The following is a 110,918-nucleotide window of genomic DNA, read 5'->3' on the forward strand; positions in this document are numbered from 1 at the left end:
ATTCGTACCAGCCTCGCATTACGCTACAAAGCGCAGGCGCAAAAAAGCCGGCTATAAGCCGGCTCCCTTTTTGATCACGACGCTCATTCAACAATGAGTCTGTCGCGGTTAGCCTCCAGAGTCTTTGCACCGATCCCCTTTACCTGCAGAAGATCGTCCACGGAAGAAAAAGCACCATTGGCATCTCGGTAAGCCACTATGGCCTTGGCCTTCATCTCACCGACTCCAACCATTGCGTCCTGCAAGGTAGTGGCATCGGCTTTGTTGATGTCTACTTTCTTGGCCACCTGCTGAGCCGCGGTTTTCAATGGCTCATTCTTCGCTGGCGCCTCAACAGCGATAGCAGAACCAGCGAAGCCGAGAAGTACGAACAGCAGGGAAAGAACCCGTACGAGCATCATCACTTAAATCTCCATGTGGCTAACGTGAGGGCGGTACTCCTTAATCCGCCGAGCCAAGCTAGTCATTCGGGAGAGTAGACTCAACTTCTCGTTGCTGATGAATCCAGTCAACAATTTCCTCCTGTGGAGAGTAACCATTGACGGTCTCGCGTAGGATTTGACGAACCATCCTGTAATCATCTCTTTCGACAGCATCTAACAGGCGCTCAATAACAGTCTTTAGCTCCCCCCAAGGCAGATGCTCCTCATTAGCACGCATGATCATTGGATGATCGGTCGTGCTGACATTCTCACCAATAAGCAGCTCCTCATAGAGCTTCTCACCTGGGCGTAACCCAGTGAACTCAATGGCGATATCTCCGCTGGGATCATCTTCGTTACGGACACTGAGCCCCGATAAACGAATCATCTTTTCTGCCAGTTCGGCAATCTTGACGGGCTGCCCCATGTCAAGAACGAACACATCACCACCCCGTCCCATCGATCCCGCCTGAATAACCAACTGGGCAGCCTCAGGGATCGTCATGAAGTAGCGGGTGATATTGGGGTGAGTTACTGTGACCGGCCCACCTCGCTTGATCTGTTCGCGGAACAAGGGAATTACCGAGCCGGACGATCCCAACACATTACCGAATCGAACCATAGTGAACCGAGTCTTGTTTTGATTGCTGCGCGCCCCCTGGTTAAGCAACACCGGTGCGGCTTCGCAGCTCAACGCCTGCAGCACCATTTCCGAGAGACGTTTAGTACTACCCATGACATTGGTGGGTCGCACCGCCTTATCGGTGGAGATCAACACGAAATGCTCCACACCCGACTGGATAGCAGCCTGAGCAGTATTCAAGCTGCCCAGTACATTGTTGAGCACACCCTCGGCGACGTTGTGTTCAACAATCGGAACATGCTTGTAGGCGGCGGCATGGTAGACAGTCTTTACCTTCCAGGTGCACATCACATCCAGCAAGCGCGAGCTATTGCGAATGCTGCCGAGAATTCCAACCAAGCGGACTGATAGGGAGTGCCGACGAATACTCCCCTCAAGCTCACTCTGAATACTATAAAGATTGAATTCACTGTGCTCGAATAAGATCAGCGTGGTCGCACCCGACATCAGAATCTGGCGGCATAGCTCCGAGCCAATCGATCCGCCGGCACCAGTGACCATTACAACCTGCCCGCGGATACAACGCTCAAAGAGTTCCTGACAAGGCGGCACAGCATCTCTCCCCAAGAGGTCAACGATATCGACATCCTGCAAGTCATTTACCTTGACCCGCCCACTCGCCAGGTCCATGAAGCCGGGAATGCTACGCACATGCAGCGGATAGGACTCCAACGAATGAAGAATCTCGCGGCGCCGTGAGCGTGATACCGACGGAAGAGCCAGCAGCACCTCCTCTACCTCCGCCTCATTGATCATCTGCTCAATATCTCTGGGCTTGTACACCTTGAGGCCCGCGATCACCCTGCCCGAGATACTCTCATCGTCATCTATGAATGCGACGGGACGTATCGAGCGACCCATTCTTAATGCAGCAAGCAACTGGTTTCCGGCCGCCCCGGCCCCATAGATCGCCACCTTCGGTAATTGCCCCCCCTGGCGCATCTGGGCCTTCACGGCATACCAGTCCCCCATGAAGAACTGACGCAGCAGCAGCCGCAGGCTCCCGACCAGCATCAGCGACATCCACCAATAGATGAAAACAAGCGAACGCGGCACAAGCACATCAGGCTCGCGCACCCAGTAAGCGAACAGCGCCCATCCAGCAGAAGAAAGCGTCACTGCTTTGAGAATGGTGATAAGCGCATCGTTGCCGAAGTAACGCATCACCGCGCGATACAACCCCATGCGCGTGAAGATAGGAATGGCGATCAGGGGCGCGGCGATAAACAGCCACAAGTGGCTTCCGAATGGATTGACGGTGTCATCCACCCCCAACCTAATGGCGAATGACAGCCACAACGCTACCCAAAGCAGCGCCACATCGACAGCAACTTGCAAAAGGCGCTTGCGACGACGTGAGAGGCCAAGCAGATAGGTACGCAGCCAATTCATGAGGCTTCCAGCTTTTCGAACTGTAAAAAGACAGGGCCCTTCACTCCGAAGAACCAGCGCGAAACTTGACTGCCAATCCCAGCAGCGGAGCATATGCCAAGGTTAAGCCGACAACGCCACTCAGGCCGCCCACACCAACCCAGAGAGCCAAGGGCAACAGCCAGACAAAATTGATCGCTGCCACCCCTAGGGTAACTGGCAAATGCCGGCCGAAGCGCCGCGAAGCAAACTGATAGGCGTGGCTACGATGAGCCTCATAGATCTTGTCACCCCGTAGCAACCGCCTCAACAGCGTATAGGTCGCATCCACTATGAAGACACCGAGTAAGATCAGCCACGCCCACAGCAACACCGCATCAGATGCCGCAGCCTGCAGCGACAAAACACCCAGAGTGACGCCTAGAAATCCACTTCCCGCATCACCCATGAAGATCTTCGCAGACGGAAAATTCCAATACAGGAATCCGGCACTCGCAGCCGCTAAGAGCAGCGGAAAGACGGCAAGATCAGCATGTCCCTTAAGCCAGTAGAGCAACGCCCCGCCCAGGCACACGGTAATCACCTCGACTCCAGCGATACCGTCGATGCCGTCCATAAAGTTATAGAGATTGAGCAACCAGACTAGATAGAACGCCGCAAACACATGGCCAGCCCACCCAAGATCCACAGAGGCACCGAAGAACTGCACAGGCGGCAGCCCTCCTAGCCATACCAGTGCCCAAACTGCAGCACCAAAATGAAAGAGCAGGCGCCAGCGTGCTGCGATATGCCCATGGTCATCGAGAAAGCCAACTATCGCTACCAAAGCCCCCGCTCCCAGCAACGCCAGGGGTGCTCCCCAAGATAGCCCCAGCGCCAGCGTGAGCAAAGGCAGAGCAACCAGGAAGCTAAATACGATGGCTATCCCGCCGCCCCGTGGTGTGGGTACGGAATGTGAACTACGAGAGTTTGGTATATCCATGATGCTGCGTGCCAAAGCATAGCGACGCATCAATCCGGTGATACCAAGGGAAACAACCATAACAATGGGCAAAAGCCACCAGACCACCATCATCAATCCTTCTTTGACGAACGCATACGCCGATACGCCCTACCCGCCTGGATCAACCCGGACTCGGTACTGATAAGCGGTTTCCAACCCAATAGCCGGCGTACCTTAGAACCATCGACAGTCAACGATTCGAACAACTGAGTGTAAATACCCCCTACCCCCAACACCCGACAGACCGACGCAATCAGTGCTGCTGGAAACGAAAATAGGCGCCCGCGCTTACCCATTCCGACGGCTAAGCATCGGATCATATCGGCAGTCGAGACCGGGGGGCCATCCGTGACCACGAACAGCTCATTTGCCGCCGCAGGATGGGTAAGGCAACAGCAGATGATATCGACAAGGTTCTCCAGAGCGATGATGCTCCGTGAGTTAGCCACCTGCGCAAATGGCAGGGGCAGACCCCAATACACGACTCTCAGCAGCCATTTGAAATTCCCAGGGGCGTGCGCTGCGTAGACCAACGGCGGACGAATGATGACTAGCTCTGTAGTGGTACCAGCAAACAGGTCATGCAATGCCCGCTCAGCGTCGAACTTGGAAATCGCATAAGCCGCATGTGGCTCCGGTAGACTCAGTTCGTTGAACGGTTGATGCGCAATCCCTGTACCGTTTACACCAATCGAACTTATAAACACAAAACGCCGAACACCTGCAGCCAAGGCCTGCTTCGCGAGGCAAAGCGCACCATCGACGTTTGTCATGCGCAAATGCGCGAGCCGCTCACCCGCTCCGATATTGCGCACATGGGCAACAGCCGCCGTATGGACCACGACACCTACACCACTCAAAGCCTCCGACCAATCGGTATCGGGCCCTATATTACCGACCGGAAACACATCTACGCCTTTAGCAGGCGACAGGTTCTGGCTACGAACCGATGCGACCACCCACCACCGGGAATCAGCAGCCAAGTGCATCACCAAGCCAGAACCAATAAAGCCGGTCGCTCCGGTGACCAGAACCTTGGTGCGCTCAGCCATTGTCAGGTCCTTTAAACATCAGCGCCCAGCAAACAAGGGCAAAGAACAACTTGTCGCGCAGGCGACGCCGGCACTGCCAGGCACGCAATGACAAACCGAACAACGCCATGCGGTATGACGTGTTCAGACGCGATATCAGGATCAGGTCCCTGGCCTCTAAAATGCTTGAGATCAAACGCACCTGAGCAAGCCACCATCCGTTGAACACTTGATTCACCCGAGACTGAAAGGCCTTAAACCCAGAGTTGACTCCGAATTGATTGTTCTCATGCTGGCGGTACAGCAGCGACGGCGTCGCGTCGATGTACCACCGATACCCCTTGGCACGAGCAAAGGCGTAACAGAACCAGTCGTGCAGAGCGACTTCATCGATAAGTTGCCGGTGATTGATCACGCAGTGCTTTATTGCCCCAGCCAATGCAGAAGTCATCACATAAGTGCAACCTGGGCCGGCGGCCTCGAAGTGGTAATCCCATTTCACCTGCGTCTGGGACTTATTAACCAGAACACGGCGGCCATCAGGCCAGAAGGCCGTAACATTCGACGAGTAGCCATCACAACCCTGAGCCAGGATCTGCTGGCAAGCCCGATCAAGTTTGTTCGGCAGCCAGATATCGTCCTGATCAGCGAACGCAACACAGTCGAAGGGCTGGAGATCGACATCACGCAGGAGGCGAAAAAAATTCTTCGCCGCACCACCAAATGCCTCCCCATAAGCAAGCGGCACGACCCTTGAGTCGGAGTCCGCAAAGTCGCAGATCCAGGCGCCGGTATCGTCACTGGACCTATCGACACTTACGTAGACAGTGACATCTACACCCGCCTGCTCAAGGATCGAATCAAGTTGCTCCCGCAGCCACTGCATACCGTTGTATGCCGCAAGCAACACCGCTACACGTGGCAACGGCAAATCGCTGGAGCTCACAAAAAACTCTTCCTGATAAAGACTAGAAACGACCTGACCGGAAACTTGATCATCTCGAATACATATGCGAACAAATAGTCGGACAGCGGCATTTTTCGCTCTTTACGTAAACCGCGCAAGACGTCTAAACAGCTCTCATGCATCAAACGAACAGATGCAGTCAACCCCGACGATCCAATAGCAGCTTTGAAACCCCCGGCCAGTTCGAGACTCAGCAGGATGTGATTTCCGTTCTTCAAGTTCTCGTACCAACATAAATAATCCTCCATTCGTCGATAGCGATCATCGAACAAGCAGAAACCTTCCCTACGAGCCATAACGGTAGGTGTGAATATCGGATTCCTGTATATGAAACTGCGCCTACCGATACTCTCACCCGATAGGTGCTTATCAATGAAGAAGGGACGCTGCTGCAGATCCGCGATATATCCATGCGCTGTGAGGCGAACTGGATTCTGCTGCATATACATATACTGAATATGGATTTTTTCTGGATGCCAGATATCATCCGCATCCAAAAATGCAATATAAGACGAAGACGCGTTCGCCACCCCTACGTTTCGTGCGTTAGATGGTCCGCGATTGATTTCCAAAGAGATCAACAGGATATTCAACGACCCTCTATAACCGTCAACCAAGCGCGCCAACGCTTCGGGATCGCCACTAGCGTCATCCACGATCACCAACTCACGAACCGCCACTGTCTGCGCAATAACCGACTCGATGCTTCGACCTATTGTCGCCAGTGCATTGAAATAGGGGATGATGACAGAAACATCCGCACTCACTTGCCACCCCTTACTATGAACCCCAACAACTCAGGCTATCGTCAATAGCGCAGTGCAGGACACGCCCGCCATGCACTTCGTGTCAACTAACGACACAACGAATGAAGGAGCGTGAGCTCCTCGGTCAGGTCGAAATGGTGGTTGCCAACAAAGAAGCCATGCGCATCGATATAAGTAGCGTTATCCAACCGCCCGTAGATCGAGTAATCGAACCACTTCATGACCTCATTCTTCGCAAAGTTGCCGCCTACGATGGGGCGAACTTCTATCTCGGCAGCCGTCAGCCTTTCAATAAGCACGGAGCGCGTCACAGGAGCATCTTCCTTCAACACCAGCGAGAAGCCAAACCAACTGCTCTCCCCCACTTCCCTCTGGATAATCAGCCACGGGTGCTCCGCAAATAGCTTCCGAAAAGTTTCCGCATTCTTACGCCGCTCACTGACTAGCATCGGTAGCTTCTTGATTTGCTCCTGCCCAATGGCTCCGCTCATTTCCAACGGACGCAGATTATAGCCGGGAAGCACGAAACGGAACGACTCCTCAAAAGGATTATCGCTCTTCTCGCCACACACATGGTTGAACTTCGGCAGGTTACGGGTCCAACCGTGCGCACGGAGGCACAACAGGATCTCATACAACTCATCATCATCCGTGACAACCAAGCCGCCTTCCATCGTGGCGATATGGTGGCTGAAGAAGCTGCTGTAAGAGCCCATTACACCGAACGTCCCGGCCTGACGACCATTGAGCAGTGCGCCCATCGACTCACAGTTATCCTCCAGAAGAAGGATGTCGCGGTCACCGATAATACGTTCGATTTCGGAAAAATCGTTGATATTGCCCAGCAGGTTCACGGCGAAAATCGCCCTGGTATTTTCCGTAATAGCACCTTCGAGTTGGCGAAGGTCCATGTTCAAGGTTTCTAGATCGATATCGACAAACCGGACCTTGAGGCCGTACTGCTGCAACGGGTAGTAGGTGGTACTCCAAGAAACGGCAGGGACCAAGACTTCATCGCCGGCTTTCAGAGGGTTCTCTTTGCGAAAGAAGAGTGCAGCGATCATCGCCAAATTGGCGGATGACCCAGAGTTCACCATTACGGCGTGCTTGATACCCATAGTCTCGGCGAACTGTTTCTCGAACAGCGACACCTCCTTACCCATGGAAAACATTCCAGAGGCGACAACTCGCTGGATGGCAGCATATTCGGCTTCGTCCCAAGTTGTACTGGCAAGAGAGTATCCCATCAATGCGACTCCTCAATCGTACTCAAATAAAATTTATAAGTTTCTGCCAGACCTGTCTCAAGCGACGTTTCGAAGCTCCAACCCCAAGCTTGCGCGCGCCGGACGTCCGACAACTTTCGTTTCATGCCGACGGGCTTGCTGGTGTCATGAATGAAACCACCTTGGTAGCCAATGACCTTGGCAGCAGCCTGATAATACTCATTGACGGTGTAATCGAAGCCAAGTCCGATGTTGGAAAAGGCTGGAAGCTCTGCAGTGGATCCGACAGCTTTAAGAATCGCCGAGGCGGCATCCTTCACATATAGAAATTCGCGACGTGCCGAACCATCGCCCCATATATCGACTGTGTCATCTCCCCGCTGCTTTGCTACATGCAGCTTGTGAATGATCGATGGAATTAAGTGCGACCAACGAGGATCAAATTTATCATGAGGCCCATACAGGTTGCAGGGAATTATAGTCTTGTAGTTAAAGCCCGGGTTAACTCGAGATAAATATTCTGCTAGCTTTGCCACAGTGATCTTGGCCAGCGCATAAGCCTCATTGGTAGGCTCCAGTGGCCCTCCCAGAAGATCATCCTCACTGAGCGCACTCTCACGATCCCGAGGGTACATACAGGAACTACCAATATTCAGTAAGTTTCTAACTCCCGCTGCCGCTGATGCCATCATGACATTCCGCCCCATATCGAGATTGGCGATGAGAAATTCGACCGGCTCGCGAATATTGGCCTGAATGCCTCCAACTTTTCCTGCTGCGTGAATGACACAGTCCGGGGTGTTCGATAGTAGGTACGACGCTACCGACGCATAGTTAGAAAGATCCAACTGTGCATGCGTTGGGGTGAACCACTCATGAACACTGGCATCTGCGTGCTCAAGAATGTTGCGCCCCAACATACCCGAGGCGCCAGTCAGTAGAATCTTCATTATCTATCGCTCGACGCTAGAGACAATGTTATGCCCGTGGCGAATCAACAAAGACTGCTGCTGAGCAGATTTGAGATCTTCACGAACCATCTCAGCACACATCTCCTGAACCGTAATTTCCGGAGTCCAGCCAAGCAGGTTCTTTGCCTTGGTCGGGTCCCCCAGTAGGGTCTCCACTTCAGCCGGGCGGAAATAACGAGGATCGACACGAAGTACCACATCACCCACTTTGAGCGCCGGAGCTTTGTCACCCTCGATAGCCTCGACTATCGCAATTTCATCCACACCCTGTCCTTTAAAACGCAGAGAAACGCCCAACTCCGCAGCACTCCAGCTAACGAAATCACGCACTGAATACTGCACACCAGTAGCTATAACGAAGTCTTCAGGCTGTTCTTGCTGCAGCATGAGCCATTGCATGCGTACATAGTCCTTGGCATGACCCCAATCCCGAAGCGAATCAAGGTTCCCCATGTAGAGACAGCGCTCAATACCAAGGGCAATATTAGCCAGCCCCCGAGTGATCTTGCGAGTAACAAAAGTCTCACCGCGACGTGGAGACTCATGATTAAAAAGAATACCATTACAGGCGTACATACCGTAAGACTCACGATAGTTAACGGCAATCCAATAAGCGTATAGCTTAGCTACCGCATAAGGTGAGCGTGGATAGAATGGAGTTGTTTCTTTCTGAGGGATCTCCTGAACCAAACCATAGAGTTCCGAAGTAGATGCTTGGTAAAAACGAGTTTTTTTCTCCAATCCCAAGAGACGAACAGCCTCAAGAATACGCAATGTCCCCATAGCGTCAACATCAGCGGTATACTCTGGAGTCTCAAAGCTCACAGCCACATGCGACTGCGCCCCAAGATTATAAATCTCATCAGGCTGAACCTCCTGAATTATACGAGTAAGGCTTGACGCATCAGTCAGATCGCCATAATGCAAGATAAAGCGCTGATTATCCACATGCGGATCCTGGAATATATGATCTACCCGCTGAGTATTAAAGGATGAGGCACGGCGCTTTATGCCATGTACTTCATACCCCTTATCCAGAAGAAACTCAGCAAGATAAGAGCCATCCTGCCCTGTGATACCGGTAATAAGCGCAACCTTTCTCATACACACCTCAAAAACACATAAATTTGCATTTCATCAGCGCCCGTAGCGCCAACGTTTTATTGTAGCGCCAAGGGAGCGCGTCACTGGGATAGATATAAATAACTTCACAGCCAATGACAGAAGAAACGCTTTAAAGTGGAAAGAGCTACTCAAAGCCAAATGAGCACTGCGCCACACAGGCATAGACTGGTACGGAGAGACTTCTAGAATCAGCCTATTTATATTTGTAGAAGCACGATCTCTCAGCAACAGAAAATCTCTATAGTGCGCCAACTCCGCCCTGAGACTTGAAGAAATACCAGGATCATTCAAATGGTAGTTAAGCACTAAGAACATATCTGCATCAGCCACTCTTCTGCTGATACGGTTATAGGAGAAGCTAGCAGCTGAGACCCTATAACTCATCAACTCTCTCCTTATAAACCCCATTCCGCCGCGACTTGCTAAACGCAGCCATACATCGAGGTCAGAAGAGCTTGCAAAATGCTCGTTCCTGAAAGTCACCACCTCTTCCTTAAGCGAGGCTGTTCTAAACAAGACACTGGGGCAAGTAATGAAATTTCCGTACTTATAGACAAGCCTCCGGAACTCCTCCCGAGATAGTACTTTATGTGCACTTAAGCGGAGCTCTTCTGGCAGAAACTTCTTATCTAACTCGACACCATTACCATCGATCAATCTAGCGTGAGTACTCACGGCTGAGCAGGACAAATTCTTTTGCAGAAAAGAAACCTCTATAGCGACAATATCTGAGTCATAGACATCATCCGCATGAAAAATAGCGGTGTAATCACCTTCTGCGGCTTTAATGCACTCATTGAAATTACCTTCCCCGCCAATATTTACAGCCCTTTCCGTCAGTTGGATATTGACACCACGCCGAATGAACTCCTTTACAATTGAGACAGTTGCATCCGTAGAGGCATTATCAAAGACCTTTATGATAAACTCTTTATATGTCTGCCCTAAAATGCTTTCCAATGTAAAACCGATAGTTCTCTCATTATTAAAGCATGGAATACAAATACACACTAAAGGCTGCCGGGGAGTAGAGCAAACATTTGAACACATAATCATAACTCCAAAGCTCGCGCGCCGCCCAACGCTCGAAAATAAAAATAGACCACCATCAAAAAATAAAATCCAAAAGCACTCAAAATTAAAGCTGAGACCAGTGTACTGCCAGATATAGAGTATAGAAAATAAGCAAAAGAAAAGACAGTACCGAACACAAACATGCGTAAAAAACCCGCTATCCGCAATCGAATTTTTAAAATCTTATTCATCTGATAGTACATGACCGCGAACCCCACCCCCCCCATAACCACGATGACACTTGGAATTAGAATATAATAATCAGCAGACCGAGAGGCAAAATAGACACCCAACAAAGTACCGATGCCGCCAACCGCATATGGGACAACCAACTTACGCGTACACATCTTTGAATGTGCTACTGTAGCCAGCAAATTAGTTGCGACCCTAAAAAACTCGGCCCATATTCCAAAAACCAAAAAAATACACGACCGAGAATAAGCCTCACCAACTAAAACAACCATTAAATTCACAGACAAGAACGAAACAAATATCGCCAAAAGAAAATATAATGGCAACAGGCCATTAATTAGTACAGAGAAAAATTCAGAAAACCTATCAGAATCCGCCATACTCCTGTACAGAGCCGGGGAAATCCACTGCATCATTAAGTTCTCGACAGAGCTTGAAACGGCGATTGCAATTGCAAAGCCCACACCAAAATAACCAAGAAACTCTAGCCCCACAAAACGCTCAATGACAAAACGATAAGACTGTCCTTGCATCCACAAGAATAAAATACTTACCGCAAGCGGTAACGTAAACCTGACTATCCCCAACAGACTCTCTATAGACATAGCCGCACGCATGGCCCCAATATCACAAGGCTGTGGCACATAACGCTTCAGAAAGAAAAAAGAAACAATACTTAGCAAAAAGAAAGAACTAACTTGACCCGATACCCACATTATACCCGTAGGCTCATACAGTGTTACTGCAAAGAAAGATAGTAAAACTGCCAGCGCAGCCGAAGCAACAGTCAGGGTAGTAAAAACCACTCGATGCCCAAGCATATTAAGTGCTGGGGCCAGTGTTTGATTCCAAGTATTGACGTATACAAACATAGGCACGACTAGCAAAAGTAGGCCGTGACTAATGCCCCCCGCAATATCGATCAGCGGCAATATAGAGACCACACAGAACGACAAAAAAGCCACACCAACAACATAAAAATTGTAAATAAAAAATCTATTCACTAATTCGCCGGCTGCATACCAAACATGAGTACAGCGATTCACATACTGCCCCAGCGGATTGATCAAGAAAAGCCCAAAAAAATTAGTGATCGTCACAATCACATAGAGATTACCGATCTCAACAGCCGTCAAATAGTGCGTAGACAATTTGATAGAAGCAAGCATGATACCTACTTGCAATACGCGCCCGAAGACGAGTACAAATAGCCCTCGGTGGTTAAGGCTGAGCATCTAAAATAGTCTCCACGACATAGTCGGCAACTATTTCGCTACGGAATGGATCGCTTGCGGAACTCGAGAGAAAACCTTCAATACTATTTAGGTACTCAGCATGACGAGCATCTGTCATATTCTTTAGATAGCTATAGAGTTCGGGATAGCCCGAGAAGTCGCGCTTATCAATAAAACACTCACGAGGAATATGCTCTTCAACATTATTCGCCCCCCAATAAACTGGTACACACCCTGCAAAGAAACTGTCGAATATTTTCTCAGTAATATACCCGGGTATATCCCTTGCATTTTCGTAGCAAATTGAGAATCGATAGCGTTCAAGAACCTCACGCTTCGTACTGGTAATTCCTTTATAAGACTTTAACTGAGGAGCAAGTAATCTACCCAAAAACGGGAAGCGATTGAGCACTCTGAGAAGCTTAGAGCCAGAGAAACAAAACTTGTCCCAACCGAGTCCATAAAAATCAAAATCGCAAAGGTGATATCTCTCAAACCAATCAATTGCCTCACGCCGTTTTGAGTACAACTCTAACTCATGAGAAGATTTTTTATTGCCCGCAATTAACGTGCAAAGCTTTTTATCAGAGCTTATTGGTCTTTTAATAATTACAGGGAAATCATGACAGAAATTAAATTTGAAGTATCTATCATGATCAACCAGACGATCATTCCAAGTAAAAATTCTATTGAATTTCTTATGCTTACCAACATCCCAGTTATCGGGGCGAACCAAGAAGCTTTCATACAGCAATAAAAAAGACTTCGCGTATGCCTCCTCTTTAGGAAGTGCAGCAGGCATTTCATTATAAAGTACTACATCAGAATCCATGGGAAAGTGGATATCGGATGTCGCTAGATCATAACCTCTTTTCCTGAAAGAGGCCTTTAACTCATAAAAAAAACTTAAACAGCTATCACGATTAACTTCAATATCGTCAACATCAAATATTTTGTTGCCATTATAAAAATCACTTACTACCAATGAAGCCTTCTTCATGCGAGGATCTCAAATATTTTTTCTATTCGATTTGAGTAAGCATGATAACACCTTGCTTTCTGTGTGCCGCGCAAACGTATGGCCTCTCGCTCCACATCGTTCCTCAAGTAGTAATTAATCCAAGCAATCGCCTCATCTGGACTGGAGTAGCAAACCACTTCTGTTCCGATCGAAAAATACTCTTCTAGATGAGGAACATAATCAGATAGCTGGAATCCGCCATAGTAAGGAATTTCGAAATTTCTTGCTTTAACCTGTGGACTACTCTTAGAGGCGCGTAGTGCTGACATCAGTGATTTAGTTGATGAAAGCAGATAGCGCACATCGAAACTCGCACTATTGGATATATTTAGATTTATCTTCGTCTTCTTGAAGAGGGCAGTCATCTCTTCGTTGCTTAATGGTCCAGTCGGCCATCCGTTTCCAAAGACCCTAACGTTCAGGCCGCTTTTACTGAGTCGGGATAGAAACCAGGCACGATAAGGATGATACCCTCCAACGAATGAAACATCATATTCATAGTTAGGTGGAGTAATGTCAAAGCGGGTACTATCATCAATCGCAGCCCATTGACTATGAATTATATTATTTTGCCCAAGTTGCTTATAACGAGGAATACTAAATTTATCGGTTGTGATACACCAAGTAAAACTTGACGCATAATATTTTGTGAACGCATCGAAACGCCACTGATCATCTCCAAACCAATTCATTGTAACGTATCTACTAGATAGGTCTTGCAGGGTTTTAACTGAAAACTGATCTTGAAATAAACAGAAAAAAATCAAATCTGGTCGCACAACATCTGCAACCCTTATGAGTTCTATCTGTAATTCATCCGTACGCCGCAGGTAATCATCATAATAAAAAGCCTCAACCACATGCCCTAACCTCTCAAAAGAGGCCTTGAAACCTAACTGCCCAATATAATTGAATCCACGGGACTTGACCCCATAATCATAGAGTAAGTCTACATATAAAATCTTCATTTTCTACTCTTCAAGAAAACTGGAGTAATCAGCAAACTAAGAATACAACCCGGAGAGCGCTGACCTTTATTAAAATATCAGGATAGACTCAAACAACTGAAATAACGAATAGCTTATTAAACCTTGTTGCCAACTTCTCATGGAACTAAAAGCTTAGCAACAAAAATAAAAAAACATCGCGAGCGCCCAGAATCATGAGTGCAATAGCAACTGTTAAAAATCATCTCCTTCTAGAATTGCGGAAACCTCAGCATTCAGTGTATCCAGAGATGAATACTTGGGCTGATAACCAAGCTCTCGAGCTTTCATATTGGTTGAATAATAATTTTGCTTTGACCCCACTACGCCAGTCAAATCACAAACTATCTCATACTGCAATCCATAATTCCTTGCCATCGTCTCAAGCAGTTCAAGCTTACCGATAGGCGCCTTAGTATATGCATCTACTGGGAAATTCCTGCAAGGCGAGGCCAAACAACAACCTATCAACTGAAAGAAATCAGTAGGATGAAGAAAATCACGCGATATAGGCTCTGAAGAAGTCCTAAGAACACTCCCAGATTTTATTGCATTCAGAATATCCACAATAAAAAAGCGTGAACCTAGACCTTGATATCGACTAAAATAATTAAATACCCTAACATCGATAATAGATAAATTCCTCAAGGAACGATGACGCACCTCGGCATGCAACTTAGCGATAGAATAGTAGTTCTGCAGGGTTATATGATTTACATCATAGCTAGCAACTGATGTAGCATCAGCGGGCTCGGAAAAACTGCCTCCATATACAGCACCACTGGAGATAAATATGTAGCGCCGCATTGGGTTTTTTAGCAACTGGCTAATTATTAAATCATCAAATCTCAGTGTTATATCTAGTATATCTCCGCCCATCTGGGCTGCCCGCGATGGATCACCTACACCTACGAAATTTATGACGACATCATGTTGATGCTTTCCGTATTCGCCATACAGGTACACGGGAAAACGATCTGCCAACCCAATCTCATCAAGCCAATTCGTCATCGCCTGAACATCACGCACAAACAGTATCAATTCATAGATAGCGTTTAATGCATTCAGGCGAATAAAATCTTTGGCAATCTGGCTACTCGCACCTACTAGGGCAATACAAACCACTGCAAATACCTCATCGAATTCGGGACGACTATATTCACGCCTTAGTAATACTAAAGACTTTTATCATTGGATCTTCTCACGTCAATCACGCGCGACAGACCTCAACGCATAGCTTAACTAGAGCCTAGGTGACTGCTCATCTATCGGTCGCCCAAATTCGAGACGAGGCCGACACTCTCTCGCATCACTCATATGCAGCTCTACCAGCATCGGCCGCGGTGACTCGACAAAGGCGTTAACGACTTCAATAAAAGCATCCAAAGAAATCACTGTCAGCGACTCAACCCCGTAGGCCTCGCCAATGGCGCGAAACTGTGATGTGTAGCCATCCCAATACGTAGATGAGCTTCTGCCCTCGAAGTACATGTCTTGGAAGCCACGCACCATTCCTAGGGAATGGTTGTTGAGCACGAGCGTGAGAATCGGCAGCCTTTCACGAGCGACAATATCCAGCTCTTGAATATTGAGCTGTGCACCACCATCACCTGTAATTGCAATTACGGGCCGTTTCGACGCGTAGCAAACACCAATTGCACTTGGGATAGCGAACCCCATGGCACCTAGGCCACCAGAGTGATGGGCAGCCTGGTTTTCACCTAGACGGAGAGTATGGGCTGCCCACATTTGGTTATTACCAACATCCGCCACAAACTCAACCGCCCACCCATCACAAAGAGTATTGAGCGTTGAAAAGAGCTTAAACGGACTTATACTCCAATCTTCGTACTCATCAATGAAGGTTTCTTGAAAAACCTGGCACAGAGTTTCTTTCCAGCCAGCCCATGACCCCGGCAAAACGGCTTGTTGAACAAAATCGGCAAAAAACACATCCAGATCACATTGATGGGAATAATCGGCAACAATCCGATTATTCAATTGCCCTGGATCTATATCGATCTGAATAATCTTTGCCTTGCGAGCAAAATCGGATACTTGGGCACCCGTTTGCCTTACATCCAGGCGACTGCCAAGCACAATCAGGAGATCGCAGTTCTGTACTGCGAAATTTGCTGCCCTCGTACCATAGGCACCGACCATCCCAAAATAGTTCTCAGATGCCGTAACTTTCTCAGCCCCTTTCAAACTGGAAACGAAAGGAATACTCAACGTGTTGATCGCCACTAACCAATCCGCAAAATGCTCGGCGTTTACAGCCCCACCGCCTATAAGGAACAAAGGGCTTGAAGCGGCTTGCAGTTTCTGAAGTACATCGCCGACGGGAGACTTTAAATATACTCCATGCTCCTTTTTCCTCGGACCATATGAATCAAGAGCAGTATCGTCCACTTCGGCGCGCTGGATATCCATTGGGATATCCAGCAATACGGGACCTGGGCGCCCCTCTCTCGCGATATCAATCGCCTTTTGCAAGCAGGGAATGAGTTCGTCGACATGACTTATCTTGCGCGCATACTTGGTGATGCTCCGCACAAGCTCGACGCTGTCTAGTTCCTGAAAACCCTGTTGTCGGATTTCCCGGTCTCCCTTGGCCTCATGGGTATTAACTTGCCCCGTTATGAACAAACAAGGGTGGCTGTCCAACCAGCAATCAGCGATGCCAGTAATGAGATTGGTAGCACCCGGCCCGCTGGTACCAAGTGCCACGCCCATTATCTGGTTATTGGTCGCCCGAGAGACAGCTCCCGCCGCAAAAGCGGCAGCTTGTTCATGGTGCACGGACACGAGCTTGGTAGCACCCAGGAGATTGATACTATCAACTAGATGGGCAATCATCCCACCGATGAGTTCGAAGCCAAACAGCACATCATTTTTGGCAAGGACTTTCGCAACCGCATCCGACGCCTTCATTCAGAACCCAATCCCGAAAAACTCTTCGAATTTCTCTCCGATAAAATCGAAGTGCTCTTGGCTCAGGCCAGGGTATATGCCCAGCCAGAACGTCTGGTTCATAGTCCTATCGGTATTGACCAAGCTACCGACCACACGGTATTCAAGATTCTGGAAGTAGGGCTGGCGAGTGAGATTACCAGCGAACAACAACCTAGTACCGACCTTGTGCTGATCGAGGAACTTCAGCAGGTCAACTCGCTGAACACCACTACTTTCTTTCAGCGTAACCGGAAAACCGAACCAAGAAGGATCGCTGTTAGGTGTTGCCTTAGCGATTTCTAGGAAATCGCTAAGGCCAGCAAGACGCGTCTTGAGCAACTCAAAGTTTCGCTTGCGAGTCTCGATGAACTCCTGCGCACGCTCCAGCTGAGCCAGACCACAGGCAGCCTGCATATCCGTAATTTTCAGGTTGTAACCTAGATGGGCGTACACATACTTGTGATCATAGCCCTTAGGCAAGCTACCCAGCTGCTGGCCAAAACGGTCCCCACATGTGTTGTCGCAACCTGGCGCGCAATAACAATCGCGCCCCCAATCACGGAAGGACTCCGCGATCGTTTTCAATTGGGCATTGTTGGTGAATACCGCTCCTCCCTCACCCATTGTAATATGGTGCGCCGGGTAGAAGCTCAACGTGGAGATGTCGCCAAAGCTGCCAACCAACTTGCCGTCGTAAGTCGCACCGAGGGCATCGCAGCAGTCCTCGACCAGCCATAGGTTGTACTTCTCGCAGAGTGCCTTGACCTTTCCCAGATCAAATGGATTCCCAAGGGTATGGGCCAACATGATGGCCTTAGTTTTTGGCGTGATGGCGGCTTCGATCAGCTCAGGATCGATGTTATGGGTTGCCATATCCACATCTACGAACACCGGAACTGCGCCGAACTGGACGATCGGGTTCACGGTAGTGGGGAAACCAGCAGCCACTCCGATGATCTCGTCGCCTTTCTTGATGGCCCGATCCCCCAGTTTGGGCGATGTCAGAGCGCTGAAAGCGATCAAGTTGGCCGAAGAGCCGGAGTTGACCGACAGCAGATACTTCACACCAAGGAATTCAGCCAACTTTTTTTCGAATTCCGCATTGAAACGTCCAGTGGTCAGCCAGCCGTCAAGCGAAGCCTCCACCATCAGTTGCAGTTCACGCGCACCGATCACTTTGCCAGATGGAGGAATAGCGCTTTCACCGGCAACGAAGGGCTTGGGTGCTAACGCCGACAGAGCATACTGCTCGACTAGCTTGCTGATTTCATTGCGGAGGATATCGGGAGTCATGAATCTACCTGCGTTTAACAATTCGAGAGGTGCGTAGTTCAGTTCAACCACGCGGTGCAGCCATGTCCGCCATATAGGCATCGATCTCGGCAATACAAGCGGCACGCATGTCACCACCCTGCAACCAGGTACGCTGCCAATCGACAATGCGGTCCAGAGTCGTCTCCAGCGTCCAGGAGGGAGACCAGCCCAGGCGGCTACGTGCCTTAGAAATGTCCAGCTTCAGGTAGCGCGCTTCGTGCGGCTGCGGACTTTCGTCCAACTGCCAGCGGGCGTTGCCCCCCCAGTTCCGCACCATATGATCGAGAATCCACTCTACAGTACGAGCATCTTCGTCACGTGGGCCGAAGTTCCACCCTTGAGCAACGGCCTGCCCATCACTCCACAAGCGTTGGGCCAGTACCAAATAACCACTGAGCGGCTCCAGCACGTGCTGCCAAGGCCTTGTCGATAGTGGGTTGCGAACAGTAACTGCAACCCCCTCTGCAAAGGCCCTAAGAATATCAGGAATCAGACGATCCTCAGCCCAATCCCCTCCACCAATCACATTACCGGCACGAACGGAAGCGATGGCCGGTGCAGACGGATCACTGAAAAACGAGCTGCGGTATGCGGCTGTCACCAACTCTACGCAACCCTTGCTGCTGCTGTAGGGATCATGCCCACCCATCGGCTCACTCTCACGATACCCCCACTCCCATTCCTGATTTTCGTAGCATTTGTCGGTCGTGACATTAACTACCGCACGTAAATTGCTGCACTGACGTGCTGCCTCCAACACGTGCACAGTCCCCATGACGTTAGTAGCATAAGTCTGCACGGGCTCCCGATAGGAAAGACGTACCAGAGGTTGCGCCGCCATGTGAATAAGCACCTCTGGATTGAACGCTCGCATGCTATGGACAATGTCCCTGAGATCGCGAATATCACCAATTCGTGATAGCATGCCCTTTCCGACCCTTGCTACCTCATACAGGGCAGGGCTCGTTGGCGGGCTAAGAGCAAACCCCTGTACCTGTGCCCCCATGCTCTGCAGCCATAGCGACAGCCAACTGCCCTTGAAGCCAGTGTGGCCGGTTAGAAATACTTTCTTGCCCTGCCAGAAAGCAGGTGAAACCTTCGCGCTCATGCTTATTCCCAAGACTTCCAAGGCGCTTTACCGTTCTGCCAAAGCTCCTCCAATAGATGCTTGTCGCGCAAGGTGTCCATTGGCTGCCAAAAGCCTTGGTGCTCATAGGCCATAAGCTCGCCCTCCTCAGCCAACCTCATCAAAGGCTCCTGCTCCCAGATGGTTGCATCGCCAGCCAAATAAGCAAGAACCTTGGGGCTGAGCACGAAGAAGCCACCATTGATCATAGCGCCATCCCCTTTGGGTTTTTCCTTGAAGTTCATGACTTGCTTATTTTCAATATCCAAAGCGCCGAAGCGGCCTGGCGGGTAGGTTGCAGTCAGCGTAGCGCTTTTGCCATGCGAGCGATGGAATTTAATCGTCTCGGCTATATCGATATTGCCAATGCCATCGCCATATGTGAAACAGAAAGCATCTTCGTCTTTCAAGTAATCTGCAACGCGCAGCAATCGCCCCCCCGTCATTGAGTGCTCTCCGGTGTCCACAAGAGTAACCGTCCAAGGCTCGGCGCGCCGATTGTGCACTTGCATACTATTATCTTGCATATGAAACGTCACATCGGACATATGCAGAAAATAATTTGCAAAATACTCCTTAATAACATACCCCTTATAACCACAACAAATAATGAACTCATTCACCCCATAGGCAGAGTACATCTTCATAATATGCCAAAGTATCGGCTTACCGCCGATCTCAACCATTGGCTTTGGGCGCGTACCAGTTTCTTCGCTAAGGCGTGTACCCAGACCACCCGCCAGTATAACTGCCTTCATAGCCTCTCCAAACCCTATAAACTTGAACTTACAAATGCATCGGAATAGAATTTATTTTTATCCAATCCTGCCGCGAGCATTGATTCAAGCGCACTACGAATCATCACATCCGAACCGCACGCATATACTTCAGCACTAGTAAGATCTATAGAATCAGCGAGCACAGCTTGCTGAACATAGCCTGTTCGGCCTTTAAATGTACTGCAACGAGAAAGGACAGGCGTGAAAAAGAGTGGCAACTTGGGGAAATCTGGCCGCCAATAAATATCCTTTTCAATACGCCCCCCCCAATAGAGATATATTTGATCATATTGCTTACATGCAGTATCGGCAGCTAACTGCTCAAGAATCGCCTTTAACGGAGCGATTCCAGTTCCTGTGGCCAATAGAACCAGACTTTTAGCAACTCCGCTACGCAAGCAAAAGGTTCCCAGAGCCCCCTCAAGACGGAGAAGATCGTTAACTTTTGCCTCACCGAACCAGTATTGACTCATGCGCCCCCCATCTACTTTTCGGATATGCAGAGCAATTTTGCCATCTTCTCTTCTCGCGTTGGCTATAGAGTAACTGCGACGTATTCCACTGACACCGATAACATCTATGTACTGGCCCGGTAGATACTCAAGCTTGCTTGCAGGCGGAGTACGCAGAACGACCTCTAATACATCATCTGAAAGATATCTAAGAGCATCAATACGACAGGGCAGCGTCTTGGCGCTGACGATACCAAGTTCGCCCAGATCTTCCGCTGCAAGTAGGACATCGCCGATAGCGGTGCGGCAGCACGTCAGAATATAGCCATCACTAGAATCTGTATCAGCAAGAGAGTCCTCTGGTACAAGCGCTTCGGTAGCACCTTGCTCAACCTTTACGCGACACACACCACAACGACCAGTACGACAACTATGCTCCAGCAGAACACCCTGCCTTACTGCTGCGGAAAGAATAGTCTGCCCTTCATCTACATCAAAAGACCTTCCATTAGAAAGGAAAACTTTATTGGTCATTTCTTACAATACCCATTACATGCGGCGAGGCAGGAAGGAGAGTCAATTTGTGATATAACCTGCCTCTCACACTTAATATATATCAACCATCTTTTCCATCGCCCACAGGAGACGGCACTACATCATTCCGACCATAGATATCGTCGAAACGTACAATGTCATCCTCCCCAAGATAGTGCCCAGACTGCACCTCAATAATCTCCAAAGGTGTGGTGCCCGGGTTCGCCAGTCGGTGAACCTCACCAAGAGGAATGTAGGTCGACTGATTCTCTTGAAGTAAAATCGTCAGATCACCGCAAGTAACCTCAGCCACGCCTTGCACGACCACCCAATGCTCTGCACGATAATTATGCTTCTGCAAACTGAGACTAGCCTTGGGTTTCACCCGAATACGCTTGACCTTGAAGCGACCACCTTCATCGATACTGTCATACCACCCCCAAGGTCGATGCACCTTACGATGCGAGCAATGCTCCTCGCGGCTTTGTTGATTGAGCGCACTAACGATATGCCTAACTTCTTGGCTACGCGCCTTATCCACAACCAGAACAGCGTCAGCAGTTTCAACTACTACCAGATTCTCCACACCCACCAGCGCAACAAGCCGACTACTGGCATGAACTAGGGAGTTTTGACTATCCGTGATAAGCACATCACCCTGAAACGCATTGCCGAATTCATTTTTTGGCAGCACATCCCAGACTGCATCCCAAGCTCCCAGATCACTCCAACCTGCATCAAGAGGCACCATTCTAATCGGATGCACGCTACCAGGACACTTCTCGATTACCGAGTAATCGATGGACTCACTGGGTATAGCCCTAAACGCAGCAGGATCAGGGCGAATAAAGCGACTGTCACAGCGCCTCCCCTCCCACGCGGCAGTGGTTGCCTGAGCTATATCCGGCCGAAACGCTTGCAACGCAGCTAGCCATACAGAAGCCCTCAATACGAATAGGCCAGCATTCCAGAAATAGCCACCGTTCTTTAGATATCGCTCAGCAGTATGCCTATCTGGCTTTTCCACAAAACGCTCGACCATGGCGGCAAGCTCGTCAGTTGACTGAACCTTAATGTACCCATAGCCGGTTTCTGGCTTGTTAGGAGTGATACCAAGAATGACGATGTCGCCAGCAGCGGCACACTCCAATGCCCGATGAATAGAACGATGGAAAGCCTCTATGTCCAATATTGTCTGATCGGCGGGCGACACCATCAGAATAGGGTCATCCCACTCTGCAAGAGCCTCAAGCGCGGCAAGCGTAAGAGCGGGCGCTGTATTACGCCCCACAGGCTCAAGTATCAATGAAGCGCGCTCAACACCCATTTCGCGCAACTGCTCTTGCGCGAGGAAGCGGTGCTCCTCATGACAGACCACATAAGGCATGGGATCTGAGTAAAGCATCCCAGTCACCCCACAAAGGCGAGAGACAGACTGCTGGAATAGGCTTTCACTACCCGATAAGCACAGGAATTGTTTAGGGAACCCCGAGCGAGATAGAGGCCATAAGCGTGTTCCCGAACCACCACAAAGGATGACGGGCTGAATTCGAAGAGATGACTGCATTTAGGACAACCTTGCCATGGCGATACCTGAGAAAGGAGACACCAACCGCAGTTGTGCACACTTTCATCGCAAAAAACTGAAGAAAAAGCTTTCCTCAAGAAAATTGACTCAGCACTGTAAAAGTAACCATTTCAAACCAAAGCTTCAGGCACACAAAAATATATAGCGCAGATATTTCAACCACTTACAGTGCACCACTGAAATCTTACAAAAATAAATTACAAGCAAATAAACCAAGGAAATTCACACCAATTTAATCAGCTACTCTTCCTCGTTCACACGATCTCGCAACTCCTTACCCGGCTTGAAATGTGGTACGAACTTCCCATCCAGCCGGACTGATTCGCCAGTCTTGGGATTACGCCCCACTCTCGGAGCACGGAAATGCAGGGAAAAACTACCGAACCCTCGTATTTCAATACGATCGCCAGTCGCCAATGCTTGGGACATCTGCTCCAGCATGGTCTTTATAGCGAGCTCGACATCCTTAGAGGAAAGCTGGCCCTGATGGGTGACGATACGTTCGATCAACTCCGACTTGGTCATGGTTTTTCCCTTCTATATCAAGCGGCTAGATCAGCACCGGATGGTTTTAGCACGCAACCAGCTCTTTGACCAGCCCTGCAGGGACAGACAAAAGCAACGCAACAAAAAAGGCGGCCTAGGCCGCCTTTTTTGCTGGGGAAATCAGGACTTAGCCCTGGCTCTCCATTTGAGCGCGGATCAGATCACCAATGGTGGTCGGACCAGTGCTTTCGGATTCCTGCTTACGCAGTTCCTTCATTGCGTCTTTCTCGTCGTCCACGTCCTTAGACTTAATGGACAGGCTGATGACGCGGCTCTTACGGTCGATGCTGATGATCTTGGCTTCGACTTCTTCACCTTCCTTCAGCACGTTGCGAGCATCTTCAACGCGGTCACGGCTGATTTCAGAGGCTTTCAGGACGCCTTCGATATCGTTGCCGAGGGAAATTACAGCGCCTTTGGCGTCAACTTCCTTGACAGTGCCACGGACGATGCTGCCCTTCTCGTTCAGAGATGCGTAGTTGGAGAACGGATCGTCTTCCAGTTGCTTGATGCCCAGGGAAATGCGCTCGCGCTCCGGGTCAACGGAGAGGATGACGGTTTCCAGCTCGTCGCCCTTCTTGAAGCGGCGTACGGCTTCTTCGCCAACCTCGTTCCAGGAGATGTCGGAGAGGTGAACCAGACCGTCGATGCCACCTTCAAGACCGATGAAGATACCGAAATCGGTGATCGACTTGATGGTGCCGGAGATCTTGTCGCCCTTGTTGAAGCGGCTGGAGAAATCTTCCCACGGGTTGGATTTGCACTGCTTGATACCCAGGGAGATACGACGACGCTCTTCGTCGATATCCAGAACCTGAACTTCCACTTCGTCGCCGACCTGAACGACCTTGGACGGGTGGATGTTCTTGTTGGTCCAATCCATCTCGGACACGTGCACCAGGCCTTCTACACCTTCTTCCAGCTCGGCGAAGCAGCCGTAGTCGGTCAGGTTGGTGACGCGAGCCATGACGCGGGTGCCTTCCGGGTAACGGGCCTTGATGGCAACCCACGGATCTTCGCCCAGTTGCTTCAGACCCAGGGAGACGCGGTTGCGCTCACGGTCGAACTTCAGGACCTTGACGTCGATCTCGTCACCAACGTTGACGATTTCGGACGGATGCTTGATGCGCTTCCACGCCATGTCGGTGATGTGCAGCAGACCATCTACGCCGCCCAGGTCAACGAATGCACCGTAGTCAGTGAGGTTCTTGACGATACCCTTGACTTGCTGGCCTTCCTGCAGGGATTCCAGCAGAGCTTCGCGCTCGGCGCTGTTCTCGGCTTCGAGGACGCTGCGACGGGAAACGACAACGTTGTTGCGCTTCTGATCCAGCTTGATGACCTTGAATTCGAGCTCTTTGCCTTCCAGGTGAGTGGTGTCACGCACCGGACGCACGTCGACCAGGGAACCCGGCAGGAACGCACGGATGCCATTGACGTCGACAGTGAAGCCACCTTTGACCTTGCCGTTGATAACGCCCTTGACCACTTCTTCGGCAGCGAAAGCCGCTTCCAGAACAATCCAAGACTCGGCGCGCTTGGCTTTCTCGCGGGACAGCTTGGTTTCGCCGAAGCCGTCTTCCACAGCATCGAGCGCAACGTGCACTTCGTCACCGACCTTGATGGTCAGTTCGCCCTGCTCGTTGTAGAACTGCTCGACCGGGATGACACCCTCGGACTTCAGGCCGGCATGAACGGTGACCCAGTCACCATCGATGTCGACCACGATGCCGGTGATGATCGCACCGGGCTGCATGTCGAGGGATTTCAGGCTTTCTTCAAAAAGTTCTGCAAAGCTTTCGCTCATGTTGATTCCTGTTGATCAAGGGCGAGAATTCGCCCAAAGCCACACTCCAGACAATGTGGGTTTGTTCATATAAAAAGAGTCTTGCGGGACTTTAGACTGGTCTTCCCGCATGCCTCTCTGGGTTACCCGGCGAGATCGCGAGCTGCGACTTCGCTGAGAATACGCTCCAGCACCTGCTCGATCGAGAGATCGGTGGAATCCAGCAGGATCGCATCGGGCGCCGGTTTAAGCGGAGCCACCGCACGCTGCGTATCGCGCTCGTCACGTGCGATTATCTCGTCAAGTAGACTCGGCAGATTAACATCCTCGCCTTTGCCCTTCAACTGGAGATAGCGGCGTCGCGCGCGCTCCTCCGCGCTTGCGGTGAGGAATATCTTGAGTGGCGCCTCGGGAAATACGACGGTCCCCATGTCACGACCGTCCGCAACAAGGCCGGGGGACTCACGGAACGCACGCTGGCGCTCCAGCAGCGCATCGCGAACCGCCGGCAAGGCTGCCACCTGGGAAGCGCCCGCCCCTACCACCTCGGTTCGGATCACATTGGACACATCTTCGCCTTCGAGCACGATGCGCTGGCTGCCATCAGCCGCGGAAAGGAACTGCACGTCCAGATGAGCCGCCAGAACCGTCAGCGCTTCCTCATTGGTGAGGTCAACACCGTGGTTGCGCGCAGCAAATGCCAAGAGGCGGTAAAGCGCGCCCGAATCGAGCAGATTCCAGCCCAGGCGCCTGGCCAGCAAGCCACACAGGGTGCCTTTGCCGGAGCCTCCCGGGCCATCGACGGTTATGACAGGTACGCCACTCATCATTTGCCCTCTTCCGCTACGCGGATTCCGACCTGCGAAGCCAGCCCAAGGAAGTTCGGGAAGGAGGTCGCCACGTTCGCGCAGTCATGGATTCGGATCGGAGCCCCGGCGCGGAGCGACGCCACCGTGAAGGACATGGCGATACGATGGTCGCCATGCGCCCAGACTTCACCACCGCCCATCGGGCCACCTTCGATGACGATACCGTCCGGGGTCGGCTCCGCCTTGACGCCCAGGATCTGCAGGCCATCGGCCATGACCTGGATACGGTCGGACTCCTTGACCCGCAACTCTTCCGCACCACGTAGCACGGTACGTCCCTCGGCGCAGGCAGCCGCGACGAAGAGCACCGGGAACTCATCAATGGCCAGGGGCACCAGGTCTTCGGGAATATCAATGCCCTTGAGCTTGGCTGCCCGAACGCGGATATCGGCAACCGGTTCGCCACCTACCACGCGCTGATTTTCCAGAGTGATGTCGCCACCCATCAGCTTGAGGATATCGATCACCCCGGTACGGGTCGGGTTGATGCCAACATGCTCGAGCAGCAGCTCGGAACCTTCGGCGATGCTCGCCGCCACCAGGAAGAAGGCAGCGGAGGAAATATCGGCAGGCACCTCGATCTTGCAGGCCGTGAGCTTGTGACCGCTCTCCACGCTTGCGGTATTGCCTTCCACCTTCACCGGATAACCAAAGCCCTGGAGCATGCGCTCGGTATGATCACGGGTAGGAGCCGGCTCGGTAACGGCGGTCTCCCCGGCGGCATACAGGCCGGCAAGCAGCAGGCAGGACTTCACCTGGGCGCTGGCCATGGGCATGTCGTAGCTCATCCCGGTCAGGCGCTGGCCACCGCGGATGGTCAGCGGCGGGCGCCCCTCAGGGCCGGTTTCGATCACCGCCCCCATTTCGCGGAGCGGCTTGGCCACGCGATTCATCGGGCGCTTGGAGAGAGAGGCATCACCGGTCAGGGTGGTGTCGAACGGCTGGGCCGCCAGCAGACCGCTGAGCAGACGCATGGAAGTGCCGGAGTTACCCAGGTAGAGAGGACCCGGCGGCGATTTGAGACCATGGAGGCCAACACCATGGATGGTCACACGACCATGGTGAGGGCCTTCGATGACGACGCCCATGTCACGGAAGGTCTGCAGCGTCGCCAGGGCGTCCTCACCTTCGAGGAAGCCTTCCACCTCGGTGGTTCCTTCGGCCAGGGAGCCGAGCATGATCGACCGATGGGAAATGGATTTGTCGCCAGGAACGCGAATACGGCCGGAAATTTGGCCACCGGGCTGGGCAAGGTAGATCAGATCGTTATTGTGCATGGCGTCCACATAGGCCCTGCGGGCCAGGATTTTGCTGAAATGCTCGCGGGCGAAGCGGGCGCGGGTGAACACGCCCAGCAACTCATGCCCATCCCCAGCGTCGACCGCAGCGCGCAGCGCGTCGAGGTCGGCGCGAAATACGTCCAGGATCCGCAGCACGGCCTCGCGATTGGCGAGAAAGATGTCGTGCCACATCACCGGATCACTGCCGGCGATCCGCGTGAAATCACGGAAGCCGCCAGCGGCGTAACGGAAAATCTCCAGGTTCTCGCTGCGCTTGCCGAGCGAATCGACCAGGCCAAACGCCAGCAGGTGCGGCAGATGGCTGGTCGCAGCGAGCACTTCGTCGTGGTGCTCGACATCCATGTGCTCAACATCGGCGCCCAAGGCACGCCAAAGCTGGTCGACCTGCTCCAGGGCTGCCGGGTCGGTATTCTCTGCCGGCGTTAGGATCACCTTGTGACGACGGAACAGACCCGCGTTGGCCGCTTCCACCCCGCTCTTCTCCGAACCCGCGATGGGGTGACCGGGGACGAAACGCGCCGGCATCTGGCCGAACGCCAGGCGTGCAGCGCGTACCACATTGCCCTTGGCACTTCCCACATCGGTCAGCACGGCCTTTCCAAGGTCAAGCGCGGCCAACTGCCCCAGCAGTTTCTCCATGGCCAGTATCGGCACCGCCAACTGGATCACCTCAGCCCCGCGACAGGCGGCATCCAGATCGCTCTCGCAGCGATCCACCACCCCTGTCTCGACGGCGATGCGGCAGGACTCCGGATCCTTGTCCACGCCCACCACCTCGGCAAACACCCCCTTCTCGCGCAAACCCTTGGCGAAAGATCCGCCAATGAGGCCGAGCCCAATCACCACCAGGCGCCCGAAGATAGGAGCCCCCCGTTGCAGGGTCATGACATCAGGCACGGGCGAGCACCTTCGCCAGCGCCTCCAGGCAACGGGCGTTTTCCGCCGGCAGACCAATGGAGACACGCAAGAAGGTGGGCATGCCATAGCCCCCCACCGGGCGAAGGATCACACCCTCGCGCAGCAAGGCGGCATTGATGGGGGCAGCGTCACGACCGAAGTCGACTGCGATGAAGTTGCCCTTGGAAGAAATCCACGTCAGACCCAGGGCGCGGAACCCCTCTTCCAACTGAAGCATGCCGGCATCGTTGATCCGGCGGCTTTCAGCAAGGTAATCAGCATCGTCCAGCGCTGCGCAGGCCGCTGCCAGGGCCAGACTGTTGACGTTGAAGGGCTGGCGCACGCGGTTCAGCACATCGGCCACCTGGGCACTGGAAAGACCGTAGCCGACCCGCAGGGACGCCAGGCCATAGGCCTTGGAGAACGTCCGCGAGACCAGCAGGTTCGGGTAGCGCGCCAAGTAATCGAGACCATCGGGCAACTCGTCGCCCTCGGCGTACTCGATGTAAGCCTCGTCCAACACCACCAGAACGTTTTCCGGCACCTGGGCGAGGAAGCTCTCCAGGGCAGCAGGGCCGAACCAGGTGCCGGTGGGATTGTTGGGGTTAGCGATGAAGACGACGCGGGTGTTGGCGTCGATGGCCGCCAGCATGGCCGGCAGGTCATGGCCAAAACCCCGGGCCGGAACCACCTTACCGACAGCACCCACTGCCTGAGTGGCGATGGGATAGACGGCAAAGGCGTACTCACTGAACACGGCATTCAAGCCAGGCGCCAGGTAGGCCCGGGCCACCAGATCGAGAATGTCGTTGGAGCCATTGCCGAGGGTCACCTGGGCCGGCATAACGCCGCAGCGTTCGGCCAGGCGGCGCTTCAGCTCGAAGCCATTGCCATCGGGGTAACGGGTCAGCTCGGCCAGTTCGGCACGAATGGCATCGAGAGCCTTGGGGCTCGGGCCGAGAGGATTCTCGTTACTGGCCAGCTTGACGATGCCGGACGGATCAAGGTCGAGCTCGCGGGCCAACTCATCCACCGGCTTGCCGGGCACATAGGGTGAAAGTTTCTGCACGCCCGGCTGAGCAAGGGCAAGGAAGTCACAGGACATAGCTGCACGCCTCAAGCTTTGGACCACAAGCCGGAAGCCACGCGCCGGATCTGTTCAGCAAGAGGCTTGCGGCCTGTGACCGTCGATTCAGAGAACCGCTTTGGGATAGGAACCGAGCACCTTCAGTGCCACGGCCTCCTGATTGATCTTCTCCAGCACGTCCTTGATCAGCGGATCGCGGTGGTGGCCAACGAAGTCGATGAAGAAAACGTAGGTCCACTTGCCACTGCGTGACGGGCGGGTCTCGATGCGGGTCAGGTCGATGCCGTTGTTGTGGAACGGCACCAGCAGCTCGTGGAGCGCCCCCGGCTTGTTGCGCATGGAGACGATGACCGAGGTCTTGTCGTCGCCGGTGGGCGGCACTTCCTGGTTACCGATGATGAGGAAACGCGTGGAATTGTCCGGGCGGTCCTCGATCTTCTCGCACAGTTTGGTCAGCCCGTAGAGGCTGGCCGCCATGTCGCCGGCGATGGCGGCAGAGTTCCACTCGCTCTTCACCCGCTTGGCCGCATCGGCATTGCTCGAAACCGCCACGCGCTCGACGTTGGGGTAGTGAGCATCCAGCCACTTGCGGCACTGCGCCAGGGACTGGGCATGGGAGTAGATGCGGGTGATGTTGTCGGTCTTGGTGTTCTCACCCACCAGCAGGTGATGGTGGATGCGCAGCTCAACTTCACCGCAGATCACCATGTCGTGCTCGAGGAAGCTGTCCAGGGTGTGGTTGACCGCACCCTCGGTGGAGTTCTCCACCGGTACGACACCGAAGTTGACTGCACCGGCAGCCACCTCGCGGAACACCTCGTCGATGGCGGCCATCGGCGAGCTGATCACCGCATGGCCGAAATGCTTGAGGGCAGCCGCCTGGGTGAAGGTGCCTTCCGGCCCCAGGTACGCCACCTTGAGGGGCTGCTCCAGGGCCAGGCAGGAGGACATGATCTCGCGGAACAGCCGCGCCATTTCCTCGTTATCCAGCGGCCCCTGGTTACGCTCCATGATGTGCTTGAGCACCCAGGCCTCGCGCTCGGGGCGGTAGAAGACCGGCTTCTCGCCCTCCGGCAAGGACGCCATCTTCACTCGCGCCACATCCTGGGCGCAGCGGGCACGCTCGCTGATCAGCTCGAGGATCTTCTCGTCAAGGCTGTCGATGCGCAGACGCAGGGCCTTCAGTTCCTGGTCGGACATCACGCGCGCTCCTTCTCGAACTCCGCCATGTAGGCCACCAGGGCCTCGACCGCATCCAGGCCCACGGCGTTGTAGATGGAGGCACGCATGCCGCCTACGGAGCGATGGCCCTTGAGGTTGAGCAGGCCACGGGCATCGGCGCCGGCGAGGAAGTCCTTGTCCAGGCGCTCGTCAGCCAGGCGGAACGGCACGTTCATCCAGGAGCGGGCATTGTGCGCAATAGGGTTGGTGTAGAAGTCGCTCTTGTCGATGTAACCGTAGAGCAGGTCCTTCTTGGCCTTGTTGCGCACCTCCATGGCCTCGACGCCACCCTGCTCCTTCAGCCACTCGAACACGAGGCCCGAGAGGTACCAGGAGAAGGTCGCCGGCGTGTTGTACATGGAGCCGTTATCGGCCGCGATCTTGTAGTTGAGCATGGTCGGGCAGGACGAACGGGCACGGCCCAGCAGGTCCTCGCGCACGATCACCACCACCAGGCCGCTGGGACCGATGTTTTTCTGCGCGCCGGCGTAGATCAGGCCGAAACGAGAAACGTCCAGCGGGCGGGAAAGAATGTCGGACGACATGTCCACCACCAGCGGTACGTCGCCAACCTCCGGAACCCAGTCGAACTGCAGACCGCCGATGGTTTCGTTGGAGGCGTAGTGCAGGTAGGCAGCGTCCTTGGACAGCTGCCACTCGTTCTGGCCAGGAATGGCGAAATAGTCGTAGCACTTGGCACTGGCCGCGACGTTGACGCGGCCGAAGCGGCTGGCCTCTTCAATGCTCTTCTTCGACCAGATGCCGGTCTCGACGTAGTCGGCCACACCGTTCTCGGGCAGCAGGTTCAGCGGAATCTCGGCGAACTGCTGGCTGGCGCCGCCCTGGAGGAACAGCACCTTGTAATTGGAGGGAATGGACAGGAGGTCGCGAAGATCCTGCTCGGCCTTCTCGGCAATGGCCACGTAGTCATCACTGCGATGGCTCATCTCCATCACGGACAGGCCCTTGCCCTGCCAATCGAGGAGTTCGGCCTGGGCACGTTGCAGTACAGCGTCCGGAAGCGCGGCGGGGCCGGCGCAGAAGTTATAGGCTCGCTTGCTCACATCCATTCTCACTGGGTAGCGCGAGGGCATCGGCGCCCTCGCAGGTTTTTCTTCTACCGAACGGACGGGCCGGCGAAGGCCCGCCCTTGCCACACTTACTCGTCAGCGGCCTGCTCGGCGTCACCCTCGACGCCCTCAACCGCGGCCACGGCCTCATCATCAAGGCCTTCGATCACGTCGTCCTCGCCATCGTCAGAAGGCTCCTGGACGCGCTCGAGCCCAACCAGCGTCTCATCCTTGGCGAGCTTGATCAGGGTCACACCCTGGGTGTTGCGCCCGGAGCTGGAGACTTCGTCGACGCGGGTACGTACCAAGGTGCCCTGGTCGGAGATCAGCATGATTTCCTCGCCGTCCTGCACCTGGATGGCGCCGACCAGCTTGCCGTTGCGCTCGTTGGAAACCATGGCGATGACGCCCTGACCACCGCGCCCACGGCGGGGGAACTCACCCAGGCGAGTGCGCTTGCCGTACCCGCGCTCGGAGGCGGTCAGGATCTGCGCATTGGCTTCCGGGATCAGCATGGAGATCAGGCGCTGGCCTTCCGGCAGGCGCATGCCGCGCACGCCACGGGCATTACGGCCCATGATGCGCACGAGTTTTTCCTTGAAGCGGATGACCTTGCCACCATCGGAGAACAGCATGACTTCCTTGGCACCGTCGGTAATGGCCGCAGCGATCAGGGTGTCACCCTCTTCCAGCTTCAGCGCGATCAGACCCGCACTGCGCGGACGGCTGAACTGCACCAACGGGGTCTTCTTCACGGTGCCGAAGGCGGTGGCCATGAAAATGTAGGCCCCGGTGGGCTCGTCGTTGGCCAGCTCGGTCTCGCCGTCGTCAGCGCCTTCGCTGGCGGCTTCCGGCTCGACTACTTCACCCTCGATCACCACGCCATCGGCTTCGTCCAGGTCCTCGTCGCTGCCGCTCTGCTGCAGCGCTTCCAGGTCGATCTGGAGCATCGCGGTGATGCGCTCGCCTTCGTCCAGCGGCAGCAGGTTCACCAGCGGGCGACCACGCGCAGTACGGGACGCCTCGGGAATCTCGAACGTGCGCAGCCAATAGACCTTGCCCTTGCTGGAGAACAGCAGCAGGGTCGCATGGCTGTTGGCGACCAGCAGGTGTTCGATGTAGTCCTCGTCCTTCACGCCCGTGGCGGACTTGCCCTTGCCGCCACGGCGCTGGGCCTGGTAGACGGCCAGCGGCTGGGACTTGGCGTAGCCACCATGGGAAATGGTGACGACACGCTCTTCCTCGGTGATCAGGTCAGCGATGGTCAGGTCGACCTGGGACGCGACGATCTGGGTGCGACGGGCATCGCCGAACTCGGCCTTCACCTTCTCCAGCTCTTCGCGGATGACCTCCATCAGACGCTCGGGGTTGGTCAGGATGCGGATCAGCTCGCCGATCAGGTTGAGGATTTCCTGGTACTCGGACAGGAGCTTCTCGTGCTCCAGGCCGGTCAGACGGTGCAGGCGCAGCTCGAGAATGGCCTGGGCCTGCTCGGGGGACAGGTAGTACTTGCCATCGCGCAGGCCGTATTGCGGCTCCAGGTCCTCGGGGCGGCAGGCATCGGCACCGGCGCGCTCGACCATGGCTTCCACGGCGCTGGATTCCCAGGCGGTGGCGATCAGGCGCTCCTTGGCTTCGGCCGGGGTCGGCGAGGCCTTGATCAGCTCGATCACCGGGTCGATGTTGGACAGCGCAACGGCCTGGCCTTCGAGGATGTGCCCACGCTCACGCGCCTTGCGCAGCTCGTAGACGGTACGGCGGGTCACCACTTCACGGCGGTGACGGATGAAGACCTCGAGCATGTCCTTGAGGTTCATCGTGCGCGGCTGGCCATCCACCAGCGCCACGGCGTTGATGCCGAAGACGCTCTGCATCTGGGTCTGGGCATAGAGGTTGTTCAGCACCACCTCGCCCACTTCGCCACGACGCAGTTCGATCACCACGCGCATGCCGTCCTTGTCGGACTCGTCACGCAGTTCGGTGATGCCCTCGATCTTCTTCTCCTTGACCAGCTCGGCGATCTTCTCGATCAGACGCGCCTTGTTCAACTGGTAAGGCAGCTCGGTGACGACGATCTGCTGGCGACCGCCGCCCTTCTCCATGTCCTCGATCTCGGCGCGGGCACGGATGTAGATACGACCACGACCGGTGCGATAGGCCTCGATGATCCCCGCGCGGCCGTTGATGATGCCGGCGGTGGGGAAGTCGGGGCCCGGGATGTACTTCATCAGGTCGTCGACGGAAAGCTCCGGGTTCTCCATCAGCGCCAGGCAGCCGTCGATGACTTCGCCCAGGTTGTGGGGCGGGATGTTGGTCGCCATGCCCACGGCGATACCGCTGGAACCGTTGACCAGCAGGTTCGGGATCTTGGTGGGCATGACCGCCGGGATCTGCTCGGTGCCGTCGTAGTTGGGCACCCAGTCCACGGTTTCCTTGTCCAGATCGGCCAGCAGCTCGTGGGCCAGCTTGGCCATGCGCACTTCGGTGTAACGCATGGCGGCCGCGTTGTCGCCGTCCACCGAACCGAAGTTGCCCTGACCGTCCACCAGCATGTAGCGCAGGGAGAAAGGCTGGGCCATGCGCACGATGGTGTCGTACACGGCAGTATCACCGTGGGGGTGGTACTTACCGATCACGTCACCGACCACACGGGCCGACTTCTTGTAGGGCTTGTTCCAGTCGTTGCCCAGTTCGCTCATGGCAAAGAGGACACGACGGTGGACCGGCTTCAACCCGTCACGCGCGTCCGGCAGGGCGCGACCGACGATCACGCTCATCGCGTAATCGAGGTAGGACTGTTTCAGCTCGTCTTCGATATTGACCGGGAGGATTTCTTTGGCCAGTTCACCCATGAGAAGCCTGATTCCTTTTTCTGATGAAACCCCGCGCCATCCGTCCTGAACGAGGCGGGGTCCGCCGCCCGGCCAGCACCAGGACGACACGAAAAATCAAAGAGTTACGCCGGGATCGCGCGGATGCGACCGCCCCGGCGAGGGGAAGCGCTAGAACTGGCGGAGGTTACCACAATCCCCACCCGGCAGGCAGCCCCGCCGGGCATGGGCAAAACGCCTCAGTGCAGGCGCTTGCGGCACATCAGTTGGGCCATTTTCTCGGCATCAGGGCGCTCGACGATGCCGCGCTCGGTCACGATGACATCGATCAGGTCGGCCGGCGTCACGTCGAACACTGGATTCACGGCCTCGACATCCGCCGCAATGCGCACCCCGCCCACTTCCAGCAGTTCACTGCCAGCACGCTCCTCGATCGGGATGTCTTCGCCGCTTTCCAGCCCCATGTCGATGGTGGAGCTGGGCGCTACCACCATGAAACGCACACCGTGATGCATCGCACACACAGCCAACTGGTAGGTGCCGATCTTGTTGGCCACATCACCATTGGCCGTGATGCGATCCGCCCCGACAATCACCCAGGTGATACCCCCCACCTTCATCAGGTGAGCAGCCGCCGAGTCGGCGTTCAGGCGCACCGGCACGCCCTCATTCACCAGCTCCCAGGCCGTCAGACGGGCCCCCTGCAACCAGGGGCGAGTCTCATCGGCGTAGACCCGCTCCACCAACCCCTCCAGGTGAGCCGCACGGATAACCCCCAGGGCCGTACCGAAACCACCGGTCGCCAGGGCACCGGCATTGCAATGGGTCAGAAGTGCCTGGGGCGCCCCCTGGTGACGCCGGATCACCTCCATCCCCAGTTGAGCCATGGTCAGGTTGGCCTCGCGATCACTCTCATGGATCGCCACGGCCTCGATCTCCAGCACCACCAGCGGATCCTCCGTATCCTTCAGGCGCTCAAGGCGATCACGCATGCGGTTCAGCGCCCAGAACAGATTGACCGCCGTAGGGCGCGAGCCTGCAAGAAGCGCAAAATCCTCCTCCAGCGCCTGGCGCCAGTCACCACCGGCCGCCAACCGCTCACGCACTCCCAGCACCACGCCATAGGCTGCACTGATGCCAATGGCCGGCGCACCACGCACCACCATGTCGCGAATGGCCTGAGCCACACCCGCAGCGGAGTCGTAGGACAGCCAGATTTCCTCACGCGGCAGGAGCCGTTGATCGATCAGCCGCAGGACGCCGTCCCGCCACTCGATGGCCGTGACCTTCTCGGCCGCCAACAGTCGCTCACGCATGCCACACCTCACCCCAGTCAACTTCGCGAAAAACTGCGGATTATAGCGATGCAGGGGCGGTCTGGCTTGGCTATTCGGGTATACTCCCGCGATATTTTCCGCGCCCAGGACGCGCCACCATGCCTCACGCCCGCCTCCCCCTCGACCTGCTCCTGCTGCCCACCTGGATCGTCCCGGTAGAGCCCGCCGGCGTCGTGCTTTCCCACCACGCCCTCGGGGTGCGCGACGGCCGCATCGCCCTGATCGCCAAGCGCGAGGAAGCTCTGGCCCATCCAGCCCGCGAGGTCATCGAACTGCCCGGCATGCTGCTCGCCCCCGGCCTGGTGAATGCCCACGGCCACGCCGCCATGTCGCTGTTCCGTGGCATCGCCGACGACCTGCCGCTGATGACCTGGCTGGAGAAGCACATCTGGCCGGCCGAGGCCCGCTGGGTCGACGAGGACTTCGTCCGCGATGGCACCGAGCTGGCCATCGCCGAGCAGATCAAGGGCGGCATCAGTTGCTTCTCCGACATGTACTTCTTCCCCTCGGTGGCCAGCGAAGCCATGCACGGCGCCGGCATCAAGGCGCAGATCACCATCCCGGTGCTGGACTTCCCCATCCCCGGCGCCCACGACGCCAGCGAAGCCGTGCGCCGTGGCCTGGAGCTGTTCAGCGACCTCAAGCACCACCCCCGCCTGAAGGTCGCCTTCGGCCCCCACGCCCCCTACACCGTCAGCGACGACAAGCTGGAGAACGTCCGGGTACTGGCCGAGGAACTGGATGCCGGCATCCACATGCACGTGCAGGAAACCGCCTTCGAAGTGCAGCAGAGTCTTGAGCAGCGCGGTGAGCGCCCCATGGCCCGCCTGGCCCGCCTCGGCCTGCTCGGCCCGCGCTTCCAGGCCGTGCACATGACCCAGATCAGCGATGACGACCTGGCCCTGCTGGTAGAAAGCAACGCCAGCGTCATCCACTGCCCCGAATCCAACCTCAAGCTGGCCAGTGGCTTCTGCCCGGTGGAGCGCCTCTGGCTCGCGGGTGTCAACGTCGCCATCGGCACCGACGGCGCCGCCAGCAACAATGACCTCGACCTGCTGGGGGAAACCCGCACCGCCGCCCTGCTCGCCAAGGCCGTCGCCGGCTCCGCCACCGCCCTGGACGCCCACCGCGCCCTGCGCATGGCCACCCTCAACGGCGCCCGCGCGCTGGGCATGGAGGCGGACACAGGCTCCCTGGAACTGGGCAAGGCTGCCGACATGATCGCCGTCGACCTCAGCGGGCTGGCCCAGCAGCCGGTCTACGACCCGGTATCGCAACTTATCTATGCCACCGGGCGCGATCGCGTCCGGTACCTGTGGGTGGACGGCAAGCCGCTGCTGGAAGACGGCCGCCTCACCCGCCAGGACGAAGACCGCCTGATCGCCACCGCCCGCCAATGGGGCCAGCGCATCGCCGGTCACTGAATTACGTTTGATAAAGGTGTTCACCATGAGCAACGTCGATCACGCCGAAATCGCCAAATTCGAGGCCCTCGCCCACCGCTGGTGGGACCGCGAAAGCGAGTTCAAGCCACTGCACGACATCAACCCCCTGCGGGTCAACTGGATCGACGAACGCGTCCAGCTCGCCGGCAAGCGCGTGCTGGACGTCGGCTGCGGCGGTGGCATCCTCAGCGAGGCCATGGCCCAGCGTGGCGCCACCGTCACCGGCATCGACATGGGCGAAGCACCCCTGGCGGTGGCCCAGTTGCATCAACTGGAATCCGGCGTCCCGGTGGAGTACCGCCGCATCACCGCCGAGGAGCTGGCAGCCGAGATGCCCGGCCAGTTCGACGTCGTCACCTGCCTGGAGATGCTCGAGCACGTTCCCGACCCCGCCTCGGTGATCCGCGCCTGCCACACCCTGGTCAAACCCGGTGGCCAGGTGTTCTTCTCCACCATCAACCGCAACCCCAAGGCGTACCTGTTCGCCATCGTCGGCGCCGAATACATCATGAAGCTGCTGCCGCGCGGCACCCATGACTTCAAGAAGTTCATCCGCCCGTCCGAGCTGGGCGCCTGGAGCCGCGCTGCCGGTCTGGCCGTGAAGGACATCATCGGCCTGACCTACAACCCGCTCACCAAGCACTACAAGCTGGCCAACGACGTCGACGTCAACTACATGGTCCAGACCCTGCGCGAGGAGTGACGACCATGCGACTGCGAGCGGTTCTCTTCGACATGGACGGCACCCTCCTCGACTCGGCGCCGGACTTCATCGCCATCTGCCAGGCCATGCGCGCAGAGCGCGGCCTGCCGCCACGGGACGAGAAATCGATCCGTGACGTGGTCTCCGGCGGCGCCCGCGCCATGGTTGCAACCACCTTCGAGATGGACCCCGAAGCCCCCGGCTTCGAAGCCCTGCGTCTGGAGTTCCTCGAACGCTACCAGCAGCACTGCGCCGTGCTCACCCGTCCTTTCGACGGCATCGAGCCGCTGCTTGCCGATATCGAGGCCGCCAAGCTCATCTGGGGCGTGGTGACCAACAAGCCGGTGCGCTTCGCCGAACCGATCATGCAGCAGCTTGGTCTGGCCCAGCGCTCGGCCGTGCTCATCTGCCCGGACCACGTGACCAACAGCAAGCCCGACCCGGAGATGCTCCACCTCGCATGCAGCCAACTGGGGCTGGAGCCGGCCAGCGTGCTGTTCATCGGCGATGACCTGCGCGACATCGAATCCGGTCGCGCCGCTGGAACGCGCACCGCCGCAGTCACCTACGGCTACATCCACCCCGACGACAACCCCCACCACTGGGGAGCCGACGTGGTGGTTGACCACCCGCTCGAGCTGCGCGCCATTCTCGACCGCGCACTCTGCAACTGCTGACCGGCGGGGGCCTGCCACGCAGCGACCCCATGCCCTGCCTTCTCATTGCCTGAAGCGAGCACCCGCAGCGCTTCGAAGGAGTCCAAGATGTTCCAGTATTCCGCCCGCCCCGACCTGCTGAAGGACCGCGTCATCCTCGTGACCGGCGCCGGTCGCGGCATCGGAGCCGCCGCCGCCAAGACCTTCGCCGCCCATGGCGCCACCGTCCTGCTGCTGGGCAAGACCGAATCCCACCTCAACGAGGTGTATGACGCCATCGAAGCCGCCGGCCACCCGCAGCCGGGCGTCATCCCCTTCAACCTGGAGACCGCCCAGCCGCACCAGTTCGACGAACTGGCCGCCCTGGTGGAGCGTGAATTCGGCCGCCTCGACGGGCTGCTGCACAACGCCTCCATCCTCGGCCCACGTACACCCATCGAGCAGTTGTCCGGCGAGAACTTCATGCGCGTCATGCAGGTGAACGTCAACGCCATGTTCATGCTCACCAGCACCCTCCTGCCCGTGCTCAAGCTCTCCAGCGACGCCTCGGTGGTGTTCACCTCCAGCAGCGTAGGCCGCAAGGGTCGCGCCTACTGGGGCGCCTACGCCGTCTCCAAGTTCGCCACCGAGGGCCTGATGCAGGTCCTCGCCGACGAGCTGGACGGCATCGCCAACGTCCGTGCCAACAGCGTCAACCCGGGCGCCACCCGCACCAGCATGCGCGCCCTCGCCTACCCCGGCGAGAGCCCCACCAACAATCCGGAACCCGAGGCCATCATGCCGGTCTACCTCTACCTCATGGGGGCGGACAGCACCGGCATCAACGGCCAGGCATTCGACGCACAGTAAGACCTTCCGGCGGCGGCCATCCAACCGCCGCCATCGCCCTGCCATTAAACCGGCGCACCCCTCCGCAACAGGCATCAAATTGCCATCTCGCCCGTCAGACAACCGGCAACGCCTTGCCACCCCACCACTCTAGAAGCGCATAAGCGGCTGATAGAAAAGGGGTTTCCCAAGGAATGTGAAACCTGGCACGGAAATAGCCTTAGGTCGGATGTCGTCGCTCGAAGCGTCAGAGGTTTCGCCAAATGGCTCACCACACGCCCACCAACACCATTGATTTCGATGCCGCCAAGCTCCAGCGCCTGGGCTATAACACGCCCACTCCGCTGCAGCCGCCGCGCCAGGTCACCCTGCTGGAGCTGCGCCGCCAGCTGACCCTGCAGCTGCAGACCAGCCTGGAAGTGGACCGCATCCTCGGCAGCTTCTTCCGCGAGGTGCAACGCCTGGTACCGCTGGACGCGCTGGCCTACGCGCACCAGGGCAGCGATCTGCGCCTGGAATTCGGCGAGCGTGCAGCCCACTCCGCCGGCTATCGCCTGACCCATGAGGGCGAGTACCTGGGCGAGCTGGTGTTCCGCCGTCGCCAGCGCTTCGAAGAGGCCGAACTGGCGCAGCTCGAATCCCTACTGGCCTGCCTGCTGTTCCCGTTGCGCAACGCGCTGCTGTACCGGACCGCCGTGCAGTCCGCCCTGCGCGACCCGCTGACCGAGACCGGCAACCGCATCGCCATGGACCAGGCCCTGCAGCGCGAGGTCGACCTGTCGCGCCGTAACCAGCAGCCGCTGTCGGTGCTGATGCTGGACATCGACCACTTCAAGCGCATCAACGACCAGTACGGCCACGGCACCGGCGACGAAGTGCTCAAGGCCGTGGCCACCACCTTGAAAGGCCGCCTGCGCAACGTCGACATGGTGTTCCGCTACGGCGGCGAAGAATTCCTCATCCTCCTCTCCAATACCTGCCGCGAGGCCGCTGCCATGGTGGGCGAGCGCCTGCGTCTGAGCGTGATGGAGATCCAGCACCTGGTGGCCGGCCGGCCGATCGAGCTGTCCGTCAGCCTGGGCTGCGCCACGCTGCTGCCGGCCGAGTCGGTGCAGAGCCTGCTGCGCCGCGCCGACAACGCCCTCTATGTCGCCAAGCGCGACGGACGCAACCGCCTTTCCATGGCTGGCTGATCCAGACGGCGGACATGAAAAAGGGGCTCATCGAGCCCCTTTTTCATTGCCTGTAACCCAGCGTCAGCGCTTGCGACCAAAGCCCGGGCGCTGGCCTTCGCCGGCCGGCGGATTGCTGCGGCGGCTCACCGGACGCTGCGGCTTGGGCTTGCGCTGCGGGCGCTCGGCGACTTCCACGGCATCACCCTGGGGGCGGGCCGGGCGCTGCGGCTTGCGACCGGAATCCTTCGGACGCTCGGCGATCGGCGTGCCACGCGACTCGCCACGCCCAGCCGGACGGGGCGCACGGGCCGGACGCTCAGCCCCCTCACCGCGCGGACGGCTCGGGCGCTCGGCCTTCTCACCACGCGGGGCGCGTACCGGACGCTCATCACCCTCACAACGGGTCGGACGCGGCGAACGCACCGGGCGCTCCGCACCTTCGCCACGGGGACGGCTCGGACGCTCGGCTTTCTCGCCACGGGGCGCACGAGCCGGACGCTCGTCCCCCTCGCTGCGGGCGGGACGCGAGCGCGGTGCCACCGGCTTGGCGGACTTGCGCTGCATGCGCTCCAGCTTCTCGCGGGACTTGGCCTTCATGGCCGGCAGGGCCACCGGGCGCAGGCCGACTTCCTCGCTGAGGATGTCCACTTCCTGCTGGCCCATCTCGCGCCAGCGCCCCATGGTCAGGTCGGAGGTGATGAACACCGGGCCGAAGCGCACACGCTTCAGACGGCTCACCACCAGGCCCTGGGACTCCCACAGGCGACGCACTTCACGGTTGCGGCCTTCCATCACCACGCAGTGGTACCAGTGGTTGAAACCTTCACCGCCCGGGGCTTCCTGGATGTCGGTGAACTTGGCCGGGCCGTCTTCCAGCATCACGCCGTTCTTCAGGTTCTCCAGCATCTCCTCGGTGACCTCGCCGCGCACGCGCACGGCGTATTCGCGGTCCATCTCGTAGGAGGGATGCATCAGCCGGTTCGCTAGCTCACCGTCGGTGGTGAACAGCAGCAGGCCGGTGGTGTTGATGTCCAGGCGGCCGACGTTGATCCAGCGGCCGGAACGCAGGCGGGGCAGGCGCTCGAAGACGGTGGGGCGGCCTTCCGGGTCGTCGCGGGTGCAGACTTCGCCTTCGGGCTTGTTGTAGATCAGCACGCGGCGGACGCTCTCGGCCTCTTCCTCGCGCTTGAGCAGGCGGCCATCGACGCTGATGGCGTCATGGCTGTCGACCCGCTGGCCGAGGGTGGCAGCAGCGCCGTTGACCTTGACGCGGCCTTCGGTGATCCAGGCCTCGATGTCGCGGCGCGAGGCCAGCCCCATGCGGGCCAGGACCTTCTGCAGCTTTTCCCCTGCGGGGCTGTAATCGTCTTCGTTCATCTGGGCACCTCCCGGTGTATCGCTCGAAAAAGGTCGCGCATCATACGCGGCGGTAGTCACTGAGGCTAGCCAGACCTGGCCGGGCCGTCAGCCTTTGCGCCGGCCGGTCGCCTGCAGCGCCAGCAGACGCAGGTCGGCTTCGGCCAGCACCACCAGGCGCTCGCCCTTGTCCAGCTTCTTCCAGGCCTTGATCTCGCGGCGGGTGCGGCCGCAGCCCCGGCAGACATCGTCGGAAAACTGGCACACGCCGATGCAGGGGTCCTTCATCAGGTCACCTCAGTGCAGGGTCTCGCCTTCGTCGGCGAGGGGCGTGTCCTCATCCTCCACCTCATCGGCCGGGGCAGGCTCGTCATCAGGCGGCAGCAGGTCGTCGAAGTCGGTCTTGAGCCCCTCCTCCATGGTGTCCAGCTCGGCCAGCAGGCTGCGGAAGCTGACTTCCTCGCGGGGCTCGCCGGCAGGCTCATCGCCCAGTGCTGCGTCCGCACGGGCCTGCAGGTCGGCCGGCACCGGCGCCTCGTCATCCAGGGCCAGCTCGGGCTCCGGCTCCAGTTCGCGCAAGGCAGCCAGGGGTGGCAGTTCGTCGAGGTTGCGCAGGTTGAAGTGGTCGAGGAAGGCCTTGGTGGTGGCAAACATCGCCGGTTTGCCCGGCACGTCGCGGTAACCCACAACGCGAATCCACTCCCGCTCCATCAGTGTCTTGACGATCTGGCTGTTCACCGTGACGCCGCGGATGTCCTCGATCTCACCCCGGGTGATGGGTTGCCGGTAGGCGATCAGCGCCAGGGTCTCAAGCAATGCGCGGGAATAGCGCTGCGGCCGCTCCTCCCAAAGACGCCCGACCCAGGGTGCAAAGCGCTCGCGCACCTGGAGGCGGTAGCCCGAGGCCACCTCCTTCAGCTCGAAGGCACGGCCATTGCAGGACTTGGCCAGCACGGCGAGGGCGTCGCGGATCTTCGACAGCTCCGGGCGCTCGGCTTCCTCGAACAGCTCAGCGATCCGCTCCAGCGACAGGGGCTTGCCGGCGGCCAGCAGAAAGGCTTCGAGCAGGGAAGCCAGCTCCTTGGTGTCGTTGAGGTTCATCGGTCACTCGGCTCGGGCACGGACATGGATGGGCGCGAAGGGCTCATTCTGCACCAGTTCAACTAGTTGTTCCTTGATCAGTTCGAGCACCGCCATGAAGGTGACCACCACCCCCAGCCGCCCCTCCTCCGGGGCGAACAGGTGGACGAACGGCACGAAACCGCCCCCCTTGAGACGCTCCAGCACCTCGCTCATGCGCTCGCGGGTGGACAGCGCCTCGCGGGTGACCTGGTGGCTCTCGAACATGTCGGCCCGGCGCAGCACCTCGGCCATGGAGAGCAGCACTTCCTCCAGGCTCACATCGGGCAACAGCTTGCGCGCCCGCGCCTCGGGCGCATCCACCCGCGGCACGATGAGGTCGCGCCCCACTCGGGGCAGGGTGTCCAGGCCCTCGGCGGCCTGCTTGAAGCGCTCGTACTCCTGCAGGCGGCGGATCAGCTCGGCGCGGGGGTCTTCCTCTTCCTCCTCGCTCTCGCCGGAGCGCGGCAACAGCATGCGCGACTTGATCTCGGCCAGCATCGCCGCCATCACCAGGTACTCGGCGGCCAGCTCCAGGCGCACCGACTTCATCAGCTCGACGTAGCCCATGTACTGGCGGGTGATCTCCGCCACGGGGATGTCGAGGATGTCGATGTTCTGCTTGCGAATCAGGTAGAGCAGCAGGTCCAGCGGGCCCTCGAAGGCTTCGAGGAACACTTCCAGGGCATCCGGCGGGATATAGAGGTCGACGGGAAGTTCAGTGACCGCCTGGCCATAGACCAGCGCGAACGGCAGCTCCTGCTGGGCCCCGGCCTGAGGATCGACGCCCGTCGGCTCGCCGCTCACGCCTCGGCGTCCGCCAGGAACGGGGTGGGGTCGCCACAACCGACGCGAACGATGCTCGGTTCACCTTCGGACAGGTCCACCACGGTGGAGGCTTCGACGCCGCCGTAGCCACCGTCGATGATCAGGTCCACGTGGTGCTCAAGCGCCTGGCGCATCTCGTAGGGGTCGCTCATGGGCTGGGCCTCGCCGGGGAGAATGAGCGACGCGCTCATCAACGGCGCCCCCAGTTCGGCCAGCAATGCCAGAGCGATCGGGTGGTCCGGCACCCGCAGGCCAATGGTGCGGCGCTTCGGGTGCATCAGCATCCTCGGCACCTCGCGAGTGGCGTTGAGGATGAAGGTGTAGGGGCCGGGGGTATGGGCCTTGAGCAGACGGAACGCTGCCGTATCGACCTTGGCGAACAGCCCGAGCTCGGACAAGTCGCGACAGACAAGGGTGAAATTGTGCTTGTCATCCAGGCGGCGAAGGCGGCGGATGCGTTCGACCGCCGACTTCTCGCCGATGAGACAACCGATGGCGTAGGAGGAGTCGGTCGGGTAGACGATCACACCGCCGCCCCGGACGATCTCCACCGCCTGCTTGATCAGGCGGACCTGAGGATTTTCCGGGTGGACCTGGAAGAACTGGCTCACATGGGCTCCCTGTTCAATGTGCCGTGCTGAGGCTGCCGAGGCTGGGTGCATGGTCAAAACGCGCCGCGAGAGGCGGCAGGTCCTCCGGAATCGGTCGGTACATGCCCAGTTCCGACCAGTCGCCTGGTGCGTGGAAGTCGCTGCCGGCAGAAACCAGCAGCCCGAACTCGCGGGCCAGGATGGCCAGTGTCCCCACCTGATCCGCCGGTTGCATGCCGTTGACCACCTCGATGGCGTGGCCGCCGGCACCGATGAAATCCGCGACCAGCTTGCGTCGCTTGGTCCTAGTGAAGTCGTAATGGTAGGGATGCGCCAGGCTGATCCACGCCCCGGCGGCCCGCAGGGTCCAGACCGCATCCGCCAGGCTCGGCCAGTGCTGCTTCACATCGCCGAGCTTGCCGGCCCCCAGCCACTTGCGAAATGCCTCGGCACGGTCACGGACGTGCCCGGCACGCACCAGGAACTCGGCAAAGTGCGGTCGAGCCGGAGCATTGCCGCTGTCGCCCAGCTCGCGCTGGATGGCCCGAGCCCCCTCCAGGGCGCCCGGCATGCCCTTGGCTGCCAGCCGCCGGTCGATCTCCTCGGCGCGGGCCCAGCGCCCGTGGTGCAGGTCCGCGATGGCCGCGACGAGCGGCGGCGCATCGGCGCGGAAGCCGTAGCCAAGCACATGAATGGTCGCCCCACCCCAGGTACAGGACAGCTCCACGCCGTTGATCAGCCGCAGGTCCAGACGAGCAGCGGCCGCGCGAGCCTCCGGCAACCCTTCGAGGGTGTCGTGATCGGTCAATGCCAGCACCCGGACGCCCCGTTCATGGGCGCGCGCCACCAGCGCGGCGGGCGCCAGGGCGCCGTCGGAGGCTGTGCTGTGACAGTGCAGATCGATGTGCATGAGGCGCGCTTTCGCTGGAGAAATGGTTTGTTATTATGCCGCCACATCCCGCTTCTGGCTGCTGCCGTGAAACAATTCATCGACTTCGTCCCCCTCGTACTCTTCTTCATCGTCTACAAGCTCGAACCCCGTGCCATCGAACTCGCCGGCCACAGCGTCATGCTGGGCGGCATCTTCAGTGCCACCGCTGTGCTCATCGCCAGCTCCATCGTTGTCTACGGCGCGCTGTTCATCAGCCAGCGCCATCTGGAGAAAGGCCAGTGGCTGACCCTGGTGGCCTGTCTGGTGTTCGGCGGCCTGACCCTGGCCTTCCACAGCGAGACCTTCCTCAAATGGAAGGCACCGGTGGTCAACTGGCTGTTCGCCCTGGGCTTCGCTGCCAGCCACTTCATCGGCGACCGCCCGCTGATCCAGCGGATCATGGGCCATGCCGTGAGCCTGCCGCAGCCGATCTGGGTGCGCCTGAACCTGGCCTGGATCGTGTTCTTCCTGGTCTGCGGTTTCGCCAACCTGTTCGTGGCCTTCACCTTCCAGTCCATCTGGGTGGACTTCAAGGTGTTCGGCAGCCTGGGCATGACGCTATTGTTCCTCGTGGGCCAGGGCATCTTCCTGGCTCGCCACATGCATGATTCCGAACCGGACAAACCGCAAGAATAAGGACTCCCATGCTCTACGCGATCATTTCCACCGACGTTGCCGATTCCCTGGAGAAGCGCATGGCTTCCCGCCCCGCCCACATCGCCCGCCTGGAACAGCTCAAGGCGGAAGGCCGCCTGGTGCTGGCCGGCCCCCACCCGGCGGTGGACAGCAACGACCCGGGCAGCGCCGGCTTCACCGGCAGCCTGGTGGTCGCCGAGTTCGAATCCCTGAGCGCCGCGCAGACCTGGGCCGAGGCCGATCCCTTCCGCCTCGCCGGAGTCTATGGCCAGGTGGTGGTCAAGCCGTTCAAACAGGTATTCCCCTGATCGCGGCGCCGCCGCCAGCCCCAAGGAATCCGCACATGCGCCAGGTTCCGCTGCCCCTTCTGTTCGCCTTCGCCCTGTCAGCCAACCTGGCCCATGCCGAAGACCCTGTCACCACCGCCCCACCGCCGTCCCAGGCGGTGGAGCCGGCGCCCGCGGTGAATCCGCTGGCGGCGGAGCTTGCCCAACTGACCCAGCGACTGGCCGAAAGCGAGCGGCAGCGGGAGGCCCTGGCCGCCCAGTTGGCCGACCGCGGCAACGCCAGCGAGCAGGACGGCGTGCAATTGACCCGCCTGCGCCAGGAAAACCAGCGCCTCAAGCTGCAACTGCGCGAAGCCCAGGCCAACCGCAACCCGCCCCTCGTCAGCGAGGAGCAGATGTGGTTCGCGGTGGGCGGCGGTGCCTGCCTGCTCTCGTTGCTGGCCGGCGCCCTGCTGCGTGGCGGCCGCCGCCAGCCGCGCCAATGGATCAACTGAAGACGACCTCCGCGACATGAGCGAACTGCTGCTTATCGACGACGACCAGGAGCTCTGCGAGCTGCTGATCAGTTGGCTCTCCCAGGAAGGCTTCAGCGCCCGGGCGTGCCACGACGGCATCTCCGCGCGCGCCGCGCTGGCGGGCCACACCCCCGCCGCCGTGGTGCTGGACGTGATGCTGCCCGACGGCAGCGGGCTGGAGCTGCTCAAGCAACTGCGCAGCGACCACCCCGAACTGCCGGTGGTAATGCTGTCGGCCCGGGGCGAGCCCCTGGACCGCATCCTCGGCCTGGAGCTGGGCGCCGACGACTACCTGGCCAAGCCCTGCGACCCCCGCGAGCTGACCGCCCGCCTGCGCGCCGTGCTACGGCGCAGCCAGGGGCCTTCTCAGTCCAGCCAGCTGGAGCTGGGCGACCTGTGCTACAGCCCGATTCGCGGCGTTGTCAGCGTAGGGGCTCACGAAGTCAGCCTCACCCTCTCCGAAGGCCGCCTGCTGGAAGCCCTGCTGCGCCAACCAGGCGAACCGCTGGACAAGCAGGAGCTGGCGCAACTGGCTCTGGGCCGCAAGCTGACCCTGTACGACCGCAGCCTGGACATGCACGTCAGCAACCTGCGCAAGAAGCTCGGCCCCCACGCTGACGGCCGCCCGCGCATCGTCGCCTTGCGCAGCCGGGGCTACTACTACGCCGTCTGACCTGCACCCCACCTGCACGATCCTTTACCCAAGCTTTACCCAGGGCTGACCGCCCTTGACCTTGCGCTCCCTAGACTGGGCTCATCCGGCAACCGGCCGGCTCAAGAGACAAGGAGACAGACCATGCGCAAGACTATCGCCGCCCTGCTGTTCGCAGCCGCCCTGCCCACCGTCGCCATGGCCATGCCCGAAGGCGGCCCGCGTGGCGAGCCGGGCTTCGGCGGCCCAGGTGGCCACGGTGGCCCGCACCTGTTCAAGGAGCTGGACCTGACCCGCGAGCAGCGCCAGAAGGTCGGCAAGCTGATGGGCGAAAGCATGAAGGCCCGCCATGACATCACCCGCAAGTACCTGGACAAGCTGCCCGAGGCCGAACGCAAGGCCATGGAGGCCGAGATCAAGGCCAGCGAAGACAAGAACCGTGCCGACATCCGCGCCCTGCTGACCCCGGAGCAGCAGAAGGACTTCGACGCCCAAGTGAAGAAGATGGACGAACGCCGCGCCGAGCGCGCCGAATTCGAGGCCTGGAAGGCCCAGCGCGCCCAGAAGGCCCAGTAACCGACCGTAACCGGTCATCGAACCCACCCGGCGTCCACCGGGTGGGTTTCGTCGTTGAAAGGAGCACCCCGTGCGTTCACTGTTCTGGCGCATCCTCGGCGCCTTCTGGCTGGCTCTGGCCCTGGTCGCCGGCCTCTCCCTGCTGCTTGGCCGCGCGCTGAACCAGGATGCCTGGATCCTCAGCCGCCACCCTGCGTTGCAGGGCCTGGCAGAGAGCCTCGTGCAGCGCTACGAGGTCAACGGCCGTGGCGAGGCCCAACGCTTCCTCGAACAGTTCAAGCGCCGCGCCCGCATCGACGTGCAGATCCTCAACGACAACGGCCAGCCCGTGGTGCGCGGCACCTTCCCACCCCGCGCCGCCGCCTTCGAAGCGCGCCAGCACGACGGTCACCTGCCGTGGCGCCGCATCACCGAGGAGTACACCAGCCCGCGCAGTGGCGAGAACTTCCTGCTGATCTACCGCATCCCCTTCCCGGAACTGGAGGCCTGGCACCGTGGCAGCCTGTTCTGGCCCCTCAGCGCCCTGGGCATCGCCCTGGTGGTGCTGACGCTGTTCAGCCTGATGCTCACCCTCTCCATCACCCGCCCCCTGGGCCGCCTGCGCAGCGCCGTGCATGACCTGGGGCAGACCGCCTACCAGCAGGACAGCCTGTCTCGCCTGTCACGACGACGGGACGAGTTGGGTGTCCTGGCCGGTGACTTCAACCGCATGGGCCAGCGCCTGCAGGGGCTCATCGGCAGCCAGCGGCAACTGCTGCGCGACGTTTCACACGAACTGCGCTCGCCCCTGGCCCGCCTGCGGGTGGCGCTGGCCCTGGCCGAACGGGCACCCGCGGCGGAGCGTGAAAGGCTCTGGCCACGACTGGCCCAGGAGTGTGACCGGCTGGAGGCGCTGATCAGCGAGATTCTCGCCCTCGCCCGCCTCGATGCCGAACCCGGCGCACGCCACGCCATCGCGCTCCGGCCTCTGCTGGAGAAACTCAGGGAAGACGCCCGGCTGCTGGTGCCCGAGCAGGAGGTGCGTATCCACTGCGAAGGCACACCGCAGCTAAATGGCTGGCCGGACATGCTGGAGCGCGCGCTGGACAACCTGCTGCGCAACGCCCTGCGCTTCAGCCCGGCCGGGCAAGCGGTGGAGATCGAGGTAAAGGCGCTGCCCCAGCAGTTGACGATCAGCGTGCGCGACCACGGCCCTGGTGTCGCCGCCGATCACCTGGCCCAACTGGGCGAGCCCTTCTTCCGCGCACCGAACCAAAGTGGCGCCGGGCATGGCCTTGGCCTGGCCATCGCCCGCCGCGCCGTGGAGCGCCACGGCGGCAGCCTGACCCTGGCCAATCACCCACAGGGCGGCTTCATCGCCACCCTGTCATTGCCGACGGCCTGATCGGCGGCCTCGTTATCAACGGGCCGCTGATCAGCCCCAGGTGCTGACAAAGTCCGTCGGCGCCAGCTCCGGCGCAGCCCGGCGCTCGCCCTCGACGCTGCCGAGGTAGAGGAAGCCCACCACCTGCTCGTTGTCCGCCAGGCCCAGCCCCTGAGCGACAGTGCGGTCATAGGCCATGTCGCCGGTGCGCCAGATGGCCCCCAGGCCCTGCGCGTGGGCCGCCAGCAGGATGCCGTGGGCCGCGCACCCTGCAGACAACAACTGTTCCGACTCCGACACCTTGTGGCCGGCCTGCAGACGCGCCACCACCACCACCAGCAACGGCGCACGCAGCGGCATGCCCCGGGCCTTGGTCAGAGCCGCCTCGGGGGCGGCCGGGTCCTTGGCCAGCACGGCAGAGGCGAACAGCTCGCCGAGCTTCTCGCGGGCACTACCCTCGATGGTGAGGAAGCGCCAGGGGCGCAGGTAGCCATGGTCCGGCGAACGCAGGGCCGCACGGAACAGGTAATCACGCTGGACTGCGTTCGGTGCGGGCTCCTGCAGCCGGGCCAGGGATACACGGTTGAGCAGAGCGTCGAGAGCCTCCATCGGCCACCTCCTGAGTTCGGGAAGCCGGCATTCTAGCCGATATCCCGCCCCGCTCAGGCCACCCGGTCAGGGCTCACGCGCGGTTGCAGCGGTGGCGTCAGCGGAGGCAAGCCATAGGCTGCGCGCGCCTTGTCGCAGTGGGGGTTGTGCTGGCCATCCTCCCAGGAGGCCGTGAACTCCCGGCAGGTGCTGGAACGCTGCTCGTAGGTGGTGCAGCGCACGCCGCAACCCACCTCGCCCATCAGGCTGATGCAGCGCACCGGCCGGCTCTCGGTACCGAGCATGGCAACCAGATGGTGACTGACCTGGACGACCCGATCATCCGGCACGACACCACCGGCGGACTGGCATTCACCCCAGAAGAAGGACACACGAAAGTGCGCGCAGCAGGCGCCGCACGTAAGGCAGGGATTGTCAGCGGACATTTGGAGAGGAGGCTCAGAAAACCGGCACGGGCCGGCACCTGGCCGGCCATTCTATTCAGCGCCCTTGCCCTGTAAAGACCCCGGATGCGGAGTGTTTCACAGCAGCGAAAGAGGCCAGTAGAATGCCGCCCTCCCGTCCTCGACCGACTCTCCCATGGCCCTGTCCACGCTGCGCACCATCGGTTTCATCATCGGCCTGTTCCTCATCACGCTGGCGGTCAGCATGGTGGTGCCGATGCTGGCCGTGCTCGCGTTCGAGCGGACCGACGACATCGGTGCGTTCAGTTGGTCCAGCCTGATCACCTTCATCGTCGGCCTGGCCCTGGTGGCCCCGGGGCGCCCGGAGCACCTGCACATGCGCCCGCGGGACATGTACATGCTCACCACCGCCAGCTGGGTGGTGGTGTGCATCTTCGCCGCGCTGCCGATGGTGCTGATCCAGCACATCAGCTACACCGACGCCTTCTTCGAGACCATGTCGGGCATCACCACCACCGGCTCCACCGTCATCACCGGACTCGACCATGCCTCACCGGGCCTGCTGCTGTGGCGCTCGATGCTGCAATGGCTCGGTGGCATCGGCTTCATCGGCATGGCGGTGGCGATCCTGCCGCTGCTGCGCATCGGCGGCATGCGCCTGTTCCAGACCGAGTCCTCGGACTGGGGCGAGAAAGTCATGCCGCGCTCGCACATGGTGGCCAAGTACATCCTGGTGGTGTACATCGCCCTGACACTGCTGGGCATCCTGGCCTTCTGGCTCGCCGGCATGACCCCGTTCGACGCGGCCAACCACGCCATGTCGCTGATCTCCACCGGCGGCTTCTCCACCTCGGACAACTCCATCGCCAACTGGAAGCAGCCGGCCGTGCATTGGGTCGCGGTGGTGGTGATGATGGCCGGCAGCCTGCCCTTCACCCTCTACGTCGCCACCTTGCGCGGGCACCGCAAGGCCCTGCTGAGGGACCACCAGGTGCGCGGCTTCGTCGGCTTCCTTGTGGCGACCTGGCTGTTCTTCGGCACCTGGCTGTGGCTCAACTCCGACTACAGTTGGCCGGACGCCTTCCGCATCGTCGCGGTCAACGTCACTTCGGTGGTCACCACCACCGGCGTCGCCCTGGGCGACTACACACTGTGGGGCAGCTTCTCGGTGATGCTGTTCTTCTACCTGACCTTCGTCGGCGGCTGCTCCGGCTCCACCTCCGGCGGACTGAAGATTTTCCGCTTCCAGGTGGCACTGGTGATGCTGCGCACCAACCTCAAGCAACTGGTACACCCCCGCGCAGTAATCCGCCAGAAGTACAACGGGCACAACATCGACGAAGAGATCGTCCGCTCACTGATCACCTTCTCCTTCTTCTTCACCATCACCATCGGGGCGATCGCCCTGGGCCTGTGCCTGGTGGGCCTGGACTGGACCACCGCCCTCACCGGCGCCGCCACCGCCGTGTGCAACGTGGGACCGGGTCTGGGCCCGACCATTGGCCCGGCCGGCAACTTCTCCACCCTGCCGGACTCGGCCAAGTGGCTACTGACCATCGGCATGCTGCTGGGCCGGCTGGAAATCCTCACTGTGCTGGTGCTGTTCACCCGGGGTTTCTGGAAACACTGAGCCGGGATCGACTACACCTGAATCAGGCGCCCGTGGACAGGCGGCGGCACGTCGCTAGAATGGCGCCCTCATTCATCCAGACCGAGCACGCCCCATGGCTTTGCCGACCCTGCGTCTGATCGGCTTCATCATCGGTATCTTCCTGATCACCCTGGCGATCAGCATGGTCATCCCGGTCATCACCGTGATCGCCTACGACCGCCCGCAGGACATCCACGCCTTTGTCTGGTCGAGCCTGGCCACCTTCATCACCGGGCTTGGCCTGGTGATCCCCGGGCGTCCGGAACAGGCCCACCTGCGCCCCCGGGACATGTACCTGCTGACCGTCTCTAGCTGGGTGGTGGTGGGCATCTTCGCCGCCCTGCCCTTCCTGCTCACCCAGCACATCAGCTACACCGACGCCTTCTTCGAAAGCATGTCCGGCATCACCGCCACCGGTGCCACGGTGCTCAGCGGGCTGGACAGCATGTCGCAGGGCATCCTCATCTGGCGCTCGCTGCTGCACTGGCTGGGTGGCATCGGCTTCATCGGCATGGCGGTGGCGATCCTGCCGCTGCTGCGCATCGGCGGCATGCGCCTGTTCCAGACCGAATCCTCCGACCGCTCGGAGAAAGTCATGCCGCGCTCGCACATGGTGGCCAAGTACATCGTCGCGGTGTACGTCGGCTTCACCCTGGTGGGTACCCTGGCTTTCTGGCTGGCCGGGATGAACGCCTTCGACGCGGTCAACCACGCCATGTCGGCCATCTCCACCGGTGGTTTCTCCACCTCAGACCAGTCCCTGGCCAAGTGGCAGCAGCCGGCGGTGCACTGGGTGGCGGTGGTGGTGATGATTCTCGGCAGCCTGCCCTTTGCCCTTTACGTCGCCACCCTGCGGGGCAACCGCAAGGCACTGTTCCGCGATGACCAGGTGCGCGGCTTCCTCGGCCTGCTGCTGATGATCTGGCTGGTGCTGGGCACCTGGTACTGGGCCACCACCGACCTGCACTGGCTGGACGCACTGCGCCACGTGGCGGTGAACACCACTTCGATCCTCACCACCACCGGCTTCGCCCTGGGCGACTACAGCCTGTGGGGCAACTTCTCGCTGATGCTGTTCTTCTACCTGGGCTTCATCGGCGGCTGCTCCGGCTCCACCGCCGGCGGGGTCAAGATCTTCCGTTTCCAGGTGGCCTACATTCTGCTCAAGGCCAACCTGTACCAGCTCATCCACCCCCGCGCGGTGATCAAACAGAAGTACAACGGCCACCGCCTGGACGAGGAGATCGTCCGCTCGATCCTCACCTTCTCGTTCTTCTTCACCATCACCATCTGCGTGATCGCCCTGGGCCTGTCGCTGCAGGGGCTGGACTGGATCACCGCCCTCAGCGGCGCAGCCAGCACCGTCTCCGGCGTCGGCCCGGGCCTGGGCGAGGTGATCGGCCCGTCGGGCAATTTCTCCACCCTGCCTGACGGGTCCAAGTGGTTGCTGTCTCTGGGCATGCTGCTGGGGCGGCTGGAGATCATCACCGTGCTGGTGATCTGCACGCCGTATTTCTGGAGGCATTGAACCAACGCGCTCGGCCGATGGGCGACTGAGGCCGCCCCTGGCGCCCCGGCAGTCATCGAGCGTCATTGCAGACGCGCGCGGTACTCGCCCGGCGTGGCGTCGAACCAGCGGCGGAAGGCACGAAAGAAATTGCTCGGATCGGCAAAACCCAGCAGGTAGGCGATTTCCAGCAGGGTCAGGTTCGGCTGCGCCAGGTACTGCTCGGCCAGCTCGCGGCGGGTGTCATCGAGCAGTTGCTGGAAACGGGTGCCCTCCTCCTGCAAACGCCGCTGCAGGGTGCGCTGGGACAGGTGCAAGGCGCTGGCCACCACTTCACGCTTGGGTTCGCCCTGGGGCAACAGGCGGCAGAGCACCTGGCGAGCCAGGTGGGTCACCCGGCTGCCGGCGAAGCGCGCCAGGTACTCCCCGGCAAAACGGTCATGCAGTTGCGCGAGGGACTCGTTGGCAGTGGGCAGCGGCGTATCCATGTCGGCCCGGCTGAAGCGCAGCGCATAGTGCTCGGCGCCGAAACGCAGGGGCGCCTGGAACACCTGCCGATAGGGCTCGACGTCCGCCGGGGCCGGCCCCTGGAAGCGGATCTCCAGTGGATTGATGGCGCGCCCGGTCATCCAGCGGCAGAAGGCGAGGCAATAGGCCATCGAAGCTTCCGCACTCTGCCGCGCCGGAGGCAGCCGATCACCGTGGATCGCCAGCCGCAGTTCGTAGCCCTCCGGAGTCGGCCGGAAGCTCAGGTCCGCCCCCTCGGCGATGATCCGCTGGTAACGCACCAGGCGGGCGAAACCCTCGTTCAGTGTGCGGCTGGACATCAGCGCATAACCCACCACATGGAATGAGGCCGGCCGCACCACCTTGGCCATGTTCAGCCCGATGGCCGGGTTGCCCGACAGCTCCACCGCCCGCAGCCACAGGCGGGTCATGCCGTCTTGAGGGAAGCGCGCGTCCGCGTCGAAGAGAGCGGCGTAGTCGAGTCCCAGTTCGGGGAACAGGCGGCGACAATCGACCCCGCCCATTTCCAGGGCCTGCACGATCCCCAGGGCCCAACTGGAGGAAGTGGTACGTTCGCTCATGGCGCCTTCTTGTTCGGGTGGGAGAAAGGCCCGACAGGGCCCGGCGAGGAAGGATACTCACCCCGGCCCGGCTTTGTCAGGTTCGGCACGCCCGGCTTTCCGGGCCATGAACCGACAAAAAACAGGATGCCCTGAAAGCCTTGCCAGACGTGGCTTCCGGCCATTCCAGTGACACCTTTTCGAGTGATTCCACAAAATAAACCTGGGTTATTTCCACAATGGGTGTATGGTGTCGCCACTGGATGCAACGTGTCATTGCGATTTCTGACCTGATGTAACGATTCCCATCTTTCCATCTCCTCGGCTTACTTCGCTTTCGTTCTCAGTCTCGGCCCGGACAGTCCGGCGTCGATGCCCCTTTTTATTTCCCTGGAGATACATCATGTCCAATCGTCAACTCGGCACCGTCAAATGGTTCAACGATGAAAAAGGCTTCGGCTTCATCACCCCCCAGGAAGGTCCGGACGTATTCGTTCACTACCGCTCGATCGAAAGCACCGGCTTCAAGTCCCTCGCTGAAGGTCAGAAAGTGAGCTTCATGGTCGCCAAAGGCCCGAAAGGCCTGCAGGCCGAGCAGGTTCAGGTGGTCTGAAGACCCCCTCTCGAAGAAAGCCCCGGTTTTCCGGGGCTTTTTTTTGCACTCCATTTTTCCAGCGAGCACATCGACATGCCGGGTTACCTGATCAAGACCACCACCTTTAGAGTGGGCGGCCGCGACTTCCACGTGCAGTCGCTGCTGGATGCCGAACAGTTCCATGACCCTGCAGGCGAAGCTGCCAGCCTCGGCATCACCGAGAGCACCTGGGCACTGTTCGGCCAGGTGTGGCCGGCTGGCGAGGTACTCGCCCAGGCCATCGCCCGGCGCGACCTCACAGGGCTGCGGGTGCTGGAAGTGGGCGCCGGCCTGGGCCTGGCCAGCCTGGTAGGCCACCAGCGCGGCGGCGACATGACCGCCAGCGACATCCACCCGCTGATCCCCACCTTCCTCGCCGAGAACCTGCGCCTCAACGACCTGCCCCCCATGCGCTACGAAACCTGCGACTGGGCCGGTGCCGACAGCTTCGGCCAGTTCGACCTGATCATCGGCAGCGACCTGCTCTACGACGACGACAACCAGGAAGACCTGGCCGACTTCATCGACCGCCATTCCGCGCGCTCGGTCGAAGTGCTGCTGGTGGACCCCAACCGGCAGGACACGCAGCCCTTCCACGACGAAATGACCGAGCTCGGCTACGACATCGTCATCTCCCAGGCGGACTGCCTGCTGGCCAATGGCGAACGATTCAAGGGCTCCTACCTGCACTACAACCGCGAAGCGACGCCGGCCTGAAGCCGTCTGCGCGCCCGGCAGGGCGGCGCAACGGGATACTAAACTGGCACTCATTGTCACTGGCCGTGGGAGGCGCGCCACCTACACTCCCCGGCACACAACAAGAAGGAGACCGCCATGAGCAGCCTGCCCGCCGAGCGTTTCAACAGCTTCGCCGAGTTCTATCCCTACTACCTGCAGGAGCACAGCAACGGCGTCTGCCGCCGCCTGCACTACGTCGGCAGCCTGCTGGTGCTGGCCATCCTCGGCTATGCCCTGGTCACCCAGCAGTGGCTGTGGCTGCTGGCCATGCCGCTGGCCGGCTATGGCTTCGCCTGGGTCGGCCACTTCGTCTTCGAGAAGAACCGTCCGGCCACCTTCAAGTACCCGCTGTACAGCCTGATGGGCGACTGGGTGATGCTCAAGGACGCCTTCACCGGCCGCATCCGCTTCTAGGGCTGCCGACTACCCCGATCCCTTCGCCGTTCGGCGGCCCCGCTTGGCCGCCATACTGGCACTTGGTTATGATCCACACCCGTCATGCTGGCTCAGGTCTTGCAAGCTGGCGGGCGCTCCAGCGAGTGCCAGAAAACCACCAGGGATCGTCGCAACAATGAAGTCAGCCTCCACCGATCGGCCCAGCAGTCTTCCGACGTTACCCCTGCGCGAATACTACTCCCGCGTTCTCGCCTACATCGCCACCGCCGCCACCATCGCCGCCGGCAGCTACACCCAGCATTTCGGCTTCGACGTGCTGTGGATGGTCCCCTACGCCCTGCTCTACCCGCACCTGGCCCACCACCTGAGCTTGCGCTTCAAGCGCGAACACCCCGAAAAGACCCACCTGGTGCTGCTGTTCCTCGACGCCCTGCACGCCGGCTGCGGCGCCGCATTGCTGGGGTTCTCCACCGTGCCCAGCCTGATGTTCATGTTGACGCTGGCCTTCAGCGCGCTGATCGTCGGCGGCCTGCGCCACCTCGGCCTGGCCCTGCTGGTGGCCGCCAGTGGCACGGTGCTGACCACCGTGATCGCCCACCCCGACCTGAAGACCGGCACCCCCACGCTGGTGGCCTTCGTCAGCATCTGCTTCACCACGCTCTACGTCTGTATCACCGCCTTCTTCGTGCACCAGCAGGGCCTGCGCCTGGCGCTGGCGCGCAGCGAGATCAAGCAGGAGCAGGAAAAGGCTGCGCGCCTGGCCCGCAACCTCGCCAAGTACCTGTCGCCCCAGGTCTGGGAGATGATCTTCAGCGGCAAACGCCACGTGCGCCTGGAGACCCAGCGCAAGAAACTCACAGTGTTCTTCTCCGACATCAAGGGCTTCACCGAGCTGTCTGAGGAACTGGAAGCCGAGGCGCTGACCGACCTGCTCAACAACTACCTCAACGAAATGTCGAAGATCGCCCTCAAGTACGGCGGCACCATCGACAAGTTCGTCGGCGACTGCGTCATGGTGTTCTTCGGCGACCCCACCACCCAGGGCGCCAAGAAGGACGCCGTGGCAGCCGTGTCCATGGCCATCGCCATGCGCAAACACATGAAGGTGCTGCGCCAGCAGTGGCGGGCCCAGGGCATCACCAAGCCCCTGGAAATCCGCATGGGCCTGAACACCGGCTACTGCACCGTGGGCAACTTCGGCGCCGACACGCGCATGGACTACACCATCATCGGCCGCGACGTGAACCTCGCCAGCCGCCTGGAAAGCGCCTCCGAAGCCGGCGAGATCCTCATCTCCCACGAGACCTACTCGCTGGTGAAGGACGTGATCATGTGCCGCGACAAAGGCCAGATCAGCGTCAAGGGCTTCGCCCGCCCGGTGCAGATCTACCAGGTGGTCGACTTCCGCCGCGACCTGGGCGCCACCTCCAGCTACGTCGAGCACGAACTGCCGGGCTTCTCCATGTACCTGGACACCAACGGCATCCAGAACTACGACAAGGAAAAGGTCATCCAGGCCCTGCAGGCCGCCGCCGAGAAATTGCGCGACAAGGTCATCCTCTGACCGAAAGGGTCACCCGAAGGCCGCCCCAGGGCGGCCTTGCTCATGGCAGCGTCCAGCGTCCAATCAATTTTGTTAGCGATCAGCCATGGCGCGGGGATTCGCGGTTGAAACAGCCCCCACACCTCCAATGGCCAAGGCACACAGGGCCGGTCCGTAGGATGCGGTGAGCTCAGCGAACCGCATCGATGCCCCGTACGTAGCGGCCGGGAATGTCCCAACCCACCTGGCAGCAGCACCCAGTGGGAGCGGATTCGTTCGCGATCAACCTTCGCCAGCACGGCGCACGTCCCACTACGACGCGCCTTGAACCCCTGGCTCTGCCATGCCCTCGCCGCACAGCTCCCCGTCCAGCAGGGGCTGCCGGGCCAGGAACTCCAGCGCCGACGCCCGCCAGGACAGCCGTGCCGCCCGCTCGGCGCAGACACCACGGTCCAGCTCCAGCGCCCGCAGGCAGGCGCCTTCCAGGTCCTCGTCCATCACCCCGGTGACGCCCGCCTCCAGCACGTCCAGCGGCCCCGGCACGGGGAAAGCCGCCACCGGCGTGCCGCAGGCCAGGGCCTCCAGCATCACCAGCCCATAGGTGTCGGTACGCGAGGGGAACACCAGCACGCTGGCCGACGCATAGGCCTCGGCCAGCGCCTCGCCATGGCGGTAGCCGAGGAAGCGCGCCCGGGGATAAGCCGCCTCCAGTTCCTCGCGCTGCGGACCATCGCCCACCAGCCACTTCTCACCCGGCAGATCCAGATCGAGGAAGGCCCGCAGGTTCTTCTCCGGGGCGATACGCCCGACATAGAGGAACACCGGGCGCAGCGGCCTGGGTATCTCCGACCGGGGATGAAAACAAGTGCTGTCCACACCCTTGCGCCACAGCGAAAGCCGCGTCAGCCCGTGGCCGCCCAGCTCCTCGCGCAAGCGCTCGGTGGTCACCAGCACCGTCTGGCTGGGGCGGTGAAAGGCACGCAGCAGCGTGTACCCCCAGGCCAGCGGGACCTGCCGCCAGCGGGTATGCACGTATTCGGGGAAACGTGTATGCACCGCGCTGGAGAAGGCCAGGCCACGCTTCATCAACCAGCGCCGTGCTGCCCAGCCCAGCGGGCCCTCGGTGGCAAGGTGCACGCAGTCCGGGCGGAAGTCGCGGATCGCCGCCCCCACCCGCCACAGGTCCCACACCAGCGGAATCTCCGGGTAGGTGGGACAGGGCACGGCGCGGAAGTCCCGCGGTGACAGCAGCTTGACCAGGTGGCCGAGCCCGCGCAGTTCGGCCACCAATGCCTGCAGGCTGGTGACCACGCCGTTGACCTGGGGTGCCCAGGCATCACTGACGACAAGGATTCTCATGCGGCGGACTCGAGCGCCGGTGTACGGGCCTCAGCCTGGCGCGCCTGGTCCTCGGCCAGACGATAGAGTTCGATGGTGCCGTCCCAGTGCTCGATCAGCGCCGTGCAGGACTCCACCCAGTCACCGCAGTTCATGTACTCCACCTCCCCCACCCGGCGAATCTCGGCATGGTGGATGTGGCCGCACACGGCACCGTCCAGCCCGCGCTTGACGCATTCGTGGGCGATGGACTCCTCGAAGTCGCTGATGAAGTTCACCGCACTCTTCACCTTGTGCTTGAGGAAGGCCGACAGCGACCAGTAGCCGTAGCCCCAGCGCTCGCGCCAGTGGTTGAGCCAGCGGTTCAGGGTCAGGGTGAACTCGTAGGCCGAATCGCCGAGGAAGGCCAGCCACTTGTGGTAGCGGGTGATGACGTCGAACTGATCACCGTGGATCACCAGCAGGCGACGGCCATCGGCGGTCTCATGGATCGCCTCGTCCACCAATTGGATGTTGCCGAGCATCAGGCTGGAATAGCGACGCAGGAATTCGTCGTGGTTGCCGGTGACGTAGATCACCTCGGTGCCGCGCTTGCTCATGGTCAGCAGACGGCGGATCACGTTGGTGTGCGCCTGGGGCCAGTAGATGCCGCCGCGCAGCTTCCAGCCATCAATGATGTCGCCCACCAGGTAGATGCGGTCGGCGTGGTGGCGCTTGAGGAAACGCGCCAGGTGCTCGGCCTGGCAGTCACGTGTGCCCAGGTGCACGTCGGAGATCCACAGGGTTCTCACCCGCTGCTTGCGGGGACGCGCCGGGTCAACCGGCTCCAGGCGTTCGACACTGCTCATCGTGTAGCCTCCAGCGGCGTTTTACGGATATTGCGCGGAAGTGGTGAAGTGCAGATGACCGGCAGGCTGCAGAACGATGACACTGCGGCCGCTACCGCCAGCAGGTAGACTGGCCGCCTCGCCGAGGACCGCCCCAATGAAGCCGATGCTGAGCCTGCGCCGCTACACCCACGACCTGCTTGCCCACAGCCACGACCACGCCCAACTGGTGTTCGGCCTCAGCGGCAGCCTGGACTTTGAAGTGGGCAGCCTGGGCACCCGCGTCGAGCGCCAGCACCTGGCGGTGGTTCCGCCCGGCGAACACCACGCCTGCGGCAGCCCGCGCGGCAGCCTGTGCCTGGTGCTGGACGTGCCCGACGATGCCTGGCTGAAACACACCCTCGGCCATCACTACGACGCAGGCCGGCGCCTGCTAGAGCGCCCCGGTGCCCTGCGCCTGGACCCGAACCAGAGCCAACTGGTGGGCTGGCTGGCCACCAGCCCGATCAACGATACGGTGATCGCCAACCAGGGCGTCGGCCTGCTGCTGGCCAGCCTGGTAGCGCCTGCCGGCCCATGCGAAGCACCCGACGAGCTGCCCCTAGCCGTCCTGGACGCCCACCTCGACCAGCACCTCGACCGCCCGCTGCAGGTCGCCGACCTGGCGCGCCTCTGCGGGCTCTCGGTGGCGCACTTCCACCGCCGCTTCCTCGACGCCACCGGGCAGACACCCATGGACTACCTGCGCACCCGCCGCCTGCTGCAGGGGCGCCGCCTGCTGCTGGAGAGCAACCTGCCGGTGGGCGAGATCGCCGCCCGGGTCGGCTACAGCTCCCAGAGTGCCTTCACCGCCGCCCTCTCCCGTGGCCTCGGCACCACGCCCCGCGCCCTGCGCCGCCAGCGCGAGTAGCGCGACAAAGCCCGCGAGCCCCGCGACAGACATCGGCGGCACGAGCCTCTAGACTGCCGCCATCGTTTCACTGGGGATCAGCATGACCACCACCATCGAATGGGAAGACTTCCTGAACGTCGACCTGCGCGTCGGCACCATCCGCTCCGCCCAGCCCAACCCCAAAGCCATCAAGCCCGCCTACGTGCTGGAGGTGGACCTGGGCGAGCTGGGCCTGAAGACCTCCAGCGCCCAGCTCACCGCCCACTACGCCGCCGAAGACCTGGTGGGCCGGCAGGTGCTGTGCGTCTGCAACTTCGCCCCCAAGCGCGTCGCCGGCATCCGCTCCGAAGTGCTGGTCACCGGCGTCTATGACGCCGAGGGGAAGGTGGTGCTGGCCAGCTTCGACAAGCCCCTGCCCAACGGCGCACGCCTGGCATGACGCCGCGCAACGCCCTGCTCGCCATCCACCTGGGCGCCCTGCTGTTCGGCCTCTCCGGCATCTTCGGCAAGCTGGCGGAAACCTCGCCGATGATGATCACCTTCGGCCGTGCGGCGTTTGCCGTCCTCGCCCTGGCGCTGTTCGCCCGCTTCGTCGGCGGCGACCGCGGCGCACGGCCTGGGCCACGCCAACTGCCCGCGCTGCTGCTGGGCGGCCTGCTGCTGGGCGGGCACTGGGTGCTGTTCTTCCAGGCGGTGAAGGTGGGCGGCGTGGCCATCGCCACCCTCGGCTTTGCCAGCTTCCCGGCCTTCACCCTGTTGCTGGAGGCGTTGCTGTTCCGCGAACGCATCCACCTGCGCGAGGTGCTGGTGGTGGCCCTGGTGAGCATCGGCCTGGTGCTGGTGACGCCGGATTTCGACCTGGCCAGCGATGCCACCCAAGGGCTGATCGCCGCCGTGCTCTCCGGCTTGCTGTTCGCCCTGCTGTCGCTGCTCAACCGTGCCACCACCCGGGGTCTGGACCCGGTACACGCCGCGCTCTGGCAGAACCTCACCATCGTCGGGCTGCTGGTGTTGCCGGTATGGCCGGTCCTGCCCGAACCCCGCGCACTGGACTGGCTGTGGATCGGCCTGCTCGGCGTGCTCTGCACCGGCCTCGCCCACAGCCTGTTCGTGGCCAGCCTGAAGGTGCTCAAGGCACGGACCACTGCGGTGATCTTCGCCCTGGAGCCGGTCTACGGTATTGCCTTCGCCTGGTGGCTGTTCAGTGAGGAGCCGTCCCTGCGGATGCTGGTGGGCGGCGTGCTGATCATCGGTGCGGTCTTCGTCCCGGCCCGGATGAAGCACTGAACCGATCAGGCTCGACGGCACGGGGCAGCTCCGCAGGAGTGCCCCGTGCACCCGGTCAAGGGATCGGGTCGTGACTCGGCCGGCCATCCACCAGGCGCTGGATACCGAGCGGGTTGGCATTCTGCAACGCAGCAGGCAGCCACCTGTCCGGGTAGTTCTGGTAGCACACCGGGCGCAGGAAGCGGTCGATCGCCAGTGTCCCCACCGACGTACCCCGGGCATCCGATGTCGCCGGATAAGGCCCGCCATGCACCATCGCATCGCACACCTCAACACCGGTCGGGTAGCCATTGAGCAGCAGGCGGCCGGCCTGGCGTTCAAGCAACGGCACCAGATCGGAAAACCCGTCCAGATCCTGCTCGTCGGCGATCAGCGTGGCGGTGAGCTGTCCGTGCAGGGCCTGCAGCGCCTGTTGCAGTTCGGCACGATCGGCCACTTCGACCAATACGGTGGCGGGCCCGAAGACTTCCTCCTGCAGCAGAGCATCACCGTGCAACAGCAGGCTGACATCAGCCTGGAACACCTGCGGCTGTGCCTGCTGGCCAGCCTGGGGCCGGCCCGCCAGGTGGCGCACGCCAGGGTGTGCCAGCAAGGCAGCCACACCATGGGCATAGCTGCGCAAGGTACTGGCATTGAGCATCGTCTGAGCCGACTGGCTGCCAATCGCATCGCCCAGGCAGGCGGCGAAATCACTGAACGCCGCGCTGCGGATGCCGATGACCAGACCCGGCTTGGTACAGAACTGGCCACCTCCCAGCACCACTGAAGCCGCCAGCTCGGCGGCAATGCGCTCGCCGCGTGCCTGCAGCGCCTGCGGCAGGAGCACCACCGGGTTGATGCTGCTCATTTCGGCAAACACCGGGATCGGCTGCGGGCGCGCCGCTGCCAGGTCGCACAGGGCACGTCCCCCCTTGAGCGAGCCGGTGAAGCCGACCGCCCGGATCGCCGGGTGCTGCACCAGCGCGGCGCCGACACCACCGCCATAGATCATGTTGAACACACCGGCAGGCATACCGGTCCTGTCAGCCGCACGCAGGATGGCATCGGCCACCCATTCGGCGGTGGCCATGTGGCCGCTGTGGGCCTTGACCACCACCGGACAGCCGGCTGCCAGTGCAGCAGCGGTGTCACCACCAGCCGTAGAGAACGCCAGCGGGAAGTTGCTGGCGCCGAAGACCGCGACCGGACCGACCCCCAGCCGGCACTGGCGCAGGTCCGGGCGCGGCAGTGGTGTACGCGCAGGCAAGGCACGGTCGATGCGTGCGCCATGGAAATCGCCGCGTCTGAGCACCGAGGCGAACAGCCGCAACTGGCCACTGGTACGGCCCCGCTCACCCTGAATACGGGCAGCCGGCAACGCCGTTTCACGGCAGACAATGGCAACGAAGTCATCACCCAGCGCATCGAGTTCATCGGCGATGGCGTCGAGGAATTCGGCACGGTGCCTGGGATCGAGCTTGCTGTACGAGGGAAAGGCCAGGGCGGCGGCTTCAGCGGCAGCCGCCACCTCGGCTTCGGTGGCCTGGATGAAGGCGCCCGGCAGTGCCTCGCCTGTGGTGGCGTCCAGGCTCTGCAGGCGGATGTGTCCGGCGGCACTGCGCCGCCCGGCGATGTAGTTGTGACCGAGTCTGCCAGTCATCAGGGGCTCCTAGAGCGAATGGGATCACGAACGACCGCCGTGGGTAACGGCGGGGTGGAGTCGAGCGCTCCGCAGGCTGAGAGAAGACACGCGCCACCGTTGTGCAGCGGCGCGTGGCGACAGCTCAGAGCGCGCTGACCTGCCCGGGCTGCAAGCCGACGGGCTTGTGTGTGATGCCGTTGCGCAGCGGCGCACCGAAGAGATCCAGAGCGATCTCGAAGGTATCGCCCGGCACCGCCTTGATACCGTCAGCGAACGACAGCGTCGCGGTGCCGAAGTAATGCACATGCACGTCCCCCGGCCGAAGGAACTGCGCGTACTTGAAGTGGTGGTACTCAAGGTTCTCCAGGCTGTGGCACATGTTGTCCTCACCGGAAAGGAACTCGCGCTCCCAGAGCACCTCGCCCCCCCGCAGGATGCGGCTGTGGCCACGCAGGTTGCGCGGCAGCTCGCCGACGCGCAGCTCCGGGCCATAGGCGCAGTAGCGCAGCTTGGAATGTGCCAGGTACAGGTAGTTGCGGCGCTCCATGACGTGGTCGGAGAACTCGTTGCCCAGGGCGTAGCCCAGCCGATAGGGCCGGCCATCGTCACCGACCAGGTAGAGGCCGACCAGCTCGGGCTCCTCGCCCGCGTCCTCGGCGAACTCCGGCACCGGGAAATCGGCGCCGGGTCGCACGACGATGCTGCCATCGCCCTTGTAGAACCACTCCGGTTGCGCACCGACCGTACCGCTCGCAGGCTTGCCGCCCTCCAGGCCCCATTTGAAGATGCGCATGGTGTCGGTCAGGCTGGCCTCGTCCTGCTGGTGCATCTTGTCGCGCGTGGCAGCGCTGCCCAGGTGGGTCAGGCCGGTGCCACTGATCAGGCAATGTGCCGGGTCGTCATGGTCCAGCGGCGGCAGTACCTGACCGGCTGCCAGCAGGCCGGCATAATCCGGGCCGGCGTCGCCGCCGCGTGCGTCCACTTCCGCCGCCAGGCCATGGCCGGCACGAATCGCCGCCAAACCCAACTCGCGCATGCTGCTCACGCCGCGTACCACCTGTACCTGGGCGCCTTCGATGACGCCCACCTGGCGTTGTCCCGCCTGGTTTTCGAATTGAATCAGCCGCATCTGGGTTTCTCCTTCGATGCTGAGGGCGCCGCCAGCCGGCTGCGCCACTGCGGTCATTCGATGATGTTGAAGTCCTTGAGGTATTCCTCGGAAATCTCCAGGCCCAGACCCGGCTTGTCGTCATCGAGCTGGATGTAGCCGTTGATCGGTTGTGGCTCGCCCTTGAAGACGTAGTAGAACAACTCGTTGCCGACCTCGACGTCGAACACCGGGAAGAACTCGGCCATCGGCGAGGCGGTACTGGCCATGGTCAGGTGGTAGTTGTGCATCTGCCCGGCATGGGGGATGACCGGCACCGACCAGGCTTCGGCCATGGCGTTGATCTTGCGTGCGGCGGTGATGCCGCCAACCCGGTTGGTGTCGTACTGGATGACGTCCACCGCACGGCGTTCGAGCAAGTCCTTGAAACCATGACCGGTGAACTCATGCTCGCCACCGGAGATCGGCATGACCCCCATCTTCTTCAGCTCGATGTAGCCTTCGATGTCGTCGGCAAGCACTGGCTCTTCCAGCCAGCGCGGCTCGAACTCAGCCAGCTTCGGCAACATGCGCCGTGCATATTCCAGGGTCCAGCCCATGTAGCACTCGAGCATGATGTCGACGTCCGGCCCCGCCAGCTCACGCAGCGCACGCACCTGCTCGATGTTGCGGCGCATGCCTGCCGGGCCGTCCTTGGGGCCGTAGCCGAAACGCATTTTCAGCGCGGTGAAGCCCTGGCTCAGGTAGCCCTGAGCCTCTTCCAGGAACAGGTCGAGGTTGTCGTTGGCGTACAGCTTGGAGGCATAGGTCCAGATCTTCTCCTTGGTGCGGCCGCCCAGCAGCTTGAACACCGGCTTGCCCACGGCCTTGCCCATGATGTCCCAGATCGCCAGGTCGACAGCCGAGATGGCCGCCATGCCGATGCCCTTGCGGCCCCAGGCGTGAGTGCGGCGGTACATCTTCTGCCAGATGTACTCGCTGTCGAACGGGTCTTCACCGATGCAGATGGGGGCCAGGTAGAGGTCGATGATTTCCTTCGCTACACGCGGAGCCAGGGCGCAGTTGCCGATGCCGACGATGCCGTTATCGGTCTCGATCTCGACCACCAGCCAGCCGTGGAAACGGAACGAGCCCATGGCATCGCCACGCTCGAAAAGAAGGTCGCCGGCGTTGGTGCAGAAGTGGGGCTGGGGTGGAACGACCTTGCCCTTCCATTCGAAGACGCGGGTACGGACGGACTTTATTTTCATGCTTACAGCTCCTTGCATGGTGGGTCAGGGAGTACGAACCGCTTGCGGAACCGGCGAGTCCCTGTGTTTGAGGGTATTGAGGCGGAGGATCAGCCCGGCGCCGAGCAAGCCCACCAAAGCCAGAGCGAACATGCCGGCACGAGGGTCGGCAAAAAACGTCTCCATGGCGGTCTTCAGGTTCGGGGCGACGAAGCCCCCCAGGTTGCCCAGGGAGTTGATGAGGGCGATGCCACTGGCTGCTGCGGCACCACTCAGGTAGCCGGTGGGCAGGGTCCAGAACAGCGGCTGTACGGCAACGAACCCAGCCGCGGCAAAGCAGAAGGCAATCACCACCAGAGGCAGGGTCGGGCTGAGGGCCGAGGCCGCAATGCCCCCCGCAGCCATGGCCAGCATGATGGCGGCGACGCGGCGATGCTGGCCGGTACGGTCGGCCTGCCAGGTCACCAGGCGAGTGACTGCCAGGGCGCAAAGCCAGGGAATCGCGGTCAGCAACCCCACGCCCAGGCCAACGTGACCATCAAGGAAACTGGCGATCCGGGTCGGCAGGTAGAACACCACACCGTACACACTCATCTGCACCGTGAAGTACACCAGGCAGAACCGGAGTACATGGCCGTCACGCAGGGCACTGAGGAACCCCCGGGGGCTGTGCTCGCGCTTTCCCGCATCCTCCTCGGCCAGACAGGCTTCGAGTGCGGCCTTCTCTTCAGCATTGAGCCAGCGGGCATCACGAGGACGGTCGACCAGGTAGAAGTAGGTGGCGACTCCCACCGCCGAGGCCATCAAACCCTCGACGACGAACAGCCACTGCCAGTTGGTCAGGCCGAATACGCCGTGGAACTCCAGCAGCCAGCCCGACAGCGGACCGCCCACCAGCAGCGCCAGGGGCAAGCCGAAATAGAACAGACCAAGCGCTTGCCCACGGCTACGCGCCGGGAACCAGTAGGTGAGATAGAGGATGATGCCGGGGAAGAAACCGGCCTCCGCGACCCCCAGCAGAAAACGCAGCACATAGAAGGTCAGGGCGTCGTTGGCAAACATCATGGCTGCCGAGACCAGGCCCCAGGTGACCATGATCCGGCACAGCCAGACCCGCGCACCGAGACGATGCAACATCAGGTTGCTGGGGACTTCGAAGAAGGCGTAGCCGACGAAGAAAATGCCGGCCCCGAAGGCGAAGGCCGCGTCACTGAGGCCGGTGTCGGCCTGCAGCACACTGCGGGCGTAGCCAACGTTGGCACGGTCGATGAACGCCAGCACGTACATCAGGATGAGGAAGGGCAACAGCCGCAGGCGGCTCTTGGCGATTGCAGAAATGAGCGTTTCGGAGAACACGGCAGATCGAGTCATGGTCATGTCCTTGCAATACCGATGAGCACCTTGCCGGGCGTCATCGCAGGCTTCTTGTAGGTATTCGGCTAGACCTCTGGGCTCTGTCACAACGCCGACTCTAGTCAGTCACCGGGGTAGCGAATAATCACTTCTGCACATCCAGTGATAACCCCAGGAAATGAGTTGGCGGCGCATAGCCTTTCATTCGTTATCGATGAGGCGCCCCTGGGTCTGCGGCAACGCATGGCCATCTTCGGCAAGCAGGATCACAGGCTCATGGGCAAAGCCCTCCCCTTCACCCGGCAGCACTGGCTGCGGGTGCTTGCGATGGGTAGCCGTGAACGGCTCCTTTTACTGTGTTTGCGGCAGCAGCAGGGGGTGGCTCAGTGACGCGGTTTCCGGCCCATGCGGCAGGCGATCTCGAATGCCTGGCGGGTGGCACCGACATTGGCCGTGCCCTGCCCGGCGATGTCGAACGCCGTGCCGTGCGCTGGCGTGGTGATCGGGATCGGCAGGCCACCCTGCACGGTCACGCCGCGGGAGAACCCCATCAGCTTGATCGCGATCTGGCCCTGGTCGTGGTACATGGTCACCACCGCGTCGAAGGCTCGGCTGTCACCCTGCACCTTGAGGAAGATGGTGTCGCCCGGGTACGGACCGAGCGCCTCGATCCCCTCGGCACGTGCCTGCTCGACAGCCGGGCCGATGATGTCCAGCTCTTCGCGACCAAAACCGCCGTTGTCACCGTTGTGCGGGTTGAGGCCGCAGACGCCGATGCGTGGCTTGTCCAGGCCATTGCGCCTGAGAGCGGTATCGATCAGGCGGATCGCCTCCACCACCCGTTCCCGGCTGATCAGTCCAGGCACCTCGGCCAACGCGACATGGGAGGTCACCCGCGACGTCCACAGGTCGTCGAGCACGTTGAACTCGCAGAACGGGCCGTCGAAGCCGAGGTAGTCGGCGAACCAGTGCAACTCATCGCTGTGATCCATGCCCGCCATGTGCAACGAGGTCTTGTTCAGGGGGCCGAAGAGGATCGCGTCGGTGACGCCATCAGCGGTGAGGCGCAAGGCCTGCTCCAGGGTGTCGAGGCTGTACTGGCCTCCGATCACGCTGGCCTGGCCACGTGGAAAGTCGCCCTGGGCACGCCCCCGGAAGGGCAGCAGCAGCGGCGTGTCGTCGGCGAAGGCCAGGGCTTCTGTCGAGTCGATCAGGCGGTAGGTGAAGGACTGCCCGGCGATGTCCATGCCTCGGCGCAGTTCCGCTTCATCGGCGATCAGCAGCACATGGGCCGTGCGCCTTACCTCGGGCTCGGCAAGCAGGCGGGCGATCAGTTCGGGGCCGATGCCGGCGGGGTCGCCCAGCACCATGGCCAGGCGTGGGAGGGGGGCTTTGTTCATGCATGAGTCCTCAGGTCGGCCGATGCGTCATCCAGGCGGATCGCATCGGGCACGGTGCGGTAGATACGCCGTGCGTTGCGGCAGAAAAGCTGTTCCTGCTGGGCCAGCGGCAGGTCGGCGACGATGCGCTTGAAGCCGCCGTAGATGTCGTCGAACGAGCCGCACAGGCTGTCGACGGGGAAGTTGCTGGCAAACATCACCCGCTCGGAGCCGAACATGGCGATGGTCTCGCGCACGATCCAGGCGTTGTCCGCCACGCTCCAGCGCCTGCCGGGCAGGCCGATGCCGGACACCTTGACGGCGACGTTGGCGCATTCGGCCAGGCTGGCCATGGCCGCATGCCAGGCGGCCAAACCCTGCTCGCTGCGATCGGACGGCAGACCGGCATGGTTGAGGATGATCCGGGTTGCGGGGAAGTCGCGGGCCAGTGCGATGGCCTCGTGCAGGTTCCACCAGGGTGTCTGCAGATCGAAGTGCAGCCCGTGCCGCGCCAGTCCGGCATAGCCCTGACGCCAACGCTCGTCGCTCATCAGCGTGCGGCAGGCCCCGACATCCTCGGGTGAGGCCGGGCCACCGGGCTTGTGCCGCACGCTGCGCACCCGTTCGAAGGCCGCCTGCGCTTCGAGCACGTCGGCGGCATCCGGGGCATCCAGCCAGGCTTGCGCAACGACGGCGTTGGGCGCGCCATACAGGGCGGCAATCTCATGGATGAAGGCAGTCTCGCCGATGGGGTCGCGCGGGTTCCATTCGGTCTCCACGTACACGGTTTCCACCACCGGATGCTCGCCGGCATCGGCCAGGTAGTCCGCCGGGAAATAGCGGCGCTTGATCGCGCTGTAGTCACCGTAGCGGAATGGGATGCAGTGTTCGCCGGAGAGCCAGGGGTGGTGGTTGCGCTGTGGGTCCCAGAAATGGTGATGGGCGTCGACGATCGGCCCGTCGTACAGCTCAGCCATGGGAAACCTCGGTGTCATCCAGGGAAATCAGCAGGGTGCCGGCGATGAACAGGGCCGAGCACAAGGCGAAGAAGGCCAGTACCGCGGGATAGCCGCCGGCATGCTGCACCAGCAGGCCAACCAGAATGGGCACGGCGATGCCGCCCAGGCTGCCGGCCAGGTTCATCACGCCGCCGATCAGCCCCACCCGTGCAGGCGATGCCAGCAATGCCGGGAAGCTCCAGTACAGGCTGCCCCACATCAGGAAGAAGGCGGTCAGCGACAGCAGGCCGACGGCCAGATAGGCATCGCTCAGGCTCGGCAACAGCAGGAAGGCGCCCAGCGCGGCCAGGCCGGAGATGCTCAGCATGCCCTTGGCGGCCAGACCGCGACGCATGCCCTTGCGGATCAGCAGGTCGCAGCAGAAGCCACCGGCCAGCGAACCGACGGCGCCACACAGGAAGATCACGAAGGTGGCTGCACCAATGCCCTTGATGTCGAAGCCACGGGCTTGGGCCAGGTAGCTGGGTCCCCAGGTCAGCAGGCCGAAAAAGACCATGGCCCAACTGGCACGACCGAGCAGGATGCCGACCAGCGAACGATGGGCGATGCCCAGGCCACGGACGTGATGGTGTGCCGCATCGGCCATCGGAACGCTGCGTCCCTCGTTGATCACGTTCAGTTCGGCCCGGTTCACCTGTGGATGCTCGGCCGGGTTGTCACGCAGGTAGCGCCAGGCCAGCCAACCGGTGGCCAGGGTGGCGATGCCGGCGATGAAGAAGGCCGTGCGCCAGGAGCCCAGTACGGCGATCAGGTAGGCGATGATCAGGCCGCCGAGGGCCACGCCCAGCGGACCGCCACAATCCATCAGCACGGCACCCCGGCTTCGCTCGCCGCTGCCCAGCCAGAGGGAGTTGAGCTTGCCGCCGGCGGGAAATAGAGGCGCCTCCGCTGCCCCCAGGGCGACCCGGGCGACGATCAGCGACAAGCCACCGGTAGCGAAAGCGGCGAGTGTCTGGAAGGTGCCCCACAAGCCGGTGGACCAGGCAATGACCCGGCGTGGGCCATAGCGGTCGATCATCCAGCCTCCGGGAATCTGCAACAGCGCATAGGCCCAGAAGAAGCTGCTGAGGATCAACCCCTGCATGCTCGGCGAGAGCTGGAACTCACCGGCGATGACCGGCATGGCGATGGACAGCGAAACCCGATCGACCAGGTTGATCACCGTCAGGGCGAAGATGAGGGCGAAGATGCGCCAGCGCACGTTAGTGGGATGTGCGTGGGTCACCGGGGCGGTAGAGGCAGACGACGGGTGCAGGTGGGGTGTTGCGCTCGAATCAGCCATGGCGGAGACCTCATCGTTATCGTTCTTGTAAGGGTCCGGCGCTTCGAGTCGGCCACCGGTGTAGAGGCACTATTCAACCCTGGGCTATTACCGTCCAATCAAAACCCCTCATAGGCCTATCACCCCTGGATATCGCTCAAGCCACCGCTACCGATTCCACGAACACGCACTGCAGAACGATTCGATAACCCCAGGCTATCGGTGTATGCGATTTACTCAGTGGACGCGGGCAGACTCGCTTCCCACACTCGAGCCACTCGATAACAAGCACAACAAGAGGCTCACCATGCGGACTCCACGTGTTCGTCATCTCGCTCGCCTGCTCGCCGGCTGCACCCTGATCTGCACAGGCGCCCTGCCCGCTCTGGCCCATGCCTGGCAACCGGAGAAGAACATCGAGATCGTCGTCGCCGGCGGCCCTGGCGGGGGCACCGACCAGCTCGGTCGCCTGATCCAGTCGATCATCACCCGGCACAAGCTGCTGGACGTCAACACGGTGGTGCTGAACAAGGGAGGCGGCAACGGCGCCGAGGCCTTCCTCGACATGAAGCTGGCCAAGGGCAAACCCGAACGCCTAGTGATCGGCACCAACAACGTCTATTTGCTGCCGCTGGTTGCCAGACTCGGCTACCAGTGGAGCGACCTCACCCCGGTGGCTGCCGTGGCCGAGGACGACTTCATCCTCTGGACCTACCAGGATGCCCCCTGGCAGGACGGCAGGGCCTACGTCGACGCGGCACGCGACAACCCAACGAAGATGCGCATGGGCGGCAGCCAGTCCAAGGATGTCGACCAGACCCTGACCCTGCTGCTCAACCAGACCACGGGCAGCACGCTGACCTACATCCCCTTCAAGAGCGGCAGCGAAGCGGCCACGCAGTTGGCCGGCAAGCACATCACCTCCAACGTCAACAACCCGGCCGAGAGTGTCAGCCAGTGGCGCGGCAACCAGGTTCGCCCGCTGTGCGTGTTCAGCCAGGCGCGGATGACCTACCGCGAGAAAGTCACCGGGGAGCACGCCTGGTCAGACGTGCCGACCTGCAAGGAGCAGGGCCTGGGCATCGACCAGTACCGCTTCCCGCGCACGGTGTTCATGGCCGGCGGTGTTTCTGCCGAACAGCAGGCGTTCTATGTCGATCTGCTGCGCAAGGTCACTCAGACCGCCGAATTCAAGGCGTATGTCGCGCGTAATGCACTGGTACCGACCTTCCTCACCGGTGACGAGCTGATCGCCTACATCGAGCAGGACACCGCCCGGGCCACCCCGGTCTTCGAGCAGGCCGGCTGGCTGCGCAAGTGATCCACCGAGGGCCCCCCTGGCGTGGTGCCCGCATCGAGGGTGAACGACATGAATCCGAAACACGATAGCGCGGCCCTGCTCGGTACACGCTGGGTGGAGTGCGGCCTGGCCCTGTTCACCGGGGCGCTCGGCGCAGTGGTGATGCTGGGTAGCATCGAGAGCGACATCGGCTGGGGCGATGCCGGCCCGGAAGCGGGCTACTTCCCCTTCTACATCGGCCTGCTGCTGAGCGGCGCCAGCCTGGCCAATCTGTTGTCCACGGCGCTCAACTGGCGCGCATTGGGCCACGCCTTCGTCAGCCGCCGCGCCTTCCGCCAGGTGTTGGCGGTGTACCTGCCCGTTGCCCTGTACGTGGCCATCATGCCCTTCACCGGCATCTACATCGCGTCGGCGCTGCTCATCGCCGGGTTCATGTGGCGCGACCGCCAGCGCCAGAGCCCCTACGGTTGGCCGATGATCCTCGCCGTGGCAGTGGGCGCCAGCCTGGCCAGCTACCTGATCTTCGCCCTGTGGTTCAAGGTGCCCTTGCCGGCGGGTCCGCTGGCAGGGCTGGGAGGATGGTGGGCATGAGCGAGATCGATTCCCTCCTGCATGGCATGAACCTCATCCTCACGCCCGGCCACATCGGCGTGATGGTGGTGGGGGTGCTGCTGGGCATCCTGGTCGGCGTACTGCCGGGCCTCGGTGCGCCCAATGGCGTGGCGTTGCTGTTGCCGCTGACTTTCACCATGGAACCGGTGTCGGCCATCATCCTGCTCTCCTGCATGTACTGGGGCGCACTGTTCGGCGGCTCGATCACCTCGATCCTGTTCAACATTCCCGGCGAGCCCTCGTCGGTGGCGACCACCTTCGATGGCTATCCCATGGCTCGCCAGGGCAAGGCTGCCGAGGCTCTGACCGCCGCCTTCACCTCGGCCCTGCTGGGGGCGCTGATGGGCGTGCTGCTGCTGACCTTCCTGTCCACACGCATCGCCGACTTCGCCATGCAGTTCAGTTCGCCGGAATTCTTCGCCGTCTACCTGCTGGCCTTCTGCACCTTCATCGGCATGAGCAGGAACCCGCCGCTGAAGACCGTGGTGGCGATGATGATCGGGTTCGCCATGGCCGCGGTGGGCATGGACACGGTGTCCGGTGACCTGCGCCTGACCTTCGACCAGAGCTGGTTGCTGTCGGGCATCAGCTTCGAAGTGGCAGTGATCGGCCTGTTCGGCATCGGCGAGATTCTCTGCACGGTGGAGGAAGGCCTGGTGTTTCGCGGGGAGCATGCGCGTATCACGCCGATGACCATCCTGCGCACCTGGGCCAAGCTGCCGCGCTATTGGCTGAGCTGGCTACGCAGCGTGCTGGTCGGCTGCTGGATGGGCATAACCCCCGGCGGCCCGACCGCCGCCTCGTTCATGAGCTACAGCCTGGCGCGGCGCTTCTCGAAGAACCGCGACAACTTCGGCAAGGGTGAGCTCGAAGGGGTCATCGCCCCGGAAACCGCTGACCACAGCGCCGGCACCAGCGCCCTGCTGCCGATGCTGACCCTGGGCATCCCCGGCTCGGCCACGGCAGCGGTGATGCTCGGCGGCCTGATGATCTGGGGCCTGCATCCGGGACCGACGCTGTTCGTCGAGCAGCACGACTTCGTCTGGGGCCTGATCGCCAGCATGTACCTGGGCAATGTGGTCAGCCTGATCGTGGTGCTGGCCACGGTGCCGCTGTTCGCTTCGATCCTGCGCATCCCGTTCTCGATCATTGCGCCGATCATCATCATGGTCTGCGCCATCGGGGCCTATTCGGTGCACAACTCGATGTTCGACGTGGCGCTGATGCTGGGCTTCGGAGCGCTGGGCTATCTGTTCAAGAAACTTGGCTACCCCATCGCCCCCCTGGTGCTGGCGGCAGTGCTGGGCGACAAGGCCGAGGATGCCTTCCGCCAGTCGATGCTGTTCTCCGATGGGGAGCTGGCGATCTTCTGGTCCAACCCCCTGGTGGGCAGCCTCACCGGCGCAGCCTTGCTGATGCTGTTCTGGCCGCTGCTGGCGCGCCTGCTGCAACGCCTGCGCAGGCGCCACATGGCGCCTGGGGAGTCCCTCGGATGACCCTCACCGCACGGCGCCCCCTTGGCAGCGGCAGCGGTTTGTTGCCAGGCTTGCGACCTTCCGATCAGCGAGCCGCCGCAATGTCCCGAATACCCGACGCCAGTCTCATCCACAGCCGTCTGCGCCTGCGTCAGTTGCGCCTGATGATCGCCCTGGAGGATCTCGGCTCCCTGCGCCGTGCCGCTGACGAAATCGGCATGACCCAACCCGCCGCCACCAAGATGCTCCACGAGGCCGAAAGCCTGCTCGGCGTCGAACTCTTCGAGCGACTGCCAAGGGGCATGCGTGCCACGCCGTTCGGAGAGACGGTGATCTACTACGCGCGGATGGTGTTCTCGGAACTCTCCGGCATGCGCGAGGAACTGGTGGCCCTGGAGTCCGGCAACCTGGGCAGGGTCACGGTCGGGGCGATTCCTGCACTCGCTTCGGGCCTGCTGACACGCACCATCGCCACGCTGAAGCAAAGCCACCCTCGCCTGTCCATGAGCATCCAGGTGGACACCAGCGACGTACTGGTCCAGGCCCTGCAACAGGACCAGTTGGACGTGGTGATGGGGCGCATCCCCACCGGTACGCGTGCCGATGACCTGATGTTCGACAGCCTCGGCGAAGAGGAACTGTGCGTGGTCGCTGGCGCGCACAATCCGACGACCCAGGCCAGCCACCTGACCTGGGAAGAGCTGCAGGGCATGACCTGGGTGTTGCAGCAACACCCGAGCCCGATGCGGGCCATCGTCAACCAGGCCTTTCACAACGCACGGGTGGACCTCCCCAGCAGCATCGTCGAAACGACATCGATCATGACCCTGCTGTCCCTGTTGCAGCAGACCGACATGATCGGTGTGACCCCTCGCTCGGTGGTGGAGGATTACCCCGGCCGTCACCTGCTGGCCATTCTTCCCATCCATTTCGGCCCACGACTGCCGCCCTACGGCCTGATCAGTCGGCGCAGCCGGGTCGCCTCTTCGGCGATGCAGACATTCGTTGCTGCGGTGCGCGCCGAGCAGGCCAGGTCGCAGCACTTGGGCTGAACCGACCCGGCCATCTGCCCACATCGTCAGTTGAGGCTGTAGCCACGCCCGGCGAGGCAAGCGCCCAGGGCCCGGCGGTAGCGCTCGGTGACTTCGGCGCCCACTGGGCGCGTCGCGGTGGCGGGGTCGAAGCCACTCTGGCCGACACGCTGCCCGTTGGCCGGGTAGGCGATCACTTCGTAGCTGGCCACGCGGTTGCCTTGCACCATGGGCGGCAGGGCGACCACCTCGTAGCGTGTTGCGCTGCTGTTCCACAGGTAGCAGGAGCCGGCGGCGACGAAGTACAGCCTGCTGCCGATCCACAGCTCGCGGGCACCGTCCGGCCAGCACCTGGGTGGACAGCCCCAGCGCCAGGACCAGGGTTCGTTTCACCGACTTCGCTCACCTCATCGCAGAACAGCCGCACACGGCAGCCACGGGCGAATCATTCGCCGTGCCCGGTCGAGAGGGGGTCAGTGCTGTTTAAAGGGGCGGCAAACGTTCTGATACACGCCGCTCAGGGGCGGTCGTTGTGGCCCAGGTCGCGGGCCGGGTCGATGCGGTCGCGAACCCGCTGCTTGAGCACCTTGGCCTCGGGGAAGCCGCCGTCGGCCTTGCGCTCCCAGATCTCCACGCCGTCGCAGGTGATGCGGAACACACCGCCGCTGCCGGGCTCCAGCGCCACCCGGCCGAGGTCTTCGGAGAAGGTGCTGAGCAGCTCCTGGGCCAGCCAGGCAGCACGCAGCAGCCATTGGCATTGGGTGCAATAGGTGATGACGATCTCGGGCTTGGCAGCACTCATTTCAGGCTCGGAGCAGTCGGGAGGGCGCCTATAATAGCGGCCTTTTTCCCCCGCCTGACCAGGGAAGCGTTATGCGCCGCGTGCTCCTCGCCCTCACCCTCCTGCTCACCACCTGCTGCGCCGTGGCCGATGCCGCACGGCCCCGCGTCGGCCTGGTGCTTTCCGGCGGGGCCGCCCGCGGGCTGGCCCACATCGGCGTGCTCAAGGCACTGGAGGAGCAAGGTATCCACATCGACGCCATCGCCGGCACCAGCATGGGCGCGGTGATCGGCGGGCTCTATGCCTCCGGCTACAGCGTCGAGGAGCTGGAAAAGCTCGCGCTGACCCTGGACTGGCGCCAGGCCCTCTCCGACGCCCCCGCGCGGGAGGACGTGCCCTTCCGCCGCAAGCAGGACGACCGCGACTTCCTGGTGAAGCAGAAGCTCAGCTTTCGTGACGACGGCAGCCTGGGCCTGCCGCTCGGCGTGATCCAGGGCCAGAACCTCGCACTGCTGCTGGAGAGCCTGCTGGTGCACACCAGCGACACCCGCGACTTCGACCGCCTGGGAATCCCCTTCCGCGCCGTGGCCACCGACATCTCCACCGGCGAGAAGGTGGTATTCCGCAAGGGCCACCTGCCCCAGGCCATCCGCGCCAGCATGTCGATCCCCGCGGTGTTCGCCCCGGTTGAAGTGGACGGGCGCCTGCTGGTGGACGGCGGCATGGTGGACAACATCCCGGTGGACGTGGCACGGGAGATGGGCGTCGACCGGGTGATCACCGTCGACATCGGCACGCCCCTGCGCAGCCGCAAGGAGCTGACCACCGTGGTGGACGTGCTCAACCAGTCGGTGACGCTGATGACCCGGCGCAACTCCGAGGCGCAGCTCGCCACCCTCGGCCCCGACGACATCCTCGTGCAGCCGCCCCTGGCCGGCTACAGCGCCACCGATTTCAGCCACGCCCGCGAAGTGATCGACGCCGGCTACCGGGCCGCCACCATCCTCCAGGCCCGCCTGGCGACACTGCGCCGGGACGCCCGCCCCGGCCAGGACGCGGAACTGGTGCAGGCACGCCAACCGGGTGAGCGACGCCCGGTGATCACCCGCATCCAGGTGGAGAACGACTCCAAGGTGGGCGATGAGGTGATCCGCCGGCAGATCCGCCAGGAGCTCGGCGAGCCCCTGGACCTCGCCCGCCTGCAGGCCGACATGGGCACCCTCTACGGCCTCGACTACTTCGAGCAGGTGCATTACCGCGTGGTCAAGCACAAGGACGGCAACATCCTGGTGATCAGTGCCCGCGGCAAGCGCAACGGCACCGACTACCTGCGCCTGGGCCTGAACCTCTCCGACGACATGCGCGGTGGCGGCACCTACAACCTTGGTGCCAGCTACCGGGTGAATGGCCTCAACGACCTCGGTGCCGAGTGGCTGACCCGGGCCCAGATCGGCAGCCAGCAGGTGCTCTACAGCGAGTTCTACCAGCCGCTGGACTACGGCTCGCGCTACTTCGTCGCCCCCTACCTGGCGGCCTCGGCGCAGAACATCGACGCCGTGCTGGACAACGACCCCATCGCTGAATACCGCCTGCAGCGCTACGGCTACGGCTTCAACCTGGGCCGGCAGATCGCCAACAACGGCGAACTGCGCCTCGGCATCGGCCAGGAATGGGGCGAGGCCGACGTGCGCATCGGCGACCGGCGCCTGCCCAGCTTCAGCTTCAGCAACGGCTACTACGAAGCGAAGTACTCCTTCGACACCCTGGACAACGTCGACTACCCCCACGAGGGTGAGGACATCAAGCTCACCGTGCGCCAGTTCGACCCCAGCCTGGGTGCCGACGACCGCTACCGGCAATGGGAACTCAGCCTGGACAAGGCCTTCAGCCGCGGCCCCGACACCCTGGTGCTGGGCGGCCGCTACGGGCGCACCCTGGACAGCACCGAAGTGGTGCCCTCCAGCTTCCAGTTGGGCGGTGCGCGCCAGTTGTCGGGCTTCCGCGAGAACTCGGTGGCCGGGCAGAACATCAGCCTGGCGCGGGCGATCTACTACCGGCGCATGACCCAGCGCTCGTTCCTGCCGCTGGACTTCCCCTTCTACGTGGGCGCCAGCCTGGAGCGCGGGCGCGCGTGGAACCGGGACAACAGCTTCGACAGCGGCTACATCAATGCCGGCAGCCTGTTCGTCAGCTTCGACACGCCCCTGGGGCCGCTGGACTTCAGCTACGGCCTCAACGACGCCGCCGAGCGGGCGCTCTACCTCAACCTGGGGCGCACATTCTGAGCAAGGGGTGACGGCAGCACAAAGAAAACCGGCGCCCAGGGCGCCGGTTGGAGGGGGGTCAGGCGATTCGCGCCAGCAGCTCGCGGGCTTCCTGCTTCTGCTCTTCGTCGCCCTGGTCGATGACCTCGTTGAGGATGTTGCAAGCGCTCCCGACGTCGCCCTGGTCGATGTAGGCCAGCGCCAGGTTGAGCCGCATGATGTTCTCCTGGTGCGCGGCCAGGTGCTCCAGATCGTCGTCACCCAGGTCGAACACCAGCTCCTCGTCGGCCTGGGCCAGTGGCAGCGGCTCGGCTGCTTCCGGTTCGTCCAGGTGGTCCAGCTCGAACACTTCCGGCAGTTCGTGGAGGTTGCTCTTGAATGACGGGTCCACTGCTGGCTCCGGTGCCTTGGGTGTGCTCTCCGGCCCTCGACCGGCGCGGCTCTTGGGTGCATCGGGCTTGAACGGGCTGAGGCTGTCCCAGTCGGCATCCAGGGGCAGGTCGGCGAGGTTGAGCTGGAACTCGTCGGTGAACTCGTCGTCCAGGCCGCTGAGCGGCACGCTGGGCACCTCGTCGACCAGGGGCGTCTCGTTGAGGATGATGGTGGCCTCCTCCAGCATCGGCGCCGCCTCGGACGGCACCTCGATCACGGGGTAGCGCGCCTTGATGGCATCGATGCGCGCCGGCTCCATGCCCATCTCGGTCAGGGCGTGCGCCTCGCTGGCGAACGCGCCGGACTCGCCCAGCTCCCCCAGAACCTCCAGCAGGCGCAAGCGCAGGTCAATACGACGCGGCTCCTGGACGATGGCTGCGCGCAGCGCCGTCTCGGCATCGCGGAAGCGACCATAAGCGATGTAGATGTTCGCGCCGTCCAGGGAGTCGCTGGACGGACGGGGCGCCGGCGACGGGGTGTCGACCCGAGCAGGCGGAGCGACGGGGGCCTCCACCGGGGCAGCGACGGCAGCAGGCGCGGCCGGGCGTACCAGCGGGGTGACGGTGGCGCGGGGACGCGGTTCCACTGCCGGGGCGATCACCGGCTCGGCCGGCGTGTCATCAGGCGCAGGCTTGCGCCGACGCGCGACGAGCAGCAGAAGCACCAGCAGGATGGCCGGCACACCGAGGAACAACAGGCTGTTGGGCCAGGTGAACAGGCCGGTGTCCTCGGGCTCGACGGCGGGCGCGGCGGTCGGCGGGGCCGGCGCCGCTTCGGCCTGGAGCTGTGCGGCCGATTGCTCGACAGGCGGCTGCGCAGTGGCCTGCTGCTGCAGGGCACCTTGCAGGCGCGCCAGTTGGGCATCTTTTTCCGCCATCAGTTGCTGCAGCGACTCCAGCTTCAGCTGCAGGTCGGCGATGTCCTGCCGCAGTTGCAGGCGCTCGTTCTCGCTGTTGGCCAACTCGGCGTCGACGCGGCGCTGCACCTCGGCCAACTGCTGCGGTAACTCCTCGGAGGCCGGGGCATTGGGTGCGACCGGAGCATCGGGTTCGGAGAGGCGCAGGCTGTCGGGAGCGGTCGCCGGGGCCACCGGCGCAACCGGCTCGACACGGGCGGCATCCGGCAGCAGCAGACTCTGGCCGACGCTCAGGCGGCTCGGATCGCCATTGGCAAAGGCTGCGGCGTTGAGGGCGTGGATGCCGTTCATCATCTGCGCCGTGCTCATGCCACTGCCGGCGCTGAGGCGCTGAGCGATGCCCCAGAGACTGTCGCCACGAGCCACCGTGTAGCGCTTGCCCTGGGTGGCCGGGGGCGCCTCGCGGGGCGCAGCCGGCACCGCCTGGGTCGGCCGGGCGCGGGCATCTGCCAGGGGCGCAGCCACCGGGCGGTAGGCCGAGGACTCCGGCGGGTCCAGCAGCAAGGTGTACTCGCGCAGCAGGCGGCCATTGGGCCGGGCCACTTCGACGATGAAGTTCAGGTACGGCTCGCGCACCGGCTTGCTCGAGGCCACCCGGATGTAGCCCCGGCTGCCACGGATCATCGGGCTGAAGCGCAAGTCGTTGAGGAAGATGAAGCGCTCAACCCCGGAGCGCTCGAACACCTCGTTCGGCGCCAGGCTGACCCTGATGTCGCTTTCCCCCAGGTCGCCCAGGTCCAGCAACTCGATGTCCGCCTCCAGCGGCTGGTTGAGCGCCGAATGCAGGGTGATGTCGCCCAGACCCAGCGCTGACGCCAGGCCTGAATAAAGCAGCGGCCCCGATGCCAGCGCCGCCAGGAACGTGTTGAATCGAGCCATGTGCCCTCCCCCGGTCATGCCGGCTCGAACGCCACGACGACTCCACGATCCATGGAATGGCCAAAGCGGGCGTTGGCAATGAACGATGTGATGTCGGGCCGATCCCTGTGTAACCCGGCTGAAATCAGTATGGATGGAATTTCATGAAACGCCCGCAGTAAAGGCATCGGGCCATTACGGACGAATCTTACTGGATTTTCGCCATGAAAGTGACGAAATTCACACAACCACTGAGACGCCGTACCGATTTCGTCAGACTTTTGTCGCGCGAACGCCCAGGGCAGGCCAGATCGCTATCAGGAACAGCAGCGCGACCAGACAAAAGGTCTGCTGGAAGGCCCAGGCATTGGCCGCGTGATCGCCGCCACCTGCCAGATGCCGCCATTCGAGGAAGAAGGTCACCAGGTTGACCCCGAATGCGCCGCCCAACTGGCGCACGAAGGTGATAGCGCCGGCGCCCTGGGCCAGCTCCTCGGCGCTCAGCACGTCCAGCGAGCCGGTGCTAAGGGCCGGCAGCAGCAGGCCCAGGCCGAGGCGGCCGACACAGGCCCAGAAGCACAGCACCAGGAAGCTCGCCCCTTCCCCCACCAGCCCCAGGCCGAAGCAGGACAGGGCGAACACCATCAACCCGCCCACCAGCAACGCAGCGGCCGACAACTGGTCACTGAGCCAGCCACCAGCGAACGACGCCAGCCCCAGAACCACCCCGGTGGGCAGCAGGAGCAAGCCAGCGCGACCGGCACTGTAGCCATCGACGGTCTGCAGGTAGAGCGGGATCAGGTAGGTGGAGCCGTATAACCCGAGCCCCAGCGCCAGAGCCACCCAACTGGCCTTGCGGAACGCCGCATGACGCCACAGCCGCATCGGCAGCAACGGTCGCGCCGACACCCGGCTGCGCCAGGCAAATCCGCCAGCGGCGGAAATCCCCAACAGCCCGGGTATCCAGCACGACGGTGCCAGCCAGCCGAAACGCTGGGCTTCGGCCAGGGCGCCGAGCAGGGCGAACAGCGCCACACAAAGGAAGCCGAACGCCAGCAGGTCCACGCCCGGGGTCTGCCGGTTGCGGTCACTGGGCATCAGCCATTGCGCACCGATCAATGCAGCCACGCACATGGGCAGCGGCAGCCAGAACACCGCCTGCCAGCCGAAGTGGTCGATCAGGTAGCCACCGATGGTGGGACCAAGGGTCGGCGCCACCATCACCCCCAGGCCGTAGGTGCCCAGGGCCATGCCGCGCCCGCCATCGGCGAAGACACGGAAGATCAGCACCATCGCCAGGGGCTGGATCACCCCGGCACTGGCGCCCTGGATGATGCGCAAGGCAATGAGTTGCCAGGCCGCCTGGGCCAGCAACGCGAGCAGCGAGGCGAGGATGAACAGCCCGATGCCGAGCTGGACGGTACGCCGTGCCCCAAGCCGGGCCTGGGCCCAGGCCGAGAGCAGGAGCCCGGCGGTCATCGCGGCGAGAAAGCCTGTGGCCAGCCACTGGGCCATGGGCCGGCCGATGGCGAACTCCGCCATGAGGGTCGGCAAGGCCACGTTGATGCTGGTGGAGGCGAGGATCATCGCCATGCTGCCGACCATCAACAGCGCCAGCAGCCAGTGGGGATAGCGGGAACCGTAGCGGGTGTGCAGGGCCTCGAGGTCCTGCGACATCAGCGCCGTTCCAGATTGGCCAGGATCTTCGCGTGGACCTGCTGGCAACGACGCAGCTCTTCCTCGTCGATGCCGGTGAAGACCTCGCGGCGCAGCTGGCTGGAGATCGACTCGATCTTCTCGATCAGCGGCCGGGCCTTGGGGCAGAGGGTGATCTTCTTCGCCCGGCGGTCCTCGGCCACGGCCAGGCGCTGGACCAGCTCCTGGGCTTCGAGGCTATCGAGCAGGCGCGCCAGCGTCGGGCCTTCGACGCCGACGCTCTTGGCCAGCTCGCGCTGGGTGGGAAGTTCTTCGAAGCGGGCCAGGTGCAGCAGCACCAGCCAGCGGGCTTGGGAAAGGCCTAGGTCGACCAGACGACGGTCCATCTCCGCTCGCCAGGCCCGCGACATCTGCGCAAGCTGCATGGCGAAGCGGTGTTGATCGGTGTGGGACATGAAACGGACTCTGACAGCCAAAACTAATAGTTAGCGAGCTAATCATAGGCGGCGATCCGGAGCAAGCCGCAGACTGTAACTACCACTTCACATATTGATCTTCGACAAAGCCCCACAACCCCTCCACGGGAATCGCCGGGCGGCCGTGGGGGCGGAGAACGCCGTCGAAACGGCCGAAGACCTGCTTGAAGTTGCTGGCAAGGAAGCCGGCGTTGAGGCGCTCCTTGTGCAGCCCCTCGCCACGGAAGTGCAGGTCCACCTGGCCGTCATGGGAGGTGATGTGCCAGGGCTCCAGCGGCTGCTGGCGATCGAAGGCGAAGCGCACGGTGTCGACCTTGACCAGCTCGCCGTCCAGCCAGAAGCAGTTCTCGGTGAAGCTGGTCTCGTTGACCCCGCAGGAGAGGTTCAGGCCGAGGCGAATCCCCGCCGCCTCGCCGGACAGGCAGGCCCAGTTCCACACCGTTTCCGGGCGCATGTAGCCGGCCGACCAGTCGTGGTGGGCGTAGGCCCCCAGCGTGCCGAGGTCGAACTGCCCCAGCGCGCTCTCGATCCGCCCCTGGCAGGGCACACCGGCCACCTTGCGCGCGTAGACCCAGCCGTCCGCCCCGGCCGGGGTGCACAAGCCCATGGGCTGGAAGCCCTGCTCGGCGAACAGCGCATCGATGCGGGTGCCGTCGTCCAGCTCCACGCGCAGGCGCTTTTCCCGGCGCTCGGCCTGGTTCTCCAATCGCAGCAGGTTGCGACCGACGCGCAGCTCGCAGGTGCCGCTGTCGGGCGACTGGGAAAAACGCGTGCCCCAGCCCAGCGGCAGCTTGAACTGGCGCTCGATCATGCGCCCGCTGGCCGGGTGGAACAGGTAGACGAAGCCCACCCCGAGCAGGCTCAGGTTGGCCAATGCACAGCCGCCGATCAGCTCGTTGCTGATGATCCCGAAGTACTGGAACTGGTGGAAACGCCGCCACTTGGCCAGCGCACCACGGCGGCGCCCCATGGGTGAGCGGAAGTCGAAATCCCGGTAGTTGATGAGGGTCGGGGTGGTGTCGAACTGGCCGTAGCGGGGCTGGCCGTCCGGGCCGATCAGCATGTCCATGGGGCGGGCTCTCCGGTGCAGGGGCGAGCGATGCTAGCACCGCCCTCCCGGCGGCACAGTCACCCATGGCGCCAGCCGGAGCGACCATCTACGCCAGTGTCACGCCACCACCTGGTTGCGGCCGAACGCCTTGGCCTGGTACAGCGCCCGGTCGGCATGTTCATAAAGGGCGTAGAGGTGCGCGATCGGGCTGTCGGCCTGGGGCGCCAGGCAGGCCAGGCCGATGGACAGCGTCAGCACCGCACCGGTGCTGGAGCCTTCATGGGGTACCGCCAGGGCCTCAACCGCCGCCCGGATACGCTCGGCATGCTGACGCGCCTCCTCCTCCGGGGTGCCATAGAGCAGCACAGCGAACTCCTCGCCTCCCAGGCGCACCGCCATGTCCAGGGGGCGACGCGCCGCATCCTCCAGCACCCCGGCCACCCGCTGCAGCGCCACGTCCCCACGCTGGTGACCATAGAGGTCGTTGTAGGCCTTGAAGTGGTCCACATCGCACAGCAGCAGCGCCAGCGGCCTGGACTCCCGCTGTGCCTGCCGCCAGACCCGCTCCAGTTGGCGGTTGAAGCTGCGGCGGTTGTGCAGGCCGGTGAGGCTGTCGTGATCGGCCAGCAGCCGCATCAACCGACTCACCAGGAAATGCTCGCGGGACTTGTACTCCACCAGGTAGCCGCCCACCGCCCCCAGCAGATTGCCGCAGACCAGGAACAGCAGGTTGTTCGCCAGCCGCGCCGGCGGCAGGCCCGCCCACAGCTCCAGCACCACGTAGACCGAAAGCACCAGCACCGCCACCAGCAGCGCCTCCCCCAGGCGCAGCCCCACCACGAAGTAGGCGGCCATGCACACCAGCAGCAAGCCTTCATAGGGGAACGACGGATCGACCCGATGGGCGATGGCCACCACCGCCGCGGCCCCCAGCCCCAGCGCGGCGACGCACGCCTGGCTGAGGGGCGCCAGCAGGTGAACATGACGCCGCTGCAGCACCAGACCGCCGCAGATCACCAGCAGCACCAGCACCACCACCCGGACCGCCAGCATCCACCAACGCTCCGCCGTGCTCACCAGTTGGAAGTCCAGCACGGCGAAGGCCAGCCACATGGGCAACGACAGCAGCAGCACAATGCGCTTGAGGTCGAAGGACTGTTCCAGAAAGAACTGCCGGTACTCGTGCTCCAGCGGGCGCACGAAACGCAATTTGCGGAAGCCGACGGCGAGCTGGTCGGCATAGGGATTGGGACGCACATCGTCCAGCCAGGCATGGGGTGTGGTCACGGCCACCTCTTGTTATGGGGCCGGGACCTGCTGCTGCGCCCGGCCATGCAGCGTCGGCACGCTCCGGGCATCCACCTCACATGGATGACGAAGACTGCGCGCGCCTTCCCGGCTGCGCGCACGCCACGTTGCACATTAGTAGCCGCCAGGGTGGCCTACAAGTGGCCCTGCCCGCCCGTCCTCAGGCCTCGAACTCCGCCTGCAACGCCGCACGCACGCAGTACAGCACACCCTCTGGCACCCGCCCGCCCAGCAGTTGGGCCACTTCGGCCACCGGCGGCAGCTCGCCTTCGCCGTCAAGGAAGGCATCCTGCACCTCGCCGAGGGTGTCCTCGGGCAGGTCCAGCGCCTGCTCCAGGCTCAGCTGCTGGGCGGCGATAGCCTCGGCCAGCAGCGCATAGACGTTCTTCTCGGTGCACTGCAACTGGCGGGCGATCTGCGTTGGGGTCATGCCGGCGCGGGCCAGGCTGACCAGCTCATGGCGCAGGTCCGCCACGGCACGGGGCGCTTCGGACTCGGCACCGTTGAGCACTTCGAGGAAGGCCTGGCCGTAGCGCTCCAGCTTGCGTGCGCCCACGCCGCTGACCCGGGCCATGTCCGACAGGCTCGACGGCCGGCTGCGCAGCATCTCCAGCAGGGTGGCGTCCGGGAAGATGACGTAGGGCGGCACACTGTGCTCCTCCGCCAGCTTGCGGCGCAGCGTACGCAGCGCCTCCCACTGCTCGCGCTCGTCGGCACGCACCAGTTGACTGGCCGCGCTGGCGGCCGGCTTGGGCGCCTTGGTGGACAGGTCGCGGCGCAGTTGCAGGGTCACCTCGCCGCGCAGCAGCGGCCGGCACGCCTCGCTCAGACGCAGCCCGCCGAAGCCTTCGAGGTCGATGTCGGCCAGGCCACGCGCCACCAACTGGCGGAACAGCGTGCGCCACTCCGTCTCGGAAAACGCCTTGCCCACACCGAACACCGACAGGTGCTGGTGGCCCGCCGCGCGAACCTTCTCGTTGTCACGACCAAGGAGGATATCCACCAGGTGCCCGACGCCGTAGCGCTGGCCGCTGCGGTAGACGGTCGACAGCGCCTGGCGGGCCGGCTCGGTGGCGTCCCAGGTCTGCACCCCGTCGACGCAGATGTCGCAGTGCCCGCAGGGCTGCGGCAGCTCCTCGTCGAAATAGGCCAGCAGTGCCTGGCGGCGGCAGCGGGTCTCCTCGCAGAGCGCCAGCATCGCCTCCAGCTTGTGCTGCTCGATGCGCTTGTGCCGCTCATCGCCCTCGGAGTTGTTGAGCATCTGCTTGAGGAAGATCACATCCTGCAGCCCGTAGGCCATCCAGGCGTCCGCCGGCAGGCCGTCACGCCCGGCGCGGCCGGTCTCCTGGTAGTACGCCTCCAGGGATTTCGGCAGGTCCATGTGGGCCACGAAGCGCACGTTGGGCTTGTCGATGCCCATGCCGAAGGCAATGGTCGCCACCATGATCAGCCCCTCCTCGTTGAGGAAGCGCCGCTGGTGGTACGCCCGCAGCTCGTTCTCCAGGCCCGCGTGGTAGGGCAGCGCCGGGAAGCCCTGCTCGGAGAGGAAGGCCGCCACCTCCTCCACCTTCTTGCGCGACAGGCAATAGACGATGCCGGCATCGCCCTTGCGCTCGGCGAGGAAGCCCAGCAACTGCTTGCGCGGATTGTCCTTGGGCACGATGCGGTAAAAGATGTTCGGCCGGTCGAAGCTCGACAGGAACCGCTCTGCTTCCTGCAGGTGCAGGCGCTGAACGATCTCCTCGCGGGTGCGGCGGTCAGCGGTGGCGGTCAGCGCGATGCGCGGCACGCCGGGGAACAGCTCGGCCAACTGGCCCAGTTGCAGGTATTCAGGACGGAAATCGTGCCCCCACTGGGACACGCAGTGGGCCTCGTCGATGGCGAACAGCGCGATGTCCAGGCGCTCCAGGAACGCCAGCATACGCGGCTGCACCAGCCGCTCGGGGGCCAGGTAGAGCAGCTTGATCTCGCCGCGGCGGATGCGGTCGGCGATCTCTCGCTGCTCGTCCGCGCCGAGGGTGGAGTTCAGCGCCACCGCCGCCACACCCAGCTCCTCCAGGGTCGCCACCTGGTCGTCCATCAGCGCGATCAACGGCGAAACCACCACCGCCAGGCCCTCGCGCATCAGCGCCGGCACCTGGTAGCAGAGGGACTTGCCGCCCCCGGTGGGCATCAGCACCAGTGCATCGCCGCCACGGGCCACGCGCTCGATGATGGCGGCCTGGTTGCCGCGAAAGGCGTCGTAGCCGAATACGTCTTTGAGGATGCGCAGCGCGTGGTCGAGCATGGGGGTCTCCGAAACAAGCCGCGCATTATACGTCAGCCCGCCCGTCGCGATGCCCTCGCCCATCGCCGCAGCTTTTGCCGCCTGCGGCGCACTGGACTAGAATCCACGCTCATTTATCCCCTCAAGGTAGTCCCCCCGATGTCCTTCGCTGAGCAACTGTCCCGCCTGCAAGCCTTTCTCGATGCCGACGACCTGCACGAGGAAGCCCTGGACTACGTGGCAGCCCACGGCTACCTGACGGCCCTGAACATCTCCCCCGAGCCGGTGCCGGACCGCGAGTGGATCGACGCCCTGTTCGCCGAGCCGCCGCACTACCGCGACGCCGCCGAGCACGAAGCGATCGAAGAATCCCTCCTCCAGCTCAAGGCCCACATCGCCCGCCAACTGGCCAGCGACGAGGACCTCGAACTGCCCTGCGATCTGGACCTGGGCGAAGAACCCGACGACTCGGACCTGCGCGGCTGGTGCATCGGCTTCATGGAGGGCGTGTTCCTGCGTGAAGCCGCCTGGTTCGAACACGCCGAAGAGGAAGTCAGCGAACTGCTGCTGCCGATCATGGTGGGCTCGGGCCTGTTCGACGAGCAGCCGGAATTCGCCGACATCGCCGCCGATCGCAGCCTGGTCGACGAAATGATCGAGCAGATTCCCGAACTGCTGACCGCCCTGTTCCTGCTCTGCCACGCCCCCGAAGAGAAGCCCGCCCTGCTCAAGCCGCGCCACTGAGTCACGCGATGGCCCACGGCGACATCCCCCGCGCCCGCAGCGCAGCGGTCCGCTATGGACTGCTGTGCATCGGCTGGCTGAGCGTCGCCCTGGGGGTCATCGGCATCTTCCTGCCGGTACTGCCCACCACCCCCTTCCTGCTGCTGGCCGCAGCCTGCTTCGTGCGCAGCTCCGAGCGCTTCTACCGCTGGCTGGTGGACCACCCGCACCTGGGCCCGTGGATTCGTGACTACCTCGAAGGCAACGGCATCCCCCTGCGCGGCAAGGTCTACGCCCTGGTGCTGATGTGGGTGAGCATCCTGTTCTCCTGCTACCTGGTGCAGCGCCCCTGGGCCCAGGGTTTCATGCTCACCAGCGCGGTACTGGTCAGCGTCTACATCCTTCGGCAGAAGACCCTGCACCGCGACTGACGCGGCCCCGATGTCCTCCTGATCTTTCCGACTGCCTTGCAAGGCAAAAGGCCAGACGCCTGCCTAGACTGCATGAACCCAAGGGGCGGAAACCCTGACGATGCAGCTAGGGCACCACCAGCACACCCGTACAGCCGGACCGCGCATGGCGTGGCCGTTGCTGGTCGCCTGCGCCCTGCTCAGCCTGCTCGCCCTGGCCGACTGGGACTTCGAGGCGATTCTCAAGAACGCCGAGAAGCGCTACGGCAACCTCGGCCCGGCACGCCAGCGCATCCTCGACTGGAGCGACCTGATCCAGCGCAGCGGCGAACTGCCGGAGAAGGACAAGCTCACCGCCGTCAACCGCTTCTTCAACGCCAAGCTGCGTTTCGTCGACGACCAGCGCAACTGGCGCCAGAACGACTACTGGGCCACCCCCATCGAGGCCCTGGTCAAGGGTGCCGGCGACTGCGAGGACTACTCCATCGCCAAGTACTTCACCCTGCGCCGACTCGGCATTCCTGCCGAGAAGCTGCGCATCACCTACGTCAAGGCGCTGAACTACAACCAGGCGCACATGGTGCTCACCTTCTACGCCACCCCCACGGCAGACCCGCTGGTCCTGGACAACCTGATCAGCGACATCCGCCCCGCCTCCCAGCGCAAGGACCTGCTGCCGGTCTACGCCTTCAACGCCGAGGGGCTCTACACCGGGGGCAAGCGCAGTGGTGACAGCAAGAGGCTCTCGCGCTGGCAGGACATCCTGCAGAAGATGCGCGCCGAAGGCTTCCCGATCGGAGAGGGATAGACGATGTCGTTACTCAAGCAGCTGTTTCTGGCGATCTGCCTGTTCCTGGTGGTGGCTTTCACCGGGAGCTTCCTGGCCGGCGTGGAGAGCTCCCGCGAGCAACTGCGCAGCCAGCTTCGCTCCCACGCCCAGGACGCCGCCACCGCCCTGGCGCTGTCCATGACGCCCCATGTGGACGACCCGGCCATGCTGGAGCTGATGGTCAGCTCCATTTTCGACAGCGGCTATTTCGCCCGCATCCGCGTGGTACGCATCAGCGACGGCGAGGTGCAGGTGGAGCGCAAGACCGACACCGTCACCGGCACCGTCCCGCTCTGGTTCGCCCGCATCGTCGACCTCCGTGCCCAGGGCGGCGACGCCCTGATCATGCGCGGCTGGGAGCAGGCCGCCCGGGTCGAGGTGGTGAGCCACCCGCAATTCGCCCTGGCCAAGCTGTGGGACAGCGCCCTGGGCATGCTCGCCTGGCTGGTGGTGTGCGGGCTGGTCAGCGCCGTGCTCGGCGGCTTCCTCCTGCGCACCCAATTGCGCCCGCTGGACAACATGGTCCAGCAGGCCCAGGCCATCAGCCGCCGCGAATTCCTCACCCTGCCCCGTGTACCGCGCACGCCCGAGCTCAAGCGCGTGGTGCTGGCCATGAACCAGATGGTCGACAAGCTCAAGACCCTGTTCGCCGAAGAGGCCGCCCGCAGCGAAAAGCTGCGCGAAGAGGCCTACCAGGACACCCTCACCGGCCTGGCCAACCGCCGCCAGTTCGACGCCCGCCTGGCCAACCAGCTCGACCCCTCCGAGCAGAACGCCGAAGGCTACCTGGTGTTGCTGCGGGTCAACGACCTCGGCGGGCTCAACCAGCGCCTCGGCGGCCAACGCACCGACGCGCTGATCCGCGATGTCGGCGAGGTGATCGGCCAGACCCTGGCCGAAAGCGGCACGCCCGACTGGTTCGCCTCACGCAACCGCGGTGGCGAGTTCACCCTCCTCGCACCCGGCCTTGAGGGCGACGGCGCCGACCGCCTCGCCGAGGTGCTCAGTACCGCCCTGGAAAACCTGCGCGCCACCGGCGCCAGCGACTGCACCCCGGTGGCCCACCTGGGCATCGCCGCCTTCCGCCCCGGAGAGAACCCGGCCGACGTCCTCGCCCGTGCCGACCAGGCCCTGGCTCAGGCCCAGAGCAACCCCTCGCGCCACTGGGAGCGCCTCGACGACTTCCAGGCCAACGCCGGCCAGGGCCTGCACGACTGGCGCGGCTGGATCGACCAGGCCCTCAACGAAGGCAAACTGCAGCTCTACTTCCAACCCGTGGTGGAGTGCGCCGACACCGGCCGCCTGCTGCACCACAAGGTCCTCGCTCGCCTGCTCGACCCCCAGGGCGAAGCCGTCGCCGCCGGCCGCTTCCTGCCCTGGATAGAGCGCCTGGGCTGGGCCACCCGCTTCGACCTGGCGATGCTCGAACACACCCTCGACCACCTCGACCTGCACCCCGCCCCGCTGGCCCTCAGCCTTTCCGCCGCCACCCTGCGCGATGCCGCCACCCAGGACCGCCTGCTGGCCGTGCTCAAGGCCCATCCGCAACACAGCCAGCTCATGACCCTGGAGGTGGACGAACGTCACCTGCCCCCGCCCGCCGAGCTGGAAGCCTTCAGCCAGCGGGTGCGCGATGCCGGCTTCAACATCGGCCTGCAGCACTTCGGCGGCCGCTTCAGCCTCATCGGCAATCTCACCCACCTCGGCCTCGCCTACCTGAAGGTGGACGGCGCCTACATCCGTAACCTGGACGTGGAGCAGGACAAGCGGGTGTTCATCGAAGCCGTGTACCGCGCCACCAACAGCATCGACCTGCCGCTGATCGCCGAGATGGTGGAGAGTGCCGGCGAACTGGAGGCCCTCAAGGCCCTCGGCATCCTCGGCGCCATGGGCCGCCTGGTGGGCGCACCGGCACCCTGGAAGAGCTGATACCCCCAGGGGCCCTCTAAAAAGCACCTGCCTTTCCCGAGGCGCCCCTGCCGTTCCCGCGGGGCGCCACCTTCCCCCGCCTTCTCGCACTGCCCCGTCGCCGCGCTTTTTCCTTGCTCCCTGTCGGCATCGATAATATGTTAACGAAAAACAAGAACAGGAGACGGCCATGGCCTTTCCGACTCGCACCCTTGCCGCGTTCGACACCTTCAGCCAATCCCTGCGCGCAGTCTGCGGAAATTTCGAGACCCGCCCATCCACCCAGCACAACCAGTTCATCGGCGACATCCACGCGCACTGCATCGGCCCGCTGGAAACGGCGCACATCCGCACCAACGCCGGGCTCATCGCCCGGGAACGGGTGGGCGTGGACGGCGAGGACGACCGCCACTGCTTCCTGATCTTTCAGCGCAGCGGGCGCCAGTGCATCCGCCAGCGCGGGGTGGAGCTGGAGCTGCACGCCGGGGACTTCGCCCTCGTGGACTCCGCCCTGCCCTTCGAGATTTGCCCCCATGGCCTGATCGAAAACGTCTCGGTGCACCTGGCCCGGCAACGGGTCATGGAGCACTTCCAGGGCCAGCAGCCCTTCGGCCGTCTGGCCCGCAACAGCCTGTCGAGCCGGATGATCCGCGCCCTGGTGGGCTCCATCGGCGACAGCGCCGGCACCCTCGACCCCAACGCCGACGGCCAGGCCCTGCAGGACGCCCTGCTGGCGCTGCTGGTGCCGGCCCTGGCCGAACGTATCGAGGCGCTGCCCGAGCACACCGGCGACCTCTACGGCGTGGCGCTGCAACTGATCGGCGAATCCCTGCAGGACGCCGAACTGTCGCCTGCCCTGCTCGCCGAGCGCCTGCACATCTCGGTGCGGCGGCTGTACCGGCTGTTCGAGGACCAGGGCGAGAGCGTCTGCCGCTACATCCAGCGCGCGCGCCTGGACAAGGTCGCCCAGGACCTCGGCGCCCAGGTGCTGCGCCACGAATCCATCACCCAGATCGCCTTCAAATGGGGCTTCTTCGACGCCGCGCACTTCAGCCGCGCCTTCAAGCGCCAGTTCGAACTGTCCCCGCGGGACTACCGCGCACGGGCCCATTGCGCCTGACCACCCGCCCCGGCCTGGCAAGGAATGCCAAGAAAGAATGGCAGCCAGGGTCAAGCGACCGGCCGGGGCCAACCCTCTAATACCCCCAGGCACCCATGCCGCTGCCACCCTGTGGTCCGCCGCGAGCGGGCCCCCAATAACAAGAAACCCTGTGCCGGAGTACCACGACCGTGAAAACCCTTCCGCTGCTGATAGGGCTGCCCTTTCTGCTTTCCAGCCTGCCGGGCGTCGCCGCCAATGCCCCCGGCCCCGCCCGTGTCGATGCCCAGCGCCTGCTCCAGGCCGACCGCGAGCCGGGCAACTGGATGAGCCACGGCCGCACCTACGACGAACAGCGCTTCAGCCCGCTGGACCAGGTCAACGCCGGCAACGTCGGCCAGCTCGGCCTGGCCTGGACCACCAAGCTGGAGCTGGACTTCGGCGTCGAAGCCACCCCCATCGTGGTCGACGGCGTGATGTACACCACCAGCGCCTTCAGCGTGGTCTACGCCCTCGACGCCACCACCGGCGCCGTACTGTGGAAGTACGACCCCCAGGTGCCGCCGGAGAACCTCGGCCAGGGCTGCTGCGGCCCGGTCAACCGGGGCGTGGCGGTGTGGAACGGCAAGGTCTACGTCGGCAGCTTCGACGGCCGGCTGATCGCCCTCGACGCCGCCACCGGCAAGCCGGTGTGGAGCGTCGACACCATCCTCGACCGCAGCAAGAGCTACTCCATCACCGGCGCCCCGCGCATCGTCAAGGGCAAGGTGCTGATCGGCAACGGCGGCGCCGAGTTCGGCGTGCGCGGCTATGTCACCGCCTACGACGCCGAGACCGGCCAGGAGGCCTGGCGCTTCTACACCGTCCCCGGCGACCCCAAGCTCCCCCCCGAGAACAAGGCCATGGCCATGGCACTGAAGACCTGGGACGGCGACGGCTGGGTCAAGTGGGGCGGCGGCGGCACCGTGTGGGACTCCATGGCCTACGACCCCGAGCTGGACCTGCTCTACATCGGCACCGGCAACGGCTCGCCTTGGAACTACCAGTTCCGCAGCAACGGCAAGGGCGACAACCTGTTCGTCTCCTCCATCGTCGCCCTGCGCCCGGACAGCGGCGAGTACGTCTGGCACTACCAGGTCACCCCCCAGGACCGCTGGGACTACACCGCCACCCAGCACATGATCCTCGCCGACCTGAAGATCGACGGGCAGCCGCGCAAGGTGCTGATGCAGGCGCCGAAGAACGGCTTCTTCTACGTGCTCGACCGCACCAACGGCACGCTGCTCTCGGCCCGCAACTACGTCCCGGTGAACTGGGCCAGCGGCATCGACCTCGCCACCGGGCGGCCCATCCTCACCGGCGCCGCCGACTACAGCCAGGAGCCCAAGGTGGTGCAGCCCAGCTTCCTCGGCGGGCACAACTGGCACCCCATGTCCTTCAACCCCGTCACCGGCTACGTCTACATCCCTGCCCAGCACACGCTGGCCGAGCTGAAGGCGGCCAAGGAGCCGATGTTCCTGCCCAACAAATCGGTGGTGAACTTCGGCCTCGACGTGCCCAGCCTGCCGGAAGACCCCAAGGTGCTGGAGCAGATCCGCAACGCCTGGACCGGCGAACTGATCGCCTGGGACCCGGTGCGCCAGGCCCCGGCCTGGTCCCACCCCTACGCCGGCGCGGGTAACGGCGGCACCCTCAGCACCGCCGGCAACCTGGTGTTCCAGGGCACCGCCGATGGCCGCGTGGTGGCCTACAGCGCCGACAATGGCGACACCCTCTGGGAGCGCCGCGCCAACTCCGGCGTCATGGCCGGCCCGGTCACCTACAGCGTCAACGGCGAGCAGTACGTCGCCTTCTCCGTGGGCTGGGGCGGCATCATCCCGCGCCTCACCGGCCCGCTGACCAACAAGAGCAAGGTGCGTGCCGAAGCCCGGGTCATCGCCTTCAAGCTGGGCGCCAAGGGCGAACTGCCGCCCCCGCGCGAAGCCCCGGTGTTCCCCAACGCCGACCTGCAACTGAACGCCACGCCCGCGCAACTGGCCCAGGCCCGCGACCTGTTCAACGGCCTGTGCGCCGGCTGCCACGGCCTCAACGCCATCAGCGGCGGCGAAGTCCCGGACCTGCGCTACCTCACCGCCGACAAGCACGCCGCCTTCCCCGCCTACCTCAGCGGCGCGCTGATACGGCGCGGCATGCCCAACTTCTCCGACATCCTCAAGCCCGAGGACATGGAGCTGATCCGCCAGTACCTGATCAAGCGCACCCACGACCTCCAGGCCGAGCTGAAACAGGCCAACGCCACCCGCTGACCCCACCGCCGCCTCCCAGACGACGCCCACCCGGGCGCCGTCCGGGCGCAGCCATGCCCGAAAACAACAAGAGAGACCCGCCATGCCCACACGCCACGCCCTCACCCTCGCCACCGGCCTGCTGCTGGCCGCCCCCTTCGCCCAGGCCGACGTCAAGCCCGATGCCGGCGACTACACCGCCCTGCCCAAAGGCACCGACGTGGTGGTGCTCTACCAGCAGAACCCACGGGGCGACGAGGTCTATTCCGGCGGCCACAAGGTGGCCGACAACCTCGACCTGGACATGACCGTCGGCGTGCTCAGGCTGATCCACTTCACCGACTTCTTCGGCACCGGCTACACCTGGGACCCGCAGATCGTCATCCCCTTCGGCACCCAAGAGGTGGGCGCCAGCGACACCCGCACCTCGGGCCTCGGCGACATCACCTTCGGCGGCACCCTGTGGACCATTGGCGACCTGGCGCGCAACGAGCACCTGGGCTGGTCGGTGTTCGTCACCGCCCCCACCGGCAGCGACAAGAACGACGGCTTCGCCCTCAGCAACAACCGCTGGGCGGTGGACTTCCAGGTCGGCTACATCAAGGGCCTCACCGAGCGCATCAGCTGGGACGTCATCGCCGAAACCGAGTTCTACGGCGACCAGCGCAGCACCGATGCCAAAAAGGACCCGCTGATCCAGCTGCACAACCACCTGCGCTACAACTTCACCCCCGACACCTACGCCGCCCTCACCTACCGGCACAACTGGGGCGGCCGAGAAACCCTCGACGGCCAGACCCTGGCCACCAGCCGCGACAACGGCACCGTTGGCGTCTCGCTGGCCACCATGGTCAACAAGCAGCTGCAGCTGATGGGCCAGGTGATGCACGACACCCAGGTGCGCGAGGGCGTGAAGATCGACAACTCCCTGCAATTCCGCCTCGCCTACTTCTATTGACCCCCACCACCTCCTACCAAAGGCCCAGGGCCCGTGCCGTGCATCCCCCGGCACAGGCCCCTATGATCGGCACAGCCCGAGCCCGACATAAGAACGACACGCCATGAAGCCCGCCGCCCTGACCCTGTCCCTGCTCGCCGCCTCCAGCCCGCTGCTGGCCGAGGAGGTCGCCGAACTGGACCCGCTGGAGATCACCGCCTCGCGCACCCGCACCGACTGGCTCACGGCCCCGGTCGCCGTCAGCGCCGTGGAGACCGCCAACCGCCCCGGTGAGCAGAGCCTGACCCTCGACACCCAGCTCGCCCAGGTGCCCGGCACCTACGTGCAGAGCCGCTACAACTTCGCCCAGGGCATGCGTATCGCCATCCGAGGCTTCGGCGCCCGTTCCAGCTTCGGCGTGCGCGGCGTGCGGGTGCTGGTGGACGGCGTGCCGCTGACCATGCCCGACGGCCAGACCGAAATGGACGGCGTCGACACCGCCCTGGTGGAAAGCCTCGAAGTGATCCGCGGTCCGGCCGCCAGCAGCTACGGCAACGCCGCCGGCGGCGTGCTGGCCATCCGCACCCGCGAGCCGGGGGAAACGCCCTTCAGCCAACTGGATGTCAGCGCCGGCGGCCTCGGCTACCACCGCGTGCGCGCCGAGACCAGCGGCAGCGTCGACAACCTCGGCGGCCTGCTGGCCTTCAACAGCACCCAACTGGACGGCTACCGCGACCACGGCCGCGCCGAAGCCAACAGCTTCACCGGCAAGCTCGCCTGGCAGGCCGAGGCCGGCCGCCTCGGGCTCAGCCTCAGCGCCCTGGACAACCGCTCCGAAGACCCCGGCGCCCTGACCCGCGCCGAAGTCCGCGCCGACCGCAGCCAGGCGCGGGCCCAGAGCCTGCGCTTCAACTCCGACGAACGCATCCGCCAGCAACGCCTGGCACTGACCTGGGAAGGCCAGGCCGCCGGCGACGACAGCTACCTGCTGCGCAGCTGGGTTGGCAGCCGCCAGTTCGGCAACCGCCTGCCCCTGCAGAACAACGGCCAGACCCGCTACGACCGCCTGTTCAGCGGCCTTGGCGCCCAGTACACCCACCACGCCGAATGGTTCGGCCTGCCCCAGCAGCTCACCGGCGGCCTCGACCTGGAAGCCCAGCGTGACGACCGCGACCGCCACAACAACCTCGACGGCCGCACCGGCGCCCTGACCCTGGAGCAACGGGAACAGGCGCGCAGCCAGGGCCTGTTCCTGGAAGACGCGATCCAGCTCGGCGAACGCTGGCAAGCCACCCTCGGGCTGCGCCGCGACAGCGTGAAGCTGGAGGTGGACGACCGCTTCCTCGGCAACGGCGACGACTCCAGTGCCCGCACCTACAGCGACTGGAACCGCAGCCTGGGTCTGAGCTACCGGCTGGACGCGCACCACGTGCTCTACGCGCGCTACGCCACCTCCTTCGAAACGCCCACCGCCAACGAACTGGCCAACCCGGCCGGCGGCGGCTTCAACCCCGCACTCGGCCCGGCCCAGGCCACCAACCGCGAAGTGGGCCTGAAAGGGGAATGGAACGACCTGCGCTACGAAGCGGCGCTCTACCGCATCGACCTGGACGACGAACTGGTGCCCTACGGCAGCGGCATCACCTACTACGCCAACGCCGGCAAGTCCCGCCGCGACGGCCTGGAACTGAGCCTGGACTGGCGCTTCGACCCGCACTGGCGCCTGGCCGCCGCCTACAGCTACAACGACTACCGCTTCATCGAGTTCAAGAGCGGCAACGCCGACCATGGCGACAACGCCATCCCCGGCATCCCGCGCCAGTCGCTGTTCGCCGAAGTGGCCTACGAATGGGACGGCGGCTACGCCCGCCTCAACAGCGTCACCCAGGACCGGCTCTACGCCGAGAACGCCAACGACGTGCGGGTCGGCGGCTACACCCTGGTCAACGCCCGCCTCGGCACCCGCCTGGAATGGAACGGCCAGGCCCTGGAGCCCTACCTGGGCATCGACAACCTGTTCGGCCGGGACTACTACGACAACATCCGCATCAACGACGGCAACGCCCGCTACTTCGAGCCCGGCCCCGGCCGCGTCATCTATGCCGGCGCCAGCCTGAACTTCTGAAGGGCGCTTCTAAAAACGCCCCGTATCGTCATCGCCTAGGTGGTCAGAGCGACTCTCCATTCCCTGTATCCACCGGGTGCCCTGGCCCTCTCCCGGAAGGGAGAAGGGAGCAAACCCGAAGCGCACTGTGGAGCCATGCCGGACTCAGAGATTGAGGCAGGGAATCTGCCACTTCAGGAGGCCGAGCGCAGTCGTTGCGCAGGGGGACGAGCGGCATGGATGCCGCGAGAGGCGCGCCAGGCCATGGATGGCCCATCGCGCCGGCCCCCGTAGCGGCGACGGAGCGAGGGAAGTCCCGCGAAGCGGGACCCGGATGCAGGGGCGAGCCCTTTTGGTTACTTTTCTGGGCGATTGAGAAAAGTGACTCGCCTGGGAAGGCGAAACAGGTGACATCAGCAGCACTCGATAGTCAGCAACGCGCTTTCGGGACACAGCCTTTGAGAGGCTCACAAGATGCCTTACTCCGGCACCTCCACGCTGACGTGGATGGCATCGTGGCGCCAGAACTCCAGGTCGCAGTCGATCAGCCGACCGTGCTGGTCGCGGTTGATGCGGGTGATCTTCAGCGCCGGGCTGCCGGCCGTCACCTTCAGGTGGGTGGCGGCCTCCGGGTGCAGTGCGGTGGGCACCATGTCGAAGCGCACCCGCCCGTAGCGGATGGCGTATTCGCTGGCGTACAGCTCGGTGAGCGAGCGGGTCAGGTCGAATTCGATGATGCCGGGGAAGTACGCCGGGTTCAGGTAGTGCTCCACGTACAGCACCAGCCGCCCATCCACCCGGCGGGCCCGGCGGATCTGGTAGACGCTGGACAGCGCCGGCAGCTCCAGCAGCTCGCAGATCTCCACGCTGGCCGGGATCAGCCGCGCCCCCAGCACCTCCGTCGCCGGCACCCGCCCCTGCTCGGCCACCATCGCGTGGAAGTGGCTGCGCACCAGCGGGTTGTAGGCCAGCCGTGGCGGCGAAACGAACCAGCCGCGGCGCTCCTCGCGGTAGATCAGCCCCTGGGCCTCCAGTTGCCCCAGCGCCTCGCGCAGGGTGATGCGGGTGGTGTCGAACAGCTCGCTGAGCCGGCGCTCGGCCGGCAGCTTGCCACCCAGGGGCAACAAGCCGTGCTTGATCTGCTCCTGCAGTGCATGGCAGATGGCGGTTACGGTACGGGGCGCCTCATCGCGCATCGAAAGACTCCAATCTGGAATAGACCAGCACCATAAAAGTGCGGCGCCGGCAGGGTCGTCGTCATCCTAGGCAGCCTGCATGACCGTTCCGTGACACCACCTCGCACTTGCATGGCCCATGCCAGGAGCATAGCCCCAGCCCGCGCGCCATCGACCTTGTAGCCATGGTCTACGCTTGCTCTCGCCGCGACAGCAGGCGAGGTCGCGGCGTGCCGTGAAATAAAACCGTCATCCGGGGCCATTAGATTGGCCTGGGTCTTGCTGATCTAGACCAACAACACAACCCCGCTAAGGAGCTGCATATGAAACGCCTGCTGCTGGCTTCACTGATTGGAACGACCCTGGCCATGAGCAACCTGGCCATGGCTGACGACGCTGCCCTGAAGACCCTCGAAGAAGCCGCCCGCAAGGAAGGCACCGTGAACAGCGTGGGCATGCCCGATAGCTGGGCCAACTGGAAAGACACCTGGGTCGACCTGGAGAAGAAGTACGGCCTCAAGCACATGGACACCGACATGAGCTCGGCGCAGGAAATCGCCAAGTTCGCCGCCGAGAAGGAAAACGCCACCGCCGACATCGGCGACGTCGGCGCCGCCTTCGGCCCCATCGCCAAGGAGCAGGGTGTTACCCAACCCTACAAGCCCAGCACCTGGGACCAGATCCCCGCCTGGGCCAAGGATGCCGACGGCCACTGGGCCCTCGCCTACACCGGCTCCATCGCCTTCATCGTCAACAAGCAACTGGTCAAGGATGTGCCCACGTCCTGGGCGGACCTGAAGAAGGGCACGTACAAGGTCGCCATCGGTGACGTCAGCGCCGCCGCCCAGGCGGTGAACGGCGTGCTGGCCGCCGCCATCGCCAACGGCGGAGACGAGAAGAACATCCAGCCGGGCCTGGAATTCTTCGCCGAGATCGCCAAGCAGAAGCGCCTGTCGCTGTCCAACCCGACCATCCAGACCCTGGAGAAGGGCGAGGTGGAAGTGGGCATCGTCTGGGACTTCAACGGCCTCTCCTACCGTGACCAGATCGACCCCAGCCGCTTCGAGGTGCTGATCCCCTCCGACGGTTCGGTGATCTCCGGCTACACCACCATCATCAACAAGTACGCCAAGAACCCGAACGCCGCGAAGCTGGCCCGCGAGTACATCTTCAGTGACGCCGGCCAGATCAACCTGGCCAAGGGCAACGCCCGCCCGATCCGCGCCGAGCACCTGACCCTGCCGGCCGAGGTGCAGGCCAAGCTGCTGCCCAACGAGCAGTACGCCAAGGTCCAGCCGATCAAGGACCCCAAAGCCTGGGAAGCCACCTCGAAGGCCCTGCCGCAGCAATGGCAGGAGCAGGTCATCATCGAGATGGAATAAGCCCGGTCGCCCGCCCCGGTGCGCCATGCGCGCCGGGGCCGGGCCCCGCTTGAGGCAGTCAGAATGAAGAGAAAAGCCGTCCTCGTCCTGCTCGACGGGCTGAACCACCCTGTGGCCAGCCACGCCATGGGCCACCTGCTCGCCTGGTGCGCCGCCGATCGGGCCGCGCTGTACCGCCTGGAATGCGAGCTGCCGGCGCTGTCACGCCCACTCTACGAATGCATCCTCACCGGCGTGCCGCCCATCGACAGCGGCATCGTCCACAACGACGTCTCGCGCCTGTCCCGCGAGCGCAGCCTGTTCCACATCGCCCGCGACGCCGGGCTCAGCACCGCCGCCGCGGCCTACCACTGGTTCAGCGAGCTTTACAACCGCTCGCCCTTCGACCCGGCCCGCGACCGCCACACCGAGGCCCCCGAGCTGCCCATCCAGTACGGGCACTTCTACTGGGCCGACCACTACCCCGATGCGCACCTGTTCGCCGACGCCGAGCACCTGCGCCTGCGCCACAGCCCCGACGTGCTGCTGGTGCACCCGATGAACATCGACGATGCCGGCCACAGGCACGGCCTGGACAGCGCCCAGTACCGCAACGCCGCGCGCATGGCCGACGTCATCCTCGCCGAGTACCTGCAGCGCTGGGTGGATGCCGGCTACCAGGTGATGGTCACCGCCGACCACGGCATGAACGTCGACCGCTCCCACAACGGAACCCTGCCGGAGGAGCGCGAAGTGCCGCTGTTCGTCATCGGCGACGCCTTCAGCCTCGACCCGACCGCCCGCCCGCTGCAGACCGAACTCTGCGGCACACTCTGCGAGCTGCTCGGCATCCCCCACGACAAACCCTTCTGCCGGGAGCTGTTGAAGTGAATTCAGCCAACCGCGGCAAATGGCTGGCGCTCCTGTGCCTGCTGCCCTTCGCCGTCTTCTTCGTGGTCTTCCAGATCGCCCCACTGGCCTGGGTGGCCATCAACAGCCTGAACAGCCCCGAAGGCTGGGGCCTGGGCAACTACGCCAAGGTGTTCAGCTCCAAGTTCTACCTGCAGGCCATCAAGCACAGCCTGGAGATCGCCTTCTGGTCGAGCCTGTTCGGCATCGTCATCGCCGTGTTCGGCAGCTACTCGCTGCGCCAGGTGGACAGCCGCCTGCGTGACTTCGTCATGGCCTTCTCCAACATGACCAGCAACTTCGCCGGAGTGCCGCTGGCGTTCGCCTTCATCATCCTGCTGGGCTTCAACGGCGCGCTGACCCTGCTGCTCAAGCAGAGCGGGCTGATCGAGGACTTCAACCTCTACTCCAAGACCGGCCTGATCGTGCTCTACACCTACTTCCAGATTCCCCTGGGGGTGCTGCTGCTCTACCCCGCCTTCGACGCCCTGCGCCAGGACTGGCGCGAGTCGGCGGCGCTGCTGGGCGCCGGCACCTGGCACTTCTGGCGCTACATCGGCCTGCCGGTGCTGACCCCGGCGCTGCTGGGCACCTTCATCATCCTGCTGGCCAACGCCCTGGGCGCCTACGCCACGGTGTACGCGCTGACCACTGGCAACTTCAACGTGCTGCCGATCCGCATCGCCGCCATGGTGGCCGGCGACATCGCCCTCAACCCGACACTGGCCAGCGCCCTGGCCATGGTGCTGGTGGGCCTGATGGCGCTGATCACCGTCGTCCACCAGTGGCTGTTGAAGAGGAGCTACCATGTCGCGCGCTGAAACCCGGGCCGCCGGCCTCTACCACCGCCTGGTGGTCTGGGTGCTGTTCCTGATCCTGCTGCTGCCGCTGGCCGGCACCCTGCTCTATTCGCTGTCCACCAGTTGGTCGGCGACCATCCTGCCGGACGGGCTGACCTTCAAGTGGTACCTGGCGCTGTGGAGCGATGCCCGCTTCCTCGCCGCCTTCGGCCAGTCGCTGCTGGTGTGCTTCGGCGCCCTGGCGCTGTCGGTGGTGCTGATCCTGCCGCTGCTGTTCGTGGTGCACTACCACTTCCCCAAGCTGGACGCGCTGATGAACATCCTCATCCTGCTGCCCTTCGCGGTGCCGCCTGTGGTGTCTTCGGTGGGCCTGCTGCAGCTCTACGGCTCGGGCCCGCTGGCGATGATCGGCACGCCGTGGATTCTCATCGGCTGCTACTTCACCGTGGCCCTGCCCTTCATGTACCGGGCCATCACCAACAACCTCCAGGCGATCAACCTGCGCGACCTGATGGACGCCGCCCACCTGCTCGGCGCCAGCACCTGGCAGGCCGCCTTCCTGGTGGTGCTGCCGAACCTGCGCAAGGGCCTGATGGTGTCGCTGTTCCTGTCGTTCTCCTTCCTCTTCGGCGAGTTCGTCTTCGCCAACCTGCTGGTGGGCACCCGCTACGAGACCCTGCAGGTGTACCTGAACAACATGCGCAACAGCAGTGGCCACTTCAACAGCGCCCTGGTGATCTCCTACTTCCTCTTCGTGCTGCTGGGCACCTGGGCAGCCAACCGTCTGAACAAGGACAAGGCATGAGCTTTCTCTCGATCCGCGGCCTGCACAAACGCTACGGCCAGACCACCATCTTCACCGACATCGATTGCGAGATCGGCAAGGGTGAGTTCGTCACCCTCCTCGGCCCCTCGGGCTGCGGCAAATCGACCCTGCTGCGCTGCATCGCCGGCCTCACCGAGGTGGACGGCGGGCAGATCCTGCTGGACGGCCAGGACCTGGTGCCGCTGTCGCCGCAGAAGCGCGGCATCGGCATGGTGTTCCAGAGCTACGCCCTGTTCCCCAACATGACCGCCGCGCAGAACGTCGCCTTCGGCCTGCGCATGCAGAAGGTCGGCAAGGACGACAGCGCCCGCCGCGTGCAGGAAGCCCTGGCCATGGTGGAGCTGGACCAGCACGCCGAGCGCTACCCCCACCAGCTTTCCGGCGGCCAGTGCCAGCGCGTGGCCCTGGCCCGCTCCCTGGTGACCCGCCCGCGCCTGCTGCTGCTGGACGAGCCGCTCTCGGCCCTCGACGCACGCATCCGCAAGCACCTGCGCGAGCAGATCCGCAGCATCCAGCAGGAGCTGGGGCTGACCACCATCTTCGTCACCCACGACCAGGAGGAGGCGCTGACCCTGTCCGACCGCATCTTCCTGATGAACGCCGGGCGCATCGTCCAGAGCGGCGACGCCGAGACCCTCTACACCGCGCCGGTGGACGCCTTCGCCGCCGGCTTCATCGGCAACTACAACCTGCTGGAGGCCGAAGCCGCCAGCCGCCTGCTGCAACGGCCGGTCAGCGCCCGCGTGGCGATCCGACCGGAGGCCATCGCCCTGGGCGAAGGCGGCATCGAGGCCGAAGTGCGCAGCCACAGCCTGCTGGGCAACGTGATCCGCTACCGGGTCCAGGCCCAGGGCGTGGAGCTGCTGGTGGACGTACTCAACCGCTCCGCCGACGACCTGCACCCGGTGGGCCGGCGCATCGGCCTGCGCATCGACGCGGACGCTGTCCGGGAGGTGGCGTGATGGCCCTGGCGATCTTCGACCTCGACGACACCCTGATCGACGGCGACTGCGCCAGCCTGTGGAGCGCACACATGGCCGACCTCGGCTGGGTCGACCGCGACTCCTTCCTGGCCAAAGACCATGAGCTGATGACCCTCTACGCCGAGGGCAAGCTGGCCATGGAGGACTACATGGCCTTCAGCCTCTCGCCCCTGGTGGGCCGCACCGCCGAGGAAGTCGCCTCGGTGGTGGAGCCCTTCGTCGAGGACGTGATCGAGCCGATCATCCACAGCGACGCCATGCGCTGCCTGGCCGGGCACCGCCAGGCCGGCGACCGGCTGCTGATCGTCTCCGCCTCGGCGCACTTCCTGGTCAGCGCCATCGGCGAGCGGCTGGGGGTGGAGGAAGTCCTGGCCATCGACCTGGCCGAAGAACACGGCCACTACAGCGGCAAGACCCGAGGCGTGCTGACCTACCGCGACGGCAAGGTGACCCGCCTGAACGCCTGGCTGGCCGAACACGGCGAGCGCCTGGACGGCGCCTATTTCTACTCCGACTCACGCAACGACCTGCCGCTGCTGGGCATGGTCGACAACCCCCGCGTGGTCAACCCCGACCCGACGCTGCGCGCCCACGCCGAGCAGGCCGGCTGGCCGATCCTGGCCTGGCGCTGAGGCCGCTCAGGGCATGGGGAGGGGTGAAATGCAAACGGAACCTTGGCCAGCCCGTTGCTACGGACCACAACGTAGCGGCTGCAACGCATGGCAAAGACTCAAGGGCGATGGACAGAGTCGAAGTCATCGGCCTTGGGCGTGGCGTGGATGCCCTTGGCTTCCTGGCTGCGGTAGTAGGCCTCGATGCTCAGCGCCGGATCGATCCGGGCCTGGAGGATGCAGGGCTGTTGTTGCCAGGGGTATTTCTGGTTGCGCTTCATCGTCTCGTGTTGACCACGGCCTTGCCAGGCGCGGTAGGGCATCTCGCGCCAGTAACGCGCCTCTCGCTTGCTCTGCCTATCGTGCGCGGCCGTGGTGGGGTCGAGGTGGCGGAACTGTTCGAGCACCGGCAGCTCAGGTAGCGGCTGGCTGATGTCCATATAGCGCTGCAGGCAGTCCCAGAAGGCCAGCGCCTCTTCCGGGGTAAGGCCCAGCGGATGCATCTTGCCACCGAGAAATAGCTCGCAATCGGCATAACGGTGATGCAACCACAGCGCCATGCCGCCACTGCCATGGGGCCCGGGGCGAAACTCCATGGTGGTGTCGAACTCATAGAAAGGTGCCACGAACGGCTTACGAAAGCGCCGGGCGATGGTCACCATCCCGGTTTGCCGGTTGAACTCGCTGCCGTCGTATTTGAAGAGGCGCAAATACAGATCCAGCAAAAAATCGAAGCCGACTACGCCCATAAAGACGGAGAAAGCCATGACTCCGCAAAACAAAAATAGATCGGTACCGTAGCTGGACGTACTGTAAGTCAATAACGCGCTAAGCAGAGCCGTCGTCAAGCCCGTACCGACTTGAATTAAGTACGCCTTCAGGCTCTTCTCCCAATAGAGCCAGCCGCTAAGGCCGATCATCAGAAAAGCAAATAGCCCTAAAAGAGAATGGGGCAGCAATGTTTTCGGCAGCAAGACCATGGTTGCAAATGCCCAAAAAAACCAAGGCGCCACAAATAAAGCGCAATACTTTAAGAACGGTAACAATATAAGCAGCTTATTAAAGTTCTCGAACCGCCAACGCTGTTGATCACAATACAGTTCAGTCTCTCCCGTGCGCTCGACAAAGGTCTGCTCCTTGGCCTGCAGTTGGATATCGACCAGTTGCCAGGGCTGCAAGTTGGCATAGTGGCCCCAACGCAACTGGGTGCGGCGCAGGTTGCTGCGGTTGGCATCCTGCCGCCATTTATGCGGCGGCTGGGTGGGGATAGCGCTGGAGTCGTAGGCGCTGGCTGTGTAAGGGCTTGGTTCTATCACGGAGGTGTTCATTTCAACCCCTGTGGATGTTGTCGAAGTCATCGGCCTTGGGTGTGGCGTGGATGCCCTTGGCTTCCTGGCTGCGGTAATAGGCCTCGATGCTCAGCGCCGGGTCGATCCGGGCCTGGAGGATGCAGGGCTGTTGTTGCCAGGGGTATTTCTGGTTGCGCTTCATCGTCTCGTGTTGACCACGGCCTTGCCAGGCGCGGTAGGGCATCTCGCGCCAGTAACGCGCCTCTCGCTTGCTCTGCCGGTCGTGCGCGGCCGTGATGGGGTCGAGGTGGCGGAACTGTTCGAGCACCGGCAGTTCAGGTAGCGGCTGGCTGATGTCCATATAGCGCTGCAGGCAGTCCCAGAAGGCCAGCGCCTCTTCCGGGGTAAGGCCCAGCGGATGCATCTTGCCACCGAGAAATAGCTCGCAGTCGGCATAACGGTGATGCATCCACAGCGCCATGCCGCCACTGCCATGAGGCCCAGGGCGAAACTCCATGGTGGTGTCGAACTCATAGAAAGGTGCCACGAACGGCTTACGAAAACGCCGGGCGATGGTCACCATCCCCGTTTGCCGGTTGAACTCGCTGCCATCGTATTTGAAGAGGCGCAAATACAGATCCAGCAAAAAATCGAAGCCGACTACACCCATAAAAATGGAGAAAGCCATGATTCCGCAAAACCAAAATATATCAGCGCCGTAGCTGGTCGCATGATAAGTAAATACTGCGCCAAGCAGAGCCGTAGCGAAACCAATGCCTACCTGAATCAAATAAGCTTTTAAACTTCTCTCCCAATAGAGCCAGCCGCTGATTCCGATCATAACTAGTCCCGGGATCACTACCAGAGAAGCCACAGTCAGCGATCTACTTATTGCCTCCGACAATGCAACGCCAACCACCATGACCCAAAAAATCCACGGCGCCACAAACAAAGCACAATATTTTAGGAATGGTAACAATATAAGCAGCCTATTAAAATTCTCAAACCGCCATCGCTGTTGATCGCAATACAGCTCAGTCTCTCCCGTGCGCTCGACAAAGGTCTGCTCCTTGGCCTGCAGTTGGATATCGACCAGTTGCCAGGGCTGCAAGTTGGCATAGTGGCCCCAACGTAATTGGGTGCGGCGCAGGTTGCTGCGGTTGGCATCCTCCCGCCATTTATGTGGCGGCTGGGTGGGAATATCGCTGGAGTTGTAGGCGCTGGCCGTATATGGGTTTGGCTCTATTACGGGGACGTTCATAGTTTTTCGTAGTCGCTCTGTTCGATCAGCCAATAGGGCGCGTCATCCATCACTTGATCCTCCTTGGGCAGCAGCGCTGGATTGAACGCCGCCCACTGGCGCGGGCTTGGCTGCGGCAAGACCAGGTCGTCATACGTCGGGAAAGGATCGCCTACTCGGCACGCTTGATGGCTGAGGCGAAACTGGGCGCGCACCTTGAGTGCGTATTGGCTGGCGGCCAAGGGGTTGAAGGCCGGCGGGTGCTGATAGGGCAGTACATAAAGCACGCGAGTGCCGTCCAGCACCACGGCCCCGAGTTTTTCCCGCGCAATGACCTTGGCTGGCCTGGGCTGCCAACCGCTGTAATGACCACGCTCCAGCTTGAGCTCGGACGCCAGCAGGATAAAACCCTGGCCGCTGGGGTAGTGGCTCAGCAGGCCGGACTGCAACTCGACGGCCCAGTCCAGCGGGTCAAGGTCGTTTTTACCCTCGGCTGCCGCTGCCCGCAGCTTCGCCTGATCCTCTACGGAGGCGCTTCTATACCATTTGCCCAAGCGCTCGATGCGTACCTGGGGTTGGCCGATAGCGCCGAGCAGTTGCTGATAGGCGACCCTGGGGTCGTTCATATGGGGCAGGCGCTGTTCCTTGCCAAATGGGCCGTGCTTGATCGCCTGATCGATAGCGCCATCGGCCAATAGCGCCGCTGCAACCGCGCCGCCCAGCAGCAACAAAATACCCGCGCCCAATACCCAGGGGCTGCCTAGTAAGCCAACCGTGTAGAGCGCCCACATAGCAGCGCCGGAGGCGGCGATGGCATTGGCGGCCGCGACATCCTTATCACCTTGGTCGAAAGCACGCTTGGCGTCCCAGGCAAATAGCAAGGCGGTTACCGCCATGGCCGCCCCGGAGCCAATTCTCGAAGCACTGAGCCAGGTACTCCCCCCCGTGCGCTTACTGAGGTTGCTGGCCCAGCGTTCCGATATCCGCGAAACATCAATGCGGCCCTTTTCCCAGAGTGCATACCAGGGTGAGCGGACGCCTGAGTCCGCGATGATTTTTAGCGCGACGTTGTTTGAGGCAAGAAAAAGATCTGCAGATGCAGAAACGTAGCCAACGGTAAACCTCGCGAAATCTGTTTCCATTAGCGCCTTGGCCCCCACCGTATTGACGTGCAGGTTGTAAGCCGCCATCAGTGTGGCAAAGAGCGGCAAGGCCGACGACTTGGCCATTTGCCCGGCACGGCCCAGGTTGGCGGCGCCGAGCCGCCAACTGTTCAACTCCTGCACCAGCGGATCGTCAGCAGGAACCGCCACGACCCTAAGGTGGCCCAGGTCCTTGCTGGCGAAGTGGTTGGCGTCTGCCAGCTTGGCGCTGGTGGTGGCCAGTACCCTGCCGCTGCGGGCCTGCAGGTTGGCATACAGGTAGTTCTCTCGGGTCAGAGTGGTGCGCTCGCTGGGCATCAAGCCAAAGCTGAAGCCACCGCCATGCACCCCAAGCACCACCATGTTCCGGGCCAGGGCTTCACCCTGGGTGAGGTACTGGATCGTCGCGGCCTGACGATGCAGCTTGCCCAGCAGGCCAAGTGTTGGTGCAAACGCACGCTGCATATCGAGCTGGACGGTGGCGGCACTGGTGCGCAACTGCCTGAGTGCGAGTACCACCGACTGGCTCACGTGGTTCAACCACTCGTCCACCGCCAGGGCGATGTTCTGTGCAACGTACTGGTAATTGACCGCGCCTTGACTCTCCAGCCCGGCGAACATGGCCAGGCTGCTGATGCCCAGCTTTTCCGCATCAACCGCCTGCTTGGTTGCAGCCAGCTTGGCCAGGCGCTTGGCCAACTCGGGCAATGCTCCACTCTGGTCAGCCAGGGCTGCACGGGTAAGCGGATGGCTGGCCTGCACCAGTTGCCTGATCAGGCGCTCCACCGCTTGAGCCAGTTCTCTACTTTCCACTTCGGTGCTGCGCGCATCGCTGGCCTGGGGCAGGCGACTGAGCGTTTTCAGCATGTCGATCAGCAGGCTGTAGGGCTCCAGCAAGCGTTCATCGCTGCTGTAGATCCAGTCATTCCATACCGCGACCAATTTGCTCTGCGATAACGCCAGCACGCGCGTGAGCTGGCGATGGATGCACTCGCGTGCAGACTTGCGCTCGGCATGCAGCATGGTCTTTTCAAACGGGGCCCTATCGATCTGGTCGCGCAAGTCGGCCAATGGCGCGTTACTTCGCATCGCCCAGTGATGCAGCACTTCGGCGTAACGACCAAAAGGCTGGTACGGCACCAAGGCGTTGTAGGTCTGCAAGGCTTCGGTTGCCAGGCGCGACTGCTCCACCGCATGGCGCAGCTCGAACACCGGGTCATCCAACATGAAGCCGACCAGTTTGGGATAACCGCGCAAGTTCTTTTCTGCGAGAACATCCTTGCCTGCGGGTAGCGCAGGTGGCGCAGCCGGAGCGGTTTCCCCCATGTGCCCTGCAAGCGCTTGCTGCTGCTTGTGCAGCACGACAATCAACTCTTGGGGATCAAGCGTGGACATGGCCGGAGTGAAAGCCGCCGGGTCACGCAACGCACATTCGATATGCAGGTCACGTGGCCTGAGCCCCTCAGCCTGCTTATCGATCACGACAATCGGCATCGCCTGGGTCGGCCGCCATTGTTCACCGCCCACAACCGCTGCCGACCAAGCCGGGCCGACCATCTGGCAACGACTCTTCACTCGGCCGCTGTTGGCCTCCAACCAAGCGATGTATTCCCAGGTCCAGGCCATTTCGCTATAGGCCATGGCGTATTGATTGCCGACAAAACGGCCCTTCAACAGCATCGGCACCAGCGTCAGCCCCAGGGGCTTGCCTACTGGCGCTCGCTTGTCAGTTGGCTTGCCTTGCGCTGCTTGCTTGCGCCAATGGGCCACATCGATATCAGCCAGGTTGCCTTGGCCATCGCAGGCCAGTTCGCGCCACAGCTTGCCGTTCTGGAACACATAGATATGGCCCGGCCGGGGTAATGCACCTTTGGGTGGCTCATGGGGTTTTTCGTAACCCGGAAGACGCGCCATGGGCACCACGGCCAGGAAGGTATTCTGCTGAATCTCGGGCTCTTCCTGGTGGCTGCGCATATCCAGCTCGACAGGAATCTGCAGCATCCCACCATCGGTGCGTTCAATATTCAGCGCCAACCGAGCACGGCGTGCGTTGTCGTAGTCCGTGCGTTTGCGAGTGCCCTGTTCGATGGGCTGATCCTTTAGCTCACTCATGCGTCACCTTCCGGGTCGAGCAGTTGTACTTGGCCACCGAAGGTGGGGTCGCCCCACACATCAACGATCAGTTGCTGCGGGCCTTGCTTGCGTTCCTGAAGCGGGTTGGCTTCGGCCTTGCCCAGGCGGCCCGGGGGCGGCGCGGTGTCGGCAGGGCGAGGGCGTAACGGCGGTAACGGGACGGCGGGCGTCGGCGCAGAGGGTCCGCCGCCGGAGTTGATCTTGATGCTGGGCCCACTGAGGGTGACGCCACTGGCGTCGAGCTTCACGAAGCTGCCGCCGGCCTTGAAGGTCACTTCGCTGCCAGCCTCCAGCACCACCTTGAGGCCGGTGGACAAGTGGATCTCCTGCCCCGCTTCGATGAACTGCCCGCTGCCCAGTTGGATGTGCTGCTCGTTGCCGATGGTGAGGTGGTCATCCTGCTTCAGTTCGGTCTTGCGGTCCTTGTGCAGGGTGTGGTGCTCCTCGCCGTGGAACTCGCTGTAGACGCTGCCCTCCA

At 62.4% G+C, this 110,918-nt stretch carries 98 protein-coding genes and 1 pseudogene; 39 read left to right on the forward strand and 60 right to left on the reverse strand.

Features of this window, described 5'->3' with window-relative positions; all coding sequences use genetic code 11:
• Window positions 1-83: 83 nt before the first annotated feature.
• The 29 genes from A9G05_RS10560 to mtnA all read right to left on the reverse strand — a co-directional run bounded on the left by A9G05_RS10560 (window position 84) and on the right by mtnA (window position 35,706).
• Window positions 84-401: a helix-hairpin-helix domain-containing protein gene (locus A9G05_RS10560; RefSeq protein ID WP_069560926.1), complete on the reverse strand. Its 318-nt coding sequence runs from the start codon at window positions 399-401 to the stop codon at window positions 84-86.
• 58 nt (window positions 402-459) lie between these two features.
• Window positions 460-2,457 carry a nucleoside-diphosphate sugar epimerase/dehydratase gene (locus tag A9G05_RS10565; protein WP_069560927.1) on the reverse strand — a complete coding sequence of 666 codons (1,998 nt, stop codon included), beginning with the start codon at window positions 2,455-2,457 and terminating at the stop codon, window positions 460-462.
• Window positions 2,458-2,497: 40 nt separating this feature from the next.
• Complete coding sequence (locus tag A9G05_RS10570) at window positions 2,498-3,508, reverse strand: glycosyltransferase family 4 protein (RefSeq protein WP_069561011.1); 1,011 nt, start codon at window positions 3,506-3,508, stop codon at window positions 2,498-2,500.
• Window positions 3,509-3,510: 2 nt separating this feature from the next.
• Window positions 3,511-4,491: an NAD-dependent epimerase/dehydratase family protein gene (locus A9G05_RS10575; protein ID WP_069560928.1), complete on the reverse strand. Its 981-nt coding sequence runs from the start codon at window positions 4,489-4,491 to the stop codon at window positions 3,511-3,513.
• Complete coding sequence (locus A9G05_RS10580) at window positions 4,484-5,416, reverse strand: glycosyltransferase (protein WP_256548350.1); 933 nt, start codon at window positions 5,414-5,416, stop codon at window positions 4,484-4,486. Before A9G05_RS10580 ends, A9G05_RS10575 begins: the two co-directional genes overlap by 8 nt.
• A complete protein-coding gene (locus tag A9G05_RS26510) occupies window positions 5,413-6,204 on the reverse strand; it encodes a glycosyltransferase family 2 protein (protein ID WP_083272538.1) in 792 nt (263 codons plus the stop codon). The genes A9G05_RS10580 and A9G05_RS26510 overlap by 4 nt, the downstream gene beginning before the upstream one ends.
• Before the next feature lie 86 nt (window positions 6,205-6,290).
• Window positions 6,291-7,451 (reverse strand): DegT/DnrJ/EryC1/StrS aminotransferase family protein, encoded by a 1,161-nt coding sequence (locus tag A9G05_RS10585; protein WP_069560929.1) that lies wholly within the window; start codon window positions 7,449-7,451, stop codon window positions 6,291-6,293.
• Window positions 7,451-8,380, reverse strand: a complete 930-nt coding sequence (locus tag A9G05_RS26515; protein WP_083272539.1) for a GDP-L-fucose synthase — start codon at window positions 8,378-8,380, stop codon at window positions 7,451-7,453. Before A9G05_RS26515 ends, A9G05_RS10585 begins: the two co-directional genes overlap by 1 nt.
• Window positions 8,381-8,383: 3 nt before the next feature.
• Window positions 8,384-9,505, reverse strand: coding sequence for a GDP-mannose 4,6-dehydratase (gene gmd, locus A9G05_RS10590; RefSeq protein ID WP_069560930.1), 1,122 nt, complete (start codon window positions 9,503-9,505; stop codon window positions 8,384-8,386).
• A gap of 33 nt (window positions 9,506-9,538) precedes the next feature.
• A complete protein-coding gene (locus A9G05_RS26520) occupies window positions 9,539-10,582 on the reverse strand; it encodes a glycosyltransferase (protein ID WP_083272540.1) in 1,044 nt (347 codons plus the stop codon).
• Window positions 10,579-12,027: a lipopolysaccharide biosynthesis protein gene (locus A9G05_RS27195; RefSeq protein WP_139131125.1), complete on the reverse strand. Its 1,449-nt coding sequence runs from the start codon at window positions 12,025-12,027 to the stop codon at window positions 10,579-10,581. Before A9G05_RS27195 ends, A9G05_RS26520 begins: the two co-directional genes overlap by 4 nt.
• Window positions 12,014-13,027: a glycosyltransferase family 10 domain-containing protein gene (locus tag A9G05_RS10595; protein ID WP_069560931.1), complete on the reverse strand. Its 1,014-nt coding sequence runs from the start codon at window positions 13,025-13,027 to the stop codon at window positions 12,014-12,016. Before A9G05_RS10595 ends, A9G05_RS27195 begins: the two co-directional genes overlap by 14 nt.
• The gene (locus A9G05_RS10600; RefSeq protein ID WP_069560932.1) at window positions 13,024-14,016 is read right to left on the reverse strand and encodes a glycosyltransferase; all 993 of its coding nucleotides are present in this window, start codon (window positions 14,014-14,016) and stop codon (window positions 13,024-13,026) included. The genes A9G05_RS10595 and A9G05_RS10600 overlap by 4 nt, the downstream gene beginning before the upstream one ends.
• 213 nt (window positions 14,017-14,229) lie before the next feature.
• Window positions 14,230-15,159, reverse strand: coding sequence for an NAD(P)-dependent oxidoreductase (locus A9G05_RS10605; protein WP_069560933.1), 930 nt, complete (start codon window positions 15,157-15,159; stop codon window positions 14,230-14,232).
• Window positions 15,160-15,276: 117 nt separating this feature from the next.
• Window positions 15,277-16,968 (reverse strand): thiamine pyrophosphate-binding protein, encoded by a 1,692-nt coding sequence (locus A9G05_RS10610; RefSeq protein WP_069560934.1) that lies wholly within the window; start codon window positions 16,966-16,968, stop codon window positions 15,277-15,279.
• Entirely contained in the window at window positions 16,969-18,282 is a 1,314-nt protein-coding gene (gene rfbH / locus A9G05_RS10615) for a lipopolysaccharide biosynthesis protein RfbH (RefSeq protein ID WP_069560935.1), read from the reverse strand.
• A 43-nt stretch (window positions 18,283-18,325) separates the two neighbouring features.
• A complete protein-coding gene (gene rfbG, locus A9G05_RS10620; protein WP_069560936.1) occupies window positions 18,326-19,411 on the reverse strand; it encodes a CDP-glucose 4,6-dehydratase in 1,086 nt (361 codons plus the stop codon).
• Between the two features lie 2 nt (window positions 19,412-19,413).
• Window positions 19,414-20,187, reverse strand: a complete 774-nt coding sequence (rfbF, locus tag A9G05_RS10625; protein WP_069560937.1) for a glucose-1-phosphate cytidylyltransferase — start codon at window positions 20,185-20,187, stop codon at window positions 19,414-19,416.
• Window positions 20,188-20,201: 14 nt separating this feature from the next.
• On the reverse strand, window positions 20,202-21,194 hold the full coding sequence (locus A9G05_RS26525) for an FAD-binding oxidoreductase (RefSeq protein WP_083272541.1): 993 nt from the start codon (window positions 21,192-21,194) through the stop codon (window positions 20,202-20,204).
• Between the two features lie 82 nt (window positions 21,195-21,276).
• Entirely contained in the window at window positions 21,277-22,761 is a 1,485-nt protein-coding gene (locus tag A9G05_RS26530; RefSeq protein WP_083272542.1) for a mannose-1-phosphate guanylyltransferase/mannose-6-phosphate isomerase, read from the reverse strand.
• Between the two features lie 261 nt (window positions 22,762-23,022).
• Window positions 23,023-23,307 (reverse strand): integration host factor subunit beta, encoded by a 285-nt coding sequence (gene ihfB / locus A9G05_RS10635; protein WP_069560939.1) that lies wholly within the window; start codon window positions 23,305-23,307, stop codon window positions 23,023-23,025.
• 148 nt (window positions 23,308-23,455) lie between these two features.
• The gene (gene rpsA / locus A9G05_RS10640; RefSeq protein ID WP_069560940.1) at window positions 23,456-25,135 is read right to left on the reverse strand and encodes a 30S ribosomal protein S1; all 1,680 of its coding nucleotides are present in this window, start codon (window positions 25,133-25,135) and stop codon (window positions 23,456-23,458) included.
• 122 nt (window positions 25,136-25,257) lie between these two features.
• Window positions 25,258-25,944, reverse strand: a complete 687-nt coding sequence (gene cmk / locus A9G05_RS10645; protein WP_069560941.1) for a (d)CMP kinase — start codon at window positions 25,942-25,944, stop codon at window positions 25,258-25,260.
• Window positions 25,941-28,169 carry a bifunctional prephenate dehydrogenase/3-phosphoshikimate 1-carboxyvinyltransferase gene (locus A9G05_RS10650; RefSeq protein WP_069560942.1) on the reverse strand — a complete coding sequence of 743 codons (2,229 nt, stop codon included), beginning with the start codon at window positions 28,167-28,169 and terminating at the stop codon, window positions 25,941-25,943. Before A9G05_RS10650 ends, cmk begins: the two co-directional genes overlap by 4 nt.
• A 4-nt stretch (window positions 28,170-28,173) precedes the next feature.
• Window positions 28,174-29,286 carry a histidinol-phosphate transaminase gene (gene hisC / locus A9G05_RS10655; protein WP_069560943.1) on the reverse strand — a complete coding sequence of 371 codons (1,113 nt, stop codon included), beginning with the start codon at window positions 29,284-29,286 and terminating at the stop codon, window positions 28,174-28,176.
• An 87-nt stretch (window positions 29,287-29,373) separates the two neighbouring features.
• A complete protein-coding gene (gene pheA / locus A9G05_RS10660; RefSeq protein ID WP_069560944.1) occupies window positions 29,374-30,468 on the reverse strand; it encodes a prephenate dehydratase in 1,095 nt (364 codons plus the stop codon).
• A complete protein-coding gene (serC, locus tag A9G05_RS10665) occupies window positions 30,468-31,553 on the reverse strand; it encodes a 3-phosphoserine/phosphohydroxythreonine transaminase (protein WP_069561013.1) in 1,086 nt (361 codons plus the stop codon). The genes pheA and serC overlap by 1 nt, the downstream gene beginning before the upstream one ends.
• 95 nt (window positions 31,554-31,648) lie before the next feature.
• On the reverse strand, window positions 31,649-34,411 hold the full coding sequence (gyrA, locus tag A9G05_RS10670; RefSeq protein ID WP_069560945.1) for a DNA gyrase subunit A: 2,763 nt from the start codon (window positions 34,409-34,411) through the stop codon (window positions 31,649-31,651).
• Window positions 34,412-34,629: 218 nt separating this feature from the next.
• Window positions 34,630-35,706: an S-methyl-5-thioribose-1-phosphate isomerase gene (mtnA, locus tag A9G05_RS10675; protein ID WP_069560946.1), complete on the reverse strand. Its 1,077-nt coding sequence runs from the start codon at window positions 35,704-35,706 to the stop codon at window positions 34,630-34,632.
• Between the two features lie 119 nt (window positions 35,707-35,825).
• Here mtnA and A9G05_RS10680 point away from each other — a divergent pair, with 119 nt between their 5' ends.
• The 5 genes from A9G05_RS10680 (at window position 35,826) to A9G05_RS10700 (ending at window position 40,552) form a co-directional block, all read left to right on the forward strand.
• A complete protein-coding gene (locus A9G05_RS10680) occupies window positions 35,826-37,151 on the forward strand; it encodes a TRZ/ATZ family hydrolase (RefSeq protein WP_069560947.1) in 1,326 nt (441 codons plus the stop codon).
• A gap of 25 nt (window positions 37,152-37,176) precedes the next feature.
• Window positions 37,177-37,875 (forward strand): bifunctional 2-polyprenyl-6-hydroxyphenol methylase/3-demethylubiquinol 3-O-methyltransferase UbiG, encoded by a 699-nt coding sequence (ubiG, locus tag A9G05_RS10685; protein WP_069560948.1) that lies wholly within the window; start codon window positions 37,177-37,179, stop codon window positions 37,873-37,875.
• A complete protein-coding gene (gene mupP / locus A9G05_RS10690) occupies window positions 37,872-38,552 on the forward strand; it encodes an N-acetylmuramic acid 6-phosphate phosphatase MupP (protein ID WP_170832293.1) in 681 nt (226 codons plus the stop codon). Before ubiG ends, mupP begins: the two co-directional genes overlap by 4 nt.
• Before the next feature lie 87 nt (window positions 38,553-38,639).
• Window positions 38,640-39,380 (forward strand): YciK family oxidoreductase, encoded by a 741-nt coding sequence (locus A9G05_RS10695; RefSeq protein ID WP_069560950.1) that lies wholly within the window; start codon window positions 38,640-38,642, stop codon window positions 39,378-39,380.
• Between the two features lie 242 nt (window positions 39,381-39,622).
• On the forward strand, window positions 39,623-40,552 hold the full coding sequence (locus A9G05_RS10700; protein WP_069560951.1) for a GGDEF domain-containing protein: 930 nt from the start codon (window positions 39,623-39,625) through the stop codon (window positions 40,550-40,552).
• 63 nt (window positions 40,553-40,615) lie between these two features.
• Here the strand turns inward: A9G05_RS10700 and rluB are convergent, their stop codons facing one another.
• The 6 genes from rluB to A9G05_RS10730 form a co-directional block, all read right to left on the reverse strand.
• On the reverse strand, window positions 40,616-41,911 hold the full coding sequence (gene rluB, locus A9G05_RS10705; protein WP_069560952.1) for a 23S rRNA pseudouridine(2605) synthase RluB: 1,296 nt from the start codon (window positions 41,909-41,911) through the stop codon (window positions 40,616-40,618).
• Between the two features lie 87 nt (window positions 41,912-41,998).
• Window positions 41,999-42,178, reverse strand: coding sequence for a DUF1289 domain-containing protein (locus tag A9G05_RS10710; RefSeq protein WP_044408754.1), 180 nt, complete (start codon window positions 42,176-42,178; stop codon window positions 41,999-42,001).
• Window positions 42,179-42,187: 9 nt separating this feature from the next.
• Window positions 42,188-42,991 carry an SMC-Scp complex subunit ScpB gene (gene scpB, locus A9G05_RS10715; protein WP_069560953.1) on the reverse strand — a complete coding sequence of 268 codons (804 nt, stop codon included), beginning with the start codon at window positions 42,989-42,991 and terminating at the stop codon, window positions 42,188-42,190.
• Between the two features lie 3 nt (window positions 42,992-42,994).
• Window positions 42,995-43,693: a ScpA family protein gene (locus A9G05_RS10720; protein WP_165665613.1), complete on the reverse strand. Its 699-nt coding sequence runs from the start codon at window positions 43,691-43,693 to the stop codon at window positions 42,995-42,997.
• 119 nt (window positions 43,694-43,812) lie between these two features.
• Window positions 43,813-44,448: an L-threonylcarbamoyladenylate synthase gene (locus A9G05_RS10725; protein WP_069560955.1), complete on the reverse strand. Its 636-nt coding sequence runs from the start codon at window positions 44,446-44,448 to the stop codon at window positions 43,813-43,815.
• 13 nt (window positions 44,449-44,461) lie between these two features.
• Window positions 44,462-45,337, reverse strand: coding sequence for a PHP domain-containing protein (locus A9G05_RS10730; protein WP_069560956.1), 876 nt, complete (start codon window positions 45,335-45,337; stop codon window positions 44,462-44,464).
• 66 nt (window positions 45,338-45,403) lie between these two features.
• On the opposite strand from A9G05_RS10730, the gene A9G05_RS10735 reads away from it, so the two are divergent.
• The 6 genes from A9G05_RS10735 to A9G05_RS10760 all read left to right on the forward strand — a co-directional run bounded on the left by A9G05_RS10735 (window position 45,404) and on the right by A9G05_RS10760 (window position 49,408).
• On the forward strand, window positions 45,404-45,994 hold the full coding sequence (locus A9G05_RS10735) for a septation protein A (protein WP_069560957.1): 591 nt from the start codon (window positions 45,404-45,406) through the stop codon (window positions 45,992-45,994).
• Window positions 45,995-46,002: 8 nt separating this feature from the next.
• Window positions 46,003-46,302, forward strand: coding sequence for a YciI family protein (locus tag A9G05_RS10740; protein ID WP_069560958.1), 300 nt, complete (start codon window positions 46,003-46,005; stop codon window positions 46,300-46,302).
• Between the two features lie 35 nt (window positions 46,303-46,337).
• On the forward strand, window positions 46,338-46,775 hold the full coding sequence (locus A9G05_RS10745; protein ID WP_069560959.1) for a hypothetical protein: 438 nt from the start codon (window positions 46,338-46,340) through the stop codon (window positions 46,773-46,775).
• Between the two features lie 16 nt (window positions 46,776-46,791).
• Window positions 46,792-47,469 (forward strand): response regulator transcription factor, encoded by a 678-nt coding sequence (locus tag A9G05_RS10750; RefSeq protein WP_069560960.1) that lies wholly within the window; start codon window positions 46,792-46,794, stop codon window positions 47,467-47,469.
• 123 nt (window positions 47,470-47,592) lie between these two features.
• Window positions 47,593-48,024 carry a Spy/CpxP family protein refolding chaperone gene (locus A9G05_RS10755; RefSeq protein ID WP_069560961.1) on the forward strand — a complete coding sequence of 144 codons (432 nt, stop codon included), beginning with the start codon at window positions 47,593-47,595 and terminating at the stop codon, window positions 48,022-48,024.
• Window positions 48,025-48,094: 70 nt separating this feature from the next.
• Window positions 48,095-49,408 carry a sensor histidine kinase KdpD gene (locus tag A9G05_RS10760; protein ID WP_069560962.1) on the forward strand — a complete coding sequence of 438 codons (1,314 nt, stop codon included), beginning with the start codon at window positions 48,095-48,097 and terminating at the stop codon, window positions 49,406-49,408.
• A 30-nt stretch (window positions 49,409-49,438) separates the two neighbouring features.
• On the opposite strand, the gene A9G05_RS10765 is transcribed toward A9G05_RS10760, so the two are convergent.
• Window positions 49,439-49,996 (reverse strand): nitroreductase family protein, encoded by a 558-nt coding sequence (locus A9G05_RS10765; RefSeq protein ID WP_069560963.1) that lies wholly within the window; start codon window positions 49,994-49,996, stop codon window positions 49,439-49,441.
• Window positions 49,997-50,049: 53 nt separating this feature from the next.
• Window positions 50,050-50,421, reverse strand: coding sequence for a YkgJ family cysteine cluster protein (locus tag A9G05_RS10770; protein ID WP_069560964.1), 372 nt, complete (start codon window positions 50,419-50,421; stop codon window positions 50,050-50,052).
• A 154-nt stretch (window positions 50,422-50,575) separates the two neighbouring features.
• On the opposite strand from A9G05_RS10770, the gene A9G05_RS10775 reads away from it, so the two are divergent.
• A complete protein-coding gene (locus A9G05_RS10775) occupies window positions 50,576-52,030 on the forward strand; it encodes a TrkH family potassium uptake protein (protein WP_069560965.1) in 1,455 nt (484 codons plus the stop codon).
• A gap of 94 nt (window positions 52,031-52,124) precedes the next feature.
• Window positions 52,125-53,579, forward strand: a complete 1,455-nt coding sequence (locus A9G05_RS10780; RefSeq protein ID WP_069560966.1) for a TrkH family potassium uptake protein — start codon at window positions 52,125-52,127, stop codon at window positions 53,577-53,579.
• 62 nt (window positions 53,580-53,641) lie between these two features.
• Here A9G05_RS10780 and A9G05_RS10785 read toward each other — a convergent pair whose 3' ends face one another.
• The gene (locus A9G05_RS10785) at window positions 53,642-54,646 is read right to left on the reverse strand and encodes an AraC family transcriptional regulator (protein WP_069560967.1); all 1,005 of its coding nucleotides are present in this window, start codon (window positions 54,644-54,646) and stop codon (window positions 53,642-53,644) included.
• A 382-nt stretch (window positions 54,647-55,028) separates the two neighbouring features.
• Between A9G05_RS10785 and A9G05_RS10790 the strand changes: the two genes are divergently transcribed.
• From A9G05_RS10790 to A9G05_RS10805, 4 genes are all read left to right on the forward strand, one after another.
• Window positions 55,029-55,238 carry a cold-shock protein gene (locus A9G05_RS10790; RefSeq protein WP_069560968.1) on the forward strand — a complete coding sequence of 70 codons (210 nt, stop codon included), beginning with the start codon at window positions 55,029-55,031 and terminating at the stop codon, window positions 55,236-55,238.
• Window positions 55,239-55,313: 75 nt separating this feature from the next.
• Window positions 55,314-55,976, forward strand: coding sequence for a methyltransferase (locus tag A9G05_RS10795; RefSeq protein ID WP_069560969.1), 663 nt, complete (start codon window positions 55,314-55,316; stop codon window positions 55,974-55,976).
• 117 nt (window positions 55,977-56,093) lie between these two features.
• On the forward strand, window positions 56,094-56,411 hold the full coding sequence (locus A9G05_RS10800; protein ID WP_069560970.1) for an Mpo1-like protein: 318 nt from the start codon (window positions 56,094-56,096) through the stop codon (window positions 56,409-56,411).
• Between the two features lie 157 nt (window positions 56,412-56,568).
• On the forward strand, window positions 56,569-57,957 hold the full coding sequence (locus A9G05_RS10805) for an adenylate/guanylate cyclase domain-containing protein (protein ID WP_069560971.1): 1,389 nt from the start codon (window positions 56,569-56,571) through the stop codon (window positions 57,955-57,957).
• Between the two features lie 291 nt (window positions 57,958-58,248).
• Here the strand turns inward: A9G05_RS10805 and A9G05_RS10810 are convergent, their stop codons facing one another.
• Window positions 58,249-59,295 carry a glycosyltransferase family 1 protein gene (locus A9G05_RS10810; protein WP_069560972.1) on the reverse strand — a complete coding sequence of 349 codons (1,047 nt, stop codon included), beginning with the start codon at window positions 59,293-59,295 and terminating at the stop codon, window positions 58,249-58,251.
• Window positions 59,292-60,122 carry a UDP-2,3-diacylglucosamine diphosphatase gene (locus tag A9G05_RS10815; RefSeq protein ID WP_069560973.1) on the reverse strand — a complete coding sequence of 277 codons (831 nt, stop codon included), beginning with the start codon at window positions 60,120-60,122 and terminating at the stop codon, window positions 59,292-59,294. Before A9G05_RS10815 ends, A9G05_RS10810 begins: the two co-directional genes overlap by 4 nt.
• Before the next feature lie 136 nt (window positions 60,123-60,258).
• On the opposite strand from A9G05_RS10815, the gene A9G05_RS10820 reads away from it, so the two are divergent.
• The 3 genes from A9G05_RS10820 to A9G05_RS10830 all read left to right on the forward strand — a co-directional run bounded on the left by A9G05_RS10820 (window position 60,259) and on the right by A9G05_RS10830 (window position 62,280).
• Window positions 60,259-61,011, forward strand: coding sequence for an AraC family transcriptional regulator (locus A9G05_RS10820; protein ID WP_083272543.1), 753 nt, complete (start codon window positions 60,259-60,261; stop codon window positions 61,009-61,011).
• Window positions 61,012-61,093: 82 nt separating this feature from the next.
• Window positions 61,094-61,432, forward strand: a complete 339-nt coding sequence (locus A9G05_RS10825) for a tRNA-binding protein (RefSeq protein WP_069560974.1) — start codon at window positions 61,094-61,096, stop codon at window positions 61,430-61,432.
• Window positions 61,429-62,280 carry a DMT family transporter gene (locus A9G05_RS10830; protein ID WP_069560975.1) on the forward strand — a complete coding sequence of 284 codons (852 nt, stop codon included), beginning with the start codon at window positions 61,429-61,431 and terminating at the stop codon, window positions 62,278-62,280. The genes A9G05_RS10825 and A9G05_RS10830 overlap by 4 nt, the downstream gene beginning before the upstream one ends.
• 55 nt (window positions 62,281-62,335) lie before the next feature.
• Here the strand turns inward: A9G05_RS10830 and A9G05_RS10835 are convergent, their stop codons facing one another.
• From A9G05_RS10835 to A9G05_RS10870, 7 genes are all read right to left on the reverse strand, one after another.
• The gene (locus A9G05_RS10835) at window positions 62,336-63,919 is read right to left on the reverse strand and encodes an aldehyde dehydrogenase (NADP(+)) (RefSeq protein ID WP_069560976.1); all 1,584 of its coding nucleotides are present in this window, start codon (window positions 63,917-63,919) and stop codon (window positions 62,336-62,338) included.
• 124 nt (window positions 63,920-64,043) lie between these two features.
• Window positions 64,044-65,030, reverse strand: coding sequence for an AraD1 family protein (gene araD1, locus A9G05_RS10840; RefSeq protein ID WP_069561015.1), 987 nt, complete (start codon window positions 65,028-65,030; stop codon window positions 64,044-64,046).
• 53 nt (window positions 65,031-65,083) lie between these two features.
• Window positions 65,084-66,259 carry an L-lyxonate dehydratase gene (locus A9G05_RS10845; RefSeq protein WP_069560977.1) on the reverse strand — a complete coding sequence of 392 codons (1,176 nt, stop codon included), beginning with the start codon at window positions 66,257-66,259 and terminating at the stop codon, window positions 65,084-65,086.
• Between the two features lie 24 nt (window positions 66,260-66,283).
• Window positions 66,284-67,609, reverse strand: a complete 1,326-nt coding sequence (locus A9G05_RS10850) for an MFS transporter (protein ID WP_083272544.1) — start codon at window positions 67,607-67,609, stop codon at window positions 66,284-66,286.
• 365 nt (window positions 67,610-67,974) lie between these two features.
• Complete coding sequence (locus A9G05_RS10860; RefSeq protein ID WP_069560980.1) at window positions 67,975-68,991, reverse strand: 4-hydroxythreonine-4-phosphate dehydrogenase PdxA; 1,017 nt, start codon at window positions 68,989-68,991, stop codon at window positions 67,975-67,977.
• Window positions 68,988-69,947, reverse strand: coding sequence for an amidohydrolase (locus A9G05_RS10865; RefSeq protein ID WP_069560981.1), 960 nt, complete (start codon window positions 69,945-69,947; stop codon window positions 68,988-68,990). Before A9G05_RS10865 ends, A9G05_RS10860 begins: the two co-directional genes overlap by 4 nt.
• Window positions 69,940-71,271: an MFS transporter gene (locus A9G05_RS10870; RefSeq protein ID WP_069560982.1), complete on the reverse strand. Its 1,332-nt coding sequence runs from the start codon at window positions 71,269-71,271 to the stop codon at window positions 69,940-69,942. The genes A9G05_RS10865 and A9G05_RS10870 overlap by 8 nt, the downstream gene beginning before the upstream one ends.
• A 286-nt stretch (window positions 71,272-71,557) precedes the next feature.
• Between A9G05_RS10870 and A9G05_RS10875 the strand changes: the two genes are divergently transcribed.
• The 4 genes from A9G05_RS10875 (at window position 71,558) to A9G05_RS10890 (ending at window position 75,689) form a co-directional block, all read left to right on the forward strand.
• Window positions 71,558-72,571, forward strand: a complete 1,014-nt coding sequence (locus A9G05_RS10875) for a tripartite tricarboxylate transporter substrate binding protein (protein WP_069560983.1) — start codon at window positions 71,558-71,560, stop codon at window positions 72,569-72,571.
• A 48-nt stretch (window positions 72,572-72,619) separates the two neighbouring features.
• Window positions 72,620-73,141 carry a tripartite tricarboxylate transporter TctB family protein gene (locus A9G05_RS10880; RefSeq protein WP_069560984.1) on the forward strand — a complete coding sequence of 174 codons (522 nt, stop codon included), beginning with the start codon at window positions 72,620-72,622 and terminating at the stop codon, window positions 73,139-73,141.
• Window positions 73,138-74,658 (forward strand): tripartite tricarboxylate transporter permease, encoded by a 1,521-nt coding sequence (locus A9G05_RS10885; protein ID WP_069560985.1) that lies wholly within the window; start codon window positions 73,138-73,140, stop codon window positions 74,656-74,658. Before A9G05_RS10880 ends, A9G05_RS10885 begins: the two co-directional genes overlap by 4 nt.
• A gap of 80 nt (window positions 74,659-74,738) precedes the next feature.
• Entirely contained in the window at window positions 74,739-75,689 is a 951-nt protein-coding gene (locus A9G05_RS10890) for a LysR family transcriptional regulator (RefSeq protein WP_069560986.1), read from the forward strand.
• A gap of 26 nt (window positions 75,690-75,715) precedes the next feature.
• On the opposite strand, the gene A9G05_RS27815 is transcribed toward A9G05_RS10890, so the two are convergent.
• Together A9G05_RS27815 and A9G05_RS10900 are read right to left on the reverse strand one after the other, a co-directional pair.
• A complete protein-coding gene (locus A9G05_RS27815) occupies window positions 75,716-75,880 on the reverse strand; it encodes a hypothetical protein (protein ID WP_177343811.1) in 165 nt (54 codons plus the stop codon).
• Window positions 75,881-76,185: 305 nt separating this feature from the next.
• Window positions 76,186-76,470, reverse strand: a complete 285-nt coding sequence (locus A9G05_RS10900; protein WP_069560988.1) for a SelT/SelW/SelH family protein — start codon at window positions 76,468-76,470, stop codon at window positions 76,186-76,188.
• A gap of 71 nt (window positions 76,471-76,541) precedes the next feature.
• Here A9G05_RS10900 and A9G05_RS10905 point away from each other — a divergent pair, with 71 nt between their 5' ends.
• Window positions 76,542-78,734 (forward strand): patatin-like phospholipase family protein, encoded by a 2,193-nt coding sequence (locus tag A9G05_RS10905; RefSeq protein ID WP_069560989.1) that lies wholly within the window; start codon window positions 76,542-76,544, stop codon window positions 78,732-78,734.
• A gap of 58 nt (window positions 78,735-78,792) precedes the next feature.
• On the opposite strand, the gene A9G05_RS10910 is transcribed toward A9G05_RS10905, so the two are convergent.
• From A9G05_RS10910 to recQ, 6 genes are all read right to left on the reverse strand, one after another.
• Window positions 78,793-80,940, reverse strand: a complete 2,148-nt coding sequence (locus tag A9G05_RS10910) for a FimV/HubP family polar landmark protein (protein WP_256548355.1) — start codon at window positions 80,938-80,940, stop codon at window positions 78,793-78,795.
• A 252-nt stretch (window positions 80,941-81,192) separates the two neighbouring features.
• Window positions 81,193-82,596, reverse strand: a complete 1,404-nt coding sequence (locus A9G05_RS10915) for a DHA2 family efflux MFS transporter permease subunit (protein ID WP_069560990.1) — start codon at window positions 82,594-82,596, stop codon at window positions 81,193-81,195.
• Complete coding sequence (locus tag A9G05_RS10920; protein ID WP_069560991.1) at window positions 82,596-83,030, reverse strand: MarR family transcriptional regulator; 435 nt, start codon at window positions 83,028-83,030, stop codon at window positions 82,596-82,598. The genes A9G05_RS10915 and A9G05_RS10920 overlap by 1 nt, the downstream gene beginning before the upstream one ends.
• A 79-nt stretch (window positions 83,031-83,109) precedes the next feature.
• On the reverse strand, window positions 83,110-84,120 hold the full coding sequence (locus A9G05_RS10925; protein WP_069560992.1) for a DUF2804 domain-containing protein: 1,011 nt from the start codon (window positions 84,118-84,120) through the stop codon (window positions 83,110-83,112).
• 99 nt (window positions 84,121-84,219) lie between these two features.
• Window positions 84,220-85,389, reverse strand: a complete 1,170-nt coding sequence (locus A9G05_RS10930) for a diguanylate cyclase (protein ID WP_069560993.1) — start codon at window positions 85,387-85,389, stop codon at window positions 84,220-84,222.
• A gap of 181 nt (window positions 85,390-85,570) precedes the next feature.
• A complete protein-coding gene (gene recQ, locus A9G05_RS10935) occupies window positions 85,571-87,697 on the reverse strand; it encodes a DNA helicase RecQ (protein WP_069560994.1) in 2,127 nt (708 codons plus the stop codon).
• Between the two features lie 138 nt (window positions 87,698-87,835).
• On the opposite strand from recQ, the gene A9G05_RS10940 reads away from it, so the two are divergent.
• From A9G05_RS10940 to A9G05_RS10975, 8 genes are all read left to right on the forward strand, one after another.
• Entirely contained in the window at window positions 87,836-88,420 is a 585-nt protein-coding gene (locus A9G05_RS10940) for a YecA family protein (protein WP_069560995.1), read from the forward strand.
• Between the two features lie 8 nt (window positions 88,421-88,428).
• Window positions 88,429-88,830: a YbaN family protein gene (locus A9G05_RS10945; protein ID WP_069560996.1), complete on the forward strand. Its 402-nt coding sequence runs from the start codon at window positions 88,429-88,431 to the stop codon at window positions 88,828-88,830.
• 145 nt (window positions 88,831-88,975) lie between these two features.
• Window positions 88,976-89,617 carry a cysteine protease LapG gene (gene lapG / locus A9G05_RS10950; protein ID WP_069560997.1) on the forward strand — a complete coding sequence of 214 codons (642 nt, stop codon included), beginning with the start codon at window positions 88,976-88,978 and terminating at the stop codon, window positions 89,615-89,617.
• 3 nt (window positions 89,618-89,620) lie between these two features.
• A complete protein-coding gene (gene lapD, locus A9G05_RS10955) occupies window positions 89,621-91,567 on the forward strand; it encodes a cyclic di-GMP receptor LapD (protein ID WP_069560998.1) in 1,947 nt (648 codons plus the stop codon).
• 169 nt (window positions 91,568-91,736) lie between these two features.
• On the forward strand, window positions 91,737-92,666 hold the full coding sequence (gene feaR / locus A9G05_RS10960) for a transcriptional regulator FeaR (RefSeq protein WP_069560999.1): 930 nt from the start codon (window positions 91,737-91,739) through the stop codon (window positions 92,664-92,666).
• 170 nt (window positions 92,667-92,836) lie between these two features.
• Entirely contained in the window at window positions 92,837-94,951 is a 2,115-nt protein-coding gene (locus A9G05_RS10965) for a PQQ-dependent dehydrogenase, methanol/ethanol family (protein WP_069561000.1), read from the forward strand.
• 82 nt (window positions 94,952-95,033) lie between these two features.
• Entirely contained in the window at window positions 95,034-95,888 is an 855-nt protein-coding gene (locus A9G05_RS10970; protein WP_069561001.1) for a transporter, read from the forward strand.
• Between the two features lie 103 nt (window positions 95,889-95,991).
• Complete coding sequence (locus A9G05_RS10975) at window positions 95,992-97,992, forward strand: TonB-dependent receptor (RefSeq protein ID WP_069561002.1); 2,001 nt, start codon at window positions 95,992-95,994, stop codon at window positions 97,990-97,992.
• A 458-nt stretch (window positions 97,993-98,450) separates the two neighbouring features.
• Here the strand turns inward: A9G05_RS10975 and A9G05_RS10980 are convergent, their stop codons facing one another.
• Entirely contained in the window at window positions 98,451-99,167 is a 717-nt protein-coding gene (locus A9G05_RS10980) for a UTRA domain-containing protein (RefSeq protein WP_069561003.1), read from the reverse strand.
• Window positions 99,168-99,469: 302 nt separating this feature from the next.
• On the opposite strand from A9G05_RS10980, the gene A9G05_RS10985 reads away from it, so the two are divergent.
• The 6 genes from A9G05_RS10985 (at window position 99,470) to A9G05_RS11010 (ending at window position 104,657) form a co-directional block, all read left to right on the forward strand.
• Window positions 99,470-100,528, forward strand: coding sequence for an ABC transporter substrate-binding protein (locus A9G05_RS10985; protein ID WP_069561004.1), 1,059 nt, complete (start codon window positions 99,470-99,472; stop codon window positions 100,526-100,528).
• A gap of 63 nt (window positions 100,529-100,591) precedes the next feature.
• Window positions 100,592-101,398, forward strand: a complete 807-nt coding sequence (locus A9G05_RS10990; RefSeq protein WP_069561005.1) for an alkaline phosphatase family protein — start codon at window positions 100,592-100,594, stop codon at window positions 101,396-101,398.
• The gene (locus A9G05_RS10995; RefSeq protein WP_069561006.1) at window positions 101,395-102,237 is read left to right on the forward strand and encodes an ABC transporter permease subunit; all 843 of its coding nucleotides are present in this window, start codon (window positions 101,395-101,397) and stop codon (window positions 102,235-102,237) included. The genes A9G05_RS10990 and A9G05_RS10995 overlap by 4 nt, the downstream gene beginning before the upstream one ends.
• Window positions 102,224-103,021 carry an ABC transporter permease gene (locus tag A9G05_RS11000; protein ID WP_069561007.1) on the forward strand — a complete coding sequence of 266 codons (798 nt, stop codon included), beginning with the start codon at window positions 102,224-102,226 and terminating at the stop codon, window positions 103,019-103,021. Before A9G05_RS10995 ends, A9G05_RS11000 begins: the two co-directional genes overlap by 14 nt.
• Window positions 103,018-104,004 (forward strand): ABC transporter ATP-binding protein, encoded by a 987-nt coding sequence (locus A9G05_RS11005; RefSeq protein WP_069561008.1) that lies wholly within the window; start codon window positions 103,018-103,020, stop codon window positions 104,002-104,004. The genes A9G05_RS11000 and A9G05_RS11005 overlap by 4 nt, the downstream gene beginning before the upstream one ends.
• The gene (locus A9G05_RS11010) at window positions 104,004-104,657 is read left to right on the forward strand and encodes an HAD family phosphatase (protein ID WP_069561009.1); all 654 of its coding nucleotides are present in this window, start codon (window positions 104,004-104,006) and stop codon (window positions 104,655-104,657) included. Before A9G05_RS11005 ends, A9G05_RS11010 begins: the two co-directional genes overlap by 1 nt.
• Before the next feature lie 98 nt (window positions 104,658-104,755).
• Here A9G05_RS11010 and A9G05_RS28080 read toward each other — a convergent pair whose 3' ends face one another.
• From A9G05_RS28080 to A9G05_RS11030, 4 genes and pseudogenes are all read right to left on the reverse strand, one after another.
• Complete coding sequence (locus A9G05_RS28080) at window positions 104,756-105,964, reverse strand: hypothetical protein (protein WP_256548359.1); 1,209 nt, start codon at window positions 105,962-105,964, stop codon at window positions 104,756-104,758.
• Between the two features lies 1 nt (window position 105,965).
• Complete coding sequence (locus A9G05_RS28085) at window positions 105,966-107,186, reverse strand: hypothetical protein (protein ID WP_256548360.1); 1,221 nt, start codon at window positions 107,184-107,186, stop codon at window positions 105,966-105,968.
• A complete protein-coding gene (locus A9G05_RS11025; RefSeq protein ID WP_069561010.1) occupies window positions 107,183-110,419 on the reverse strand; it encodes a hypothetical protein in 3,237 nt (1,078 codons plus the stop codon). Before A9G05_RS11025 ends, A9G05_RS28085 begins: the two co-directional genes overlap by 4 nt.
• Window positions 110,416-110,918: pseudogene (locus tag A9G05_RS11030) on the reverse strand (type VI secretion system tip protein VgrG); the annotation flags it as partial. The pseudogene A9G05_RS11030 and the gene A9G05_RS11025, both read right to left, overlap by 4 nt.

The organism is Pseudomonas sp. ENNP23, assembly GCF_001728945.1.
GTDB lineage: Bacteria > Pseudomonadota > Gammaproteobacteria > Pseudomonadales > Pseudomonadaceae > Metapseudomonas > Metapseudomonas otitidis.

Bases quoted from the DNA above. Each gene is read 5' to 3' on its own strand.
- A9G05_RS10750 (WP_069560960.1), top strand. From the start codon at position 46,792: ATGAGCGAACTGCTGCTTATCGACGACGACCAGGAGCTCTGCGAGCTG.
- A9G05_RS10905 (WP_069560989.1), top strand. From the start codon at position 76,542: ATGCGCCGCGTGCTCCTCGCCCTCACCCTCCTGCTCACCACCTGCTGC.
- A9G05_RS26525 (WP_083272541.1), bottom strand. From the start codon at position 21,194: ATGACCAATAAAGTTTTCCTTTCTAATGGAAGGTCTTTTGATGTAGAT.
- A9G05_RS10570 (WP_069561011.1), bottom strand. From the start codon at position 3,508: ATGGTGGTCTGGTGGCTTTTGCCCATTGTTATGGTTGTTTCCCTTGGT.
- ihfB (WP_069560939.1), bottom strand. From the start codon at position 23,307: ATGACCAAGTCGGAGTTGATCGAACGTATCGTCACCCATCAGGGCCAG.
- A9G05_RS10680 (WP_069560947.1), top strand. From the start codon at position 35,826: ATGCCTCACGCCCGCCTCCCCCTCGACCTGCTCCTGCTGCCCACCTGG.
- A9G05_RS10765 (WP_069560963.1), bottom strand. From the start codon at position 49,996: ATGGAGGCTCTCGACGCTCTGCTCAACCGTGTATCCCTGGCCCGGCTG.
- pheA (WP_069560944.1), bottom strand. From the start codon at position 30,468: ATGTCCGACCAGGAACTGAAGGCCCTGCGTCTGCGCATCGACAGCCTT.
- A9G05_RS10885 (WP_069560985.1), top strand. From the start codon at position 73,138: ATGAGCGAGATCGATTCCCTCCTGCATGGCATGAACCTCATCCTCACG.
- A9G05_RS10825 (WP_069560974.1), top strand. From the start codon at position 61,094: ATGACCACCACCATCGAATGGGAAGACTTCCTGAACGTCGACCTGCGC.
- A9G05_RS10845 (WP_069560977.1), bottom strand. From the start codon at position 66,259: ATGAAAATAAAGTCCGTCCGTACCCGCGTCTTCGAATGGAAGGGCAAG.
- A9G05_RS10900 (WP_069560988.1), bottom strand. From the start codon at position 76,470: ATGAGTGCTGCCAAGCCCGAGATCGTCATCACCTATTGCACCCAATGC.
- A9G05_RS27195 (WP_139131125.1), bottom strand. From the start codon at position 12,027: ATGCTCAGCCTTAACCACCGAGGGCTATTTGTACTCGTCTTCGGGCGC.
- A9G05_RS10575 (WP_069560928.1), bottom strand. From the start codon at position 4,491: ATGGCTGAGCGCACCAAGGTTCTGGTCACCGGAGCGACCGGCTTTATT.
- scpB (WP_069560953.1), bottom strand. From the start codon at position 42,991: ATGAACCTCAACGACACCAAGGAGCTGGCTTCCCTGCTCGAAGCCTTT.
- rfbH (WP_069560935.1), bottom strand. From the start codon at position 18,282: ATGACTCCCGATATCCTCCGCAATGAAATCAGCAAGCTAGTCGAGCAG.
- A9G05_RS10595 (WP_069560931.1), bottom strand. From the start codon at position 13,027: ATGAAGAAGGCTTCATTGGTAGTAAGTGATTTTTATAATGGCAACAAA.
- A9G05_RS10700 (WP_069560951.1), top strand. From the start codon at position 39,623: ATGGCTCACCACACGCCCACCAACACCATTGATTTCGATGCCGCCAAG.
- A9G05_RS10925 (WP_069560992.1), bottom strand. From the start codon at position 84,120: ATGGACATGCTGATCGGCCCGGACGGCCAGCCCCGCTACGGCCAGTTC.
- A9G05_RS10740 (WP_069560958.1), top strand. From the start codon at position 46,003: ATGCTCTACGCGATCATTTCCACCGACGTTGCCGATTCCCTGGAGAAG.
- A9G05_RS10945 (WP_069560996.1), top strand. From the start codon at position 88,429: ATGGCCCACGGCGACATCCCCCGCGCCCGCAGCGCAGCGGTCCGCTAT.
- A9G05_RS10800 (WP_069560970.1), top strand. From the start codon at position 56,094: ATGAGCAGCCTGCCCGCCGAGCGTTTCAACAGCTTCGCCGAGTTCTAT.
- A9G05_RS10775 (WP_069560965.1), top strand. From the start codon at position 50,576: ATGGCCCTGTCCACGCTGCGCACCATCGGTTTCATCATCGGCCTGTTC.
- A9G05_RS10565 (WP_069560927.1), bottom strand. From the start codon at position 2,457: ATGAATTGGCTGCGTACCTATCTGCTTGGCCTCTCACGTCGTCGCAAG.
- rpsA (WP_069560940.1), bottom strand. From the start codon at position 25,135: ATGAGCGAAAGCTTTGCAGAACTTTTTGAAGAAAGCCTGAAATCCCTC.
- A9G05_RS10785 (WP_069560967.1), bottom strand. From the start codon at position 54,646: ATGAGCGAACGTACCACTTCCTCCAGTTGGGCCCTGGGGATCGTGCAG.
- A9G05_RS10910 (WP_256548355.1), bottom strand. From the start codon at position 80,940: ATGGCTCGATTCAACACGTTCCTGGCGGCGCTGGCATCGGGGCCGCTG.
- A9G05_RS10865 (WP_069560981.1), bottom strand. From the start codon at position 69,947: ATGGCTGAGCTGTACGACGGGCCGATCGTCGACGCCCATCACCATTTC.
- gmd (WP_069560930.1), bottom strand. From the start codon at position 9,505: ATGAGAAAGGTTGCGCTTATTACCGGTATCACAGGGCAGGATGGCTCT.
- A9G05_RS11005 (WP_069561008.1), top strand. From the start codon at position 103,018: ATGAGCTTTCTCTCGATCCGCGGCCTGCACAAACGCTACGGCCAGACC.
- A9G05_RS10830 (WP_069560975.1), top strand. From the start codon at position 61,429: ATGACGCCGCGCAACGCCCTGCTCGCCATCCACCTGGGCGCCCTGCTG.
- A9G05_RS10880 (WP_069560984.1), top strand. From the start codon at position 72,620: ATGAATCCGAAACACGATAGCGCGGCCCTGCTCGGTACACGCTGGGTG.
- A9G05_RS10970 (WP_069561001.1), top strand. From the start codon at position 95,034: ATGCCCACACGCCACGCCCTCACCCTCGCCACCGGCCTGCTGCTGGCC.
- A9G05_RS10810 (WP_069560972.1), bottom strand. From the start codon at position 59,295: ATGAGAATCCTTGTCGTCAGTGATGCCTGGGCACCCCAGGTCAACGGC.
- A9G05_RS10790 (WP_069560968.1), top strand. From the start codon at position 55,029: ATGTCCAATCGTCAACTCGGCACCGTCAAATGGTTCAACGATGAAAAA.
- A9G05_RS26530 (WP_083272542.1), bottom strand. From the start codon at position 22,761: ATGCAGTCATCTCTTCGAATTCAGCCCGTCATCCTTTGTGGTGGTTCG.
- A9G05_RS10805 (WP_069560971.1), top strand. From the start codon at position 56,569: ATGAAGTCAGCCTCCACCGATCGGCCCAGCAGTCTTCCGACGTTACCC.
- mtnA (WP_069560946.1), bottom strand. From the start codon at position 35,706: ATGCGTGAGCGACTGTTGGCGGCCGAGAAGGTCACGGCCATCGAGTGG.
- feaR (WP_069560999.1), top strand. From the start codon at position 91,737: ATGGCCTTTCCGACTCGCACCCTTGCCGCGTTCGACACCTTCAGCCAA.
- A9G05_RS10585 (WP_069560929.1), bottom strand. From the start codon at position 7,451: ATGGGATACTCTCTTGCCAGTACAACTTGGGACGAAGCCGAATATGCT.
- rfbF (WP_069560937.1), bottom strand. From the start codon at position 20,187: ATGAAGGCAGTTATACTGGCGGGTGGTCTGGGTACACGCCTTAGCGAA.
- A9G05_RS10985 (WP_069561004.1), top strand. From the start codon at position 99,470: ATGAAACGCCTGCTGCTGGCTTCACTGATTGGAACGACCCTGGCCATG.
- lapG (WP_069560997.1), top strand. From the start codon at position 88,976: ATGGCGTGGCCGTTGCTGGTCGCCTGCGCCCTGCTCAGCCTGCTCGCC.
- A9G05_RS26520 (WP_083272540.1), bottom strand. From the start codon at position 10,582: ATGATTATGTGTTCAAATGTTTGCTCTACTCCCCGGCAGCCTTTAGTG.
- A9G05_RS10820 (WP_083272543.1), top strand. From the start codon at position 60,259: ATGAAGCCGATGCTGAGCCTGCGCCGCTACACCCACGACCTGCTTGCC.
- A9G05_RS10870 (WP_069560982.1), bottom strand. From the start codon at position 71,271: ATGGCTGATTCGAGCGCAACACCCCACCTGCACCCGTCGTCTGCCTCT.
- araD1 (WP_069561015.1), bottom strand. From the start codon at position 65,030: ATGCGGCTGATTCAATTCGAAAACCAGGCGGGACAACGCCAGGTGGGC.
- A9G05_RS11010 (WP_069561009.1), top strand. From the start codon at position 104,004: ATGGCCCTGGCGATCTTCGACCTCGACGACACCCTGATCGACGGCGAC.
- A9G05_RS10850 (WP_083272544.1), bottom strand. From the start codon at position 67,609: ATGACTCGATCTGCCGTGTTCTCCGAAACGCTCATTTCTGCAATCGCC.
- A9G05_RS10745 (WP_069560959.1), top strand. From the start codon at position 46,338: ATGCGCCAGGTTCCGCTGCCCCTTCTGTTCGCCTTCGCCCTGTCAGCC.
- A9G05_RS10730 (WP_069560956.1), bottom strand. From the start codon at position 45,337: ATGCACATCGATCTGCACTGTCACAGCACAGCCTCCGACGGCGCCCTG.
- A9G05_RS10770 (WP_069560964.1), bottom strand. From the start codon at position 50,421: ATGTCCGCTGACAATCCCTGCCTTACGTGCGGCGCCTGCTGCGCGCAC.
- rfbG (WP_069560936.1), bottom strand. From the start codon at position 19,411: ATGAGCGCGAAGGTTTCACCTGCTTTCTGGCAGGGCAAGAAAGTATTT.
- A9G05_RS10795 (WP_069560969.1), top strand. From the start codon at position 55,314: ATGCCGGGTTACCTGATCAAGACCACCACCTTTAGAGTGGGCGGCCGC.
- A9G05_RS11000 (WP_069561007.1), top strand. From the start codon at position 102,224: ATGTCGCGCGCTGAAACCCGGGCCGCCGGCCTCTACCACCGCCTGGTG.
- A9G05_RS10940 (WP_069560995.1), top strand. From the start codon at position 87,836: ATGTCCTTCGCTGAGCAACTGTCCCGCCTGCAAGCCTTTCTCGATGCC.
- A9G05_RS10875 (WP_069560983.1), top strand. From the start codon at position 71,558: ATGCGGACTCCACGTGTTCGTCATCTCGCTCGCCTGCTCGCCGGCTGC.
- A9G05_RS10560 (WP_069560926.1), bottom strand. From the start codon at position 401: ATGATGCTCGTACGGGTTCTTTCCCTGCTGTTCGTACTTCTCGGCTTC.
- rluB (WP_069560952.1), bottom strand. From the start codon at position 41,911: ATGAACGAAGACGATTACAGCCCCGCAGGGGAAAAGCTGCAGAAGGTC.
- A9G05_RS11025 (WP_069561010.1), bottom strand. From the start codon at position 110,419: ATGAGTGAGCTAAAGGATCAGCCCATCGAACAGGGCACTCGCAAACGC.
- A9G05_RS26515 (WP_083272539.1), bottom strand. From the start codon at position 8,380: ATGAAGATTCTACTGACTGGCGCCTCGGGTATGTTGGGGCGCAACATT.
- hisC (WP_069560943.1), bottom strand. From the start codon at position 29,286: ATGTCCTGTGACTTCCTTGCCCTTGCTCAGCCGGGCGTGCAGAAACTT.
- A9G05_RS10600 (WP_069560932.1), bottom strand. From the start codon at position 14,016: ATGAAGATTTTATATGTAGACTTACTCTATGATTATGGGGTCAAGTCC.
- A9G05_RS28080 (WP_256548359.1), bottom strand. From the start codon at position 105,964: ATGAACACCTCCGTGATAGAACCAAGCCCTTACACAGCCAGCGCCTAC.
- A9G05_RS10835 (WP_069560976.1), bottom strand. From the start codon at position 63,919: ATGACTGGCAGACTCGGTCACAACTACATCGCCGGGCGGCGCAGTGCC.
- A9G05_RS10915 (WP_069560990.1), bottom strand. From the start codon at position 82,596: ATGTCGCAGGACCTCGAGGCCCTGCACACCCGCTACGGTTCCCGCTAT.
- A9G05_RS10610 (WP_069560934.1), bottom strand. From the start codon at position 16,968: ATGAAGGCGTCGGATGCGGTTGCGAAAGTCCTTGCCAAAAATGATGTG.
- recQ (WP_069560994.1), bottom strand. From the start codon at position 87,697: ATGCTCGACCACGCGCTGCGCATCCTCAAAGACGTATTCGGCTACGAC.
- A9G05_RS10980 (WP_069561003.1), bottom strand. From the start codon at position 99,167: ATGCGCGATGAGGCGCCCCGTACCGTAACCGCCATCTGCCATGCACTG.
- A9G05_RS10755 (WP_069560961.1), top strand. From the start codon at position 47,593: ATGCGCAAGACTATCGCCGCCCTGCTGTTCGCAGCCGCCCTGCCCACC.
- A9G05_RS10695 (WP_069560950.1), top strand. From the start codon at position 38,640: ATGTTCCAGTATTCCGCCCGCCCCGACCTGCTGAAGGACCGCGTCATC.
- A9G05_RS10815 (WP_069560973.1), bottom strand. From the start codon at position 60,122: ATGAGCAGTGTCGAACGCCTGGAGCCGGTTGACCCGGCGCGTCCCCGC.
- A9G05_RS10990 (WP_069561005.1), top strand. From the start codon at position 100,592: ATGAAGAGAAAAGCCGTCCTCGTCCTGCTCGACGGGCTGAACCACCCT.
- ubiG (WP_069560948.1), top strand. From the start codon at position 37,177: ATGAGCAACGTCGATCACGCCGAAATCGCCAAATTCGAGGCCCTCGCC.
- A9G05_RS10920 (WP_069560991.1), bottom strand. From the start codon at position 83,030: ATGTCCCACACCGATCAACACCGCTTCGCCATGCAGCTTGCGCAGATG.
- gyrA (WP_069560945.1), bottom strand. From the start codon at position 34,411: ATGGGTGAACTGGCCAAAGAAATCCTCCCGGTCAATATCGAAGACGAG.
- cmk (WP_069560941.1), bottom strand. From the start codon at position 25,944: ATGATGAGTGGCGTACCTGTCATAACCGTCGATGGCCCGGGAGGCTCC.
- A9G05_RS10860 (WP_069560980.1), bottom strand. From the start codon at position 68,991: ATGAACAAAGCCCCCCTCCCACGCCTGGCCATGGTGCTGGGCGACCCC.
- lapD (WP_069560998.1), top strand. From the start codon at position 89,621: ATGTCGTTACTCAAGCAGCTGTTTCTGGCGATCTGCCTGTTCCTGGTG.
- A9G05_RS10710 (WP_044408754.1), bottom strand. From the start codon at position 42,178: ATGAAGGACCCCTGCATCGGCGTGTGCCAGTTTTCCGACGATGTCTGC.
- A9G05_RS10890 (WP_069560986.1), top strand. From the start codon at position 74,739: ATGTCCCGAATACCCGACGCCAGTCTCATCCACAGCCGTCTGCGCCTG.
- A9G05_RS10975 (WP_069561002.1), top strand. From the start codon at position 95,992: ATGAAGCCCGCCGCCCTGACCCTGTCCCTGCTCGCCGCCTCCAGCCCG.
- A9G05_RS10650 (WP_069560942.1), bottom strand. From the start codon at position 28,169: ATGACCCTGCAACGGGGGGCTCCTATCTTCGGGCGCCTGGTGGTGATT.
- A9G05_RS10780 (WP_069560966.1), top strand. From the start codon at position 52,125: ATGGCTTTGCCGACCCTGCGTCTGATCGGCTTCATCATCGGTATCTTC.
- A9G05_RS28085 (WP_256548360.1), bottom strand. From the start codon at position 107,186: ATGAACGTCCCCGTAATAGAGCCAAACCCATATACGGCCAGCGCCTAC.